This is a genomic window from Micromonospora sp. NPDC049107 (genome assembly GCF_040648595.1).
Taxonomy (GTDB): Bacteria; Actinomycetota; Actinomycetes; order Mycobacteriales; family Micromonosporaceae; genus Micromonospora.
The window spans coordinates 114,528-227,309 of record NZ_JBEZEC010000003.1 but is presented as its reverse complement, the minus strand read 5'-3'; the positions used below and the strand labels follow the sequence as shown (position 1 = coordinate 227,309).

Annotated in this window: 98 protein-coding genes, 38 tRNA genes and 1 pseudogene (1 of these 137 cut by a window edge); 52 read left to right on the top strand and 85 right to left on the bottom strand. The window is 70.9% G+C overall.

Annotated elements, in window-relative coordinates:
- The 7 genes and pseudogenes from AB0B55_RS09420 to AB0B55_RS09390 form a co-directional block, all read left to right on the top strand.
- Positions 1-422: the 3' portion of a VCBS repeat-containing protein gene (locus AB0B55_RS09420; protein WP_357123212.1), read on the top strand. It extends 1,141 nt beyond the left edge of the window; 422 of the gene's 1,563 nt are visible here — the last part of the coding sequence; its start codon lies off the left edge, out of view; it ends in the stop codon at positions 420-422.
- Between the two features lie 162 nt (positions 423-584).
- Positions 585-1,037 (top strand): VOC family protein, encoded by a 453-nt coding sequence (locus AB0B55_RS09415; RefSeq protein WP_357171403.1) that lies wholly within the window; start codon positions 585-587, stop codon positions 1,035-1,037.
- A gap of 193 nt (positions 1,038-1,230) precedes the next feature.
- Positions 1,231-1,428: pseudogene (locus AB0B55_RS09410) on the top strand (hypothetical protein); the annotation flags it as partial.
- Positions 1,413-1,790 carry a hypothetical protein gene (locus AB0B55_RS09405; protein WP_357123206.1) on the top strand — a complete coding sequence of 126 codons (378 nt, stop codon included), beginning with the start codon at positions 1,413-1,415 and terminating at the stop codon, positions 1,788-1,790. The pseudogene AB0B55_RS09410 and the gene AB0B55_RS09405, both read left to right, overlap by 16 nt.
- Before the next feature lie 154 nt (positions 1,791-1,944).
- The gene (locus AB0B55_RS09400; protein ID WP_357171401.1) at positions 1,945-2,151 is read left to right on the top strand and encodes a hypothetical protein; all 207 of its coding nucleotides are present in this window, start codon (positions 1,945-1,947) and stop codon (positions 2,149-2,151) included.
- Between the two features lie 170 nt (positions 2,152-2,321).
- The gene (locus AB0B55_RS09395) at positions 2,322-3,560 is read left to right on the top strand and encodes an NAD(P)/FAD-dependent oxidoreductase (RefSeq protein WP_357171399.1); all 1,239 of its coding nucleotides are present in this window, start codon (positions 2,322-2,324) and stop codon (positions 3,558-3,560) included.
- 126 nt (positions 3,561-3,686) lie between these two features.
- Complete coding sequence (locus AB0B55_RS09390) at positions 3,687-4,124, top strand: GNAT family N-acetyltransferase (RefSeq protein WP_357123197.1); 438 nt, start codon at positions 3,687-3,689, stop codon at positions 4,122-4,124.
- A gap of 153 nt (positions 4,125-4,277) precedes the next feature.
- On the opposite strand, the gene AB0B55_RS09385 is transcribed toward AB0B55_RS09390, so the two are convergent.
- Together AB0B55_RS09385 and AB0B55_RS09380 are read right to left on the bottom strand one after the other, a co-directional pair.
- Positions 4,278-4,847, bottom strand: a complete 570-nt coding sequence (locus AB0B55_RS09385) for an NADAR family protein (RefSeq protein WP_357171397.1) — start codon at positions 4,845-4,847, stop codon at positions 4,278-4,280.
- 478 nt (positions 4,848-5,325) lie between these two features.
- Positions 5,326-8,034 carry an RICIN domain-containing protein gene (locus AB0B55_RS09380; protein ID WP_357171395.1) on the bottom strand — a complete coding sequence of 903 codons (2,709 nt, stop codon included), beginning with the start codon at positions 8,032-8,034 and terminating at the stop codon, positions 5,326-5,328.
- A 556-nt stretch (positions 8,035-8,590) separates the two neighbouring features.
- Between AB0B55_RS09380 and AB0B55_RS09375 the strand changes: the two genes are divergently transcribed.
- The 3 genes from AB0B55_RS09375 (at position 8,591) to AB0B55_RS09365 (ending at position 13,466) form a co-directional block, all read left to right on the top strand.
- Positions 8,591-9,721 carry a LacI family DNA-binding transcriptional regulator gene (locus tag AB0B55_RS09375; RefSeq protein WP_357123188.1) on the top strand — a complete coding sequence of 377 codons (1,131 nt, stop codon included), beginning with the start codon at positions 8,591-8,593 and terminating at the stop codon, positions 9,719-9,721.
- Positions 9,722-10,415: 694 nt separating this feature from the next.
- Positions 10,416-12,551, top strand: coding sequence for a beta-galactosidase (locus AB0B55_RS09370; protein ID WP_357171392.1), 2,136 nt, complete (start codon positions 10,416-10,418; stop codon positions 12,549-12,551).
- Between the two features lie 204 nt (positions 12,552-12,755).
- Positions 12,756-13,466 carry a helix-turn-helix domain-containing protein gene (locus tag AB0B55_RS09365; RefSeq protein WP_357123419.1) on the top strand — a complete coding sequence of 237 codons (711 nt, stop codon included), beginning with the start codon at positions 12,756-12,758 and terminating at the stop codon, positions 13,464-13,466.
- Here AB0B55_RS09365 and AB0B55_RS09360 read toward each other — a convergent pair.
- Complete coding sequence (locus AB0B55_RS09360) at positions 13,448-14,026, bottom strand: dihydrofolate reductase family protein (protein WP_357123179.1); 579 nt, start codon at positions 14,024-14,026, stop codon at positions 13,448-13,450. The two genes, AB0B55_RS09365 and AB0B55_RS09360, sit on opposite strands and share 19 nt — an antisense overlap.
- A gap of 579 nt (positions 14,027-14,605) precedes the next feature.
- On the opposite strand from AB0B55_RS09360, the gene AB0B55_RS09355 reads away from it, so the two are divergent.
- The 5 genes from AB0B55_RS09355 to AB0B55_RS09335 all read left to right on the top strand — a co-directional run bounded on the left by AB0B55_RS09355 (position 14,606) and on the right by AB0B55_RS09335 (position 22,145).
- A complete protein-coding gene (locus AB0B55_RS09355; RefSeq protein WP_357171390.1) occupies positions 14,606-17,482 on the top strand; it encodes a glycoside hydrolase N-terminal domain-containing protein in 2,877 nt (958 codons plus the stop codon).
- Between the two features lie 497 nt (positions 17,483-17,979).
- A complete protein-coding gene (locus AB0B55_RS09350) occupies positions 17,980-18,873 on the top strand; it encodes an alpha/beta hydrolase (RefSeq protein ID WP_357171388.1) in 894 nt (297 codons plus the stop codon).
- Positions 18,870-19,502, top strand: coding sequence for a TetR/AcrR family transcriptional regulator C-terminal domain-containing protein (locus AB0B55_RS09345; RefSeq protein WP_357123170.1), 633 nt, complete (start codon positions 18,870-18,872; stop codon positions 19,500-19,502). Before AB0B55_RS09350 ends, AB0B55_RS09345 begins: the two co-directional genes overlap by 4 nt.
- A 213-nt stretch (positions 19,503-19,715) precedes the next feature.
- A complete protein-coding gene (locus AB0B55_RS09340; protein ID WP_357123167.1) occupies positions 19,716-20,669 on the top strand; it encodes a DUF5954 family protein in 954 nt (317 codons plus the stop codon).
- 210 nt (positions 20,670-20,879) lie between these two features.
- The gene (locus AB0B55_RS09335; protein ID WP_357171386.1) at positions 20,880-22,145 is read left to right on the top strand and encodes a hypothetical protein; all 1,266 of its coding nucleotides are present in this window, start codon (positions 20,880-20,882) and stop codon (positions 22,143-22,145) included.
- Positions 22,146-22,821: 676 nt separating this feature from the next.
- On the opposite strand, the gene AB0B55_RS09330 is transcribed toward AB0B55_RS09335, so the two are convergent.
- The 12 genes from AB0B55_RS09330 to AB0B55_RS09275 form a co-directional block, all read right to left on the bottom strand.
- A tRNA-Cys gene (locus AB0B55_RS09330) sits at positions 22,822-22,892 on the bottom strand.
- A gap of 4 nt (positions 22,893-22,896) precedes the next feature.
- Positions 22,897-22,970: transfer RNA gene (locus tag AB0B55_RS09325), tRNA-Arg, on the bottom strand.
- Between the two features lie 460 nt (positions 22,971-23,430).
- Positions 23,431-23,512 (bottom strand) — tRNA-Tyr (locus AB0B55_RS09320).
- Position 23,513: 1 nt separating this feature from the next.
- A tRNA-His gene (locus AB0B55_RS09315) sits at positions 23,514-23,587 on the bottom strand.
- A 20-nt stretch (positions 23,588-23,607) separates the two neighbouring features.
- Positions 23,608-23,679: transfer RNA gene (locus AB0B55_RS09310), tRNA-Val, on the bottom strand.
- Between the two features lies 1 nt (position 23,680).
- Positions 23,681-23,754: transfer RNA gene (locus AB0B55_RS09305), tRNA-Asn, on the bottom strand.
- A 1-nt stretch (position 23,755) separates the two neighbouring features.
- Positions 23,756-23,833, bottom strand: a tRNA-Glu gene (locus tag AB0B55_RS09300).
- 12 nt (positions 23,834-23,845) lie between these two features.
- Positions 23,846-23,917: transfer RNA gene (locus tag AB0B55_RS09295), tRNA-Val, on the bottom strand.
- A 2-nt stretch (positions 23,918-23,919) separates the two neighbouring features.
- Positions 23,920-23,996, bottom strand: a tRNA-Met gene (locus AB0B55_RS09290).
- A 1-nt stretch (position 23,997) separates the two neighbouring features.
- Positions 23,998-24,069: transfer RNA gene (locus AB0B55_RS09285), tRNA-Lys, on the bottom strand.
- A gap of 9 nt (positions 24,070-24,078) precedes the next feature.
- A tRNA-Arg gene (locus AB0B55_RS09280) sits at positions 24,079-24,152 on the bottom strand.
- 7 nt (positions 24,153-24,159) lie between these two features.
- Positions 24,160-24,231: transfer RNA gene (locus AB0B55_RS09275), tRNA-Lys, on the bottom strand.
- Positions 24,232-24,591: 360 nt separating this feature from the next.
- Here AB0B55_RS09275 and AB0B55_RS09270 point away from each other — a divergent pair.
- The gene (locus tag AB0B55_RS09270) at positions 24,592-25,125 is read left to right on the top strand and encodes a hypothetical protein (protein WP_357171384.1); all 534 of its coding nucleotides are present in this window, start codon (positions 24,592-24,594) and stop codon (positions 25,123-25,125) included.
- Between the two features lie 78 nt (positions 25,126-25,203).
- Here AB0B55_RS09270 and AB0B55_RS09265 read toward each other — a convergent pair.
- A tRNA-Pro gene (locus AB0B55_RS09265) sits at positions 25,204-25,277 on the bottom strand.
- Between the two features lie 228 nt (positions 25,278-25,505).
- Here AB0B55_RS09265 and AB0B55_RS09260 point away from each other — a divergent pair.
- On the top strand, positions 25,506-25,883 hold the full coding sequence (locus AB0B55_RS09260; RefSeq protein WP_357171382.1) for a hypothetical protein: 378 nt from the start codon (positions 25,506-25,508) through the stop codon (positions 25,881-25,883).
- Here AB0B55_RS09260 and AB0B55_RS09255 read toward each other — a convergent pair.
- From AB0B55_RS09255 to AB0B55_RS09225, 7 genes are all read right to left on the bottom strand, one after another.
- Positions 25,875-25,948: transfer RNA gene (locus AB0B55_RS09255), tRNA-Pro, on the bottom strand. The genes AB0B55_RS09260 and AB0B55_RS09255 overlap by 9 nt on opposite strands.
- 4 nt (positions 25,949-25,952) lie before the next feature.
- Positions 25,953-26,025 (bottom strand) — tRNA-Arg (locus tag AB0B55_RS09250).
- Positions 26,026-26,038: 13 nt separating this feature from the next.
- Positions 26,039-26,113: transfer RNA gene (locus AB0B55_RS09245), tRNA-Ile, on the bottom strand.
- A gap of 1 nt (position 26,114) precedes the next feature.
- Positions 26,115-26,204 (bottom strand) — tRNA-Ser (locus tag AB0B55_RS09240).
- A 5-nt stretch (positions 26,205-26,209) separates the two neighbouring features.
- Positions 26,210-26,282, bottom strand: a tRNA-Asp gene (locus AB0B55_RS09235).
- Between the two features lies 1 nt (position 26,283).
- Positions 26,284-26,359, bottom strand: a tRNA-Ala gene (locus AB0B55_RS09230).
- Between the two features lie 5 nt (positions 26,360-26,364).
- Positions 26,365-26,440: transfer RNA gene (locus tag AB0B55_RS09225), tRNA-Leu, on the bottom strand.
- A gap of 60 nt (positions 26,441-26,500) precedes the next feature.
- Between AB0B55_RS09225 and AB0B55_RS09220 the strand changes: the two genes are divergently transcribed.
- Positions 26,501-26,899: a hypothetical protein gene (locus AB0B55_RS09220; protein WP_357123154.1), complete on the top strand. Its 399-nt coding sequence runs from the start codon at positions 26,501-26,503 to the stop codon at positions 26,897-26,899.
- 3 nt (positions 26,900-26,902) lie between these two features.
- On the opposite strand, the gene AB0B55_RS09215 is transcribed toward AB0B55_RS09220, so the two are convergent.
- The 21 genes from AB0B55_RS09215 to AB0B55_RS09115 all read right to left on the bottom strand — a co-directional run bounded on the left by AB0B55_RS09215 (position 26,903) and on the right by AB0B55_RS09115 (position 33,996).
- Positions 26,903-26,976: transfer RNA gene (locus AB0B55_RS09215), tRNA-Ile, on the bottom strand.
- Between the two features lie 5 nt (positions 26,977-26,981).
- Positions 26,982-27,054, bottom strand: a tRNA-Thr gene (locus tag AB0B55_RS09210).
- Between the two features lie 6 nt (positions 27,055-27,060).
- Positions 27,061-27,136 (bottom strand) — tRNA-Thr (locus tag AB0B55_RS09205).
- A gap of 1 nt (position 27,137) precedes the next feature.
- Positions 27,138-27,213 (bottom strand) — tRNA-Leu (locus AB0B55_RS09200).
- Positions 27,214-27,219: 6 nt separating this feature from the next.
- A tRNA-Gln gene (locus AB0B55_RS09195) sits at positions 27,220-27,291 on the bottom strand.
- Positions 27,292-27,325: 34 nt separating this feature from the next.
- The gene (locus AB0B55_RS09190) at positions 27,326-27,769 is read right to left on the bottom strand and encodes an HNH endonuclease (RefSeq protein ID WP_357171380.1); all 444 of its coding nucleotides are present in this window, start codon (positions 27,767-27,769) and stop codon (positions 27,326-27,328) included.
- Between the two features lie 61 nt (positions 27,770-27,830).
- Positions 27,831-27,903: transfer RNA gene (locus AB0B55_RS09185), tRNA-Gly, on the bottom strand.
- A 1-nt stretch (position 27,904) separates the two neighbouring features.
- A tRNA-Thr gene (locus AB0B55_RS09180) sits at positions 27,905-27,981 on the bottom strand.
- Positions 27,982-28,252: 271 nt separating this feature from the next.
- A tRNA-Gly gene (locus tag AB0B55_RS09175) sits at positions 28,253-28,324 on the bottom strand.
- An 11-nt stretch (positions 28,325-28,335) separates the two neighbouring features.
- A tRNA-Glu gene (locus AB0B55_RS09170) sits at positions 28,336-28,410 on the bottom strand.
- Positions 28,411-28,578: 168 nt separating this feature from the next.
- A tRNA-Ala gene (locus AB0B55_RS09165) sits at positions 28,579-28,651 on the bottom strand.
- A 1-nt stretch (position 28,652) separates the two neighbouring features.
- A tRNA-Pro gene (locus AB0B55_RS09160) sits at positions 28,653-28,728 on the bottom strand.
- Between the two features lie 108 nt (positions 28,729-28,836).
- A tRNA-Trp gene (locus AB0B55_RS09155) sits at positions 28,837-28,909 on the bottom strand.
- Positions 28,910-28,981: 72 nt separating this feature from the next.
- Positions 28,982-29,113 (bottom strand): hypothetical protein, encoded by a 132-nt coding sequence (locus AB0B55_RS09150; RefSeq protein ID WP_357123148.1) that lies wholly within the window; start codon positions 29,111-29,113, stop codon positions 28,982-28,984.
- 281 nt (positions 29,114-29,394) lie between these two features.
- Positions 29,395-30,471 carry a cellulose binding domain-containing protein gene (locus AB0B55_RS09145; protein WP_357171378.1) on the bottom strand — a complete coding sequence of 359 codons (1,077 nt, stop codon included), beginning with the start codon at positions 30,469-30,471 and terminating at the stop codon, positions 29,395-29,397.
- Between the two features lie 186 nt (positions 30,472-30,657).
- On the bottom strand, positions 30,658-30,876 hold the full coding sequence (locus AB0B55_RS09140) for a hypothetical protein (protein ID WP_357171376.1): 219 nt from the start codon (positions 30,874-30,876) through the stop codon (positions 30,658-30,660).
- 82 nt (positions 30,877-30,958) lie between these two features.
- Positions 30,959-31,225, bottom strand: a complete 267-nt coding sequence (locus AB0B55_RS09135; RefSeq protein ID WP_357171374.1) for a hypothetical protein — start codon at positions 31,223-31,225, stop codon at positions 30,959-30,961.
- Positions 31,222-31,404, bottom strand: a complete 183-nt coding sequence (locus AB0B55_RS09130) for a hypothetical protein (protein WP_357171372.1) — start codon at positions 31,402-31,404, stop codon at positions 31,222-31,224. The genes AB0B55_RS09135 and AB0B55_RS09130 overlap by 4 nt, the downstream gene beginning before the upstream one ends.
- Positions 31,405-31,538: 134 nt before the next feature.
- Positions 31,539-32,735, bottom strand: a complete 1,197-nt coding sequence (locus tag AB0B55_RS09125; RefSeq protein ID WP_357171370.1) for a helix-turn-helix transcriptional regulator — start codon at positions 32,733-32,735, stop codon at positions 31,539-31,541.
- 560 nt (positions 32,736-33,295) lie between these two features.
- Positions 33,296-33,367: transfer RNA gene (locus AB0B55_RS09120), tRNA-Val, on the bottom strand.
- A gap of 50 nt (positions 33,368-33,417) precedes the next feature.
- The gene (locus AB0B55_RS09115) at positions 33,418-33,996 is read right to left on the bottom strand and encodes a TIGR02611 family protein (protein ID WP_357123129.1); all 579 of its coding nucleotides are present in this window, start codon (positions 33,994-33,996) and stop codon (positions 33,418-33,420) included.
- A gap of 273 nt (positions 33,997-34,269) precedes the next feature.
- Here AB0B55_RS09115 and AB0B55_RS09110 point away from each other — a divergent pair, with 273 nt between their 5' ends.
- Positions 34,270-34,701, top strand: a complete 432-nt coding sequence (locus AB0B55_RS09110; protein ID WP_007457244.1) for an SsgA family sporulation/cell division regulator — start codon at positions 34,270-34,272, stop codon at positions 34,699-34,701.
- 104 nt (positions 34,702-34,805) lie between these two features.
- Here the strand turns inward: AB0B55_RS09110 and AB0B55_RS09105 are convergent, their stop codons facing one another.
- The gene (locus AB0B55_RS09105; protein WP_357171368.1) at positions 34,806-35,582 is read right to left on the bottom strand and encodes a glucose 1-dehydrogenase; all 777 of its coding nucleotides are present in this window, start codon (positions 35,580-35,582) and stop codon (positions 34,806-34,808) included.
- A 190-nt stretch (positions 35,583-35,772) separates the two neighbouring features.
- Here AB0B55_RS09105 and AB0B55_RS09100 point away from each other — a divergent pair, with 190 nt between their 5' ends.
- Positions 35,773-36,747, top strand: a complete 975-nt coding sequence (locus AB0B55_RS09100; protein ID WP_357171366.1) for a helix-turn-helix domain-containing protein — start codon at positions 35,773-35,775, stop codon at positions 36,745-36,747.
- A gap of 7 nt (positions 36,748-36,754) precedes the next feature.
- Entirely contained in the window at positions 36,755-37,210 is a 456-nt protein-coding gene (locus AB0B55_RS09095) for an Rrf2 family transcriptional regulator (RefSeq protein WP_030333674.1), read from the top strand.
- Between the two features lie 4 nt (positions 37,211-37,214).
- Here the strand turns inward: AB0B55_RS09095 and AB0B55_RS09090 are convergent, their stop codons facing one another.
- Entirely contained in the window at positions 37,215-37,826 is a 612-nt protein-coding gene (locus tag AB0B55_RS09090; RefSeq protein ID WP_357171364.1) for a malonic semialdehyde reductase, read from the bottom strand.
- On the bottom strand, positions 37,823-38,383 hold the full coding sequence (locus AB0B55_RS09085) for a flavin reductase family protein (protein ID WP_357171362.1): 561 nt from the start codon (positions 38,381-38,383) through the stop codon (positions 37,823-37,825). The genes AB0B55_RS09090 and AB0B55_RS09085 overlap by 4 nt, the downstream gene beginning before the upstream one ends.
- A 310-nt stretch (positions 38,384-38,693) precedes the next feature.
- Between AB0B55_RS09085 and AB0B55_RS09080 the strand changes: the two genes are divergently transcribed.
- Entirely contained in the window at positions 38,694-38,873 is a 180-nt protein-coding gene (locus AB0B55_RS09080) for a DUF4236 domain-containing protein (protein WP_355051826.1), read from the top strand.
- 161 nt (positions 38,874-39,034) lie between these two features.
- Here the strand turns inward: AB0B55_RS09080 and AB0B55_RS09075 are convergent, their stop codons facing one another.
- Positions 39,035-39,961: a hypothetical protein gene (locus AB0B55_RS09075; protein WP_357171360.1), complete on the bottom strand. Its 927-nt coding sequence runs from the start codon at positions 39,959-39,961 to the stop codon at positions 39,035-39,037.
- A gap of 24 nt (positions 39,962-39,985) precedes the next feature.
- Positions 39,986-40,507 (bottom strand): VOC family protein, encoded by a 522-nt coding sequence (locus AB0B55_RS09070; protein ID WP_357171358.1) that lies wholly within the window; start codon positions 40,505-40,507, stop codon positions 39,986-39,988.
- A gap of 49 nt (positions 40,508-40,556) precedes the next feature.
- Here AB0B55_RS09070 and AB0B55_RS09065 point away from each other — a divergent pair, with 49 nt between their 5' ends.
- Entirely contained in the window at positions 40,557-41,018 is a 462-nt protein-coding gene (locus AB0B55_RS09065) for a MarR family transcriptional regulator (RefSeq protein ID WP_357123413.1), read from the top strand.
- A gap of 57 nt (positions 41,019-41,075) precedes the next feature.
- Positions 41,076-42,761: a tetratricopeptide repeat protein gene (locus AB0B55_RS09060; protein ID WP_357123112.1), complete on the top strand. Its 1,686-nt coding sequence runs from the start codon at positions 41,076-41,078 to the stop codon at positions 42,759-42,761.
- 12 nt (positions 42,762-42,773) lie between these two features.
- Here the strand turns inward: AB0B55_RS09060 and AB0B55_RS09055 are convergent, their stop codons facing one another.
- Both AB0B55_RS09055 and AB0B55_RS09050 read right to left on the bottom strand, forming a co-directional pair.
- Complete coding sequence (locus tag AB0B55_RS09055; RefSeq protein WP_357123410.1) at positions 42,774-44,117, bottom strand: ATP-binding protein; 1,344 nt, start codon at positions 44,115-44,117, stop codon at positions 42,774-42,776.
- A 71-nt stretch (positions 44,118-44,188) separates the two neighbouring features.
- Positions 44,189-44,845: a response regulator transcription factor gene (locus AB0B55_RS09050; RefSeq protein ID WP_355051822.1), complete on the bottom strand. Its 657-nt coding sequence runs from the start codon at positions 44,843-44,845 to the stop codon at positions 44,189-44,191.
- 97 nt (positions 44,846-44,942) lie between these two features.
- Between AB0B55_RS09050 and AB0B55_RS09045 the strand changes: the two genes are divergently transcribed.
- Both AB0B55_RS09045 and AB0B55_RS09040 read left to right on the top strand, forming a co-directional pair.
- Positions 44,943-46,067 (top strand): sigma-E factor regulatory protein RseB domain-containing protein, encoded by a 1,125-nt coding sequence (locus AB0B55_RS09045; RefSeq protein WP_357171356.1) that lies wholly within the window; start codon positions 44,943-44,945, stop codon positions 46,065-46,067.
- Between the two features lie 259 nt (positions 46,068-46,326).
- Positions 46,327-48,546: an ATP-binding domain-containing protein gene (locus tag AB0B55_RS09040; RefSeq protein WP_357171586.1), complete on the top strand. Its 2,220-nt coding sequence runs from the start codon at positions 46,327-46,329 to the stop codon at positions 48,544-48,546.
- A gap of 55 nt (positions 48,547-48,601) precedes the next feature.
- Here AB0B55_RS09040 and AB0B55_RS09035 read toward each other — a convergent pair whose 3' ends face one another.
- Positions 48,602-49,027, bottom strand: a complete 426-nt coding sequence (locus AB0B55_RS09035; RefSeq protein WP_357171354.1) for a hypothetical protein — start codon at positions 49,025-49,027, stop codon at positions 48,602-48,604.
- Positions 49,028-49,313: 286 nt separating this feature from the next.
- Between AB0B55_RS09035 and AB0B55_RS09030 the strand changes: the two genes are divergently transcribed.
- On the top strand, positions 49,314-49,688 hold the full coding sequence (locus tag AB0B55_RS09030; protein ID WP_357171352.1) for a hypothetical protein: 375 nt from the start codon (positions 49,314-49,316) through the stop codon (positions 49,686-49,688).
- Positions 49,689-49,757: 69 nt separating this feature from the next.
- On the opposite strand, the gene AB0B55_RS09025 is transcribed toward AB0B55_RS09030, so the two are convergent.
- The 4 genes from AB0B55_RS09025 to AB0B55_RS09010 form a co-directional block, all read right to left on the bottom strand.
- Positions 49,758-50,720: a sporulation protein gene (locus AB0B55_RS09025; protein ID WP_357171349.1), complete on the bottom strand. Its 963-nt coding sequence runs from the start codon at positions 50,718-50,720 to the stop codon at positions 49,758-49,760.
- A gap of 188 nt (positions 50,721-50,908) precedes the next feature.
- Positions 50,909-52,063, bottom strand: a complete 1,155-nt coding sequence (locus AB0B55_RS09020) for a HEAT repeat domain-containing protein (protein ID WP_357171347.1) — start codon at positions 52,061-52,063, stop codon at positions 50,909-50,911.
- A 125-nt stretch (positions 52,064-52,188) separates the two neighbouring features.
- Positions 52,189-52,410 (bottom strand): DUF397 domain-containing protein, encoded by a 222-nt coding sequence (locus tag AB0B55_RS09015; RefSeq protein WP_357171345.1) that lies wholly within the window; start codon positions 52,408-52,410, stop codon positions 52,189-52,191.
- Positions 52,407-53,276, bottom strand: a complete 870-nt coding sequence (locus tag AB0B55_RS09010) for a helix-turn-helix transcriptional regulator (RefSeq protein ID WP_357171343.1) — start codon at positions 53,274-53,276, stop codon at positions 52,407-52,409. The genes AB0B55_RS09015 and AB0B55_RS09010 overlap by 4 nt, the downstream gene beginning before the upstream one ends.
- Before the next feature lie 335 nt (positions 53,277-53,611).
- Here AB0B55_RS09010 and AB0B55_RS09005 point away from each other — a divergent pair, with 335 nt between their 5' ends.
- Together AB0B55_RS09005 and AB0B55_RS09000 are read left to right on the top strand one after the other, a co-directional pair.
- Positions 53,612-53,860 (top strand): DivIVA domain-containing protein, encoded by a 249-nt coding sequence (locus tag AB0B55_RS09005; protein ID WP_357123089.1) that lies wholly within the window; start codon positions 53,612-53,614, stop codon positions 53,858-53,860.
- Between the two features lie 83 nt (positions 53,861-53,943).
- Positions 53,944-54,180: a hypothetical protein gene (locus tag AB0B55_RS09000; RefSeq protein ID WP_357171585.1), complete on the top strand. Its 237-nt coding sequence runs from the start codon at positions 53,944-53,946 to the stop codon at positions 54,178-54,180.
- On the opposite strand, the gene AB0B55_RS08995 is transcribed toward AB0B55_RS09000, so the two are convergent.
- The 3 genes from AB0B55_RS08995 to AB0B55_RS08985 all read right to left on the bottom strand — a co-directional run bounded on the left by AB0B55_RS08995 (position 54,177) and on the right by AB0B55_RS08985 (position 57,924).
- Complete coding sequence (locus AB0B55_RS08995) at positions 54,177-55,022, bottom strand: hypothetical protein (RefSeq protein ID WP_357171341.1); 846 nt, start codon at positions 55,020-55,022, stop codon at positions 54,177-54,179. The genes AB0B55_RS09000 and AB0B55_RS08995 overlap by 4 nt on opposite strands.
- Positions 55,023-55,121: 99 nt before the next feature.
- Positions 55,122-55,898 (bottom strand): DeoR/GlpR family DNA-binding transcription regulator, encoded by a 777-nt coding sequence (locus AB0B55_RS08990; protein WP_357123401.1) that lies wholly within the window; start codon positions 55,896-55,898, stop codon positions 55,122-55,124.
- A gap of 37 nt (positions 55,899-55,935) precedes the next feature.
- Positions 55,936-57,924, bottom strand: coding sequence for a beta-galactosidase (locus AB0B55_RS08985; protein ID WP_357171339.1), 1,989 nt, complete (start codon positions 57,922-57,924; stop codon positions 55,936-55,938).
- 282 nt (positions 57,925-58,206) lie between these two features.
- Between AB0B55_RS08985 and AB0B55_RS08980 the strand changes: the two genes are divergently transcribed.
- The 7 genes from AB0B55_RS08980 to AB0B55_RS08950 all read left to right on the top strand — a co-directional run bounded on the left by AB0B55_RS08980 (position 58,207) and on the right by AB0B55_RS08950 (position 65,642).
- Entirely contained in the window at positions 58,207-59,535 is a 1,329-nt protein-coding gene (locus AB0B55_RS08980; protein WP_357123080.1) for an ABC transporter substrate-binding protein, read from the top strand.
- 21 nt (positions 59,536-59,556) lie between these two features.
- Entirely contained in the window at positions 59,557-60,513 is a 957-nt protein-coding gene (locus tag AB0B55_RS08975; RefSeq protein ID WP_357171337.1) for a sugar ABC transporter permease, read from the top strand.
- Positions 60,510-61,391 (top strand): carbohydrate ABC transporter permease, encoded by an 882-nt coding sequence (locus AB0B55_RS08970; RefSeq protein ID WP_357123074.1) that lies wholly within the window; start codon positions 60,510-60,512, stop codon positions 61,389-61,391. Before AB0B55_RS08975 ends, AB0B55_RS08970 begins: the two co-directional genes overlap by 4 nt.
- A complete protein-coding gene (locus AB0B55_RS08965) occupies positions 61,388-63,523 on the top strand; it encodes an alpha-galactosidase (RefSeq protein ID WP_357123071.1) in 2,136 nt (711 codons plus the stop codon). The genes AB0B55_RS08970 and AB0B55_RS08965 overlap by 4 nt, the downstream gene beginning before the upstream one ends.
- Positions 63,524-63,618: 95 nt before the next feature.
- The gene (locus tag AB0B55_RS08960; protein ID WP_357171335.1) at positions 63,619-64,020 is read left to right on the top strand and encodes a YciI family protein; all 402 of its coding nucleotides are present in this window, start codon (positions 63,619-63,621) and stop codon (positions 64,018-64,020) included.
- A 3-nt stretch (positions 64,021-64,023) separates the two neighbouring features.
- Positions 64,024-65,310 carry a sigma-70 family RNA polymerase sigma factor gene (locus AB0B55_RS08955; protein ID WP_357171584.1) on the top strand — a complete coding sequence of 429 codons (1,287 nt, stop codon included), beginning with the start codon at positions 64,024-64,026 and terminating at the stop codon, positions 65,308-65,310.
- A gap of 8 nt (positions 65,311-65,318) precedes the next feature.
- A complete protein-coding gene (locus AB0B55_RS08950; protein ID WP_357123065.1) occupies positions 65,319-65,642 on the top strand; it encodes a multidrug efflux SMR transporter in 324 nt (107 codons plus the stop codon).
- A gap of 79 nt (positions 65,643-65,721) precedes the next feature.
- On the opposite strand, the gene AB0B55_RS08945 is transcribed toward AB0B55_RS08950, so the two are convergent.
- The gene (locus tag AB0B55_RS08945) at positions 65,722-67,086 is read right to left on the bottom strand and encodes a cellulase family glycosylhydrolase (RefSeq protein WP_357171333.1); all 1,365 of its coding nucleotides are present in this window, start codon (positions 67,084-67,086) and stop codon (positions 65,722-65,724) included.
- A gap of 375 nt (positions 67,087-67,461) precedes the next feature.
- On the opposite strand from AB0B55_RS08945, the gene AB0B55_RS08940 reads away from it, so the two are divergent.
- Positions 67,462-68,424, top strand: coding sequence for a TIGR03557 family F420-dependent LLM class oxidoreductase (locus AB0B55_RS08940; RefSeq protein WP_357123058.1), 963 nt, complete (start codon positions 67,462-67,464; stop codon positions 68,422-68,424).
- A gap of 114 nt (positions 68,425-68,538) precedes the next feature.
- Here the strand turns inward: AB0B55_RS08940 and AB0B55_RS08935 are convergent, their stop codons facing one another.
- The 7 genes from AB0B55_RS08935 to AB0B55_RS08905 form a co-directional block, all read right to left on the bottom strand.
- Positions 68,539-69,669 carry a hypothetical protein gene (locus AB0B55_RS08935; RefSeq protein ID WP_357171330.1) on the bottom strand — a complete coding sequence of 377 codons (1,131 nt, stop codon included), beginning with the start codon at positions 69,667-69,669 and terminating at the stop codon, positions 68,539-68,541.
- A 48-nt stretch (positions 69,670-69,717) separates the two neighbouring features.
- Positions 69,718-70,518 (bottom strand): endonuclease/exonuclease/phosphatase family protein, encoded by an 801-nt coding sequence (locus AB0B55_RS08930; RefSeq protein ID WP_357171327.1) that lies wholly within the window; start codon positions 70,516-70,518, stop codon positions 69,718-69,720.
- Positions 70,519-70,526: 8 nt separating this feature from the next.
- Positions 70,527-72,017: a phosphatase PAP2 family protein gene (locus AB0B55_RS08925; protein ID WP_357171325.1), complete on the bottom strand. Its 1,491-nt coding sequence runs from the start codon at positions 72,015-72,017 to the stop codon at positions 70,527-70,529.
- Positions 72,018-72,087: 70 nt separating this feature from the next.
- Entirely contained in the window at positions 72,088-73,089 is a 1,002-nt protein-coding gene (locus tag AB0B55_RS08920; RefSeq protein WP_355051797.1) for a YihY/virulence factor BrkB family protein, read from the bottom strand.
- Complete coding sequence (locus tag AB0B55_RS08915; protein ID WP_357123043.1) at positions 73,082-74,086, bottom strand: diacylglycerol kinase family protein; 1,005 nt, start codon at positions 74,084-74,086, stop codon at positions 73,082-73,084. The genes AB0B55_RS08920 and AB0B55_RS08915 overlap by 8 nt, the downstream gene beginning before the upstream one ends.
- Before the next feature lie 93 nt (positions 74,087-74,179).
- A complete protein-coding gene (locus AB0B55_RS08910; protein WP_355051888.1) occupies positions 74,180-74,758 on the bottom strand; it encodes a Clp protease N-terminal domain-containing protein in 579 nt (192 codons plus the stop codon).
- The gene (locus AB0B55_RS08905; protein WP_007457155.1) at positions 74,758-74,994 is read right to left on the bottom strand and encodes an HTH domain-containing protein; all 237 of its coding nucleotides are present in this window, start codon (positions 74,992-74,994) and stop codon (positions 74,758-74,760) included. Before AB0B55_RS08905 ends, AB0B55_RS08910 begins: the two co-directional genes overlap by 1 nt.
- Positions 74,995-75,164: 170 nt before the next feature.
- On the opposite strand from AB0B55_RS08905, the gene AB0B55_RS08900 reads away from it, so the two are divergent.
- The 5 genes from AB0B55_RS08900 (at position 75,165) to AB0B55_RS08880 (ending at position 82,271) form a co-directional block, all read left to right on the top strand.
- Complete coding sequence (locus AB0B55_RS08900) at positions 75,165-76,025, top strand: universal stress protein (RefSeq protein ID WP_357123040.1); 861 nt, start codon at positions 75,165-75,167, stop codon at positions 76,023-76,025.
- Between the two features lie 67 nt (positions 76,026-76,092).
- The gene (locus AB0B55_RS08895; RefSeq protein ID WP_357123037.1) at positions 76,093-78,486 is read left to right on the top strand and encodes a phosphoketolase family protein; all 2,394 of its coding nucleotides are present in this window, start codon (positions 76,093-76,095) and stop codon (positions 78,484-78,486) included.
- 11 nt (positions 78,487-78,497) lie between these two features.
- Complete coding sequence (locus AB0B55_RS08890) at positions 78,498-79,343, top strand: universal stress protein (protein WP_357123034.1); 846 nt, start codon at positions 78,498-78,500, stop codon at positions 79,341-79,343.
- A 158-nt stretch (positions 79,344-79,501) separates the two neighbouring features.
- Positions 79,502-80,497, top strand: coding sequence for a nitroreductase (locus AB0B55_RS08885; protein WP_357123031.1), 996 nt, complete (start codon positions 79,502-79,504; stop codon positions 80,495-80,497).
- Positions 80,498-80,639: 142 nt separating this feature from the next.
- Positions 80,640-82,271 (top strand): GAF domain-containing sensor histidine kinase, encoded by a 1,632-nt coding sequence (locus AB0B55_RS08880; RefSeq protein ID WP_357171583.1) that lies wholly within the window; start codon positions 80,640-80,642, stop codon positions 82,269-82,271.
- 110 nt (positions 82,272-82,381) lie between these two features.
- Here AB0B55_RS08880 and AB0B55_RS08875 read toward each other — a convergent pair whose 3' ends face one another.
- A complete protein-coding gene (locus tag AB0B55_RS08875) occupies positions 82,382-83,020 on the bottom strand; it encodes a response regulator transcription factor (protein WP_357123027.1) in 639 nt (212 codons plus the stop codon).
- 192 nt (positions 83,021-83,212) lie between these two features.
- Between AB0B55_RS08875 and AB0B55_RS08870 the strand changes: the two genes are divergently transcribed.
- A complete protein-coding gene (locus AB0B55_RS08870; RefSeq protein WP_357123024.1) occupies positions 83,213-84,187 on the top strand; it encodes a nitroreductase in 975 nt (324 codons plus the stop codon).
- A 3-nt stretch (positions 84,188-84,190) separates the two neighbouring features.
- Here the strand turns inward: AB0B55_RS08870 and AB0B55_RS08865 are convergent, their stop codons facing one another.
- The 11 genes from AB0B55_RS08865 to AB0B55_RS08815 form a co-directional block, all read right to left on the bottom strand.
- Positions 84,191-84,841: a TOPRIM nucleotidyl transferase/hydrolase domain-containing protein gene (locus tag AB0B55_RS08865; RefSeq protein ID WP_357123021.1), complete on the bottom strand. Its 651-nt coding sequence runs from the start codon at positions 84,839-84,841 to the stop codon at positions 84,191-84,193.
- 165 nt (positions 84,842-85,006) lie between these two features.
- A complete protein-coding gene (locus AB0B55_RS08860) occupies positions 85,007-87,043 on the bottom strand; it encodes a beta-galactosidase (protein ID WP_357123018.1) in 2,037 nt (678 codons plus the stop codon).
- Between the two features lie 74 nt (positions 87,044-87,117).
- On the bottom strand, positions 87,118-88,089 hold the full coding sequence (locus AB0B55_RS08855) for an acetylxylan esterase (protein WP_357171322.1): 972 nt from the start codon (positions 88,087-88,089) through the stop codon (positions 87,118-87,120).
- Between the two features lie 43 nt (positions 88,090-88,132).
- On the bottom strand, positions 88,133-89,278 hold the full coding sequence (gene dgoD / locus AB0B55_RS08850; protein ID WP_357123012.1) for a galactonate dehydratase: 1,146 nt from the start codon (positions 89,276-89,278) through the stop codon (positions 88,133-88,135).
- Positions 89,275-90,540 (bottom strand): enolase C-terminal domain-like protein, encoded by a 1,266-nt coding sequence (locus AB0B55_RS08845; protein ID WP_357123009.1) that lies wholly within the window; start codon positions 90,538-90,540, stop codon positions 89,275-89,277. The genes dgoD and AB0B55_RS08845 overlap by 4 nt, the downstream gene beginning before the upstream one ends.
- A gap of 55 nt (positions 90,541-90,595) precedes the next feature.
- The gene (locus tag AB0B55_RS08840) at positions 90,596-92,818 is read right to left on the bottom strand and encodes an FAD-dependent oxidoreductase (RefSeq protein WP_357171320.1); all 2,223 of its coding nucleotides are present in this window, start codon (positions 92,816-92,818) and stop codon (positions 90,596-90,598) included.
- Between the two features lie 21 nt (positions 92,819-92,839).
- Positions 92,840-93,679, bottom strand: a complete 840-nt coding sequence (locus AB0B55_RS08835; RefSeq protein WP_357123003.1) for a carbohydrate ABC transporter permease — start codon at positions 93,677-93,679, stop codon at positions 92,840-92,842.
- Positions 93,676-94,623 (bottom strand): sugar ABC transporter permease, encoded by a 948-nt coding sequence (locus AB0B55_RS08830; RefSeq protein ID WP_357123000.1) that lies wholly within the window; start codon positions 94,621-94,623, stop codon positions 93,676-93,678. Before AB0B55_RS08830 ends, AB0B55_RS08835 begins: the two co-directional genes overlap by 4 nt.
- A 6-nt stretch (positions 94,624-94,629) precedes the next feature.
- On the bottom strand, positions 94,630-95,940 hold the full coding sequence (locus AB0B55_RS08825; RefSeq protein WP_357171318.1) for an extracellular solute-binding protein: 1,311 nt from the start codon (positions 95,938-95,940) through the stop codon (positions 94,630-94,632).
- Positions 95,937-96,833: an NAD(P)-dependent oxidoreductase gene (locus tag AB0B55_RS08820; RefSeq protein ID WP_357122993.1), complete on the bottom strand. Its 897-nt coding sequence runs from the start codon at positions 96,831-96,833 to the stop codon at positions 95,937-95,939. The genes AB0B55_RS08825 and AB0B55_RS08820 overlap by 4 nt, the downstream gene beginning before the upstream one ends.
- The gene (locus tag AB0B55_RS08815; protein ID WP_357171316.1) at positions 96,830-100,033 is read right to left on the bottom strand and encodes a sugar-binding protein; all 3,204 of its coding nucleotides are present in this window, start codon (positions 100,031-100,033) and stop codon (positions 96,830-96,832) included. The genes AB0B55_RS08820 and AB0B55_RS08815 overlap by 4 nt, the downstream gene beginning before the upstream one ends.
- 341 nt (positions 100,034-100,374) lie before the next feature.
- Between AB0B55_RS08815 and AB0B55_RS08810 the strand changes: the two genes are divergently transcribed.
- Positions 100,375-101,076: a helix-turn-helix domain-containing protein gene (locus tag AB0B55_RS08810; protein WP_357122987.1), complete on the top strand. Its 702-nt coding sequence runs from the start codon at positions 100,375-100,377 to the stop codon at positions 101,074-101,076.
- Between the two features lie 68 nt (positions 101,077-101,144).
- Here AB0B55_RS08810 and AB0B55_RS08805 read toward each other — a convergent pair.
- A tRNA-Val gene (locus tag AB0B55_RS08805) sits at positions 101,145-101,219 on the bottom strand.
- A 47-nt stretch (positions 101,220-101,266) separates the two neighbouring features.
- Positions 101,267-101,339, bottom strand: a tRNA-Gly gene (locus AB0B55_RS08800).
- Between the two features lie 149 nt (positions 101,340-101,488).
- Here AB0B55_RS08800 and AB0B55_RS08795 point away from each other — a divergent pair.
- From AB0B55_RS08795 to AB0B55_RS08770, 6 genes are all read left to right on the top strand, one after another.
- Positions 101,489-101,734, top strand: a complete 246-nt coding sequence (locus tag AB0B55_RS08795; protein WP_357122984.1) for a DUF6458 family protein — start codon at positions 101,489-101,491, stop codon at positions 101,732-101,734.
- A 102-nt stretch (positions 101,735-101,836) separates the two neighbouring features.
- Positions 101,837-102,571 carry a GNAT family N-acetyltransferase gene (locus tag AB0B55_RS08790; RefSeq protein ID WP_357171315.1) on the top strand — a complete coding sequence of 245 codons (735 nt, stop codon included), beginning with the start codon at positions 101,837-101,839 and terminating at the stop codon, positions 102,569-102,571.
- 88 nt (positions 102,572-102,659) lie between these two features.
- The gene (locus AB0B55_RS08785) at positions 102,660-103,592 is read left to right on the top strand and encodes an ABC transporter ATP-binding protein (protein WP_357122978.1); all 933 of its coding nucleotides are present in this window, start codon (positions 102,660-102,662) and stop codon (positions 103,590-103,592) included.
- Complete coding sequence (locus AB0B55_RS08780; RefSeq protein WP_357171313.1) at positions 103,589-104,308, top strand: ABC transporter ATP-binding protein; 720 nt, start codon at positions 103,589-103,591, stop codon at positions 104,306-104,308. The genes AB0B55_RS08785 and AB0B55_RS08780 overlap by 4 nt, the downstream gene beginning before the upstream one ends.
- Positions 104,309-104,315: 7 nt before the next feature.
- Positions 104,316-107,486 carry an FtsX-like permease family protein gene (locus AB0B55_RS08775; RefSeq protein WP_357171311.1) on the top strand — a complete coding sequence of 1,057 codons (3,171 nt, stop codon included), beginning with the start codon at positions 104,316-104,318 and terminating at the stop codon, positions 107,484-107,486.
- Positions 107,483-110,239: an FtsX-like permease family protein gene (locus AB0B55_RS08770; RefSeq protein ID WP_357122969.1), complete on the top strand. Its 2,757-nt coding sequence runs from the start codon at positions 107,483-107,485 to the stop codon at positions 110,237-110,239. Before AB0B55_RS08775 ends, AB0B55_RS08770 begins: the two co-directional genes overlap by 4 nt.
- 96 nt (positions 110,240-110,335) lie before the next feature.
- Here AB0B55_RS08770 and AB0B55_RS08765 read toward each other — a convergent pair.
- The 3 genes from AB0B55_RS08765 to AB0B55_RS08755 form a co-directional block, all read right to left on the bottom strand.
- Positions 110,336-110,410, bottom strand: a tRNA-Val gene (locus AB0B55_RS08765).
- A gap of 13 nt (positions 110,411-110,423) precedes the next feature.
- Positions 110,424-110,494: transfer RNA gene (locus AB0B55_RS08760), tRNA-Cys, on the bottom strand.
- 34 nt (positions 110,495-110,528) lie between these two features.
- Positions 110,529-110,601, bottom strand: a tRNA-Gly gene (locus AB0B55_RS08755).
- Between the two features lie 389 nt (positions 110,602-110,990).
- Between AB0B55_RS08755 and AB0B55_RS08750 the strand changes: the two genes are divergently transcribed.
- On the top strand, positions 110,991-111,593 hold the full coding sequence (locus tag AB0B55_RS08750) for a TetR/AcrR family transcriptional regulator (protein WP_357122966.1): 603 nt from the start codon (positions 110,991-110,993) through the stop codon (positions 111,591-111,593).
- A gap of 73 nt (positions 111,594-111,666) precedes the next feature.
- Positions 111,667-112,248: a TIGR03086 family metal-binding protein gene (locus tag AB0B55_RS08745; RefSeq protein ID WP_357171309.1), complete on the top strand. Its 582-nt coding sequence runs from the start codon at positions 111,667-111,669 to the stop codon at positions 112,246-112,248.
- 48 nt (positions 112,249-112,296) lie between these two features.
- Here AB0B55_RS08745 and AB0B55_RS08740 read toward each other — a convergent pair whose 3' ends face one another.
- On the bottom strand, positions 112,297-112,614 hold the full coding sequence (locus tag AB0B55_RS08740) for a hypothetical protein (protein ID WP_357122960.1): 318 nt from the start codon (positions 112,612-112,614) through the stop codon (positions 112,297-112,299).
- Positions 112,615-112,782 lie beyond the last annotated feature (168 nt).

Below are 112,782 nucleotides of genomic sequence, written 5' to 3'. Positions count from 1 at the left end.
AAGGCCTGACCAGCCTCGGCCGCTTCTACACCTCCAGCCAATACAACCTCGACCCCGTCGCCGGACGCCTCGTCGTCGCCGACTTCACCGGCGACGGCAAAGCCGAACCCGCCCTCATCCACGACGACGGCGACGGCACCACCACCATCCACCGCTGGACCAGCACCGGCACCACCTTCAACCGCACCACCGACTACGTCGGCACCGGCAACTTCGACCTCGCCAACGTCGGCAACCGCGTCGCCGCCGGCGACGTCACCGGCGACGGCAAAGCCGACATCGTCATGGCCTACGACCTCGGCAACAACACCTTCGGCTACTACACCTTCAACCAAGGCCTCACCAGCCTCGGCCGCTGGTACACCTCCGGCCCCTACAACATCACCCCCGTCAACGGACGCCTCGTCCTCGGCAACTGGTGACCTGACCTCGTCTCACACGAACAGGACTCGGGGGTCACCGGCTGCGCCGGTGACCCCCGAGTCGCGTCCGGTCAGGTCGCGGTGGTCACCTCGGCCTCGACCTGGCGATTCATCTTGGGTAGGTGGGGAGACGCCGCTGGCGGTGTCCGGCATGCTGTGGGCATGACCGAGGAACCGAAGAATCGTTCCGCCTCATCCAGCGATACGGTGCTCGCCGCATCGCCAGTGATCTCGGTGATGTTGATCGTCTCTGATGCAGAGGCCGCAGTCGCCTGGTACAGGACTGCGCTTGGCGCGACGGAGCTGTGGAACCTTGGTGGCGTGGCCGGCCTCGCGATCAGCGGCGCCCCCTTCTTCCTCCACCAGGTCAATCCCGAGAACCCGACAGAGACGAGTCCTGGCCAGGTCGGAATCACGAGCACCCGCATCGAGGTGTTCGTCGATGACCCCGACACCTTCATCGAGCGCGCCGTCGCGGCCGGCGCAGTCGCCGGAGCGGCAATCGAGGATCACCGCGTGCCCTGGGGGACGCACCGTCAAGGTGGCTTCACGGACCCGTTCGGTCACAACTGGTCCGTGGGCGACACCTCGCCCCTGCGCACGTTCCCCCGTTGATCGGGCGAGCCTGCTCATGACGCTGCGTCTGGCCCGGCTCGAACGCGAAGAACGCCCCGGCCGAAAGTCGGAACCGAGGACCGTGACCACGCCCGCCGTGCCGTCGCCGCGTTGAAGCTCGTCTACGGCGCCACGTTCGCCAACGCCGTCGCGATAACCACCGGCGATCTCGGCGAGCGGCTCTCCTCCTACGAGTACCCGAGCCCGCTAGCGGGCGGCCAACGCACCCCACCTCGTCGCGCTCGTGCGTGTGGACGCCCGCTTCGAACATGGCAAACTCGTCGGACGCCCCGCGGCCACCCCGGCCACCAAGGCCCCCGCCGCCACCCAACCAAGATCACCCAATCACACGTTGGCATCGCAGAGGAGGCACACGTGGGCGATCCGGTGAAGGATGCCTCGCTCGAAGGTCCCATTCCAGAGGCTTGGCGGCCGACGCTCAAGGCGGTCGTGGACTCGCTGGTGGGACGAGACGCCGCCATCGGCGCAGGCCTGCCGCCGGTAGACCCAGTTCCTACCGAAATCTCGCAGAAATGCCGCCAGGCGATTGACAACTACGGTGACGTCACGCTGATCACCCCACCAGACCAATCCTGGAACACATCAGTCGCATTGTGGTTCGGCGATCACTGGCGCTGCCTGGTCGACCTCTGGACCGAAGAGGAAGGCAGGAGCGACCTGGTGCTCGATGTCGACGTCTTCGAGAACGGACCTGGATACCGCTACCGCGTGAACCTCGTCTACGTCCCCTGAACCACCGATCCACAGGTGGTGACAATCGCTCACGCGGCGTCTTGACTGTCATCGATGGTGGCCGGTTGACGACGTCTTGCGCCCGCCTGCGTCCCCACCCGCCGGTACGGCGTGATTAGCTGCCGCCCTGGCATCGGATAGCGAACGGATCGACGTGGCGTTGGCCAAGAAGGGCCCTCGGCTCATCCCGGTCGACAGCGTGGTCTACCGGTGGCGGGTGCGCGGAAGGCCAACCTACGCCCAAACGCTCGGTGATCGACCACTCACCCTCGCCGTCGAGCAAGCCGACTGCAAGGGCGGCGTACTGCTGGTCGACCTGCCCCAGGACCACCCGAGGACCGTGCGTCACCACCGGCAATGAACGCCAGCCCACCTGGAGCGGCAGATCCGGTTGTTGCGGTGATCGCTACTGTGGGGGTTCGCGGCTGTTTCGCGGGCAGGTTTCGATGCGCCGAGCGTTGTCGGGATGCACTGTCGGCCGCTTGGCTCCGGCGTTTCTCGCGGTTCGGATGGCGTGAGGTGGGAGGCGTCATGCGGGTAGCGGTGGCCGGCGCCGGTCTTGGCGGATTGTGTCTGGCTCAGGGGCTGGTGCGGGACGGCGTCGATGTGCACGTTTACGAGCGGGACAGTGGCCTTGACGTCCGCCGGCAGGGCTACCGGCTGCACTTGGACGCGCGGGCCGGGCTGGCGCTGCAGAGGTGTCTGCCGCCCGAGTTGTTCCGGCTCTTCCTCGCCACGACGGGCCGGCGCAGCACCGTGGTCACGGTACTGACCGCACAGCTGCGCGTCCTGCGCCGCATGGCAGTTGACCCGAACCTGGACCCGGGCGATCCGGCGACGCTGTCTACCTCGGTCGACCGGGGCACGCTGCGGGAAATCCTCGCCGCGGGGCTCGACGCTCGGATCCACTTCGGCCGTGAGCTCGTCGGGTACGCGCAGGAGGCCGACGGTGTGACCCTGCGCTTCGCGGACGGGTCGACCGAGGCCGCGGACGTGCTTGTCGGCGCGGACGGGGTGAATTCCGTCGTGCGCCGCACACTGTTGCCGGACGCACCGGTCGTGGACACCGGCTCGAGGGTCATCTACGGCAAGGTCCCATTGGACGACGCTGCGCGGCGGCTGATCCCGCCGGCCATGTACGAAGGGTTCACCGCCATCATCGGTGGCGATGTCGGTTTGGCCGCTGGGCTGGTCGAGTTTCAGCGGGCACCCGAGGACGCGGCGGCCGAGATCGCGCCTGGAATACGCGTCACGCCGACCGGGGACTATCTGATGTGGGGTCTGTCCGCCGGACGCGATCGGCTTGGCGCGCCGGACACCGAACTGGCCGTGGCCGACCCTGCGGCCTTACATGCCGTCGCGTGCCGGGCGATCCGTTCGTGGCACCCCGACCTGCGTGCACTGCTGGCCCGGACGGCCGTTGATGAGACCTTCTTCATCCGGGTCCGCAGCAGCGAACGCGTCGCCGCCTGGGCGCCAAGCCGGGTGACACTGCTCGGCGACGGGATCCACGCGATGAGCCCGGCCCGCGGCTCAGGCGCGAACACCGCGCTGATGGACGCGGCGAACCTGTGCGCTGCCCTCACCACCGGCAGCGACATCATCGCGGCGATAGCCCAATACGAGGAAGGCATGCGCGACTACGGCTTCGCCGCGGTGGAGGCCTCCCGGGAAGCGGAAGCGGCGTACGCCGGCCGGGGAAACCCTGTGTGGCTCTGGATCGTCAACCACCTGCCCAAACCGCGCGGCGCCCGCCGCTCGGTGCGCTGATCTCGCATATCCGCGAGCTGGCGCAGTGAGCCAGCCTGTGCCGCAGCTGCCCACTGGGCACCCAAAGCGGCAGATCCGGATGCAGTGTAGGAGCTGAACCGGCTTGTACGACGTATCGTGCCTCCCGTGGACGTCGAGGTGGAACTCGTCGAGGCTCTCGACGCGGAGAGCATCGAAGCGTTTTGCCGAGATGTGCCAAAGTTGTCGAGCCGGCCGAGTCGTCTGAGCCCGCAAGCTTTGGCCCGCATGATCGCGTTGCCTGAGTACCAGCTATTCGTCGCCCGGCAGAACGGGAGCATCTGCGGCACACTCACGCTCGCGGTTTACCAGGCGCCCGGCGGAGTGAAGGCCCGTATCGATGATGTCGTCGCCGAACAGACTGAAGGCGGGAAAGCGGTTGCCCTAAGGCTGATCCGAGAGGCCATACGGCGTGCCGTGGCGGCCGGCGCTGCTGGCGTCCAGGTCGTGTCCAAACCGGCATTGTCGGTGGCAAACAGTACCTTCGAACAGATCGGCTTCAGGCAGCAAGGCCCAGGGATCTACGTCCGGGTGTTCCATACCTAACCCCCGACTCCCGCTTCCGCAGGGCACGGCGGCGGTACCTCCAGGACGAGGCGCACTGTCATCGGCCAGTCCCGACGCCGCCTGCCCTTCTTCGCATGACGCCCCGTAGCGCACGGATCGTGGCGAGTCCGTGACCTAGGCGTCTAGCGACGGCTACCGTTCCGGCTGTTCGTGGAGGACGTCGCGAACTTGCATGAGCGCGAACCCGAGCAGGTTGAGGCCCCGCCAGCGAGCCGGTTCGGAGGCGACGGGGTCCTCTCGGGTTAGCCCGATACCCCAGATCCGGTCCACCGGGCTGGCCTCGACGAGAACCCGTCTTCCGGTACCGACCAGGAATTCGCGCAGCGCGGCGTGCTGTCCGAACTTAGCCAGGTTGCCGGCCACCACGATCTCGAAGCGGTGATCGTCCCAGGTCCGTTGATCGAAGCCGACGACCCGGCCGCCGAGCGCCTTGGCCGCGTGTGGGTGCGGCGCGGCGAGAACCCGCTCGGCCATCGCGTCGTCACCGAACACGGTGGCCTTGCGCCACATCATGTAGTGCTCGGCGGTCGCGAAGACGAGCCCGTCGATCATGAACGGCGTTGGCCACCACTGACTCAAGCATCCGGCGCCGACCCGGCCGTCGCGCTCCGGCTGGTGCCCCCAGAAGAACAGAAACTTGATCCGTTCCCCGCGCGCCTGCGCGGCGACCAGATCCGTGACGCTACGACATGAAGCCAGCATGATCGCGAGTGTCCTCGACCCGGACCCCGACGCGCCACAGTATTGTCCGAGGCAGAGCCGAGAGGGCGCTTGCCGGTAAGCGCCTCACCGACACCGCGCTCAGTCGGCGGCAGATCAGTATGCGGAAGCGGGCATGCGGACACGCACTGGGGCCACGCCGGTCGCGGGCGGTTGTCGAGGCCGTAGAACCCGACACGTCGGTTGCTCAGCTGCATCCGCAAGATGGTTCGGGAGTAGCCAGCGGACTCCAACTGCCTGTACGCGCGCTCGACCGTCCGTGCACTCAGCCGCGACGCCCGGGCCTGGCCCACGTATGGGTAGCGAGCGGACCAGGCCCGCGTCTGTCCGGATCGGTAGCTCGTGTCCCACCGTGATTGGGTCGCGGCCGACTCGGGCGCACAAAGCGTGCCCCCGAGTCGGCGCGACAATCGGCAGACCGTTACCGGCGGCCGAACTTGACACTCACCTCTGCTACTGGTCAGGCGGGTACGAACTGCCACTGCTGGTTGGTCCCGCCGTTGGCGGTCCACTGCACGACCTGCGCCCCGTCGCTGGTCGAGGCGGCGGAGACGTCGGCCACGAGCCCGCTGCTGCGGCTGACGATGGTGTAGTAGCCGTCGCCGGTGGGCCGCAGGTACCACGACTGGTTGGTGCCGCCGTTGGCCGACCACTGTTGCAGTTGCAGGCCCTGCGTGGTGCTGCCGGCGTTGACGTCGAGCATCTTTCCGGACGCGGTGTAGCGCAGGGTGTACGCGTCCTGGGTGGTGCTGATCGTCCAGGTGGGGGTGCCGCTCTGCTGGACCGCCTTGGCGCCGTCGGCGGTGGAGTTCCCGGCGATGGCGAGGGGCTTGCCGCTGTTGCGGTTGACGATGCGGTAGGTGCCTGCTGCCGGCCCGGTTCCACCGCTTCCACTGAGGTTGAGGTACTCGACCGCATCGGTGAAGACGGTGCTGCCGGACTTGGCGGTCGACAGCTGGAGGTACACGCGGCTGCCGGTGGCGGGGGCGGTGAAGGACACCGGTTGGGTGACCCGCGAGCCGAGTGGGACGGTCAGGGTGCTGTTGCCGGACGCGACGACCGTACCGGTCGGGCTGTCGAGCCGGGCGGTCCAGGTGAAGCCCACCGAGGTGTTGGTGAGGTCGTCGTTGAACACGGTGATGTTGCGGGTCACCGTGGCGTTGCGGGCGTAGCTGGGTACGGCCTGCGCCAGCGGGAAGTTGCCGTTGGAGTCCGAGTTACCGGAGGCGGACCAGTACGGGAGGTCGATCGCGGCCACCGGGTTGAACGCCGCCTGCACACGCTGGATCTGCGCGTTGCTCCACGGATCGGGCAGGTTGTCCACGCCGTAGATGGGGTGACCGCCCTCCTCCGGGGTGAAGTCGGTGGACCGCACGCCCGGCACGACGCTGGCCCAGGCGGACAGCAGCGTGTACGGGCGCAGGTCGGTGGCGCCCTTGCCGCGCTTGGCAGCAGTCGCGGTGGCGAACCACTCGAAGCCCTGCTTGTTGTTGCATGCCGGCCAGATGAACTCGCCCTCGCCGTCGGGCCGCCCGTTCACGCTGACCAGGCCCTCCCCGTACCTGCCGAAGCCGTCGACGTAGTGCGGGATCACCGCGAAGTTGGCGTACGTCATCCCGGGATACAGGCTGACATTGTTGCCGACGCCCACCTCGACAATGATCGGCCGGGTGCCGTCGGCGCCGTTCATCGCCGCGTACAGGTCCTTCTCGAACTGCTCGGAATCCTGGCCGCTCTGGTTCGGCTCGTTGTTCTGACTCCAGCGGATGATCGCGGGGTGGTTGCGGTCGCGCAGGACCAGCGCACGGGCGTGGTTGATCATGTTGTCGCGCCCGACGGAGTTCTGCCACTCCTGCGAGGACTGAGAGCCGCGAATCGCGACCTCGTCGATGATCATCAGGCCCATCTCGTCGGCGACATCCAGCATGTACGGGCTTCCGGGCTCCTGGTGGATGCGCACCACGTTGTAGTTCAGCCGCTGGTAGTTGTCCACCGCCTGCGGCCAGCCGCCGTTGCCGGACGACGGGGGCAGGAAACCGGGCAGGGTGTGGTACGCGTCGCCCTTGCCGCCGTTGTTGATCCGGTCGTAGTCGCCACCCTGGAGGTTGTCGCCACGGAAGTTCACGCGCACGCCGTTGAGGTAGTAGTAGTCACCGTTCTGGGTGGCCTCCCGGAACCCGAACCGGGACGTGGCGTCGCTCGTCCGGCCGTCGTCGGTGACCGCATGCACCGTCAGCCCGTGCAGCTGCGCCCGGTACCCCGACCGGTACGGCACATTGGGCCACCAGTACGAGGTGCTGTCGAGGTTCCACGCGACCGGCCCCACAGTCACGGTCACGGTTGAGCGGGCCGCCACGGTGACCGTACGGCTGGGCAGTGCCGGGTAGCTGAAAGCCGTTCCGTTGCTGGACGACAGCGACCCGGTCAACGTCACCGACCGGGAACTGTCCGACGTGTTACGCACCGACACGTCGTAGGTCAGCGTCTTGTTCGCCACCGACGTACGCACGAATGTGTCGCTGACGTACACCGCCGGGTACACCCGCAGGAACGCGGACCCGAAGATCCCCTGCGGTATCGCCTCGGACCACGTGGCGGCGTCGGGCACCAGGTACCGGCCGTTGGATGCCTTCAACGCGCCGCGGCCCTTCACGTTCACGGTGATCGTGTGGGTGGTGCCGGGCGCCGCGTATGCGCTGATGTCGAAGTTCGACGGGGTGAACGCCGTCGTCTGGGTCGCCACCACCCGGCCGTCGACCGACAGTGTCGCCTGGTGGTTGACGGCGCCGAACTCGATCCAGGTCGACTGCGGCTGCCCCGAGTCCGGCACGGTGATGCTGCGCGAGTACACCGCCTCGTTCACGGTGGTGAAGCCCTGCTTGTACCAGCCGCCACCGGGCACCGCGATCGTGGTCGCCCCCCGACCCGAGGGCGTGAAGTTCCACGTCCCGCTCAGATCGACCGAGGTGATCGCAGCGCTACCGGCCGCCACACCGTCAACTCCGGCGGCCGCGACACTCTGCGTCGCGACCGGCACGGCCAGGGCCGACCCGGGAGTCGCCAGGGTCAGACCACCCAGCGTCAGGGGCAGGGCGAGCGCCACGGCCGCGGCCAGCCCTCTGGCCAACGCCGACAATCGGCCACCCCAGTGGACGTTCGTACGATGCACGGTAACCCTCCTGTGACTCACCCGACAGCTCCGCAACACCGGTTCAGGGCACAGCCGCAAGGCCGATACTCGAATCGATTCGACAAATCTGCCGGCGTCGCCGACCACCCGGGAAGGGTGGTTACGGCCCAGATACATAGATATGTATTAATGGGTGTCTGGAGCGTGAAGTCAAGGTTTCAAGACGGTTACTTCCTGCTCCTGATGCCTCACAAGCCTCGAGTGGCTGCCGATGAGTACGACCCCTTTGGAGTGCCAGGGCATCGCGCTCAGGCACTCCGTGTCGCCGACCCACCGCCGCAGCGTCGATCGGATAGCGAACCGATTCGCCTCTGCGGCACCCGACCGCGTGACATATGGACAGCACTGTGGTCCTCGGCGAAGTCGGCGGGCGACGCGGCCTGACTTGTTCGGTTCGAAACTGAAGTTAGGCTGCTGGCAAGGAACGTGCTTCGCCAGCGTCACGGGCGGGTTACGGGAACTTAACGGTGAGTGTCTGACTGCGTAGACATGACTACGCAAACATACAGGACTATGGCCGGCGATGGGAGATGCCGTGACGCGATTGGCGGGGCCGGGTGGAAGCCCTCCGACGCCGCGCAGCGTGGACGTCGCGCGGCTGGCCGGCGTCTCCCAGAAGACGGTGTCCAGGGTCCTCAACGACGAGCCGTATGTCTCGGCCGACGTGCGCCGGCGGGTCCTGGACGCCGCCGAGGAGCTCGGCTACCGGCGCAACCAGGCGGCCCGGGCGCTGGCCTCCGGGCGGACCCGGTCGATCGGCGTGGTGACGCTCGGCAGCGCCTTGTACGGGCCGGCGTCGTGGCTCATGGGCATCGAGCGGGCGGTCCGGGAGGTGGGCTACACGCTGCGGGTGGCCACCACGATGGAGGGCGACCCGGGCGGCATCGCGAGCGCCCTGGCGTCGCTGCTGGACCAGGGCGTGGACGGCGTCATCATCTCCGAGCCGATCGACGAGGGCGTCGGCCCCATCAGCGTCGACGTGCCGGTCCTGGTCCTCGGCGCGCCGCCCACCTTCACCGCGCGGCAGGTCGTGACCGCCAGGGTCGGCGCGGGCCGGCTCGCGCGGGCCGCGACCGAGCACCTGCTGGAGCTGGGGCACGCGACCGTCCATCACCTGGCCGGCCCGCAGCGGTGGTATTCGGCACGGGACCGTCTCGCCGGCTGGCGCGAGGCGCTGCGAGCCCACGGCGCGGACGAGCCGCCGGTCGTCGAGGGCGACTGGTCGGCCGCGTCCGGCTACGCGGCGGGCCGGCAACTGGCCGGCGACAGCACCGTGACCGCGGTGTTCGCCGCGAACGACGACATGGCAATCGGTCTCATCCGCGCGCAGCTCGAGGCCGGGCGCCGCGTGCCCGAGGACATCAGCGTCGTCGGGTTCGACGACATCCCGGTCGCCGCCTACGTCACTCCCCCGCTCACCACCCTGCGGCAGCCGTTCGACGAGGTCACGCGGCAGGGCCTCGCGCTGCTGGTTCAGGTCATCGAGAAGCCGGACGTCGAGCTTGCACCGGCGGCCGACCAACCGGTCGAGCTCGTCGTCCGCGCCTCGACGGCACCACCGCCGCCCCGGCCGATCCCGGGACGTGGCCGCCGAGCGATCCCCCAGCCCACGGTGGCCCGCACGGTCAGCCCGCCGGCAGCGAAGTCGCATCCGCCGCGCCCGTGATCAGCGTCGATTTGTCCACCTACGGCGGCACGTCACCCGAGGCCCGCACGGCCGTCGCCGACCAGCGGCGGTAGCACCCGCGCGGACGCACACCTCTCGATACCCCCTGTCCCCAACACGCCGTTGCCCGACGCGCCGGTCCCGCTACCCTTGCGACGGGAGTTGACCATGGCCACATCGTCCCCAACAGTCCCCGGTAAGCCGCCGAACCTTGCTTGCCTCGGCCGCAGCGGTGTCGTCGAGTGCGGCGCTGGCCGCGTGCGGCGGCGGCGGTACCTCCGCCACCGCGGCGGTGAGCCAGGCCGACATCGACAAGGCGATGTCGACCGCGACCGAGCTGACGTTCTGGGCCTGGGTTCCGGACATCACGCAAGAGGTGGCGCTGTTCGAGCAGAAGTACCCGGCTGTCAAGGTGGCCAACGCCGGTCAGGGCGCCCCGGAGTACACCAAGCTGCGCACGGCGTTGCAGGCCGGCACGGGTGCTCGCGACGTGGGGCCTCGCCTCCTGCGCCTCCCGGATCGCAGGGGGCGGACCCACGAACAGCGACACGGTCGTACTCGTGGTGACCGGGTCCATGCTCTCGATCGTCCCGTTCGTCGTGGCCGTCCTGCTCCTGCGGCGGTACTGGCAGAGCGAGCTGGCCACCGGCAGCGTCAAGCAATGACCGACCGCTCCACCTCGGAGGTTCCCCCCATGGCAGTGCTCCCCGCCCGCGTCCTCTTCGGCGCCGCGTACTACGTCGAGTACCAGCCCTATGAACGACTCAAGACCGACCTCGACCTGATGGTCGACGCCCGCTTCACCGTCATCCGGGTCGGCGAGTCGGTCTGGTCGACCTGGGAACCGGAGAACGGGCGGTTCAACCTCGAGTGGCTCCAGCCGGTGCTCGACGGCGCACACGAACGCGGCATCTCCGTCATCCTCGGCACGCCCACCTACGCCGTGCCGCCGTGGCTCGCCCGGCAGTACCCGGAGATCGCCGGCGAGCGGGCCACCGGGCAGCGCATCGGATGGGGCGCGCGGCAGGAGGTCGACTTCACCCACCCGGGCTTCCGATTCCACGCCGAGCGGGTCATCCGGCAGATCGTCGGTCGGTACGCCGGCCACCCCGCAGTCATCGGGTTCCAGGTGGACAACGAACCCGGCAACGAACTGCTGCACAACCACGGCGTCTTCCAGAGATTCGTGGACCACCTGCGCACCACCTACGGCGACGTCGAGACCCTCAACCGCGAATGGGGCCTGGTCTACTGGTCGCACCGCCTCTCCACCTGGGCGGACCTGTGGACCCCGGACGGCAACGCCCAGCCCCAGTACGACGTCGCCTGGCGGGCGTTCCAGGCCCGCCAGACGACCGAGTTCATCGGCTGGCAGGCCGGCATCGTCCGGGAGTACGCGCGCGGCGACCAGTTCGTCACCACGTGCATCGCCTACGGCCGACCCGCGGTGCACGACGACGAGCTGACCGAAGGCCTCGACGTCGCCGCCGGCAACCCGTACTACGTCATGCAGGATGCCCTGGCGCTGCCGGACCGCGACCACGACGACGTCGAACAGCACGGGAAGACCACCGGGGTATGGGCGCTGTACCAGAGCGCAGACCGCATGTTCTCGTCGCGCCAGGCGCCGTTCCTGGTCACCGAGACCAACGCCATGTCCATCGGCATGCCGTGGGACAACCGGCCGGCGTACGACGGCCAGTGGCGGCAGGCGGCCTGGGCGCTCGTCGCGCGCGGGGCGCAGATGATCGAGTACTGGCACTGGCACACGCTGCACTTCGGCGCGGAGACCTACTGGGGCGGGATCCTTCCGCACAGCGGCCGGCCGGGCCGCACGTACGCGGAGCTGTCCCGCCTCGGCGCGGAACTGGACGCCGCCGGCCCCCTCGTCGCCGCCCTCGAACCCGACGCCGACATCACGATGGTCTACTCGATGCCGAGCAACTGGCTCATGCAGAAGTACCCGCCGCTGTCTGCCGCGGACGGTGGACCGGACGCCGCGGCGTACCACGGCATCTTCGACCCCTTCTATCGCGGCGCATTCGACGCCGGCCGGCAGGTGCGCATCGTCCACGCCGGGCAGTTGCACGACCCGAGCGGTGAGCGGACCGGCCCAACGCCGGAGTCGGCCGCGCGACGGCATCCGGTCCTGGTCGTCGCGGCGCTGTATGTCGCCGACGACGCGACGCTCGACTGGCTCGCCGCCTACGCGGCCGCCGGCGGCCACCTCGTACTCGGCCCGCGGACCGGCTACGCCGACCACGAGGCCCGCGCGCGACACGAGCCGGCGCCCGGACGGCTCGTCGAGGCCACCGGAGTCCGCTACGAGGAGTTCAGCAACCTGGTGCGCGATGTCCCGGTCCGTGCCGCCTCGGGCGGGCCGCTCGACCTGCCGGAGCGGGCGGCGGCGACGCGCTGGGCCGACGGCCTCACCGTCGTGGACGCCGATGTGCTCGTCGAGTACCACCATCCGCACTTCGGCCGCTGGCCGGCGGTCACTACCCGCCGCCACGGCGCGGGCCGGGTCACCTGCGTCGGCACGGTACCCGGACGCGACCTCGCCCAGGCCCTCGCCGCATGGCTCGCGCCGGTGCCGACCGGCGGATGGCGCCGCCTCCCGGCCTCCGTCACGGCCACCACCGCCACCTCCCCGGACGGGCGCCGGGTCCACGTCGTGCACAACTGGAGCTGGGAACCCGTCGCGGTCGAGGCGCCGGTGCCGCTGACCGACGCCCTGAGCGGTGCCGCGGTCGCGCCGGGCACGGCGGTGCACCTCGGCGCGTGGGACGTGCGCGTCTTCGCGGCGGCCGGAACTGAAGCTTCTGGCTGACCCGCCGCGGGTGAATCGCGGATCAACGAAGTCGATCGTCGCGTTGCCGAGGGTCCGCGCTAGATCAGGACCTTTGGCGCGACGTCGGCGAAGAGCCCTGGTGGCGTCGAAGTGTTCGCGTCGGCCGTGGTAGCGGGCCTTCGGGATCACGCGCAGCTTTCCGAGGTCTCTGGATTGTCGCGTGCGGGCGACTACCCTGCTCGTGTGACTCTGCTACTCGAGACGCGTCCGTCCGACTCGCCGTGGGTCGAGTCCGTTTGGACCTCGACGAGCGAGCAGGTCTTCGAGATGACCTCCGTCGCGGCGGTGCGCTGGGGTCTGGTGTTCTGGCAGCGCGAGGGCAGGTCCTACGCGAGCGTCACGGGTCCGGAGAGCAGGTCCAGCATCGCGCCCGTGCCCGACGGCGCGACGTTTCTCGGCATCGACTTCGCCTTGGGCACGTCGCTGCGGACCATGCCTACCCGGGCGCTGCTCGACGGCGGCATCGAGCTGCCCGACACCACACACCGGACCTTCCGGCTGGACGGCGCCCGGTGGGAGATCCCATGCCCCGACGATGCCGAGGCGCTCGTCACGCGTCTGGTCCGCGCGGGAGCCGTAGTCCGTGATCCGGTCGTCACCGAGGTCCGGCGGGGGCACGTTCCCAAGGTCTCGGAACGCACCGTCGAACGCCGGTTCCGCGCGGCAACCGGGCTGACCCAGGGCACTGTGCGGCAGATCGAGCGTGCCAGGAAGGCATCGATCCTGCTGACCGCCGGTATGCCGGTCGCCGATGTCGTCGCCAGACTCGAATACTTCGACGAGCCGCACCTGGCCCGTGCCCTGCGCCAATACATCGGGCACACGGCACGGCAGCTGCGGGAAGGCGTCCGTGGCGCGATCTCGCTGGACCTCAATCAGCGAACGACGTCGTAGATCAGCTTGACCACACCGTTCGGATAGGCCTCAGACTCGCGTAGACGAAGCATCTGCTTGTCGTTGTCTGCCCGGCTGAACAGACTCTTTCCGGCACCGAGTAGCACCGGGAAGAGCAGTAAGTTGTACCTGTCGATCAGTCCCGCGTCCGCGAGGCGGCGAGCAAGCGCAGCGCTCCCGTGTATGAAGATCGCGCCGCCGCCGCTCTTCTTGAGTTCCGCGACGTCATGAGTTGAGCGCAGGATCGTCGTCGGGCCCCAGCCGTCGAGGAGCGCGTCGTCGGCCAGGGTGGTCGACAGAACGTACTTCGGCAGTTCCTTGTAGGCGGCATGGTCCGGCGAGTCGCGCCAGACCGGCGCGAACAGCTCGTAGCTGTGCCGGCCGAACAACAGGGCGGTCGTGTCCTGCAACTCCTCATCTTTGAGCGAGAAGACCTCGGGCAGGACCTCAATGTCCTTGATCACCCAGCCGCCGCTGCGGTGCTCCTCACCCGGGCCGCCACCCGGGGAATCCAGCACGCCGTCGAGCGACATGAAGCCGGTGTAGACAAGATCGCGCATGGCGACACCCCCTGGTAGATCAAACACAAGCTGGTCCGCCCAGGGTAAGAAACGCCACCGCCCATCGTCTTGGACGGAAACGACACCCGCGGAGCCGTCAGCACGAAAGAGCGTCACCAACAGGGCCATGGACCGGCAAGATTAGTTGCCACGCACTCACATCGGCACGTCCGGATGCCTCACCCGGGCGTTATCTGGCTGCGCTCCGTGACGCGCAGGACACGGCAGATCCGTACCCGCACGGACCCCGCTGGCCAGGCGTGTCAGAGCGGATCCAAGAGCAGCACGCCATCCGGTGAGTAGACGAGCACCGCCCTGCAGAAGCCACGTAGCGGCGCACCCGTCGCAGCCCCACCCGCGCGAGGTTGACCAGGAGGATCACGTTGCCGTGCGACCTGGCATGACGAAGATGTTTCATTGACGTGAACCAATGCTGACCCTACTGTTGTCGAATCGATTCGAACACGCGGACCCGCGGCCTGTAGGCAGACCCGACCGGGCTGCAGCAGCGCCGGGGCCATGTCGCACACAACGCTTGAGCCTCGGTGTCGAGAGGAACTTCTGATGACGGACCTGCCCGTGAGCCGTAGGCGCCTGCTCGCCACCGCCGCGCTGAGCGCCGGCTCGGCGGCCGTGATCCCGGCCGTGGGTGCCGGACGGGCCGCCGCCGCTGCGCCTCAGGTCACGCTGCCCGAGCGGGGGATCTACGACGCGACGGCGGCGACAACCTGGACGGACGGGTTTCTCACCGGCAACGGCGAGTACGGCGCCGTCCTGTACGGAACGCCGACCCTCGAGAAGGTGATCTTCAATCACCACCGCTTCGTACTGCCCAACAGCAGCCGGGGTGTGACCCCGCCAGTAATCTCAGGGCGGCTGGCCGGCGTGCGCGACAAGGCGCTGGCCGGGAACTACGGCGGAGCCAACACGGACTTCGCGGCTGGCTGGAACCTGCGCTGGACCCAGACCTACCACCCCGGCTTCGAGTTGCAGATCAGCACGCCAGGCATGACAACGGTCAACGGATACGCCCGCACCACCGACTTCCGGACCGGGGAGGTCAACTCCACCTGGATCGACAGCTACGGCACCTGGACTCGCCGCGCCTTCGCCTCCCGAGCCGACCACGTCGTCGTACACGAACTGACCCCGGCATCCGGACGATCCATCGACGCGACGCTGAGCGCCAACACATCCCTCGCGGGCGTCCCCGGCTCGGTCCGTTTCACCACCCTGGCCAGCGTCATTGACGGCTCCGGCTACCTGAACCTGCGAGGCGCCTACCCGTCCGGACAGGGCGCGTTCGGCTTCGAGGGCGTCACCCGGGTCGTCGCCAGCGGTGGCACGGTAGCCGCGAACGGGTCGACCATCGTCGTGACCGCGGCAACCAGGCTCCTCCTGCTGACCAAACTCGACCGTTACGAGTCCCCCACGGCCTGGGACAGCAAACCGTTGCACGCGGCGCTGGCCGCGGTGCGCGCCGACTATGCCGAGCTACGGACCCGGCACGTCACCCTGCACGCGGCGATGTACGACCGCTCCCGCCTGGACTTGAACGTCTCCGCCGCCGACCGGCAGCTGTCGACCACCGAGCTGATCGCCCGGCAGAACGCCAATCGCAACACCATCGATGTGGCCCTGCTGGAGCGCCTCTACGACAGCGGCCGTTACCTGTTCATCAGCTCCAGCGGCGTCCTGCCGCCGCGGTTGACCGGAATCTGGGCCGGCACCTGGAACGGCGCCTGGGCCGACGATTTCACCACCGATGCCAACATCAACCTGCAGGTCGCCGGCGGCAACATTCTCGACCTCACCGATGCCATGCAGGGCTACTTCAACCTGATCCTCGGCCAGCTCGCGCACTGGCGTACCAACGCTCGCAACCTGTACGGCGCCCGCGGCTTCCTGGCCCCATCGCGAACCGATGGCGAGTACGGACACATGCTGCACTTCGACGCCGGCTTCCCCGGCCAGTGCTGGACCGGTGGCGCGGACTGGCTGCTCTACCCGCTGCTGGAGTATTACCAGGTCACCGGGGACCGGACGTTTCTGGCTGAGAAGCTGGGACCGGCACTGATGGAGCTAGCACTGTTCTACGAGGACTTCCTGACCCGCACCGATTCGGCCGGCCGTGTGGTCTTCGTGCCGTCGTTCTCGATGGAGAATTCGCCGGCCAGCACGAACGTCCTGCTGGCGATCAACGCCACCGGCGACATCCAGGCCGGCAGACACGCCCTGCGGGCGGCTGTCGAGGCCGCCAACGCGCTCGGTGTCGAGCAGGGCGCCGGTCAAGGTGTCGCACGCTGGACGGCCCTGCTGGCGAGGATCCCGCCCTACACGGTCAACGGCAGCGGCGCCCTCGCCGAATGGTCCTGGCCGGGACTCACGGACCGCTACAACCATCGGCACGTCCATCACCTGTACGGCGCGTGGCCCCTGCACGAGATCAATCCCGAGGAGGCGCCCGGTCTGGTCACCGCCGCGCTCAGGGCCCTGGCGCTGCGCGGTGACGAGAACACCTCAGCGCACGGCAGCCTGCATCGAGCCCTTGCCTCCGCTCGGCTGAAGGACGCCGCCGGCGTCTACAACAACCTCCGGAAGATCATCGGCAACAACATGATCTTCCGGTCGCTGATGACAGCACACAACCCGAACCTGGAGACCTACAACGCCGATGCGGCAAACACGCTGCCGGCCGTGCTCAGCGAAGCGCTCGTGTACACCAGGACCGGTGTCATCGAGCTGCTGCCCGCCGTGCCCGGCCAGCTCGCCAAGGGCACCATCACCGGGGTCCGCGGACGCAACCAGGTCCGCATTCACAGCCTCTCCTGGGATCTGCCTGGTCGCTCAGTAACCGTGGCACTCACCTCGACGATCACCCAGGCGATTACCCTCATCAGCCGGCGCGGGATGGCGTCCATCACCACTTCCGCGACGGTCACCCCCTCGCCGCTCGGCCCGCATGCCCGGGTGATCTCGATGACGGCCGGACAACAGATACAGGTCGTCGTAGGTCTACCAGCCGCCGCCGGCGGCGGCGTCGTTCGACTGCTCAACCGGCGCAGCGCAAAGGTGCTGGACGTCAACGGCGGCTCCACCACGGACGGGGCAACTGTCATCCAGTGGCCGTGGACTGGCGCGGCCAACCAGCAGTGGCGACTGCTACCCAACAGCGATGGCTCATTCCGTCTGTCCGGTGTCAAGAGCGGGAAAGTCCTCGACAGCCCAGGCGGCTCCGGCCAGGGCGCGGCACTCGTTCAGTGGGCCGACAACGGCGGACGTAACCAGTGGTGGAACCTCGTCCCGGCAGCGACCAGCGGATACTACCGGCTCGCCAACGTGAGCAACGGCTGGTGTGTCGGGATCGAGGGCGGCTCCACCGCAGACGGCGCCAGGGCGGTCCAGCAACCCGTCAGCGGCGAGATCAGCCAGGAATGGCAGATCCTTGATGCCTGAGGCGGATGGTCAGAGGCACTGGTCGCAGCGGCTCCGGGCGATGGGCCGCCAGCACCTCAACAGCCACCGACGATCGTGCAAGCGGTGAGCGCACACCCCCAATGGCTTCGCCGAGCGCCCGTACAACACCTCACCCAACGGTCGATGACCGTCGATCGCCGCGGTGTCGTGCCGGGAGACATGGTTGTCGCGGAGTGAGCGGCTCAGCCCGCCGCAGGCTGCTTGTGTCTGATCTCTTCGAGCTCCCACAAGCCACGGATGTGGGCTCGGTTACGAGCCGTGCTGGTCGGGACGACAGCATCGCCGCGGTCCGGAGGGCAACACCTTGACCTTCGGTTGTTTCGGTTTTCGCGGCAGATGAGCATGCGTCTCGTCGGGGGGAAGCGGGACAGCGAGCAGGCCATCCCGCCTCGTCTTGAGATTTCGTCTACACCGTAGATAGAATCTACGACGTAGACGAGGCGTACGGTGGTCGCGAACTGACAGGGGCGGCGAGCATGACTTCGGAATGTGTGACAGTTCCCGGGGCTCGGCTCTACACAGAGCGGGCAGGCTCCGGCGCTCCGCTGCTGCTCATTTCGGGCGGCGGGGGCGATGCAGGAATGTACGAGGAGGTCGTCCCGCTTCTCGCGCGCCGGTACACGGTGTTCACCTACGACCGGCGGGGCAATTCGCGCAGCCGGTTCACCGACCCGCAGGCACCGATCGGAGTCGCTGCGCAGGCGAGCGACGCCGTCGCGGTCCTGGACCATTACGGGGTGAAGAAGGCGTACGTCTTCGGCGGCAGCGGCGGCGCGATCATCGCACTCGAGGTGCTGGCCAACCACACCGACCGGCTATCCGGTGTGGTGGCGCACGAACCACCGCTAGTCTCGCTCCTCCCGGACGACAGCGCGGAGCGGCGGGCGCTCGCCGAGATCGCCCGGATCGCCCGAGAGAAGAGCCCTTTGCGGGCGTACGCGGCCTTCGGTGCCATGACCATGGACGACCCGCCCTGGCTGTTCCGCTCGACTGTGGGACAGGCCCTGGTCGCAGCCGCCTCCCGGGCCGCTCTACCGGTCGGCGCGGCCGTGCGCCGGGTCACCGGCCGCGAGCCCAGCTCGATGACGCGCCAGTTGGGCAATGCCGACCTGCTGCTGCGGCGGGAACTGCCGCTCATCGGCCTCGACTACCACCCGGACCTGCCCGCGCTGCGCGAGGTCGCCGTGCCCTGGCGGCTGGCCACCGGCCGGGACAGCGTCGGCAAGCCGTACTACCGGCCGGCGCACATGCTCGCCGAGCGGCTCGGCGTGCCGTGCGAGGAGTTTCCGGGTGGACACACCGTCTACCTCGAACAGCCAGACAGGTTCAGCGAAGCCCTCGAGAGGATCCTCGAAGGATTCCCCAGGTGAGCACACCCGCCGTGCCGCCGCCCCCGACGCGTCCGACACTCAACCGCGAGTACCTGGCCACAGCCGCGCTCGCGCTGATCGACGCCGAAGGGCTGCGCAAGTTCTCCATGCGTCGCCTCGGTGCGGTCCTTGGCGTTGACCCGATGGCCGCTTACCGCCACTTCGCGGATCAGGAGGCGTTGTTCGACGGCATCGCCGAGGTGCTGTTCGTCGAGATGGACACCGACTCACTGCCATGGCAGGCGCCGTGGCCGGAACTGGCCGCGCAGTACTGCCGCCGCCTGCGCGACGTGCTACTACAGCACCCGAACGCCGTTCCGGTGTTCGCCACCCGACCCGTGCGGTCGTCTGCGTCCATCGATATGGGTGTCCGCGCGGTGGAAAAGCTGCAGAACGCCGGCCTGCCGCCCGCCACCGCCTTGCGGATCCTCCGATGCCTGCGGGAATTCACCATCGGGCACGCGCTCAGCGTGGCCATCCTTCAAGCGGGCGCACAGTCACGAAGCAGGAAACCTGACAAGGGCAGCTCGCAATACAACCTGTTGGCTCAGGCAGCCGACGAGACCACACCGGACGACCATTTCGAACCAGGCCTGCAAGCTATGCTCTGCGGCTTTCAACACTCCTGACCTCACCACCTGGACCGAAGCTCAACCGTGACCGATCAACGCCCTGGGCTCAGCAGATCGTCCACCCGCTCCCGGCAACGGCGTCGCCTATCTCGGTGACACCCCAGGCACATACTTCGAGAACCCGGACGCGGCGCGCGGCACCGATGACGCCGCTGCGGTGATGGCGCGCCCTCGTGACACGGGCCATCGAGCCGTCGCACAATCCGTGGCATGAGTGCCGACGAAGTGCAGCCGCCGGTGATCCTGCGGGTACAGCAGCCCACCGACCCAGTCGGCGCGGTCACCGAGGAGGACGCGGCACGGCGAGCGGCGGCCTACCCGATGACACGCATCGGCGCCCCCCTGTTCGGCCACGCAGTGCAGGTAGATGACGGGCGGTGGCAGGTGTACGCCGTCGTGTCGGATACGCCACAGGCCGCCCGGGACGAGCTTGCGCACCACCTCATGGAGCAGCTCGACGAAACCACTGACCCCCCGCGGGCTGCGGAGTTGACCACCGCGCTCGACGTCCTGGACCGGGAGAAGGTAGACGAGGTGGTGATCAACGGCCGCGTGCACCGCGTCGTGCGGGTGGACACGTTCGCGCGGTTCGGCCCGGACGGGCCCGAACCGCCCCGACCCACCGACCGCGACCCCCGCAACGCCGAGGACCACGACAGCTTCCTCACCCCAGAGATCGTCATCGACCCAGACGCGGCGACCGGGCCGAGTGAGGCGATGCTGCGGGCAGAGCTGACGACCGCGCACTACCCCCGGGCCCAGGTGCCCGCCACCGTATATGCCGAGAGCGTCGCCGCCATCGCCTCTCACCCAGTCGGCGTCATCCTGCCGACCCGCTACGCCGCAGCCGAATCTGTAGCAGGGTCGTGGCGGCCCTACAGTCGCGCGGTCGCCACACCGCAGCTGGCCCGCGACGAGATCACCTTCGGCCTGCGTCACATCGAACCGCGTCTGCTGAGGCTGACCGACGACCAAACAGCCGCCTACCAGCAGACCGCCGACGACCTCGATACCAATCCCGTCGACGACGTCACCGCGCTGGGACGCCATTTCCGGGTCACCCGCATCGAGACGCTGCTGCGCATGAGCGCCAGCGGCCCGGAGATGCCCCGACCATCGGACCCCGATCCAGACCAGCCTCCGGGCGCGGGCCGCCAGCGCTAAGACCAGCAACGGCAACACTTCAGGCCCTGGACATCGTTCAACCGGCCGCCGAGAGCCGCTTCGCCCCCCTCGACGTCGACCGGTCTGGCACCACCAACTCCCGGACAATGAGCTGCGGCTGCTGACACGACCAGCGGTGCGACTGACGACACGGCGCCGAACTGGTGTAGGCATGATCCGAGAGCGCATGGCTGGGGAGGTGGCATGCCGATGGAACCCGAGATCGTCGGGTTGCCCGGTCAGGTCTGGGGCCTGGCGGCCGCGGACCGAGACGGGCCGATCTATCTGACCAGTTATGCGGGCCGCAGCCCGAGCACCCGCAACCTGTACACCACCGTCCTCACCGCGGTCGATTTGAGCGGAGCCACGCTCTGGCAACGCACATTCGCAGGCCATCCGTTCCCACCCCGCGTCGACGCGGGTGGGACCGTGTGGGTAACCCACCACGACGGTGCCAGCCCACCCGTGTTCACACTCACCAGCGTCGGCGCCGAGGGCTCGGTGCTGCATGAAGTCACCCCGCAGCAGGAGCCGGGCGAGCACCTGGGAGCTGCCGTTCGGATGCCGGACGGCTTCTGCGTCCTGTGGCTACCGACCGCGCCACGCCAGCGGCTTCCCCAAGGCCGCACTGCGCGCCTGGCTCGCCTCAGCGACACCGGCAGCACCATGTGGTCCACGCCCCTGCCCCTCGAGACGGTCTCCTTCTCCGGCGTCGTCGAAGCCGGCGTAGCGACCGGATGGCACGTCCAGCCCAAGAAAGAGTGGAGACCATCAACCCTGGAGGCGGATCACTGGCAACCGCTGCTCGTGGCCGGCGATCGCATTCTCGCTGGGATCAGTGACGGAGGCAGCGGCATCGGGAGGTGCACCATCCTCGACACCGAGACCGGAAACATCATCTCCACCACAGAGCCCGGCCCCTACCATCACAAGGCCATCGCCGGCCACGGCCGTTTCCTCGTCGGCGCCCAGGGCTACGGGGCGTTCTCCAGCACCCTCTACGGCCCTGACGGCCAGCCAATCCACACGTGGCCCAGCCACGGCCAGATGCTCATCGACCAGCACGGCACGATCCGTGGCCCGGAATCGGAGAACAGGCTGCCGTCCCGGTCGCAGTTCCGGGTTCTCAACCCCGACGGATCAATGGACGACGGCCCGCCTCTGTCCGGCTACTACACCAGCTATCCCGCGCTCGACGCCAACGGCGCCGCAGTGTTCTGGCGCGACGGCAAGCTCCTGGCCGTCGACGCGAACCTGGACCAGCACGAACTGTTCCGGCGCACCGATGACGACCGAACCGTCATGAGCAGAACCCTCCTCCTCCAGGACGCAACCGTCGCTTTCGCACTCGGCAACGAGCTGCTCATCTTCGGCGACACCGGCCTGGCACCGCTCGCCGCCGGCCCATGGCCCTGCGCCGACGGCAACATCCACGGAAACCCCGTCATCCCAACGCTGGCACCTCCCACCATCTGAACACCCACTCGACGAACCGCTCCCGACACCTACTCGTTCGGGCCCGCTGGAGATGTCAGCCTGCCTGTTCCCGGTCGTCGATAAGGCCGCCATGTCGACCTGCGGGTGTTCCTGGTAAATGCGGTAATCAAAGATGTTGGCCATGAGCCACGAGCACCACACCTTTCACAACCCTCCATCGGCAACGCCCGACGATGTGCGGAAGGCTCTCGACCGCAACGACATCGCCGGGGCCACGGATGCCATGGTCGGATCGGCGTTGTACGGCGACGGCGATTGGAGAGCCTCGCAGGAGCTCTACCTAACCCTGCTCGATCACCCCGACCACCAGGTGCAGGCGCTCGCGGCCACCTGCCTCGGGCACCTCGCGAGGGTCTACGGTCAACTCGACCAAGATCGTGTAGTGCCCGCACTCCGCCACGTACGCGCCAGACCTCACGTCAGGGGGACCGCCGGTAACGCGTTGGAGGACATAGAGACCTTCTTGCATCCTCGGCGTGCGCGCTGGCGTGGGCGCCTCTGGCGACTTGTACGACCGGGAACCTGGTTCTGACGCAGTCCGGCGCAGCGGTCTTCAGCAGTCGCGAGCCGGGTGCAGGCAGGGCGTGCACGCTCAGTGGTTTGCCGCCGATCGGTCGGCCGCGCGTCGATCTCTATCCGCAGTGAATGGCAGTCGAGGCCGTGCGGGGAATCGAACCCCGGTGCGCGGTTTTGCAGACCGCTCCCTGACCACTCGGGCACACGACCAGGATGCCCACGGAAGGATTCGAACCTCCGCCAACCCGGCTCCGGAAGCCGGTGCTCTATCCGCTGAGCTACGTGGGCATGCGTGGGAGTCGAGAGATTCGAACTGCGCCCGTGTGGGCGCAGGGGACCGGCTGCGCGATGACGGCCGGGCCGGTTTCACGGCTGCGGCGAACGGAGGCCCAGAACAGGCATGTGGCCAAGGATCCGTGTGCATGCGGTGCACCCAAGTCCCATAAGGCCAAGCTGCGTCGATCCGGGACGTACGAGAGCAAGCCGATCGTGAGCGTGCCCGACCTGGCGCGACTGGCCTGGATCGCCGGGCTCATCGAGGGTGAGGGCGCCTTCGTTCGAAGGCGGTCCGGAGGAGGGGTGGTTCGCGTTCAGATGACCGACCTTGACGTGATCGAGACGCTGACCGAGCACCTTCCGTTCGCTCCGCGGGTCTGGTCGTACTCGCCCACGGTGGCTCACCACAAGCCGTCATGGATCCCCAGTGTCCAGCGGCGGCGCAGCAGCGCAATTGGCCGCCTGATCTCTGTGCGCGCCCCTGGACTTGAACCAGGCGTGCCGTAAGGCACCCGTTTTACAGACGGGGGAGCGACCAGCCGCTCACGACGCGCTTGGGGTGACTGAGCGGAATCGAACCGCCATCACCGGGACCACAACCCGGCGCTCTACCGTTGAGCTACAGCCACAACTGCGGCCCGGAGGCCAGTGCCCGTACCTGGACTCGAACCAGGGCGACCCGGTGTGTGGGACCGGTGCTCTGCCGCTGAGCTACACGGGCGTGGCTCCCCCGCCTGGACTCGAACCAAGATCAGCCGGTTAACAGCCGGCCGCTCTACCTTTGAGCTACAGGGGAATGGCAGCGCGGACGGGACTCGAACCCGCAACGTGTCCCGGGTGAAAGCCGGGCGACTCTTCCATTCGTCCACCGCGCCAGGTGGGTTGCGTGCCGCGAGCTGGAATCGAACCAGCGACCTACGCCTTGTCGAGGCGCTGCTCTCCCGCTGAGCTACCGCGGCGGGAGCGGGGGCGGGATTCGAACCCGCGTTACTCCGGCTTATGAGGCCGGCGAGGACAACCGAACTCCTCCACCCCGCAGTGCCGCCCGAGGGAATCGAACCCCCGCAGTCCGGAGTAAAAGTCCGGAGCCCGGCCATCAGGCGCGAGCGGCTTGTGTACGTGCCCCGGGCAGGATTCGAACCTGCGACGACCCGGCTTAGGAAGCCAGCGCTCTATCCGCTGAGCTACTGGGGCAAATACGTGCGCCGGGAGGGAATCGAACCCCCGTCTTCGGATTAAGAGTCCGTAGCTAAACCAACTCAGCTACCGGCGCATGGCGGTGAGGGGGAGGACCCCACGCCTAAGATATTATGTATGGGTGACAAGTCAGCCCAGATGCGTTACCTGCGGCAAGCCTTACTGGTCAGCCGACCGGCGGCGTGAATGCGAGCCGTGCCGCTACCAGCGTCTGAAGCTGAGGTGGCGGTGCGCGTGTGGCGCACCGATGGACCGCAAGTCAGTGCGGTGCGCGACCTGCACACGCGAGCGGCCAGCCCCGCAGGAGCTACGCGCAGATCAGCGAGCATGGCTAGCCGGGCTCTTGGAAGGCGAAGGGACCTTCTTGGTGAAGGAAGGTGCACCCCGCGTACGGGTCCAAATGACGGACCGAGACGTAATCAGCGACGCCCACCAGATGACCGGGGTCGGCACGGTCAATGCGTACACGCCGAGGAACCGCGCGCATAAGCCTTCGTGGTACTGGACCGTCAACGCGCATCACCACACGGCTTGGCTCGTCGCGGAACTTGCACCGCTACTCGGTCACCGCCGCCGTTCGGCTGCCATCGGCCTCTGGTCGGCCGGAGGGCAGCCGGTTGACACCTTCCCCGCCCGGCGGGAGTTGACGCTCGCCGAAGGCATCCCGTGGGTCGCCGGCATCGTGGAAGGGGAGGGCTGCATCAGCGTCTCCGCCCGAGGTGACGTGTCTCTCGGAGTGAACTCGACCGACTATGACACCATCGTTCGGCTTCAGGCAGCGACCGGGATAGGGCGCGTCCACGAGCGGCCGTCACGGAACGAGAAGTGGCGTCCGACCGCGACGTGGAACGTGTGCCGCATCAACGAGCTGCGCGAACTGCTTCTGGAACTGCGGCCGTGGCTGAAATCGCGCCGCCGCGTGGCCGTTGACCGAGCACTGATCTGCCTCGCAGGCAAGCGCGGAAGGTAAAGGAGTCGAACCCTCGCCGTTTCCGGCGGCCCGGCTTTCGAGGCCGGTTGCCCACCACTGGGCGCTACCCTCCATGAGTCGGGTACGGGCGATTCGAACGCCCGGCCTCTCGGTCCCGAACCGAGCGCTCTACCAAGCTGAGCTAGTACCCGTTAGCGGCGCGGGGCTTACGCGCCGTGCTGACACCTACTACTCTCCGGTGCGTGCCGCCGACATCGCCGTCCCTGTGGACCTGGGCCGGGTGGGGCGCGCTCGAAGCCCTCGGAACGCTCGCTGCCGCGCTCGTTGCTCTCTCCGTCTACCTCAGCGAAGTTCGGCGACGCCGCCGGGCCGAGCGGAGCACCGTCCGAGTCTGAGCCTCAAAGGAAGCTGGCGAGACGGTGATCTACATCGCCAACGACTCCGCCGTGCCGATCGTGGACATCACCTTTCACGCCTTCTACCAGGAAGCTTTCTGGTCGAGCAGGATCTCTGGCGGAATGAGATGGTCCGCGATCGGCTGGCTCGCCAGAGGACCGGCCATAGTGCACCCTTCTCAAACGTTGGTGCTGAAGCTGAAGCACCTGAGGATGCACGGGGTGGAGGAGCCAATCAAAGGGCTACCCGAACTTACGCTCCTACACATGCGCTACGAGGCGCGGGCGGAGGCGCGGAGGGTGGCAAGCTTTCGTCGCGTCAAAAAGGCCCCGACGAAACTCCGCATGATCGGTGTTGGTGGGCTAGAGCGATGCGATGGGCAGTACCTGAAGTCGGGATAGCCGGATTCGAACCGACGGCCCCCTGACCCCCAGTCAGGCGCGCTATCAAACTGCGCCATATCCCGTAAGTGCCCCCGAGACGATTCGAACGTCCGGCCTCCTGATCCGTAATCAGGCGCTCTATCCGCTGAGCTACGGGGGCGAGCCTTACTGCGTGCCGACGCCCGGATTTGAACCGGGGGCCCCCGACTTATCAGGTCGGTGCTCTCACCAGGCTGAACTACGACGGCTTGGCGAAGGGTGAGAGATTCGAACTCCCGGCGGTGTGACCCGCTCCGCGCTAGCAACGCGGCGCCATCGACCAGACTCGGCCAACCCTTCATGCGCGCCAACGACGGGGATCGAACCCGCGGCCCCCCGATCGACAGTCGGGTGCTCTCACCACTGAGCTACGTCGGCATGGTGGACCCGACAGGACTCGAACCTGCCACCTCCGCTGTGCGAAAGCGGCGCTCTACCAGATGAGCTACGAGCCCATGCGTACCCGGGGCGGGAGTCGAACCCGCAGAATCTCCGCAGTCTGAGTGCGGCGGCTTTGCCAGTTTGCCCACCCGGGCAGGTGGTGTTGCGTGCCGACGCCCGGTGTCGAACCGGGGCCACAATTGGTAGGATCAGGTGTGGCACATTCCAATCCCGAGGACCGAAAGCGATACGCGCAGGCCCACTACGCTGCCAACAAGTCAGCCTACAAGGCCCGCGCTGTTGCGTTCAATAAGAAGAACCGCGAGAAGTTAGCGGCTCTCGTCAGGCGGGCCAAAAGCAAGCCATGCGCCGACTGCAATGTGCAGTACCCCCCTTATGTGATGCAGTTCGATCACGTGCGCGGCGAAAAGAGCTTCAATATCGGCGAGTTCGCCGGTCGCAACATCTCCATCGCTCGGATGCTGGCTGAGATGGACTTGTGCGAGGTGGTGTGCGCGAACTGCCACGCCGAGCGCACTCACCGGCGCGGACGACCTCCCCAGCAGGAGTTGCCGCAGAGGAGTCCGATCAACGAAGCCCTCACGCTGTTCTGAGAGTGCCGACGGCGGGAGTCGAGCCCGCGGCCTTCCGGTTATGAGCCGGATGCTCTGACCACCTGAGCTACGTCGGCGAGAGAGCCACCGCCCGGACTTGAACCGGGTGCCTACGTCTTACGAGGACGTCGCTCTGCCAGGTGAGCTACGGCGGCAAGGTGTGGAGCCGGCGACCGGGATCGAACCGGCGCGCTTCGCCTTACAAGGGCGCTGCTCTGGCCTCTGAGCTACGCCGGCCTGGTGCCCTCGACAGGATTCGAACCTGCCCTACACGGCCCCTCAGACCGTCGCCTCTACCGCTGGGCTACGAGGGCATCGAGCTGGGAGCAGAGGATTCGAACCTCTACGCGCTGGGTCAGAGCCAGCGATGCTGCCGGTTACATCAACTCCCATCGCGGCCGGCGGGGTGATGGCCCGCCGGCCGGGTCAGCGCTGCGCCAGCGACCCCCACGCGGGCACGAGCGGGCTGATGCGAAGCACCATGCCGGCCTCGGCCGGGGTCCGGTCGCCCTTGGCCTGGTTGCAGGGCGCGCACGCGCTGACGGTGTTCCGCCAGGTGTTCAGCCCACCCCGCGAGCGGGGCAGGATGTGGTCGACCGTGGCGGCCGGACCGGAGCAGTAGCCGCACTGCCGGTTGTCGCGGGCCAGGACACCACCCTTGGACCAGGCAGGGCCCTTCGTATACCGCCACCGGGTGACGACGTACCGCACCAGGCGGACGACCTTCGGCATGGGGAACACGCCGAGGGTCCGGTCGGGTTCGGCTTCGTGGATCTCGGCGACCCGCCGGCACAGCATCCGGATCGCGTGGGCGACCGTGACCCGGTGAAGGGGCCCAAGGTCGGCGTTGATGACGAGTACGGCGTCCACCAGGTCCCTCCTTCGGGTCGTGGGTGGTTGGACGGATTTGACAGATGATCTGTCGATTGAGAGCGGCTGGCCGGATTCGAACCGGCGATCTTCTCCTTGGCAAGGAGACGCGCTACCAACTGCGCTACAACCGCGTGGAGCCACCGGCGCGAATTGAACGCGCGGCCTTCCCCGTACCAGGGGGACGCTCTCCCAATCTGAGCTACGGCGGCATGGGTGCCTCTCCCACAATGGGCGGGAACGTACCTGTCGCCCCGGAGGCGATTGATCCCGCTGTGCCGGGTCAGCCGGCCGTACGGTTTCACCGTGGTCACAACGAGGCGTTGCGTGCCCTGCGGCGGACTCGAACCGCCACCAACACCGGGTTTGAGCCGGCGACCTTCCACGCTGACTCGGGGAGCTGCCCCGCGTCGGCCGTCAGCCAGGCTGCGCACCCCGACCTCCGGATTCGCGGCGTCCGCCGCCCCACTCCCTGCCCCGTCGAGCGGTACCGGGGACTCGAACCCCGCCAACCTGCTTGGAAGGCAGGCGCTCTACCAGATGAGCTAGTACCGCGAGATCGTGCGTAGGCCGTGTCGGGCTCGAACCGACGATCTCCTGGCTGAGAACCAGGTGAGCTTTGCCATCAGCTCCAACGGCCCATCTAGCCGGCGGGGGCCGGGAGCCTCGCCCCGGGAGGTCCCCCGCCAACGTGCCCACCCCCCGACGTGAACGGAGTCCTCGGGAGCTTCACGCCCGTGCGCTGCCAGTCACGCCAGGTGGGCAAGTTCTTGCGGGTGTGCCCACGTAGTCGCAGCACACCCTGTGCGTGGAGTCGGAGGGGTTCGAACCCCCGGCCTTCGGTCTGCCAGACCGATGCTCTACCGGCTGAGCTACAACCCCATGGTCCGGGACCGGGGTGTCGAACCCCGTGTCTCTCGCTCCCAAAGCGAGCGGGTCAGCCGTCTCCCTCGTCCCGGATGTAATGCCCCCGGCCGGCCCGTGCAGGCGCCGGCCGGGGTCTTGCTTATGCCATTCACTGTGGAATTAAGAATCAACAACGCCACCGACCGAAGCCGGGACGGAAGCAGGGGCGACAGGACTCGAACCTGCGACCTTCGGTTTTGGAGACCGGTGCTCTACCAGTTGAGCTACGCCCCTATGAAGTTGTTCCGGTAACGAAAAAGCCGCCCTGTCCCGGTCGGGGTGGGCGGCTTCGCGCTTGCGCTGACGCTATTCGCGCCGCCACCCCGGCTTCCAGTTCTGCTCACTCGCGCACAGATCGTGAGCCCGCCCGATCGGGAGCAGCACGACACCGCCGCGCGGCATGAGCCGCGTGGTTTCGGTGTAGGCGTACTGCGACACGGGGAACTCCTCTGGTGGATCGGTTTGACCTTGCTCATTCAAGGTAGGCGCGCTGCCCGTGGTTGGCAACGGATATTCCGAAGCCACATTCACGTACCCCACAGCCGGCAGTGATCAGTCGCTCGGGTTAGCGTCCGATGAGGACGACGTGTACGCGACCGGCAACGCCGGCTGACACCGATCGCAGCGGCGGTAGGTCAGGACGCAGGCAGGGGTGGGTGCCACTGGCCGCCGATCGGTGCCGTTGAACCTTGGTCAGCCCTTGACGGAGGGCCGAGGCGCTAACGGATGGTGAAGGTCAGCGGGTTTGAGATGCCGAGGCCGCCGTGGGAATCGTGGACCCGCACGGTGAAGGTGGACGACGTGCCGGCCGCCAGGGCCGTCTGGAACTGGTAGCGCTGTCCGCTGTTGGTCGGCGTCACGGCCAGCCGGGTTGCGCCGAGGTAGAGCTCCACCCGGCTGACGAGGTCCCCGGGATCGGTGTCGGCGACGTCGGCGACCAGCGTGACGGTCGTCGGCTCGAGGAAGTAGGTCTGCCCGCCGGGGGTGCTCATCGCCACCGCCGGCGGGTGGTTGGTGCCGGTGGACGGCGGCGTCACGACCGTGACCAGCATCGGCGGCGCAGCGCCAGACAGCGACTGGTCGGTGCCGGCCGAGACGTACAGCACGAAGGTGGTGCTGGTGCCGGGCTCCCCGATCGGTGGTGTCCACAGCGCCTCGTACCGGTCACCGGTCGTCCTCACCCCCTGGGCCACCGTGACGCCGTCCACCCGGAACGACACCGAGGTGATGCCGTGTCCGCCTCCCACGGTCGCGGTCGCCGCCAGCGGGACGGTTCCCGGTGTGGTGTACACCGCGCCGGCGGTCGGGCTGAGCCAGGTGACGATCGCTGGGTAGTCAGCGACCGGCGGTGGGGTCGTCCGGGTCGGCGTCATGCTGGGCAGGACGCCGCCGGTGCACGTGACGCCGTTGAGCGTGAACGACTCCGGTATGGGGTTGCTGCCCGACCAGGCGCCAACGAAACCGATGTTCGCGGAGCCATTGGTGCCCAGGGTCGCGTTCCAGCTCAGATTGGTCGCGCTGACCTGCTGGCCCGCCTGGGCCCAGGTGGCGCTCCAGGTTTGCGTGAGCCGCTGGTCGACTGCAGGGAACGCGAACCGCAGCGTCCACCCATTGACTGGGTCACCCAAGTTGGTGACCGCGATGTCGGCGTGGAAGCCACCGGTCCACTGGCTGGTGACGACGTAGTTCACCCGACACCCGGCCGCCGCGTTCGCCGCACTGGCGTGTGAGATCGCGGCCATCGTCGCGACCATGGCAACGGCGATGGTGGCCACAGCAGTCAGCGACTTCCGCATGGCACACCTCGCCGCAGATAGTTGAACGTCTATGAATATGTCGACTGTCCTGCTGCTCCACCTTCCTGTCAAGGCACGCACGGCAGTCCTGCCGCCGGCAGGACAGGTCGTAGTCCGGGTCCGGTGGGATCCACTTGTGCGAGCCGTCGCTGTGGTGGAACTTCCCGTCGCCGGGCCGCAGGCTGCTCACCGCAGCCAGCCGAGGAAGCGTCTGTGCAGCGCACCCGCCGGCACCCAGCTCAGGTCCTGGGAGGCCCGCACCAGCTGGGCACCGAGGTAGATTGCCAGGGAGATCGGAGCGCCGTCGAACTCGGCGCGCAGCTCGCGCTGCCGTGTGCGGCAGGGCCAGGGCGCAGCGCAGCCGCCGCAACTCCAGATCGGCAGCACCGGGCCGTGCGTGGTCATGCGCGACCTATGAGCAGCGCCGCCGCCAGGGACCGCGACCGCCGACTGGTCCCCGAGGCCATCTGCCAGCATGGGTACGTGGTCACGGTCGCTGCCCTGCAACGGCGGCGGCCAGGACGTCGACGCTGACCAACACCTCGAAGCACCATGGGACGGCGCAGTCGGCCGTGGACCAGCTGCAGTCCGGGCCGTGGCCGTACACCCACGCGAACCGCGGGTCGTGGGACTCGTGGACCTTGACGATGACGATGGTGTGGTGCGTCTGGCCCTCGATGCCGGGGCTGGGTTGCCACTGGCTGGGCCGCACCGACACCCGCGCGCCGGGCTCGGGCATCTGCCGGCCGCTCACCGGACCGTCCCGTCGGGGCGGCTGGCGCGGCGGTGCGCCTGCGTCACGGTCCGGGCGCTGGCCAGGAGTTGCCGCTTGGCCGCTTCCTGCTCGACGGCCTGGATGCGCTGGCCGGTGCCGGGCGGAACGGGCGGCGCGGCGGGCGTGAGCAGCCGCCGCAGCCTCTGGACGATGTGCACGGTGTCGCCTCCCCAGGTCAGGGGCGCGACGATCTTCGCGACGACGCTGCAGTTGATCCGCGCCCGACTTAGTAACCAGGGACGCTATGTACGACCACGCAACGCGATGGGGACAGACCGTCCCCCTGGCACGGTTACCCCTCGACGCCGATGGCGAGTGCCAGCTCGCGCGCGTCCTCTCCGACAGTCCCGGGACGCGAGGACAGCTCGAATGCGGCGCTCCGCGAATACGGGTTGTGCCGGACCGTGTCGACGCTTTCGCGTAGCGCGCGGCCGAGCAGGTGCACAGCGGCTACTTCCTCGCGGCGCAGCAGGTGCGCGCGGGCCGCGTCGATCAGGTGACCAGCGCGGCGGGTACGCGAGGGAAGCGCGCTGTAGTTCGTCGAGTCGGCTCGCCGAACAGCCTCCCCCACGTGGCACAGGTCCGTCTCCAACGTCACCGCGTACGCAGCGCAGGCGGCCGGACCAAACATGAGCCACGGGTGGGCGTAGCCGGCTCCAAGGCGGCCAGCGGCGGCATCAGCGGCGTCCCACGCGCGCCACGCCTGCCCGGCGCGGCCGGCCTTCGCGTGACCGAGCGCGCGCCCCAGTTGAAGCTGGGCCCAGCGCGCGTACGGCTCTGCTCCCGCTTCCCTGTCAACGAACCGCTCGGCATCGACGAGCACCAGCTCGGCCGCGTCGACTTGGTTCGCCGACCGGTAGACGTGCGCGTAGTACCACGCCGCCGCAGCGATCGCGTTCGGGTCGTCGGCGTCCTGCGCGGCGCCCATGGCGCGGTCAGCGGCCAGCCACACCAGTTCTGGGTAAGGCTGGTGAGCGACGTACAACTGCGCCAGGTGGTAGACGCGTGCCAGCTCGGCCAGCGCCGCCCGCCGGTCGGTGCCTTCGAGTCGTCTGACCGAGCGGCGGGCGTCGTCGAGCAGGCCGGGCAACACCACGGCCACGGCGGTCCGTTCGGTGCTGGACTGGTGCCACAGCGTCCACGCCTGGTTGACCAGACCGCGCAGGACGCCTACGGGCGTCGGCTCCCCGGCAGGCACCGTGGTGCGCTGCATGGCGGCGGCGACGTTGTCGACCCCCGGGTGCCCGGCCCGGGTCACCGACGCGACCGGCAGGGACTGGTCGCCGGTCAGCTCGGCCAGGTCCGAGACGTCGAGGACCTCGGCCAGGCGCAGCAGCATGGGCAGGCGCGGCGTGAGCAGCCGCCCGGACTCCAACGCCTTGACCCAGTCGGCGCTTCGACCGACCAGGCCACCGAGGACAACGCGCGTTTTGCCCGCTCGTTCGCGGTGGGCGCGTAGGCGGGCACCGAATGACGTTGGCTCGGTCATGGCCGCTCCCAGGTAGAGGACTGGGCGGCGGCACCGCCGGCCTCTACACCAGCGGGGCCGCCATGTCCGACCGTACCGCAGCAGTGGCAGCCTGAGGTTGCCTGCGGTATTCAGGGCACCGGGGTACCCCCCACTGTGGGTGGCCGCTTAACTGCGGCCTCGGGCGGCTCTCCGCGCTCGGCAGCCGGCCGCTGCCCTCGTCCTGGCCGGTTGCTGTCAGCCTTGCTGTCGGCGCTATCGATGCGCAGGGCTTGGGAGCCCCGACATCGCCGGGGCTCCCCGGACTCGGCCCGGCTCGAACGGGCTGCCACCCTCTCCAACTTGCGGGCGTGGTCATCCGGAGCCACCACGCCTTGAGCGAGGACAGCCGGATTCAACCAGGTGACCAGGCGACGTGCTCGGACAGCAACGCTTAACTGGGCGGACGCTTCGTTTTCCCTCCAACGGCGGCCCGCAATTAGTCGTGACCGACTCATGGGTGACTCATGATCTCTGCTACGGGACAGCGAAAAGCCGGCTGGACTGTGTCCAACCGGCTTCTGACCTGCAGAAACTGAGAGTGGGCGATGCTGGTATCGAACCAGCGACCTCTTCGGTGTGAACGAAGCGCTCTCCCACTGAGCTAATCGCCCTCAGCGCCGTTGACTCTACCCGATCGTGGAACCAGACCAAAAATCCGGGGTCAGCGCGCCGCGAGGTACTGCCTCGCCTCGGCCACCACGTCGATGCCGAGGCTGAGCTTGAGGGAGAGCCAGACCACCGCCGCGACGAAGACCAGGCCGACGGCGCCGAGGACGAAGCGCAGCGGCAGTGACTGCCGTCTCACCCAGCGTGTCCAGCCGTGAACGTGTCGGCGGGTGAAGCCGAGCAGTCGGCGGGCCCAGTGGAATTCGACGGCCCAGATGCCGAGGCCGGCGATGACCAGCAGCCAACCGGGGCCGGGCAGCGGGATGAGGGCAATGCCGATGGTGACCACCAGTGCGCCGGCGATCGCGATGAAGATCTTGAGGGCGATCCGGCCGGTGGGGTTGGCCCGGATCAGGTCGAGCGTGGTGGAGATCCGCTGTCGCCAGTGCGGGCGGCGCGGCGGCTCGCCGACGACGAGGACGCCACCGGGGCGGCCCGGCTCGGGCGTCGACCGTCCGGGTCGCTCGGGCTGCTCCATCGGCACGTCGTACCCCCGCTTTTCGGCTGCTCGGACCGCGACGTTCGGCGGGCCCGGCGCGGTCACCGGATCCACTGAGGATCGGTTCGTGACCATTTCACCCCCCAGTGTCGCTCGGGCCCGTCACTGCAACGGCCGACTGGACGTTACCGGAGTAAGTCGACGACTGAGCCACCCGACGCCGGGCGGCATCACGCACTGGGCAGAACCGGAAATCCTACATGAATGTTCACATTCACGAGGCGCTTCCGTCCCCCTTCCCACCACTGGGTGAAGTCAGCGTATGGCGGAGCGTAGCCAGGAGTAGCACCTGAGTATGGGAAAAGCGGGACACGCGCGTTCCGCAGCGGTGCCGGGGGGAGAACGTCCATGAGTGTCATCCGACCGACGACCGTAGAGGTCGAGACGTCGCTAAGGCTCGTCGCGCCTGACGCCACCGCCTTGCCGGTGCGTGCCAGTCTGCGTTACGACCCTGCTGACCCGTATGCGGTCCATGTCCTGTTCCACGCCGAATCGGCCGGTGGGGAGGCGGTGAGCTGGTCGTTCGCTCGCGAACTGCTGGTCACCGGCCTGGACGAGCCGGCCGGCATCGGGGATGTGCGGGTCTGGCCCTGGGCCACACCGCGCGGCGACTTCGTCGCGCTGGCCCTCTCGTCACCGGATGGCAACGCCCTCTTCGAGGTGCCGCGCAGCGTCCTGGTGCGATTCCTTCGACGCACGTACGTGGTCGTCCCGCGCGGTCGTGAGGCCGAGCACCTGGACGTCGACACTGCGGTGAACCGGCTGCTCGCCGGCCGCTGACGCACGAGCAACACCGGGGCCGCGCGGATCTGCCGAGTCCGCGCGGCCCCGGCACACCCACCCCCAGGGGGTACGACCACAGCCGGACCCGGGTTGGCCCGTGCTCAGCCGTGCGTGGTGATGCCGCCGTCGACGGGGATGACCGCGCCGGTCAGGTACGCGCCGGCCCGCGACGACAGGTAGATGGCGGTGCCGGCCATGTCCTCGGGGCGGCCGATGCGGCCCAGCGGCACCTGCTGCTCGATGGCGGAGCGGCTGGCCGGGTCGTCGAGGGCGAACGCCATCATCTTGCTCTCGAACGGGCCGGGCGCGATCGCGTTGACGGTGATCTGCTCGCCGGCGAGCTGGTGGGCGAGGCTGCGGGTGAGCATGTGCACGGCGGCCTTGGTGGCCGAGTAGGCGTACACCTCCATGAACGGCACCCGGATGCCGTCGATGGACCCGATGTTGATCACGCGGGCCGGGTCGTCGGCGCTGGCGGCGGCGCGCAGCGCCGGCAGCAGCGCGGTGGTGAGCCGGAAGACGGCCTTGACGTTGACCGCCCAGAGCTTGTCGAACGCGGCCTCCGGGTAGCTCTCCAGCGGCGCGCCCCAGGTGGCGCCGGCGTTGTTGACCAGCACGTCGAGGCGGTCGACGCGCTCGCGGACGGCGGCGGCGAGGGCCTGCGCGCCGTCGTCGGCGCTCAGGTCGGCGGGAATGGCCTCGCACCGACCCTCGGCGGAGAGTTCTTTGGCGACCTGCTCGCAGACGTCCGCCTTGCGGGACGAGATGATCACGCGGGCGCCGGCGCGGACGAAGCCCTGGGCGATCATCAGCCCGATTCCCCGGGACCCGCCGGTGACCAGGACCGTCTTGTCTTCGACCGAGAACAGCTCCGTCATAGGAATCCCATCGCGAGTCGGCGTCTTGCGTCGTCCGGCGAGCGGCCGGTGGGGCGCCGGGCGGACCGGGACCGGACGGCGCTACCGCCGGGTAACGTAGCCCGGCCGTGGGGACCACGACAAGCCACGACGTCGCCGCGTACCCCGGTCGGGATGCGGTGACCTGCGGTTCGGGCTACCGTCGCAGGCGATGGTCTCCACCGATCCCTCCCCCGCGCCATCGATCGGAACGGCATCACCCGTACCCGACGAGATCTCCACGTTCGCGCTGGCCGACCTGGCCGGTGACCCCGGCTGGCGGCGGCCGGTGTTCGTCGAACAGGAGCTGCTGATCCTCACCACCCGCGGCCACGGCGACGCCGAGCTGGATTTCCACCTCCTGCCGTGCCGACCCGGCACGCTGCTGCGGGTCCACGCCGGTCAGGTGCTGCGCTGCGCCGGCCCCCAGTTCGACGCGTCGGTGGTCGGCTGGACCGCCGACGCCCTGCACGGCCTGGCCGTCGACGAGGACGCGGCGCCGACCTGGCGGCAGTTGGCCGGCGAGGACGAGGACGCGGTGATCAACGAGGTGAGCCAGTTGGCGGTGGACTGCCAGCGGCACGGCGACGGCCCGGCCGGCCGCGCGCTGCTGCGGCACCAGCTCGCCGTGCTGCTGCTGCGGTTGGCGCTGCCCGACGCGGACCCGGCCGGGCAGCGTAACGAGGCCGAGACGTTCCAGCGGTTCGCCCGGGAGGTGGAGCACGGCTACCAGGTGTCCCGGCGGGTCGAGGACTACGCCGCCGCGCTCGGCTGCTCGGTGCGTACCCTGACCCGGGCCTGCCTGGCCGTCACCGGCCGCAGCGCCAAGCAGGTCATCGACGAGCGGGTGGCGTTGCAGGCCGCCCGGCTGCTCGCGGCGAGCGACGAACCGATCGCGCAGATCGGCCGGGGGCTCGGCTTCTCCGAGCCGACCAACTTCGGCCGGTTCTTCACCCGGGAGATCGGGGTCAGCCCCGGGGCGTTCCGGGCCGCCCGCGACCAGCCGGCCGGCGGCCGGGTCGTCCGACCCCGACCACCGGTCGAGCCGACCGGCGCCAACGGCGGGCGGTTCCGCTCCGGCGCACCCGGCGCGCCCGGTAACTCGGGCCGGCCCGGTGGCCCGGGTATCCCGAGCGGGCGGGCATGATGACGGGGTGCAGATCTCCGCGCGCGGCGACTACGCGGTACGTGCGGCGCTGAGCCTCGCGACCGCGTACCCCTCGCTGCTGTCCACCCAGGCCATCGCGGCGGAGCAGGACATGCCGCGCAAGTTCCTGGAGGCGGTCCTGGCGGATCTGCGCCGGGCCGGGATCGTCCGCGCCCAACGCGGCGCGGAGGGCGGTTACACCCTGGCCCGTCCGCCTCGCGAGGTGACCGTCGGCGCGGTGTTGCGCGCGGTGGAGGGCCCGCTCGCGGGCGTACGCGGCCTGCGCCCGGAGGAGACCCGCTACGAGGGCTCGGCGGAGAACCTGCCCGGCCTGTGGGTGGCGGTGCGCGCCGCGGTGCGGCGGGTGGTCGACGAGGTGAGCCTCGCCGAGATCGTGAGTGGTCGACTGCCCGCGCACGTCCGCAAGCTCACCGCGCTGCCCGACGCGTGGGAGCCACGCTGACGCCTCACAGGGCGCGCACCACCTCGTCGGTGTCGAGTCGGGGCAGCCGGTCGCCCCAGGCGTCCGGACCGGGGTGGCCGACGTTCACCAGCAGCAGCGCCTCGTGCCGGCCGTCGGGAAAGAACTCCCGGGTCACCCCGGCCGCGTCGAACCCGGCCATCGGGCCGGCGGCGAGCCCCGCCGCGCGTATCCCCAGCAGCAGGTAGCCGATCTGGAGGGTGGCGCTGAAGCGAGCCTGCTCCGCGCGGGCCGTCCGATCACCCAGCCACTCCCGGGCCTGCGGTCGGTGCGGGTACAGCTCGGGCAGCCGCTCGTGGAAGTCGACGTCGGCGGCGAGCACCGCCGCCAGCGGCGCGCTGGACGTCTTCGCCCGGTTGCTCGACGACACGTACGGCAGCAGCCGGGCTCGGGCCTGCGGCGAGCGCAGCAGCAGCACCCGCAGCGGCTGGCCGTTGTACGCGGTCGGCCCGTACCGGATCAGATCGTGGATCGCGGCCACCTGGGCGTCGGTGACCGGCTCGTCGGTGAACCTGTTGGCGGTGCGGGCTGCCCGGAACAAGAGGTCCTGGGCAGCCCGATCCAACACGAGCGGGTCGGCCGTGACGGGCCTGCTCACCCGCCGGCCGGCGTGGTGTAGCCGCCCCGGTGGTGCACCAGCGGCGGACCGTCGTCGCCGTCGCCCAGGGCGAGCGGTTCGGCGATGACCAGGGTGTGGTCGCCGACCGGGATGCGGTGCACCACCCGGCAGAACAGTCGGGCCAGCACCCCGGTCAGCAGTGGCACACCGAACGGCCCGGCCGTCCAGTCCGGATAGGCGGCGAACCGGTCGATGCCGCTGGTGGCGAAGACGGCGGCCGCCTCCAGTTGCCCGGCGGCGAGCAGGTGGACCGCGACGTGTTCGGCACGGGCCAGCACCGGCCAGCTCGACGACTCGGTGCCGAGGCAGAACGAGACGAGCGGCGGTTCCAGTGAGACCGAGGTGAACGAGGTGGCGGTGAAACCGGCCCGGATCGGTTGGCCGATCCCGCCCAGGCAGGCCGGGTCGGTGGACCGGGCCACGGCGGTGACCACGGTGACGCTGGTGGCCTGCCGGCGCAGCAGCGCGCGGAACAGGTCCCGGTCCACCGGTCGCAGGTCGGTCGCGTCCGTCGTCGGACGCTCCACGGTGGTCACGTCGGCACCGGGGCCGGCGCGGCGTGGGCGATGAGGGGAAGCTCAGTCCGCGGCAACATGAAACCCATGCTGCCGACGGCGCGAACGCCCGGTCAACGGTCTTCCACAAGATGAGACTTGCATCGCTGACGATGTTACGGAGCGCCTTTAGCAGCGTTTACCGCAGCGCAACACCCATCTGGTGGATAGGAATTACCGTGTCGTGGCGGCGCACGGTCCACCCGGGACGACAAGGGGGTTTCGGAATTCGCCCGTCCGGGAATATTCGATCCCAACACGGCAGGGAACGGTTGACGAGGGGAGTGCTCCGATGGGCCTCATGTTTCGCAAGCGCAAGAAGATCGGTCCGCTGATCCTGAACTTCACCGAGAACGGTTTCTCCTCGTGGAGCATCAAGATCGGACGCTGGTCCTGGAACTCGAAGGCCCGGGCACACCGCGTCGACCTGCCGGGACCGCTGTCCTGGAAGCAGGACAAGGCCCGGTCGTAACGACCGGGAGTCGAGCGGGGCGCCGGTGATTCACCGGCGCCCCGCTCGGCGTCTCCGCCCCGACCCCGCGCCCTCCATCTCGTCGATCTTGCACTTTCGGTCGACGTTCCGCGCGGGAACGTCCCTTGTGCCGCCGCAGCAAGTGCAAGATCGCGGGGGTCTCAGGGGGTTGGAGTGATGAGTTCGTCGCCGGCCAGGCGACCGGACTCGCGGTCTCGGGTTACCTTGCCCTCGACCAGGAGGGTGGTGAGGGCCTGGTTGGCGTCGGTGGCGCGGTAGACCGTCGCGGTGAGGGTGTGCCGGCGCAGCTCGGTGACCGGGCGCGGTCCGTTGCGGCGCAGTTCGGCCAGCAACTCCCGGGCCAGCGGTTCCCGGTCCGGGTCTTCGGCCACGTCGACGGGTGTGCCCGTCGGGTCGGCCGGATCGCGGTAGCGCACCCCGAGGCCGGCGCCGACCGTCCAGAGCGCGTCGCGGACCGCCTCCAGGCTCCGGTCCGACCGGCTCCCGAACGCGATCACGCCGGCCGCCTCGTCGTCCCCGTCGGCGGAAGCGTCGCCCACTCCCCCGTCCGCCTCCACCACCGGTGCCACCTCGGCGACCAGCGGAAAGCCGGCGAGGCCGAGGGCCGGGCGGGCGCTGGTGGTGGCGTGCAGCAGCACTTCGCCGTTGCGGCCGTTGGCGCAGGCGCGCAACACCTCGGCGTGCGCCGGGCCGGACAGGTCGACGAAGCAGAACAGCGGCGCCCCGGCCGCAGCGGCCGCCTTCAGCGCCACCGGAAGCCGGGCGGGGCCGCCGGGCAGCAGGTGCACGGTCACCTCGGGAGGCAACTCCGCCTCGACCGGTCCGAGCCGGGCCGGCAGGTCGCTGGCCTCGTCGGCCAGCGCCAAAATGGTCACCTGCCGGCCGCGTACCTGCGTGGCGTGACCGACGACCGCCCGTAGCGCCGCCTCCGCGCCACCGCCGTCGGCGCCGGCCCAGGCCAGCGCGACGGTCACGCGGCGGGAGCGGTGCAGGGCGACGGGCAACCAGGTCGCCAGGTGGCGGACCAGGAGTTCGCGGAGGACGTCGGCGGTCCGGTTGGTTGGCACCGGTCCGTTCTACCCCATGGCCGTTCAGGCCGGGACGGAGATCCCCACGCCGCCGCGCGTCTGCCCGCCGTAGCGCTGCCGCTCGGCGGCCAGGTCGAGCCGGCCGATCTGCTTGCGGGCGGCCAACGTGGCGTCGTCGAGCAGGTCGGCCGGGACCAGCCAGACCACCTCGAACTCCAGCCCGTCCGGGTCCTGCCCGTAGAGGCTCTTGGTGGTGCCGTGGTCGGACGTGCCGGCCAGCGCCCCGGCGGCGGCGAGCCGCTCGGCGGTGGCGGCCAGTTCGTCGAGGGTGTCGACCTCCCACGCCAGGTGGTAGAGCCCGACGGTGGCCCGGCCGGCGGTCGAGCGCCCGGCGCCCGCGCCGATCTCGAACAGGCCGAGGTCGTGGTCGTTGGTGGAGTCGGGAGCCTGGAGGAACGTCGCGCCCCGGAAACCGTCCGGGGTCATCGCGACCGGGGTGAAGCCCAGCACGTCGCGGTAGAAGGCGACGCTGCGGGCGAGGTCACTGACGTAGAGAACCGCGTGGTTGAGCCGGTGGATACCCATGACCCCACTCTAGCGCCGTTTGGTTGAGCGTTCAACCATCGGGAGTATGATGGCCGTCATGACCCGCTGGCTTAACCCCGACGAGCAGCGCACCTGGCGGGCGTTCCTCGCCTCCTCCCGAGCGTTGATGGACACGCTCGACCGTGAGCTGCAACGCGATGCCGGAATGCCGCACGCCTACTACGAGATCCTGGTCCGGCTCTCCGAGGCGCCCGGTCGGCAACTGCGGATGAGCGAGCTGGCCGAGGCGGCCGGGTCGTCGCGCAGCCGCCTCTCGCACGCGGTGGCCCGCCTGGAGGAGGCCGGCTGGGTGCGCCGCGAGGACTGCCCCACCGACCGGCGCGGGCAGATCGCGGTGCTCACCGACGACGGTTTCGCCACCCTCGCCGCCGCTGCGCCCGGCCACGTCGACGGCGTACGCCGGCACCTCTTCGACGCGCTGAGCCCCGCCCAGGTCGACCAGTTACGCCGAATCAGCGAGACGTTGGCCGAGCACCTGAGCAGATCCTGACCGATCGACACCGGCGCGGGTCTTGTACTTACCGTCGTCGGATGAGCACGATGGGGCGTGTCCTCCGGCTTCGACGAGTTGACTGACCAGGCGCACCACCTCGTGTCCGCTGGCGACATCGCCGGTGCCCAACGGCTGCTCTCCGACGCGCTCACCGACGCCGACCCCCGCCCGGCCAACGCCACGCCGGAGCTGGCCGAGGCGGCCAGCCTGCAGGCGCGGGTGCTCGTCGCCCTCGGCGAGCCCCACTCCGCCCGTGGCTGGGCCGCCTTCGCGTACGCGGCCACGACCCGGTTGCACGGCCGCTCCGACCCCCGCACGGTGGCCGCCGCCGCGACCCTGGCCGCCGTGCTGCACCGGGTGGGCAGTCACTCCCGGGCCGCCCGGCTGTACCAGGACGTGATCATCGAGCTGACCGCGCAGGACGGTCCCGAGTCACTGCGGGTGCTGGCCGCACACGCCGACCTGGCCACCGTCGAGTACGCCCGGGGCCAGTGCACGGTCGCCCGCGACCGTCTCCAGGACGCCTGGGAGCTGCACCGCGAGGTGTACGGCGACGGCCACCCCAGCGGCATCAAGATGTTGGCCCGGCTCGGCTCGATGCAGCGCGACTGTGGGCAGTTCGCCGAGGCGCACGACAACCTCGCGCTGGCCCGCGAGCTGTGCCGGCAGCATCTGAGCACCGACGATCCGCTGGCCCTGCAGGTGGCGGCCCTGGCCCGGGCAGCCGCCAACCCCGACCACGTCTGCGCCGACGACACGTCCGCCGTCCGGGACGCACCGGTGGTGCCGGCCGCGCGCACGCCGCCGCCGCAGCCCGATCCGCCGCTCGATGCCGCCTACTACCCGCCGGCCCCGCAGGCCGCTGCTCCCGCCGGCCGTACCGACGAGGGCCTGGCTGGTTCCGGAGTCTCCAGCGGCGGCCCGGTACCGAACCCGCGGGTACCGGCCGACGAGCCGGACGGCTCCCCCGACTTCCGCTGGCCGCCGGCCGACGAGCCGGAGGGATCGTCGGAGGTCCGCTGGCCGCCAACCGACGAACCGAACTTCCGCTGGCCGCCGGACCCGGCGGACGATCCCGTCCCGCAGCCCACCGCCGCGCCGGTGCCCCCGTCGGTGGCCGGGTTCACGGGCGGCACCGAAGAGTCGTCCGGCGTGTACCGGCTGTACCGACCCGGCGCGTCGGCCGAACCGGACCGACCGTCGGCGTCGCTGACGCCGTACACGCCGTCGCGGCTGCTGCCGGTGCCCGTGCACCGGGCGCCGGCAGCGGCACGCAACAAACTGGTGCCGGTGCTGGTGGCCGGCGTGGTCGTGGTGCTGCTGGGCACGGCGGCGGTGATCGCCGGCGTGGCCCGCGTCGGCGACGACCCGAAGTCCGGGCCGGCACCGAGCGCCGGCCCGAGCGGCACGGCCGCGCCCCCGACCACCGGCGCCCCGACCACCGGCACGACCGCGCCGGCCGCCGTGCCGGGCACCCCGCCCGGCACGGTGTCGCTGCGCGACAACCGGGACAACATCGCCCTGCGCTGGACGTACCCGGCCGGCGGTGAGGGGCCGGTCATCGTCTCCGCCGGCCGGGCCGGGCAGGAGAAGACCGCGATCGCCACGCTGCCCGCCGGCACCGACAGCTACATCGTGTACGCGCTGAACCGCGCCAACGACTACTGCTTCACCGTCGCGGTCGTCTGGTCCACCGACACCGTGGCGAGCGCCAACCAGGTCTGCACCCGCCGCCGCTGACGTCCGCCGTACTCAGGGTCGGGCAACGGTCGGTGCCGGCGTCGCCGGGAGCAGCAGGCGTACCCGTAGGCCGTGCGGGCCGTCGGCGTCGGCCAGGGTGATGGTGCCGCCCGCGCGGCGGACCAGCTCCCACACGATGGCGAGGCCGAGGCCGGCGCCGCCGTGGTCGCGGCCCCGGCCGTCGTCCAACCTCGTGAACCGGTCGAAGACGCGGCCGCGGTCGGCCGCCGCGATCCCCGGGCCGTCGTCGGTCACCGTCACCAGGTGGTACGCGGTCTCGTGCGGCTCGACCGCGAGGACGACGCTGCTCCGCGCGTGCCGGACCGCGTTGTCGACGAGGTTGGCCAGCACCCGCCGTAGCTCGGCCTCGTTCCCGGCCGTCCACAGCGGGCCCGGCGACGGCTCCACCCGCACCGGCGGCGACGGATACCGGGCGGCGACCTCGCCCACCAGCGCCGCCAGATCGACCGGGCCGGTGCCCCGCGACGCCGGCATCTCGTCCAGGCGGGCCAGCAGCAGCAGGTCGTCGACCAGCCGGCTCAACCGCTCGGTGTCGGCGAGCAGGTTGGCGGTCACCGCCGTCCAGTCCGTCCGGTCGGCGAGCCGCTGGGCCACCTCCAACTCGGTCCGGATGTTGGCCAGCGGGCTCCGCAGCTCGTGCGCGGCATCGGAGACGAAGGCCCGCTGCCGGGCTCGGGCCGACTCCAACCGGCCCAGCATCCCGTTCAGGGTCACCGCCAGCCGGTGGATCTCGTCGGCGGAGGCGGGCACCGGAAGTCGACCGGCGCCGGCCCGACCGGTGATCTCCTCGGCGCCGCGTCGCAGGGCCTCCACCGGACGCAACGTCGCGCCGACCACCCGCCACGCCACCCCGGCCAGGACCACCACCAGCAGCGGGAACGCCACCAGCAGGATGGTCCGCACCACGTGCGTGCTCTGCCGCACATCGGCCATCGAGCGGGCGACCAGCACGGTGAGCGGATCGGCCGACGTGCCGGCGGGTACGGCGACCACCCGGACCGGTCCGCGAAGCCCGACCCGCTCGGCGGGAACGTCCAGGCGTTGACGGTGGCCGGCGTCCAACCACTCGGGGCGGGCCATCGGGACCAGCCGGTCCGCGTCGATCGAGGCCGCCCGGACCCGCCCCTGCGCGTCGATCACCTGGACCCGGACCTGCCCGCCAGCCACCGGCAGCGGGTCGGGCAGCGCGTTCTCGGCGGCGAGCAGGGCGACCGCGTCGGCGGTCCGGAACGCCTCGGTGTCCACGTTGCGTTGGAGCACGAAACGGAGCGCGCCGAGCAGCACCACCCCGCCGAGGGCGAGACCGATGGTGAGGCCGAACACGCCGAGCGCCAGGAGGCGGCCCCGCAGCCCCAGGCCGTGCAGGCCCCGACGGGGCGACCAGCCGCGCGGCGGGCCGGCGGAGGTCACGTCGCCAGCCGGTAGCCGGCGCCCCGGATGGTCTCCAGCCGATCCCGGCCGAGCTTGCGACGCAGGTAGCCGACGTACACCTCGACCACGTTGGGCGCCGTCTCCAGGCTGGCGTCCCACACGTGGTCCAGTAGCTCGATCTTGGAAATGACCTGGCCGGGGCGGCGCATCAGATAGTCCAGCAGGGCGTACTCGCGCGCCGTCAACGTCACCTCGGCGTCGGCCCGGGTCACCCGCCGACGGGCCGGATCGAGCCGCAGGTCGCCGACCGCCAGCACGGCGGGGCGCTCCGGCGCTCCCCGGCGCAGCAGCGCCCGCAGGCGGGCCAGCAGCACCACGTACGAGAAGGGCTTGGTCAGGTAGTCGTCGGCGCCGCAGTCCAGGCCGTCGGCCTGGTCGTACTCGCCGTCCTTGGCGGACAGCATCAGCACCGGCAACCAGTGCTGCTCGGCGCGCAGCCGGCGCACCACCTCGTAGCCGGAGAGGCCGGGCAGCATGACGTCGAGGATCATCGCGTCGTACCCACCGTGGCGTGCCGCGTCCAGGCCTTCGGGGCCGGTCGCCGCCACGTCGACCGCGAACCCCTCGGCCTGCAGACCGCGTTGCAGGGCAGCCGCCAGCCGGGCCTCGTCCTCCACCACCAACAACCGCACACCTCAAGGGTGCCACCCGGGTCACAACTCGCGGTTCGGCGTCCTCAGCGCGTTCACAGCGCCGACCGGGCAGGATGTCGGGCAGGAGGTGTGCACCATGTCGATCCTGAGAAGTCGTCCCGTCCTGCGGTGGCTGGTCCCGGTGGCCGCCGGCGTCGCCGTCATCGGTGGCGGCGCCGCCGTCGGCACGTTCGCCGCCGAGGCCGAGCCGAGCCTGCCGCCGCGTACCGCCGCCCAGCTCCTGGTGGACCTCCAGACCTCCTCCCTGGAGGGGTTGTCCGGCACGGTCGTGCAACGCGCCGACCTCGGCCTGCCGCCGCTCGTCGGGCTGGTGCCCGGCAACGACCTGACTGCCCTGCTCAGCGGCACACACACCCTGCGGGTGTGGTACTCCGGCCCGGATCGGCAGCGCGTCGCGCTGGTGGACACGCTCGGCCAGCGGGACATCATCCGCAACGGTCGGGACGTGTGGACCTGGGAGAGCAGCGGCAACACCGCCCGCCACCGCGCCCTGGGCGACTCGAAGGGCGCCGCGAAGCCCGAGGTGACGCCGAGCCTGCCGGCCACTCCCCGGGAGGCCGCCGACCTGGCGTTGAGCGCGATCGATCCGAGCACCGAGGTCAGCGTCGGCCGCTCGGCCACCGTCGCCGGGCGGGACGCCTACGAGCTGGTGCTCGCGCCGCGTGACCGTGACTCGCTGGTGCACCAGCTCCGGATCGCCATCGACGCGAAGCAGCACGTGCCGCTGCGCTTCGAGGTGCTCGCCTCCGGCAGCGACCAGCCGGCCTTCGAGATGGCGTTCACCCAGGTCGACTACCGCCGCCCCGACGCCGACCAGTTCGCCTTCAACCCGCCTCCCGGGGTGAGCGTCACCGAGGAGACCGCCGAGCGGCCGACCGCCGGCCGGCCGGCACACGTCGCGCCGGGTAAGGACCCCCAGGTGCGGACGGTCGGCGACGGCTGGACCACCGTCCTGGTCGCCCGCCTCGACGCCGCCGCGGGCCAGAAGCCGGCCAACGCCGCCCCGGGCCAGAAGCCGGCCGACGCCGCGCCGGACGCCGACCTGTCGAAGCTGCTCGGTGGCCTGCCGGCGGTCAGCGGCGACTGGGGCAGCGGGCGGCTGCTCACCGGCAAGCTGTTCAGCGTGCTGCTCACCGACGACGGGCGGGTGCTCGCCGGAGCGGTCACGCCCCAGCGGCTCTACCAGGTGGCGCGCGGCTGATCTCCGCACACTCCCTACGCCGGGTCGACCACACGGTCGGCCCGGCGTACCTGTGTGACCCGCATCGGCCCCGTCGGCTTGGTGACAGCGGGCCCGCCGCGCTATCTTCGACAATTCGAGGGCACAAAAAAGAACGGCATTAAATGCCGTTCTAGCATTGGATTCTAACGTTTAGGGAGACGGCTTGTCAAGGCACTCCGGCGGTACCGGTGAATTGCCGCTCGACGACGAGATCGGCCGCGAGCAGGAGTACGTCTCGATGCTCTACGACCGTCTGGACGGGTTGCGTGAGCAGGCCGCCCACCGGCTCACCGCCGAGCTGCGCAACACCGGCGGCACCCTGCAGGACCGCTCCCAGCGCGACAGCTCCGTGGCCATGTACGCCGACCAGGTCGAGCAGTTCTCCGCCGTGGAGAATGGCCTCTGCTTCGGGCGGCTCGACGGCGACGACGACTCCCGCCGCTACATCGGCCGGATCGGGATCTTCGACACCAGTGGCGACTACGACCCGCTGTTGATGGACTGGCGGGCCCCGGCCGCGCGGCCGTTCTACCTCGCCACCGCCGCCAACCCCCAGGGCGTACGCCGTCGCCGACACCTGCGTACCCGCCAGCGCAAGGTGACCGGGCTCAACGACGAGGTCCTCGACATCGACAGCGCCTCCCCCGGCGGGCACGAGGAGCTGACCGGCGAGGCGTCCCTGCTGGCCGCGCTCAACGCCGGTCGGACGGGCCGGATGCGCGACATCGTGGAGACCATCCAGGCCGAGCAGGACCGGATCATCCGCGCCGACCTGCCCGGCGTGCTGGTGGTCCAGGGCGGCCCCGGCACCGGCAAGACCGCGGTCGCGCTGCACCGGGCGGCGTACCTGCTCTACACACACCGACGCGAGCTGTCCAGCCGTGGCGTGCTGCTGGTCGGGCCGAACGCGACGTTCCTGCGCTACATCTCCCAGGTGCTTCCCACGCTGGCCGAGACGGGCGTGCTGCTGCGTACCCAGGGCGACCTGTTCCCCGGAGTGAGCGCCCAGCGCGCCGAGCCGGCCCAGGCCGCAGCGCTCAAGGGCCGCGCCGTACTCGCCGAGGTGCTGGCCCTCGCCGTGCGGGACCGGCAGTGGGTGCCGGACGAGCCGCTGGAGATCGAGGTGGAGCGCGAGGTGCTGACCCTCGATCCGGAGACCGTGCGCGTCGCGCGGGATCGGGTACGCCGCACCGACCGTCCGCACAACCTGGCGCGGGCGCTGTTCGACGTGGAGATCGTGCACGCGCTCGCCGACCAGGTGGCCGAGCGGATCGGCGCCGACCCGCTGGGCGGCGACAACCTGCTCGACGAGGCCGACCGCGCCGAGATCCGTCGGGAGCTGCGCGAGGAGACGGAGATCCAGGCCGTACTCGACCGGTTGTGGCCGGTGCTCACCCCGCAGCGACTGCTCGCGGACCTGTACGCGGACCCGGACCGGATCGCCGCCGCCGCGCCGATGCTCACCGACGACGAGCGGGCGCTGCTGCGCCGCGACCCGGGCGGCTGGACGCCCGCCGACGTGCCGCTGCTGGACGAGGCGGCCGAGCTGCTCGGCGAGGACGAGCGGGCCGCCGCCGCCCGGCGCGAGCGCATCCGCCTGATGGAGCGGGAGTACGCCGAGGGTGTGCTGGAGATCGCCCGGGGCTCCCGGTCGATCGACGTGGAGGACGAGGCCGAGGGCGGTGAGATCCTCGGCGTCACCGACCTCATCGACGCGGATCGGCTGCTGGAACGGCAGGAGGAGGCCGACCGGCTGACCACCGCGCAGCGCGCCGCCGCCGACCGCACGTGGGCGTTCGGCCACATCATCGTGGACGAGGCACAGGAGTTGTCGCCGATGGCGTGGCGGCTGCTGATGCGCCGCTGCCCGAGCCGGTCCATGACGATCGTCGGGGACGTGGCGCAGACCGGCGCGCTCGCCGGAACGCCCTCCTGGGCCGACGCCCTCGCCCCGTACGTGGCGCAGCGGTGGCGACTGACCGAACTGACGGTCAGCTACCGCACGCCGGCCGAGATCATGGCGGTCGCCGCCGAGGTGCTCACCGAGATCGACCCGGCGCTGCGGCCACCCCGCTCGGTGCGGGAGAGCGGCGTACCCCCGTGGGACCGGGCAGTGCCCGACGGGCAGCTACCCGCCGAGTTGGTGTCGGCGGTGACCCGCGAGGCCGCCTGGCTGGCCGAGGGCCGGGTCGGCGTCATCGTGCCGGCCAGCCGGGTCGACGCGCTCGGCGCGGCGCTGACCGCCGCGCTGCCTGAGGCCACGGTGGGCGAAAACCCGGAGCTGGAGAGCCGGGTGGTCGTGCTGACCGTCGCCCAGGCGAAGGGGTTGGAGTTCGACTCGGTGCTGGTCGTCGACCCGGACCGGATGGTGGCCGAGTCGCCGCGCGGGCGCAGCGACCTGTATGTGGCGCTCACCCGGGCCACCCAGCGTCTGGGCGTCCTGCGCCCCGGCGGCTGACCCGACACCCGACGTGCCCCCGCTGACCGGCTGGTCGGCGGGGGCACGGGTGGGATCACCGCCGGTCGGTCGAGCGGTCCCGGATGGACTTGCCCGGACCGGTCGCCGAGGTGGACTGGTCGCTGGTGCTGCCGCCGGTCGGCGTGCTCAGGCCGCCGGTGGTGGCGTCGCCGGTGGTCGTCGGCGCCACCTTGCCGGGGTGTCGCTCCGGCTGGCGGGCCACCCGGCGCGCGCTCGCCGGCCCGGCGGTGCCACCGGTGGTCGTCACCGCGCCCTGCCCGCCGACCGGGCCGCCGTCGTGCAGCACCCGCGGGTCGACCCGTTCCTGCGCCGGGTCGAGCGGGTCGTCACGTTGGAGTTGGGACTCCACGTCGGTGGGGGGCACCGTCACCTCGTCGAGGGCGCCCTCGCCGTACACGCCGCCGGCGATCCGGTTCTCGGCCTGGCGGGCGGCCTCCTGCCGCATGTCGTCCTCACGCACGTCCATCACCTCACAGAAGCTGTGGAACCGACTGCGTGCCCGACCTCCCGTGGACGAAACCCGCAGCACTCGTACGCCTTGGAAACGGACACTTCTCGCGACCGGGCGTGATGCGGGCGCGGCAGCGCGTCGTCGATTCTTTTCCGGGCCAGGGAGTGTTACCTGGTCGGCGGCCTCGGGTAGTCGGTGGGCGTCCCCGCCGTGCAAGCGAACCGTGCCGTGGCCGAAACGCGGTAGCGGGGCGAGGGTAGGCAGGTACGACTCATCGCATCCTGAGGAGGACCAGATGAGCACGCAGGCTGCTTCCACCCGGCCGATGAACCGGCCCATGAACGACCCGCAGAACCCCGCCATGATGCGGGACACGCAGCAGATGCCGGCAATGCGTGACGGGCACCGAGAGCCGATGCCGTCGCCGGGTACGGAGACCAAGCAGGCGTTCCTGACGACGGAATTCTGGGTCTACGCCGCCGCCGTCGCGCTCCTCGTGATCGCCGCGTTCTGGAAGGGCAGCACCGCCAACGGGTTGAACATCAACAACCCGAGCCAGACGTGGCTGTTCCTGAGCATCCTGACCGGTGGTTACCTGGTCAGCCGGGGCCTGTCGAAGGCCGGCTCCGAGCGCCGGTCCGGCCGGGAGCGGAGCATGCGCGGGCGCTGACCCGTCGTACGTGAAAACGGTGGCCTCCGGGAGAGTTCTCCCGGAGGCCACCGTCGTCTGCGGATCGCGTTACTCGTCGCCGCCGAAGTCGCCGAAGTCGCCCTCGAAGGCGTCCTCGATCATCTCGCCGGCGACCATGCCGCCAGCGACACCGAGCGCCGCGCCGGCCACCATGCCGCCCACACCCATGCCGCCCCGGCCGTGACCGTGGCCGTGGCCGTAGCCGGAACCGTGGCCGTACTGGGAGCGCAGGCTGCCGTAGCGGGACGTGGTCTCGCGCAGCCAACCGTCGACGACCTGCGCCCAGTCGACCCGGTCGACGTCGGCGTGGGACACCTGGTAGCGCCCGAACGCGTCGTGCCCGGCGCTGAGGAAGCCGCCGCGCTTGTCGCACTCCAGGATCACCTCGACACCACGCTGGCTGGTCACGAAGGTCACCTCGACCTCGTTGATCGTGCCCGCGTACTGCGGCGAGGCGAAGAATTCGATCTCCTGGTAGAACGGCAGCGTCTGCTGCACGCCCCGGATGTGGCCGCGCTCCAGGTCAGCGGTCTTGAACCGGAAACCCAGCCGCTGGAACGCCTCCAGGATCCGCTCGTGCACCGGCAACGGGTGCACCGCAACGTGGTCCAGGTCGGTCTTGTCGACCGCGCGGGCCACCGACAACTCGGTCCGCAGGCCCATCGTCATGCCGTGCAGGCGCTGGCCGTACACGTCGGTGATCGGGGTCTCCCACGGCACCGGGAGCTGGAACGGGATCGACAACTCCTGCTTGGGCGCGAGCTGGAACGCACCGCTGACGGCCATCCGGTGGAACTCCATGGTGCCGGCGTACTCCGTGTCGTGGCCCTCGACCTCGACGCGGGTGACCAGGCCGATCACCACCTGCTCGATGGCCGCCGGGTTGTCACCACCGACGATTCTGACCTCCCCGTCGAGGGTCAGGCCGGGCCGGGTGTTGGGGTTGGCCAGCACAGTGTCCACGCTGGGACCACCCACACCGAACGCGCTCAACATCTTCTTGAAGACCATCGGAACTCCTGTGCGACAGCCGACCGCTCCACCATGGAGTCGGACGTTGACTCACCGCGCACCCTATCCAGACCCCCTGTGAGGTGGCTGTGAGCGCATCGACCGCTTGCGCGTGATCGACCCCGACATCGCCGAAGTCGGGCTATCGACCCGACCCGGACACCCCGTTATCGGCGATGTGGAGTTGATCAGCGCTCCGCCGCGGCTCGGGCCGGGGTCAGGTCCGCGATCGCCAGCTCGGCCGCGCGCTCGGGATCGTCGCCGGCCCGCCGGAGCAACCCGTCGACACACCAGTACGCCGAGCGGTCGGCACCATCGGCGATGTCGAGCTGAAGGTCGAGGTCGCACCGCTCGCCCGCGACGGTGACCGCCCAGTCGGGCCGACGCGAGTGCACGGCGAGCAGTAGCCGCCAGGCCAGGTCGTTGCGCCGGTCGCGTCGCTGCGGATCGCACTCACGCAGGGCCTCGGCGACGTGGTCGGCGTCCGGGTCGAAGCCGGCCAGCAGTGGCAACAGTGACGGGTCGCCGAGGTAGGCGGCAGCCTTGATGGTGAAGTTGTGGACCTCGTCCTGGGCGAGCAGCTCGCGTACCAGTGGAAGTGCCCGTGCGTCCCGCCGCCGGGCCAGTCCGCGGGCGCCTTCCGCGCGTACCTCCGGGTCGACGTCGCGCGTGCGGTCCCACAGTGCCCGCCGGACGGCGTTACCGTCCGCGGTGCTCAGCCAGCCGAGCCCGAAGGTGGCCCACTCCCGCACCCTCGCGTCGGGGTCGGCGCAGAGGTCGATCAACACCGCCTCGCCGGCCTCGGCCGGCGGGTCGTCGAGCACCATCGGCACCGCGGCGGCGACCTGGAACCGTACGTCGCTGTCGGGACTGTGCGCGAGGCTGACCAGGGTCGGCAGCGCGCGCGGGTCGCAGGTCGCACCCAACGCGCGCGCGATCGACCAGTGCACCTCGGGATCGGCCTCGGTGGCGGCCAGCGTGATCAGGGCCGTCGCGGCGACCGCGCGCAGGTCATCCCCGTGCACGGCGCTCGCGAAGCCGAGCAGGTCGCACGCCGCCGCGCGCACCACGCGATCCGGATCGGCGAGCCGGCCAACGGCCAGCCGAACGGCGGCCCCACCCGAGCCGCTCCACCCTGGCCCCGCCCGCCCCGCATCGTCGATCATGGAGTTGTGGTGGGGGACCAAACGCCGGTTCGTCACCGAATCGGGCACCACAAGTCCATGATCGACGACCAACTGCCGGAGCAGGTCCGACCCGTCGTCGGATTCGCCGTCCTCGACGGTGCGCCGCAGCCTCTGCACCGCCTGGTCGAACAGGTCCGCCACCTCGCGCGCTTCCACGGCCACGATGGTGCCCGCCGGCCACCGGATGCCGCCACCGACTTCCGACCGGGACACCCCGACATCGGCGATGTGGGGGTATCAACCCGACCGGGACACCCCGACATCGGCGATGTCGGGGTCGATCACCGACCGGTGCGCGGGAAAGTGCCGTCCTTGACCCCGTTGACGAAGGCGGTCCAGCCGCCGACGCCGTAGACGAGGGTCGCCGCCGCGCGGTCCTTGCTGTCGCGCACCGCCACCCGCCCGGAGCCATCGAGAACAGGCCCCGCCTCGACGCAGCTCCCGCCGTTACTGTTGCTCCGCGTGCTGATGTGCCAGGCCACGGCCGGTAGGGCTTCGTTCATGGCAGTTCCTCCGTGATCTTCGCGATCAGCTCGGCCGCCTCGCGCTGATCGAGCGCGACATCCTGAAGGCGATGGTACGCAAGCGCGTAGCGTCTCGACTTCGGAGATTCCATGAATCGGCGCCCACCCAGAGTCTCGGCGTAGGCCACCTCGGGATAGGGCTTGGGCATTCCGAAGAGGACGAATGAGCCGTCGAGCCCGGCGTGTAGGCCGACCCGTGATGGCAGCACGCGGACGTCGATGTTCTGCCGCCGCATCAGCTCGACGAGGTGTTGTAGTTGGCCGCGCATCACGGCAGGGCTACCGACCGGTCGGCGAAGAACGCTTTCGTCGATGATGGCCGCCGCCTGGAGGGCGGGATCGCGCCTGAGCACACGCTGACGGTCGACTCTCAATTGCAGCCACTTGCGCACTGAGAAATCCGATGCCTGCTCCCCCTCGGCGTTACGGATCACCGCTTCCGCGTAGGCCGCCGTCTGCATGAGCCCCGGCATGAGAAAGGCGTCCCACGAGCAGATGCGCTCCGCTCTGCTCTCCAACCAGGGAAAGTCGATGAATGAGGCGTCGACCAACTCGTCGTAGTCGTCGTCCCAACGGTCGGTCCGCCAGGCGTCCTCGGCTAGTTGGAGGAAGCGGTTGCGCTCGCGCCCGTCGTGCTCGCCGTAGAGATCGAGAAGCGTTTCGACGACTCCCCGTCGAAACGGCCACTCGGCGCGTTCCCAGCGGGCGATGGACGAGAAGTCTCGTTCCAGGAACTCGGCCGCCTGCTTCAGAGTGATGCCGCGTTGCTCCCGCAACTGTCGCATCTGCTGGCCGAGCCACTGGGCACGCAATGTCTGGACGAACGATTCACGCCTGGCGGGCATGGGTCCCCTCTCTTGACGTCCCTCATGACGAATTTCGTTGGTGTCGTTGCACCAAGACCGAGGCCACTGGAAACGTGGCCTGCGGGTGAGGGTGATCGCCGGCCCCCGGGGAAGCCCGGTGCAAACACGGCAACCGCGGCTGTGCCAACAGCCGAGAAGGTGACGAGAGACGGCCTCGCGAGTGGCAGTCGCATACCGGCTCTCGTCGGGTCTCAACTAGAGCGTCGGGATGACGTGATCCCGGCTCCGAACCGACTTGCACGAATACCTACCACGAAGAAGGACGCTCCCGCGACCCCGACGCGTCCATGAACCGACGACAGCAGAGGTGACCGATGACCAGAGGCTCGCTCTACGACGGTGGCCGGCTGCATCCGCGGCACGTGCGCGACCATCAGTTCGCCACCGTGGGCTTCGGCCGGCGAGGGCTCGACCCTCGGGAGGTACGTCGGTTCCTGCACCGCGTCGCGCTCGACCTGACCGCGCTGCACCACGATCTGGCGCTGCTCAGCGAGGAGAACGCGCGGGTCAAGCGGGCGCTGCGGGCCCGGCAGGGCGCCTGGCCCGAGGGGCGGCAGTGGTGATCCCACCGGACCGGATCTTCGTACCGCTCCCTCGGGACGCCGTGCTGGCGTTCACCGAGGCGGCCGAACCGCCGCCCGGCCACGTGATCCACCTGCCGGTGGCGGTCGCCGAACTGGCCGAGGCGCTGGAGTTGGCCCGGAGGCTCGCTCGGTCGCTGGCCTCGATTCCGCAGGTCGACGTCGCCGGGACCACGGTGTCGGCCGAGGACGCTCAAGACGTACGACACTGGGTCTTCTGTGACCGGATCCTGCCGGATCGCCGCCGCTGTGCGCGGCGGGCCGATCACCACGGGTCCTGCCTACCTACCGACGATCCCTAGGGTGTCGGTCGGGCACGGGACCGCTGCACCTCACGGTCCTGGGCGGCGTTGTCCAGGACCGTGACCACCACGTGGTCGGGCAGATCGATCAGGGGACGCAGGTCACCGTCGAGCACCGTACCGACCACGAGCCGCCGCAGACCGGACGCGGCGGCGAGGGGCGACGCCGACGCGATCGCGCCGAGACGCAGGGTGTGCAGGTTCGGAAGACCAGCCACCGGATCGAGCCGCAGCGGCTCGACCGGCGCCGACCTCGCGTTGGGTCGGACCACAACCTCCTGCAGTTCGACCAGGCGGGCCAACGGCTCCAGGGAATCCACGGCGGCATCGACCACTTCGAGCTGCCGTAGCTGGTGCGCTTCTTCGACACCGTGCAGGGACAGGGCAGCCTTGCGCCCTTCGATCCTCAGGTACACCAGCTCGGACTTGGCCCCGAGCAGGGTCAGGTCCGAGCCGGCGTACCGGTCGATCGTCAGGTGTTGCAGGGCCGACAGCGCGCCGATCGTCTCCAGGCCCGGCCGCTCCGACAGCACGAGCGTGTCCAGCTTCGGCGTCAGATCAAGCCGGGCCGCCTTCTTGGACCGCGTCAGCAACGACAGACCGAGAAGATCCTCCAGTTCGAATACCAGCGTGTCATCACGTAACGGACCCTCGATCGCGACCCGGCGCAGATTGGGCAGGTCGCGCAGGAAACTCAGGTCGAGCGTCCGACCGGTATCACTGTCGAAGGCGAGGAAGACGGCATCGCAACCACCCTCGACGTACCGGCGGGTGTCACCCTCTCGCCAGACGCTGTCCGAGAGCAGATATTCGCCGGGATTCACCGTCTGACTGCCGAGCATGGTGCCGGCTCCTCCGCCCGTTGGCCCGACAGTTGACGATCAGGACTGGACGCCCACCCCACCGCACGGCCCCGCGCCAACCTGGTGAACACACTCGCGCTAGCCGGGCTCCACGACGACGAGTTCGCCGACCTGCTCGCCGATGGTGGTGCGCGCCTCCGCGGGCAGGCCAGGATCGGTGATCAGGACGTCGGCGGCCTCCAGCGGGGCGATGGTGGCGATGCCGATCGTCTCCCACTTGGTGTGGTCGGCGAGCACCACCAGCCGGCGGGCGGCCCCGATGAGGCACCGGTTGACGCCGGCCTCCAGCAGGTTCGGGGTGGTGAAGCCGGTGCGCGGGCTGAGGCCGTGCACCCCCAGGAAGAGCAGGTCGACGTTGAGCGCGCTGATCGCCGCCTCGGCGACCGGGCCGGTCAGCGCGTCGGACGGGGTACGGATGCCGCCGGTCAGGACGACGGTCTGGTCGGCGCGCGGATTCTGGTAGAGCGCGTCGGCCACCGGGATCGAGTTGGTCACCACGGTCAGCCCATGCACGTCGGACAGCAGGGTGGCCAGCGCGGCGGTGGTCGTACCGGCGGACAGCGCGATGGCCATCCCCGGCTCCACCATCGTGGCCGCCCGCTCGGCGATGGCCCGCTTCTCCGCCTGCTGGCGGATGGACTTCGCGGCGAAGCCGGGCTCGTCGGCCGAGCCGGGCCCGGCGAGCGTCGCGCCACCGTGGACCTTGTCCACCAGACCGCGCTCGGCCAGCACCTCCAGGTCGCGCCGGATCGTCATGTCGGACACGCCGAAGCGGCTGACCAGGTGGCTCACCCGCACCCCACCGCGCTGGCGGATCAGGTCGAGGATGGCGCTCTGCCGCTGCTGGGCCAGCATCTGGGGAACCTCCTTCGCACCGTGGCCGTCGACCACGCTACGACCGGTCCTCACGGACCACGGCCACCTCGCCGGCCGGCACGGTCAACTCACCCGCACACCGCGTGCCGGTCAACAGCTCGACACCGGTCGCCGAGATCCGTACGTCCGACGACGTGTGGTTGATCGCGAACAGCCAGGTCCGCTCGCCGTCGCGGCGTCGTACCACCTCCACGCCGGTCGGCGCCTGCGCCGCCGGACGGACGCCGGCCTCGTCGAGCAGCCGGGAGACCAGCCGGTCGGTGGCCGGCTCGTCGAGCCGGGCGCCGACGTACCACGCGACGCCCGCGCCGACCGGCCGCCGCGTGAGCGCCGGCACGCCCGGCAGGGGCCCATCGGTGTACGACGCCAGCACCTCGGCGTCGTCGGCGTGCAGCCACTCGGTCCACACGTCGGCAGCGCCGCCGTCGTCGAGTTCGACGCGCTCGTCCTCGCGCAGGGGGAAGAACTCCTCGGTGTGGACGCCGAGCAGGTCGCGGAACGCGCCGGGGTAACCGCCGAGACGGATGTGGTCGTTCTCGTCGACGATGCCGCTGAAGTAGGTGACCGCAACCGTGCCGCCGGCCTCGGCGAATCGGCGCAGCGCCTCGACGTCGGCGTCCCGGACGAGGTAGAGGGTGGGCGCCAGGACCAGTCGGTAACCGCTGAGGTCGCTCGACGGGTGGACGATGTCGGCGGTCACGCCGGCCCGCCACAGCGCGCCGTACAACGCGTTGAGGCGGTCGGCGTACGTGACGTCGACGCTCGGGTGGGAGTCCAACTCGACCGCCCACCACGCTTCGAAGTCGAACAGGATCGCCACCTCGGCGTCGACCCGGCTGCCGCGTACCTCGGCGAGGGCCTTGAGGTCCGCGCCGAGCTGGCAGACCTCGCGGAACACCTTGGTGTCCGGGCCGGCGTGCGGCACCAGCGCGGAGTGGAACTTCTCGGCGCCGGCCCGGGACGCACGCCACTGGAAGAACAGCACCCCGTCGGCGCCCCGGGCGACGTGGGCCAGGCTGTTGCGGCGAAGCTGGCCGGGGAGCTTCGCGACGTTGCGCGGCTGCCAGTTGACCGCGCTGGTGGAGTGCTCCATCAGCAGCCAGGGCTCGCCACCGGCGACGCCCCGGGTGTGGTCGGCGGCGAGCGCCAACCCGAGGTGGGCCCGGGGGTCGGCGGCGTTCAGGTAGTGGTCGTTGGAGACGAGGTCCACGTCGCCGGCCCAGGAGTGGTAGTCCATGTGCTTGGCCATGCCGATCATGAAATTGGTGGTGACCGGTTGGCGGACCAGCGTCCTGAGCGTCTCGCGTTCGGCGCGGAGTTGGGCGCGCTGCTCGTCGGAGGAGAAGCGCAGGAAGTCGAGCTGCTGCGTCGGATTGGCGAACGTCGGCGCGGTGCGCGGCGGATTGATCTCGGCCCAGTCGCCGTAGCGCTGGCTCCAGAACGCGGTGCCCCACGCGTCGTTGAGCCGGTCCAGGTCGCCGTAGCGCTCGCGCAGCCACCCCCGGAACGCCTCGGCGCTGACGTCGCAGTAGCAATGCACGTTGTGGCAGCCCAGCTCGTTGGAGACGTGCCACATGACGACGGCGGGGTGCTCGGCGTACCGGCCGGCGACCGCGCGCACCAGCTCCAGGGAGCGCTCGCGGAACACCGGGGAGCTGGGGCAGTACGCCTGCCGTCCGCCCGGCCAGAGGATCGCGCCGTCGGCCCGTCGGGGCAGCGTCTCCGGGTGCGCGCGGGACAGCCAGGGCGGTGGACTGGCGGTGGCGGTGGCCAGGTCGACCTGGATGCCGCCGTCGTGCAGCAGGTCGAGCACCCGGTCCAGCCAGCCGAACTCGAACCGTCCGGGGTGGGGTTCCAGGCGTGCCCAGGAGAAGATGCCGACGGAGACCAGGTTGACCCCGGCCCGTCGCATCAGCTCGACGTCCTCCGACCAGGTCTGCTCGGGCCACTGCTCGGGGTTGTAGTCGCCGCCGAAGTAGATGCCCTCGCCCTGCCATCGCCGCATGACAGGTGAGGGTGCACCCGCCATCCACCGAAGTCAACAGGTTCCAACATCGACTTCTTTTCCAACGTTTACCTCGTAACAGCCGGATCACGACTGGGTTATCAGAGGCGAAAGTACCTCTTGACAGCGGCCTATGGAGAGGTAGCTTGAGGCCCCAACTGGCCGATCGTGTTCACCAATGTGGATTCTCGGTGGATCACGATGCGTCTTTGCCAGGCTGCACCGCTCCTCACCACACCCGACCCGTTGGACGTAGCACCTCTTCATCCGCAGGAGGCACCGATGTCCCGTCCCCGATCGCAAGCCGAATACCTGGCCCGGCTCGTACCGCCCTCCGTGGCCGGCATCAACCGACGGTCACTGCTGGCCGGTGCGGCCGGCACGGGCGCGCTGCTCAGCACCGGTCTGCTCGCCGGCTGCGGCGACGACTCCGGCTCCGGCGGGTCCAGTAAGGACGTCTCACTCGGCTCCAACCAGTCCGACCCGAAGCCCAAGGACGTCCTCGCCAAGATCACCGACGGGTTCAAGACCTCGTCCGGCGTCCAGGTCGCGACCAACACGGTCGACCACAACACGTTCCAGGAGAACATCAACAACTACCTGCAGGGCAAGCCGGACGACGTCTTCACCTGGTTCGCCGGCTACCGGATGCGCTTCTTCGCCGCCAAGGGCCTGGCCAGCGACATCAGCGACGTGTGGGGCAAGATCTCCGGCTACTCCGACGCGTTCAAGAAGGCGTCCACCGGGGACGACGGCAAGCAGTACTTCGTGCCGGGGACGTACTACCCGTGGGCGGTCTTCTACCGCAAGTCGGTCTGGCAGCAGCACGGCTACCAGGTGCCCACCACGCTGGACCAGTTCACCGCGCTCGGCGCGCAGATGAAGAAGGACGGCCTCACCCCGATCGCCTTCGCCGACAAGGACGGCTGGCCGGCGATGGGCACCTTCGACATCCTCAACCTGCGCATCAACGGCTACCAGTTCCACGTCGACCTGATGGCCGGCAAGGAGGCCTGGACCTCCGACAAGGTCAAGAAGGTCTTCGACACCTGGGCCGGTCTGCTCCCCCTGCACCAGCCGGACAGCCTCGGCCGCACCTGGCAGGAGGCCGCGCAGTCGTTGCAGCAGAAGAAGAGCGGCATGTACCTGCTGGGCCTCTTCGTCGGTCAGCAGTTCAGCAACGACGAGCAGGACGACCTCGACTTCTTCACCTTCCCGGAGATCGACCCGGCCATCGGCGCGAAGGCGCTGGACGCCCCGATCGACGGCTACATGATGGCCCGCAAGCCCAAGAACGAGGACAACGCCCGCAAGCTGCTCGAGTACTTCGGTGGCAAGGCCGCTGCGGACATCAACCTCAAGAACGACCCGGCCGTCCTCGTCGCCAACAGCGGCGCGGACGTCGGCGGCTACACGGCGCTGCAGAAGAAGGCCGCGGAGCTGGTCGGGTCGGCCACCGAGATCGCCCAGTTCCTCGACCGGGACACCCGGCCGGACTTCGCCTCCACGGTGATGATCCCGGCGATCCAGCAGTTCATCAAGAACCCGAAGGACATCGACGGGCTGACGTCGTCCATCGAGAACCAGAAGAAGTCGATCTTCACTGACTGACGGCGGAAGGGGAAGGACATCGTGTCCGACCTACCCCTGATCCAAGCGGATCGCGCCGTGCCGCCGCCGCCGGCGACCACCTCCACGGGTGGTCGTCGCCGGCGGCTACGGCTCCTGTCCCCCACCGACCGCGTGGTCATCACGCTGATGGTGCTCGTCCCACTGCTGCTCGTCACCGCGCTCGTCTGGCTGCCGGCCCTGGCGACCGTGGTGCTGTCCGGCACCGACTGGGACGGCATCGGTCCACTCAACGAGATCGAGTTCGTCGGCGGGCGCAACTACAGCGACGTGGTGAACATCTACCCGCCGTTCGTGCCAGCGGTCCAGCACAACCTGCTGTGGCTGGCCGTGCTGTTCGTGGTCGCCACGCCGTTCGGCATGTTCCTGGCGGTGCTGCTCGACAAGGAGCTGGGCGGCAGCCGCTTCTACCAGACGGCGCTGTACCTGCCGGTGGTGCTCTCGCTGGCGCTGATCGGCTTCGTCTGGCAGCTGCTCTACTCCCGTGACCAGGGTCTGATCAACGCGGTCCTCGGCACCGGCACCGACTGGTACGGCGACTCGAACGTCAACATCTGGGCGGTCATGGTCGCCTCCGGTTGGCGACACGTCGGCTACATCATGCTGCTCTACCTGGCCGGGCTGAAGGGCGTCGACCCGTCGCTGCGCGAGGCCGCCGCGGTCGACGGCGCGTCCGAGGTCCGGACGTTCTTCCGGGTCGTCTTCCCGGTCATGCGACCGATCAACATCATCGTGCTGGTGGTGACCGTGATCGAGTCGCTGCGGGCGTTCGACCTGGTCTGGGTCGTCAACAAGGGCCGCAACGGCCTGGAGTTGATCTCCGCGCTGGTCACCCAGAACGTGGTGGGTGAGGCGAGCCGGATCGGCTTCGGCTCGGCGCTGGCGACGATCATGCTGGTCGTCTCGCTGGTCTTCATCACCATCTACCTGGCGACCGTGATGAGGGAGAACCGGAAATGAGCGTCGACACCCCGATCCGCCGACGCCGGCTGACCCCGCTGCGGATGCTGCTGCACGGCTTCCTCATCGCCGTGGCGCTGATCTGGCTCTTCCCGATCGCCTGGGCGGTCCTCACGTCGTTCCGCTCGTACCAGTACACCGCCGCCCACGGTTACGTCTCGTTCGGCGGCTGGACCATCGACAACTACGTCACGGCCTGGGATCAGGCGGAGTTCGGCAAGCACTTCCTCAACTCGGTCTACATCACGGTGCCGGCGGTGCTGCTGACGCTCCTCCTCGCCTCCTGCGTGGCGTTCGTCATCGCCCGGTTCAGCTGGAAGATCAACCTCCTCCTGCTCGGGGTGTTCACCGCCGCCAACCTGCTACCCCAACAGGCGCTGCTCATCCCGCTGTTCCGACTGTTCACCGAGGTGCCGTTGCCGGAGTTCATGAGCGACTCCGAGCTGCTCTACGACAGCTACTGGGGCCTGATCCTGATCAACGTCGCCTTCCAGTGCGGGTTCTGCGTCTTCGTGCTCAGCAACTACATGAAGGCGCTCCCCCACGACCTGTACGAGGCGGCGATGGTCGACGGCGCGAGTGTCTGGCGGCAGTACTGGCAGATCACCATGCCGCTGTGCCGGCCGGCCCTGGCCGCACTGGCCACCCTGGAGGTGACCTGGATCTACAACGAGTTCTTCTGGGCCACCGTCCTCATGCGTACCGGTGACAAGTTCCCGGTGACCAGCTCACTCAACAACCTGCGCGGCCAGTTCTTCACCGACAACAACCTGGTCTCGGCGGGCAGCGTGCTCGTCGCGATCCCCACCCTCGTGATCTTCTTTATGCTCCAGCGGCACTTCGTCCGGGGCCTGACCTTGGGAGCCTCCAAAGGATGACGATCCTGCACCTGCGCCGCGGGCGGACCAGCCTGGTGCTCGACGCGCGCGGCCCGGGGCTGCCCCGCGTGGCGCACTGGGGTGGCGACGTCGGCGACCTGGACGACGACGGCCTGCGCCACCTCGTGGACGCGACCGTGCCACCGGTGGTGCCGAGCAGCTTCGACGAGCCACCCGTGCTGTCGCTGCTGCCGGAGGCGAGCGCCGGGTGGAGCGGCCGACCGGGGTTGGCCGGGCACCGCGACGGGCGGGACTGGTCCACCGCGTTCCGGCTCGACGGTCTCGCCGTCGACGATCCGGCCGACGCCCCGGCCCGGGTCACCGTACGGGCGTCCGACGCGGCCGCCGGGCTGTCCCTGACCATCGAGATCACGCTCGACCCGTACGGCCTGCTGACCATCCGGCACCGGCTCCGCAACGACGGCGACGGCACGTACGAGGTGCGGGAGCTGACCCCGGTGCTCCCGGTGCCGGCGGTCGCCACCGAACTGCTCGACCTGACCGGCCGCTGGTGCCGCGAACGCTCCCCGCAGCGGCACCCGTGGCAGCACGGCGCGTGGGTCCGCGAGGGGCGGCACGGTCGCACCGGACACGACGCCACCCTGCTGCTGGTGGCCGGCACCGCCGGGTTCGACTTCGGCCACGGCGAGATCTGGGCGGTGCACACCGCGTGGAGCGGCGACCACCTCACCGTCGCCGAACGCCGGCCCACCGGCGACTCCACCCTCGGAGGCGGGGAACTGCTGGCCCCCGGCGAGATCCGACTCGCCCCCGGCGAGGCGTACGAGACTCCACTGCTCTACGCCGTCTGGTCCGACGAGGGGCTGGACGGACTCAGCGACGTACTCCACTCGCACGTGCGGGCGCGGCCCGGACACCCGCGATCCCCGCGCCCGGTCACCCTCAACGTCTGGGAGGCGGTCTACTTCGACCACGACCTGGACCGGCTGCGGGCCCTCGCCGACCGCGCCGCGCAGATCGGCGTGGAACGGTTCGTGCTCGACGACGGCTGGTTCCGCGGCCGGCGCGACGACACGGCCGGGCTGGGCGACTGGTACGTCGACGAGGACATCTGGCCCGACGGCCTGCAACCGCTCATCGACCACGTGACCGGCCACGGCCTTCAGTTCGGCCTGTGGGTGGAGCCGGAGATGGTCAACCCCGACTCGGACCTGTTCCGCGCGCACGCCGACTGGCTGCTGACCCTGCCGGGACGACTGCCGCCCGCCTGGCGCCGGCAGCAGGTGCTCGACCTGGGCCGCCCCGAGGCGTACGACTACGTGCTGGAACGCCTCGACGCGCTGCTCACCGAGCATCCCGGGATCAGCTACCTCAAGTGGGACCACAACCGGGACCTCACCGAGGCGGGGCACCACGGCCGGCCCGGGGTGCACGGGCAGACCCTCGCGGTCTACCGCCTCCTCGACGAGCTGCGCCGACGCCACCCCGGCGTGGAGATCGAGAGCTGCTCCTCCGGGGGCGCCCGGGTGGACCTGGCCATCCTGGCCCGCACCGACCGGGTCTGGGCCAGCGACTGCAACGACGCCCTGGAACGGCTCGGCATCCAGCGCTGGACCGGGCTGCTGCTGCCACCGGAGCTCGTCGGCACGCACATCGGGCCGCAGCGTTCGCACACCACCCACCGCGTACACGACCTGGGTTTCCGGGCGGCCACGGCGCTGTTCGGTCACCACGGCATCGAGTGGGACATCGCCTCGATCAGCGCCGCCGAACAGGCCGAGCTGACCGACTGGGTGGCACTGCACAAGCGGCTGCGCCCGCTGCTGCACTCCGGGCGGGTGGTCCGGGTCGACCACCCGGACCCGGCCGTCTGGGCGCACGGCGTGGTCGAGAAGGACAAGACCCGAGCGGTGTACGCGGTGGCCCGGCTCGCCACCTCGGTGGCGCAGACCCCGGGCGCGGTACGGCTGCCCGGTCTCGACCCGGCGCGGCGTTACCGGGTGCGCCCGGTCCCGGACGTGCCACCTCCGGCGACGATCGACCTGTCCGGGCCGCCCTGGCTGGCGTCCGGCGTCACGCTCAGCGGAGCGGCGCTGGCCCGGGTGGGCGTGCAGCTACCCGCGCTGCACCCCGAACAGAGCCTGCTGTTCGAGGTCGACGAGGTCGGCTAGAAATTTCTTTGTCCGGGGTGTCGAGAACGGTGTCGTCGGCTTCTACCTCAGGGTGAGAGCACCGACCACGGTGCGCGGGCGTGAGGAGCGAGACGATGAAGTACATGCTGTTGATGCAGTTCAGCGCCACCGGGACCGACTTCCCGGGCATCGACACCTGGACGCAGGACGAGGTCCGGGCGCACGTCGCGTTCATGGGTGAGGTCAACGAGAAGCTGGCTGCCGATGGCGAGTGGGTCGACGCGCAGGGCCTCGGCGGCCCGCAGCAGGCGCGGATCGTACGTGCCGGCGAGGGCGGCGCGCCGGTCGTGACCGAGGGGCCGTTCGCCGAGACGAAGGAGTTCCTCGCGGGCTTCTGGATCGTCGACGTCGACAGCCCGCAGCGGGCGGTGGAGCTGGCCGCGCACATCTCCACCGCGCCCGGCCCCGGCGGTCGGCCGCTGAACATGCCGATCGAGGTGCACCCGGTGATGTCCGCTCCGTCGCAGGAGCTGTGAGCGCTGACCACCGACCTTCGCATCGAGGACCTGCTGCGCGAACTGGCGCCGCAGGTCCTCGGCGTGCTCACCCGCCGGTTCGGTGACTTCGCCACCGCCGAGGACGCCGTCCAGGAGGCGCTGCTCGCCGCCGCCAGCCAGTGGCCGGCCGACGGGCTGCCGACGAACCCCCGGGGCTGGCTGATCCAGGTCGGCTACCGCCGGATGATCGAGCTGATCCGCGGCGAGCAGGCCCGGCGTCGCCGTGAGGACCTGGTCACCCGTCAGGACCCGGACGACCGGCGGTACGCGCCGGCCCCGGACGAGGAGCTGACCGCCGAGCGGGACGACACCCTGGTCCTGCTCTTCCTCTGCTGCCACCCGGCCCTCGCCGCGGCGTCGGCCGTCGCGTTGACCCTGCGCGCGGTCGGCGGTCTGAGCACCGCCGAGATAGCCCGCGCGTTCCTGGTGCCCGAGGCGACCATGGCGCAGCGGATCAGCCGGGCAAAGCAGCGGATCCGCGCGTCCGGGCTGCCGTTCCGGATGCCCGAGGAGGCGGAGCGGGCCGATCGGCTGGCCGCCGTCCGACAGGTGCTCTACCTGATCTTCACCGAGGGGCACACCAGTACCGCCGGCCCGGACCTGCGCCGGGTTGACCTCGCGGCGGAGGCGATCCGGCTGACCCGGGCGCTGCACGTACGCCTGCCCGACGACAGTGAGACCGCCGGGCTGCTCGCGTTGCTGCTGCTCACGGAGGCGCGCAGCCCGGCACGAACCGGGCCCTCCGGAGAGCTGATCCCACTGGCCGAGCAGGATCGCAGCCGCTGGGACGCGGCGGCCATCGCCGAAGGCGTCGCACTGGTCACGGCGGCGCTGCCGCGCGGCCCGGTCGGCCCCTACCAGGTGCAGGCCGCCATCGCCGCCCTGCACGACGAGGCTCCCGGCACCGACGCGACCGACTGGCCCCAGATCCTGGCGCTGTACGACGTGCTGGATCGGTTGGCCGGCACCCCGGTGGTGGCGCTCAACCGGGCCGTCGCGACCGCCATGGTGCACGGGCCTGCTGCCGGCCTCCGCGCTCTCGACGCGCTGACCGACGATCCCCGGCTGGCCGGGCACCACCGGCTGCCCGCCGCCCGCGCGCACCTGCACGAGATGGCCGGCGACCGGGAACGGGCCATCGCGGACTACCGGGATGCCGCCGCCCGCACGAGCAGCCTCCCCGAACAGCGCTACCTCACCATGCGCTCCGCCCGCCTGGCCGATGCCGGGGTGGAACACTCGATGGCTCGACCAGGAACCGAGGACTGAGGGGCCGTATGGCGTACGTGCTGCTGGGAATCGCCATCCTCGCCGAGGTGGTGGCGACCAGCCTGATCAAGAGCACCGCCGGGTTCACCCGGGTCTGGCCGACACTGGGCTGCCTCGCCGGGTACGCGCTGGCGTTCCTCCTGCTCGCCCAGGCCGTCAAGGAGATACCGGTCGGTGTCGCGTACGCCCTCTGGTCGGGCCTGGGCACTGCGGCCATCGTGGCGATCGGCGCGGTGTTCCTGGGCGAGTCGGTCGGGCCGGTCAAGCTCGTGGGCATCGCGCTGATCATCGCGGGTGTGGTCATCGTGAACCTCACCGGCGAGCAGCACTGACCGCTCTCGGTCACCCGAACGACGCGATGGCCGGGCCCGGTGCGGGCCCGGCCACCTGGCGTCGGTCGCCGCCGGTCGCTCAGCTGGCGGTGCAGCTCACCTGTGGTGTGGGGTTGGCGCCGCTCCAGCCGCCGAGAAAGCCGAAGGTAGCGCTGGCACCGGCGGCCAGTCGGCCGTTGTAGTCCGCGTTCCGCGCGGTCACCGTGGAACCGCTGCTGGTCACCGTTGCGTTCCAGGACTGCGTGACGCTCTGACCGTTGGCTAGTGTCCACCGTGCTGTCCATCCGGTGATCGCCGACGCGCCGGCGGTCACCCGCACCTCACCCTGAAAGCCGCCCTGCCACTGGTTGGTGATGGTGTACGTCGCCGAGCAGCCACCGGCGGGCGGCGGCGTGGTCGTCGGAGGGGGCGTGGTCGGCGGGGGCGTGGTCGGCGGGGGCGTGGTGGGTGGCGGGGGGCCGCCGAAGACGGTGGCCTCGCGGGAGGTCTGCCGGATGCCGTTGACGCCGTTGAAGACCCGCTGCCCCCAGGTGGTCAGGCTGGCCGGGTTGAAGGCGGTGGCCATGTCGAGATACTCGACGCCACCCCCGTTGCCGCTCCACGACCAGCCGAGCCAGCCGATCCCGTTGGCCTGGCTGTACGCGAGGATGGTGTCCTCGTCCGGGTCGCCGTCGGAGTGGTTGAAGCCGAACTCACCGACCACGATGGGCAGCCCCGCCGTACGGAACCGGCCCAGATAGTCGGTGATCTCGGCAGCGGTGTCGAAGACGCCGTACATGTGGATGGAGAAGAGCGTGTTGCGGGCCGGGTCGGCGGCGAAGACCGACGGGGCGTTGTCGCGCATCGTGAACGACCAGTCCTGACCCCAGTTCGGGGCGTCCACCATGATGGTGTGGGTCAGGCCCCCGGCCCGCAGCCGCTTGATCGCGTTGGCGCTGTCGGCGGCCCACGAGGCGTAGTTCTGGTTGCCGTACGGCTCGTTGCCGATGTTGACGAGAACGTACCGCTCCTGGCCGACCAGCACGTCCTTCAGGCTGAGCCAGTAGTCGACGGCACGGTCCAGGGTGATCGCGCCACTCTGCTCGCCGTACCCGGTCGTGTCGTGGACCTCCAGCACGCAGATCAGCCGGTTGGCCCTGCACAGCGAGATGACGTTGGCGACGTCGGCGTTGGTGTTCCGGGTCCAGCGGTCGCCGCTGGCGAGCACCACCCGCACGGTGTTCGCGCCGAGCGCCTTGACGTCGGCGAACGAGCTGGTCTGCTGCGGGTACCAGGTGTGCGCGTGGTTGACGCCGCGCATGACGAATTCGGCGCCGTTAGCGTCGTACAGCTTGCCGCCCGCGACGGAGAAGCCGGCCGCGGCGTGCGCCGGTTGACCGAACGCCAGCACGGCGAACAGCAGCGCGAGCAGGGCGGCGCCGACGGCGGAGAGTCGAGTCTTCATGGCCTTCCTCAGGGAGGACCCCCGATGCCCGGCGAGGGTGGGGTACGACAGGGGAAGGCGGCTGCAGCCCGACAGCCGCCGCCCGACTCCCGGCGGCGCGCATCAGCCTAGGGCGATGGATCAGCCCTCGCAACCGGTTCAGTAGAACGCTCGAAGGGGCGGACGGCCGTGACGGCCCGCGCGGACGCGGGCCGTCACGGGGCGGTCATCCCCACCACAGGATGTGCGCCACACCGAGGGTCTTAACCGGTTAAGAGGACCGTAGGCGGGTCCACGACATCCGTCAAGCATCGCCCGGCCGAACCGGACGGGAGGGTTGACCGTTGCTGACCTGGGTATCCCGGGACGAACCGTCGGCGAGAAGGAGATAACGGGATGGTGAGCGTCGGCTACACCCTGATGTGCGAGCAGGCCGGACCGAAGCAACTGGTGGACCACGCGGTGCGGGCCGAGGCGGCCGGCTTCGACCAACTGGTGATGTCCGACCACTACTACCCGTGGCTGGACTCGCAGGGCCACTCCCCGTACGCCTGGTCGGTGCTCGGCGCGGTCGCGCACGCCACCTCCCGCGCGGAGCTGATGTCCTTCGTGACCTGCCCGATCCGCCGCTACCACCCGGCCGTGGTCGCCCAGAAGGCCAGCACCATCGGCGCGCTCTCGGACGGGCGGTTCACCCTCGGCCTGGGCGCCGGGGAGAACCTCAACGAGCACGTGGTCGGCGGCTGGCCGCACGTGCAGCAGCGCCACGAGATGTTCGAGGAGGCGTTGCAGATCATCCGTCCGCTGCTCAACGGCGAGACGTTGACCTTCTCCGGTAACCACTTCGACGTACCCGACGCCTACGTCTGGGACCGCCCCGCGCGGCCCGTTCCGATGGCGATCGCCGCCTCCGGCCGGCAGTCCGCCACGCTCGCCGCCGAGTACGGCAACGGCCTCGTCTCCACCGAGCCCGACCGGCACATCATCGAGATGTACGACGACGCGGGCGGCGCGGGCCAGCCCCGCTACGGGCAGGTGGCGATCTGCTACGGCCCGGACGAGGCCGAGTGCCGCAAGATCGTGCACGACCAGTTCCGCTGGTTCGGCATGGGCTGGAAGGTCAACGCCGACCTGCCGGGGCCGGAGTCCTTCGCCGCCGCCACCCAGTTCGTCCGCGAGGAGGACGTCGCCGAGGGCATCTCCTGCGGCCCGGACGTGGAAGCGCACGTCGACGCGTTCCGCAAGTTCGTCGACGCCGGCTTTACGCACGTGGCGATCATCCAGGTCGGCGGGGAGACCCAGCCGATGTTCCTGGACTGGGCGCAGGATCAGCTACTGCCCCGGCTCCGGGAACTGTGAGCCACCCGACGGGCCGCGAGCGGATCCGGCCGGCCGGGCGCACGCCCGCCGGCCGGGTCGGGTTGACCGAGCTGCGGCTGACGGTCCTGCTCAAGCTGGTGCGCTGAGGCGTCGTCAGCGGCGCAGACCCAGTGCGCTCAACACCTCGCGGGACGCCACCCGGGCCGGGTCGAGCACCGCACGCCGGGTCCACCGGGCCGCCGGCGCGACGGTGGCCCGCCAGGCCGCTCGCAGGCCACGCGCCACCGGTACGACCGTCACCGACCAGACCCAGCGGATGGCCGACAGCAGCGGACGTACGGTGTGCCGCCACAGCCAGCGCAGCCCCAGCCCGACCGGGCGCAGCAGCAGTCGGTAGACCCACCGCAGCAGCCAGCCGGCGGTCCGCCACGCCCCCACCAGCGCGGCCACGACCAGCCGGCCGAACCCGACGACGAGCCACCAGACTCCCCGCGCCAGGCCGACCACGACCCACCGGACCGCCCGCGCCAGCGCGACGAGCAAGGCGCCCACCGCCCCGGCGAGCACGGCGACGCCGCGCCACAGCAGCCGTCCGGCGGGGGCGAGGGCCACGCCCAGCCAGCGCAGCGGCCGCACGACCAGGTGCTCGGCCAGCCAGACCAGCGCCCGGCCCAGGGCCACCAGAGGTGGGCGCAGCCCGTGGCGGGCCAACCACACCAGCGGCGTCCAGAGGATCGTGCGGACCGCCCCGGCGAAGGCGTACGCCAGCCACACCAGCGGCAGCCGGACAAGCGTGCGGGCCACCCACGCCACACCCCGTCCCAGCCACACCAACGGCACCCAGACGAGATTGCGGGCCACCCACGCGACACCGCGCCCCAGCCACACCAACGGCACCCAGACGAGATTGCGGGCCACCCAGCGCAGGGGACGCCACAGCAGATGGTCGGCGCACCAGAGCAGCGGACGCCACACCAGCCGGTCCAGGGCCCAGACCAACGGGGCCACCAGCCAGTCGCGCAGGAACCGTCCAACCGGGGTGAGCAGGTACCGGCCCAGCAGCCGGCCGGCAGCCGCGATCAGCTCCCAGAGCAGGCGTACCGGCAGCACGAAGACCAGCGCGACACCGCGCGCGACGGCCGCGACGAGCGGCAGCGCGACGGTGTCCGGCTCGGTCGTGCCCACCGCCGACGGAGCTCGGGCCGCGAGCGTCACCGTCGGCGCGGCCGGCCGGTCGATCGACCGCGCGGCCGGCGGCGGACAAAGGGTGGGGCGGTCGGTCACGGTGGGCACGGTAGCCCGGCAACGCCATCCGCCGGGGCCCCGGCGCGGTCACAGGCCGATGGTGGCCAGCAGCGGATAGTGGTCGGAGGCCGTGTCCGTCGTCGCGTCGCGGATCACCCGGCAGCTCCGCACCCGCTCGGCCACCGCTCGGCTACCCAACAGGTAGTCCAGGCGCATCCCGGCGAACTCCGCGCCGCCGAACCGGGTGGGGACGGTCAGACCCGCGGCCTCCGGCGCGTCGGCGTTGGCGGACGGCCACAGGTCGACCAGGTCGGCGGCGAGCAGCCGGGCGACCGCGCGGGTGTCCACGGCACCGCCGCGCCGACGGAGGTGCCGTCGCTTGTAGAGAGCGGGCAGTCCGTCCAGACGGGCGGTGTGGTCAACCGTCGGATCGAGCGAGTTGAGATCACCCGCGAGCAGGGTCAGCGGCCCGGGGGCGCGGCGCAGGGCAGCGACCAGCCAGTCGACCTCCATCCGTCGGCGGCCTCCGGAGTACGGGTACAGGTGGGTGCCGAGCACGGTGAGCGGCCCGGCCGGGGTGGACACCACGACGCGGGCGGCGGCGTGGTGGAACGGCCGACGCAGGGGCCCCGCGGCGAGCGCCCGGTACGGCGGCCGGACCAGCACCGCCACCGGCTGCCCGAAGCAGGACCGGGCCAGGTGGGGCGTCATCCCGACCCGGTCCGCGATGGTGGCCATCAGTCCCGCCCGGTCGAAGCCGCGCAGCTCCTGCAACACCAGCACGTCCGGCGCCTGCTGGTCGACGACCTGGACCACCCGATCCAGCCGGTCGGAGCCGCCACGGTCCCGGCCGCCGGTACGGATGTTCCAGGTCATCACCCGCAGCATCGCGGTGCTCAGTCGGGTCGGCCGGCCCGCGCCAGCTCGTCGTCGAGGGTGTCCACGTCCTCCGACTCGATGGCCGGTTGGTTGCCCTCGGCCAGGTCGGCGTTGGGGCGGATCACGAGGTACAGCAGGCCGATCCAGAGCGCCGAGAGCAGGATCGCGCCCATGAAGTCGGTCGGGTGGTGCATCCCCCGGTACATCCGGGAGATCGCGACCCCGGCCGGCATGATCACGGCCAGCGCCACGAAAATCCACCGCCACCAGCGGTCGGTACGCGGGAACACGATCAGCGTGATCGCCAGCCAGACGCAGATCGTGGCCGCGATGTGCCCGGACGGGAACGAGGAGGTCGGCATCTGCCCGTCCAGGTTCTCCACCGGCGGACGCGGCCGGCCGACCACGTGCGCCGAGGCGAGGAAGAGGGTCAGCTCACCGACCATCGCCAGCACCACGAACAGCACGGGCCGCCACCGCCGCCACACCGCGAGCACCAGCGGGCAGAACACCAGCGAGATGAGCAGGATGGCGTGGGTGTCCCCGAACTTGCTCCACCACCAGCTCACGTCGGTCAGCACGTCGGTGTGCCGGTCGGCGAACCAGCGGGGGACCTCGGTGTCCAGGGTCGCGAAGAAGGTGCCCTTGGCGTGGTAGCTGACGAACGTGCCAAAGCCGTACAGCGCGCCGAACACCAGCACCCAGCCGACCAGCAGTTCGGCCACCGCCGAGCGGGGATGCGCCAGCACATGCTCCTCGGCCGGGGCGATGGCGATGTCGTGCCCCGCCTCCGGCTCCAGGCCCTCGGTCAGCGGCGGCACCGGCTTGCCGCGCTCGCGCCGCCACAGCCGGAAGGCGTACGCGGTGACGCCCAGCCAGGCGGCACCGAGCAGCCAGGCGCCCAGCACGTCGGAGACGAAGTGCACGCCCAGCGCGATCCGGGTCAACCCGATCAGCGCCACCAGCACGCCGACGCCGACGATCGCGGGCTTGCGCCAGCGGGGCGCCATCGCCGGCAGGAACACCAGCAGCAGCGCCCCGTACGCGACGATGGAGCCGAGCGCGTGCCCGCTCGGGAAGCTGTTGCCGGGCGCGCTGGCCACCGGGACGTCCACCACCGGGCGGAGTCGACCGACGAGCGCCTTGAGCGACGGGTCGAGGATCAGCCCGCCGACCCCGGTGACGATCAGGTAGACGGCCAGCCGGGGCTGCCGCCGGATCAGCAGACCGATCGCGGGGATCGCGACCAGCCAGATGAGGATCGGCCGGCCACCCAGGTCGGTCACCGCCTGGAGCACGGTCACCAGCGCGTGGTGTGGGGCGACGAGCGAGTTGAACCACTCGGCTAGCTCGTGGTCGGCGTCCTGCAACGGGCTCCACCGGAAGCGGACGAGCAACAGCAACAGTCCGAACGCCGCACCGGCGCCGATGACGGCGACCAGACCGGCGATGCTCCGTTCGGCGAAGTGACCGATCGGACGCCGAGTCACATCTTTGACCGCGGTCACCCCGCACCTCCCTTGTCGTACCTGGCGAGGCGAGGTACCCGATCCGCGTCCGGCGTACACCCGGACGCGCTCAGAGCGCGGTCATGTCCCCGGTGTCGAACAACTCGGCGCGGTCGGCCTCCGGCTCCCACAGATCGGGCTGCGCCGGCTCCTGCACGCCGATCCGCAGCGCCTCCAACTGGGCGGCGAAGGCCAGCCCGCCGAAGAGCGCCATGCCGGTCAGGTTGGCCCACAGCAGCAGCGCCATCATGCCGGTCAACGCGCCGTACGTCTGCCCGAAGCCCTCGCTGAACTTGACGTACGCGGCCAGCAGCAGGCTGGCCAGCCACCACAGGGCGGTGGCTATGCCGGCGCCGAAGAACAGCCACGACAGGCCGGGCTGGTTGCGGCGCGGCGCGTGCCGGAACAGCACCGCCACGGCGAGCACGGTCAGGCCGAGGCTCAACGGAAACCGGATCACGTTCCAGATGATGTTGGCGGTCTCGCCCCACTCGTAGTGCTCGCGCACCGAGTCGCCCATCGCCCCGCCGCCGACGAGGATCAGGAAGCCGGCCAGCGCGGGCAGACCGGCGGTGACCGCCAGGACGGCCGCCCGCAGGTACTTCCACAACGCCGGGCGGTCCCGCTCGACACCGTAGATGCGGTTGGCGCCCCGCTCGATCTGGGCCATCGTGGTGGTCAGCGCGACCAGACCGGTGAGCAGACCCAGGGTGAGCGCCAACTCCCCCGCGTCCTCGACGCGTTCACCCTCGCCGAGCAGTTCGCCGACCACCTCGGCGCTCTGGCCGGGGGTGAGCGCCAGCACGGTGTCGGCGACGACCCGGCCGCCCTCCTCGACGCCCAGCTCGCTGATCAGACCGGTGAGCGCGATGAGGAACGGCACCACGGCCAGGCAGAGCTGCAACGCGAACGCGCGGGAGTGGCTGAACCCGTCGCCGTAGCGGAACCGGATGAACGCGTCCCGCAGCAGGTGCCAGCCGCCCTTGCGGCGCAGTGTGCGCCAGGCGTCGTCGGCCGACAGCTCCTCGTCGGCCATCAGCCGGGTCTCCGGCACGATCCGGGTGCTACTCACGGCGCGCTTCCTCGATCAGCTGCTCGCCCCGCTCCCCGGCGCCCTGTGCGTCGACGGACAGGTCGGGAGCGTCCTCGGGCTGCGGAACGCAGAGCCACAACGCCTGCGGCCGGATCTCGGCGCGGAGCCGCCGTCCGGGGGCGATGAGGTCGCCGTCCAGCTCCCGTGGCTGCGGGCGGTTGCTGCTGACCACCACCGTCCGGCCGCGGAAGACCTCCATCTGCGGCACCTGGCCGCTGCGGCGGACCACGGCCCAGCCGAGCGCGAGCCAGTGCCGCAGGTTACGCGGGGTGAGCACGGCGACGTCGAGCCAACCGTCGTCCGGCTCGGCCTCGGTCAGCAGGGTCACGCCGCCCTGGAGCCGGCCGACGTTGGCGATCAGCACCGAGCGGGCCCGGCGGCGCACCGCCGGCCGGTCGTCGATGCGGATCTGCACCCGCATCGGCCGGTCCCGCAGGTGCTTCACGGCACCCATCACGTACGCCGGCCAGCCGATGCGGGCCTTGGTGGTCTCGTTCGTGGCGTCGAGCATCTGGGCGTCGAAACCCATGCCGGCCATCACGGTGAAGTACTGGTCCTCCACCGCGCCGACGTCGAGCAGCCGCCGACCGCGTTCGACGGCGACCTGGAGGCCCGCCGGGAGGTCGGTGGAGAGGCCGAGGTTGGCGGCGAGCAGGTTGCCGGTGCCCTGCGGCAGAACGGCGAGGGCCACGTCGGTGCCGACAAGCGCGCTGACGCAGGACATCACGGTGCCGTCGCCGCCGCAGGCGAAGACCAGGTCGACGCCGTCCTTGACGGCCTGTTCGGTCTGGCCCCGGCCCGGGTCGTCGACGGTCGTCTCGAACCACCGCGGCTCGGGCCACCCGGCGGCGGCGAGCGCGTCGTTCACGGTGCGGCGCAGCTCGTCGAGATCGGTGACCTTCGCCGGGTTGACCACCACGGCGGAGCGCAGCCCGCCGTCGCCACCTGAGGGGCGCCTGTCCTGTCCAGCATCCACGGCGTCAGTGTGCAGCACCGGGCCGCTGTCAGCGACCCGGCGAACCGCAGGCGTCGGAAGTGCCACAGACAGGTTTCAACGCGCGGGTGCCCGTCACGCCGCCGCGCGCAGCGCCGCCTCCACCCGGCGGCGCAGATCGTCGAGGTCGACCCCGGCCTCGGTGAGCACCAGCGCGCCCAGTCCCTGGCCCTCACGCAGCACCCCGAGCAGGATGTGCTCGGTGCCGATGTGCTTGTGTCGCAGCCGCAGCGCCTCCCGCAACGACAGCTCCAGCGCCTTCTTCGAGCGGGGTGAGAACGGGCCGCCCAGGTAGCGGCGACGCCCCCAGCGGCGACGCGGGGCCGGCACCGCCTCGCGCAGCGCGTCGGGGCCGAAGGACTGTTCGATGCGGGCCACGATCGCGGCGAGGTCGATGCCGATCTCGCGCAGCGCCGCCGCGTCCGCGTCGCCGAGGCCGGCGCCCCCGCCCGTGGTGTGCCGCCGGACCCGCTCGCGCAGGTCGTCGGCGCGGACCCCGGCGTCGGCCAGCACCCGGCCGGCCAGGCCGTCCTCGTCGGCGAGCAGGGCGAGCAGCAGGTGTTCGGTGCCAACCGGCCGCCGGCCCTCGGCCCGGGCCTCCTCGAGCGCCCGCCGCACCACGCCTCGCGCCCGATCGGTGAACCGTTCGAACATCACGCCTCCCAGGATGAGTTGACCGCCGGTCGCCCGGCGTGCTTCTTGTGCACCGCCTGCCGGCTGACCTCGAGCGCGTCGGCGATCTCCTGCCAGGACCAGCCCTGTCGCCGGGCGTTGTCCACCTGGACCACCTCGAGTCGCTCGAGCAGCCGGCGCAGCGCGCGGACGGCGCGGAGCCCGACCCGGGGGTCGGTGCTGCCGGCTGCCGCCGCGAGTTCCGTTGCCTGACTCATGGGTGTCAACATACGTTGACAGACGGCGTTCGTCAACATTCGTTGACACCGCGAGCCCTGGTTCGCGTACCCCATGGGTCGATCCCACCCACACGCCGCAGTCATCCGACTACCCTCGGTACGGGGACAGCGTGGTCGTGCCGGGCGCGACGCCCGGGAGGTGGTATCGGATGGCGGCATCGGCCGACGCGGAGGTGCTGGTCGGCCTCGGCTCGGACGGTGACCTACCGGTCGTGGAGCAGGCCGCCCACGAGGCCGCCGGCCACGGGCGGCCCCTGCACCTGGTGCACACCTTCGACTGGCACGCCGCCTTCGCGGCGGACACCGTGGCCGCGCCCCGCGACGCCGCCGAGAGTCTGATCACCCGGGCCGCCCAGCTCGCCCACCAGGTCGAACCAGGCCTGACCGTGCGCGCCGAGATCGTCGAGAGCGCCATGCTGCCCACCCTCATCCGCCGGTCCGAGACGGCCTTCCTGCTGGCCGTCGGGGACAGCGGAATGGCCGGCAGCGGTCAGTGCGTACCGGCCGACACGCCCGCCGTGCAGTTGGCGGCGCGGGCCAACTGCCCACTGCTGGTGGTCCGCCGCGAACCGCCGCCGCAGGGACCGGTCCTGGCCGGAGTGGACGGCTCGCCCAGCTCGCACCTCGCCCTGCGGTGGGCCGTGGAGTGCGCCGCCCGACGCGGCGCACGCCTCGTGGCCCTGCGGGTGGTGGAGAGCGACGAGGACACCGACGCGGTCACCGAGCAGCTCGGCGAGGCGCTGGCCCGGCACGCCGGCCGGCACACCGCAGTGCCCACCGAGTGCCGGGTCGTCCGCGGCGACCCCGCGCAGGTGCTCATCGACACGTCCCGGTCGGCCCAGATGGCGCTGGTCGCCGCCCGGGGTGACGAACCGGGACGCGCCATGCTGGGCGCGGTCGCCCAGTCCCTGCTCTACCACTCCCCCGCCCCGGTCGTCGTCGTACGCGGCCTCGCCGAGGTGCCGCTGACCGGGCCCGACGCCCACCCGACCCGGGACCAACGACCCTGACCAACCACGTCCGCAGCGGCGAGGCTGGACGGCGAACACCCACCCCCTACCCGCGAGAGGCAGCATCATGGACACCGCTCTCGACGCGCAGCGCGCACTCACCGACGACGAGCTGCGCCGGCTGGACGCCTACTGGCGGGCCGCGAACTACCTCACCGTCGGGCAGATCTACCTGCTGGGCAACCCCCTGCTGCGCGAGCCGCTGACCCCCGACGACATCAAGCCCCGGCTGCTCGGGCACTGGGGCACCAGCCCCGGGCTCAACCTGATCTACGCCCACCTCAACCGGGTGATCGTCGCCCGCGACCTGAACGCCATGCTGGTCACCGGCCCCGGGCACGGCGGCCCGGCGATCGTGGCCAACACGTGGCTGGAGGGCACCTGGTCGGAGCGCTACCACGACGTCGCACGCGACGAGACCGGCATGGCCCGGCTGTTCCGCCAGTTCTCCTTCCCCGGCGGCATCCCCAGCCACGTCGCGGCGGACGTGCCAGGTTCGATCCACGAGGGCGGCGAGCTGGGGTACGCCCTGAGCCACGCCTACGGCGCCGCGTTCGACCACCCGGATCTCGTGGTCGCCTGCGTGGTGGGCGACGGTGAGGCGGAGACCGGCCCACTGGCCGGCAGTTGGCTCTCCAACGTCTTCCTCAACCCGGCGCGCGACGGCGCGGTGCTGCCCATCCTGCACCTCAACGGCTACAAGATCGCCAACCCGACCGTGCTGGCCCGGATACCCGAGGCGGACCTGCTCGACCTCATGCGGGGCTCGGGTTACGAGCCGTACGTGGTGGCCGGCGACGACCCGAGCATGGTGCACCGCACTCTCGCCGCCACCATGGACCGGGCGCTGGACGAGATCGCCACGATCCAACGCCGGGCCCGCTCCGGCGGCGTCGTCGAGCGTCCCCGCTGGCCGATGATCATCTTGCGGACGCCGAAGGGCTGGACGGGACCGCGCGAGGTCGACGGTACGGAGGTGGAGGGCACCTACCGCGCGCACCAGGTGCCGCTGTCCGGCGTACGTGACAACCCGGCGCACCTGGCCGAGCTGGAGCGCTGGCTACGCAGCTACCGACCGGAGGAGCTGTTCGACGCCACCGGAGCGCCGGTCGACGAGCTGCGGACCCTGCCGCCGCGCGGTGACCGGCGGATGAGCGCCAACCCGGTCACCAACGGCGGAGTGGTCCTGCGCGACCTGGCCCTGCCCGACTTCGGCGCGTACGGCGTGGACGTACCCGAGCCGGGTCAGCCGATGGCCGGCGCGACCGGGGTGCTCGGTCCGTGGATCCGCGACGTGATCGCCGCCAACCCGCAGACGTTCCGGCTGTTCGGCCCGGACGAGGTCGCGTCCAACCGGTTGGGCGCCGCCTTCGAGGTGACCGACCGCGCCTGGATGGCCGCCACGGTCCCCGGCGACGACCACCTCTCCCCGGACGGCCGGGTCATGGAGGTGCTGTCCGAGCACCTGTGCCAGGGCTGGCTGGAGGGTTACCTGCTGACCGGCCGGCACGGGGTGTTCACGAGCTACGAGGCGTTCATCCACATCGTCGACTCGATGCTCAACCAGCACGCCAAATGGCTGAAGGTGACCCGGGCCATCCCCTGGCGACAGCCGATCGCCTCGCTGAACTACCTGCTGTCCAGCCACGTCTGGCGGCAGGACCACAACGGCTTCTCCCACCAGGACCCGGGCTTCATCGACCACGTGGTCAACAAGAAGGCCGAGGTGGTCCGCGTCTACCTGCCGCCGGACGCCAACACCCTGCTCGCCACCATGGACCACTGCCTGCGCAGCCGGCACTACATCAACGTGGTCGTGGCCGGCAAGCAGCCGGCGCCCAGCTGGCTCACCGTCGACGAGGCGATCCAGCACACCCGCCGCGGCCTCGGCATCTGGGAGTGGGCCAGCACCGACGACGACAGCGAGCCGGACGTCGTCCTCGCCTGCTGCGGCGACGTGCCCACCCTGGAGACGCTGGCCGCCGCCGACCTGCTGCGCCAGCACCTGCCGGAGCTGAAGGTCCGCCTGGTCAACGTCGTCGACCTGATGCGCCTGCAACCGGACACCGAACACCCGCACGGCCTGCCCGACAAGGAGTTCGACACCATCTTCACCCCGGACCGACCGGTCATCTTCGCCTACCACGGCTACCCCTGGCTCATCCACCGCCTGACCTACCGCCGGTCCAACCACGAGAACCTGCACGTACGCGGCTACAAGGAGGAGGGCACCACCACCACCCCGTTCGACATGGTGATGCTCAACGACCTGGACCGGTTCCACCTGGTCATCGACGTCATCGACCGGGTGCCGGGGCTGGGCGCGCGCGCCGCGCACCTACGCCAGCGGATGGTCGACGCCCGACAGGCGGCCCGCGACTACACCCGCCGGTACGGCGAGGACGACCCACAGGTCGCCGAGTGGCGGTGGGTCCGCGAGACCGACCCGACCAACCCCTGAAGGAGGACGACGTGCGGGACGCGGAGATTCTGGTCGGCTACGACGGCTCGACCGACGCGTCGGTGGCCCTTGACTGGGCGTTGGCCGAGGCCGAGCGCAGCGGTCAGCCGGTGCGGCTGGCGTACATCTTCGAATGGCTGACCGTGGCCAGTTGGGTCGGTCCGGGTGTGGCGCCCGGCATCTGGCCGGACGACACCGCCCGGCGGCAGGTGGACGACCTGGTCCGCAAGGCCGCCGCGGACGCCGCCACCGCGCATCCCGGCCTGACGGTCACCGGCGAGGTGTACGACGGACCGCCCGCCCTCGTGTTGCAGGAACGCTCCACCGACGCGGGGATGCTGGTGCTCGGCAGCCGGGGCCACGGCGGGTTCGGCGGGCTGCTGGCCGGCTCGACGGCGGTGGCGGTCGCCGCGCACGCCCACTGTCCCGTCGTCATCGTCCGCGACGGCGCGGCCCACGGCCCGGCCGACCCCGTGACGGTCGGGGTGGACGCCTCCGAGCCGTCGCTGGTGGCACTCGGCTTCGCGGCCGAGCGGGCAACCCAACGACGGGTACCGCTGCGCGTGCTGCACGCCTGGACACCGGGCCCGGGTGGGGCGGCCGGGACGCCCGACGAGCGGGCGGCCGTCGAGGAGGCGGTCGAACCCTGGCGGCGGACGTTCCCCGAGCTGGAGGTCACGGTCGACCTCGTCGGGGGCAGTCCGGCGGCGACGCTGATCGAGGCGAGCCGGTCGGCCCAGTTGGTGGTCGTCGGCAGCCGGGGACGGGGCGGGCTGGCCGGGATGCTGCTCGGCTCGGTCAGCCAGCAGGTCATCCAGCACGCCGGCTGCCCGGTCGCCGTCGTCCGGGAGCGTTGACGCCCGACCCTCCGGCACACCGCCCAGCAAAGCGCACGATGAAACGGCAACACACCGCGCTAAGGAAGGGCCCCTTTCTAACGCCTGGTGTATAGGAAGGGCACCCTCCTTACAAGTCGAAGGTTGGGCACGATGGTCGAGACGGAAAGGTCGTGACGATGAGTCAGGAAAGTTCGCTGACCACCGCGCTGGCGGAGGCCGCTGCCACCGCCGGCCACGCCCCCTCGGTGCACAACACGCAGCCCTGGCGTTGGCGGGTACTCCCCGACTCGCTGGAACTGCACACGGTCGCCGACCGGCAGCTCGCGGCCGGCGACCCGGAAGGGCGACTGCTGGCGGTCAGCTGCGGCGCCGCCCTGCACCACGCCCGGGTGGCGCTGGCCGCCGAGGGCTGGCGCGCGGTGGTGCGCCGCCTGCCCGACCCGGGCGAGGAGAGCCTGGTGGCCCGTCTGACCGACCTGACCCGGACCGAGGCCGATCCGGACGCCATGCGCCTCGTGCAGTGCATGTCGGTGCGGCACACCGACCGACGGCCGGTCAGCGACGAGCCGGTGCCCACCGACGCGATGGGGGAGATCACCCGGGCGGTCACCGCCGAGGGCAGCCGCCTGCAGATCCTCGACCGCGACCAGGTGCTGGAGCTGGCCGCCACGGCCGGGCACGCCGGCGCGGTCGAGGCCGAGGACCCGGAGCTGCGCGCCGAGATGGCGTACTGGACGAGCCGCGCCGAGACCGGCACCGGCCTGCCCGCCGACGTGCTCCCCGCGGAGCCGCCACAGACCACCGTGCCGGGCCGCGACTTCGGCCGCCCCGGCAGCCTGCCGATCGGTCCCGGCCACGACCGGATGGCGGTGTACGCGCTGCTGCACGGCGACGAGGACGACCGGGACAGCTGGCTCCGTGCCGGTGAAGCCCTCTCCGCCGCCTGGCTGACCGCGACCCGGCTCGGCGTGTCGGTGGTACCCCTCAGCGCGGTCGTCGAGGTCCCGGGCACCCGGCAGACACTGCGTCAGGTGCTCGCCGGCATCGGCTTCCCGTACCTCGTGCTGCGCCTGGGGATCGCGGACCCGGCGCACGCGGGGCCGCCGCACACCCCGCGACTGGCCAGCGAGCAGGTGGTCGACACCTCGGCGGTGCGCGGCGACCAGGCCTGACGGGTCGATCGTCGCCGCCGGTCGACGCTACGATCGCGCGGTGACCAGCAGCGTCCCGCAGCCTCGCCCGGAAACCCCGGTGACGCCGTCGCTCGGGCTGAGCCCGCTGTCCCGGGTTCGCCTCGACGAACTGCTCCAGGAGATGCTGGACCGGGTCGGCGAGGTGATGACCAGCCGGGAGCGGCTGCGGGCGCTGCTCGACGCGGTCGTCGGCATCGGCACCAACCTGGATCTGCGCACCACCCTGCGGCGCATCGTGCAGGCGGCCTGCGAGCTGGTCGGCGCCCGGTACGGCGCGCTGGGCGTGGTCGGCCCGGACCGGTTGCTGCACGACTTCATCGTGCACGGCATCACGCCCGAGCAGCACGCGCAGATCGGCGACCTGCCGCACGGGCGGGGCGTGCTCGGCCTGCTCATCGACGATCCGCGCCCGCTGCGCATGCCGGACATCACCCAGCACCCGCGCTCCTACGGCTTCCCGGCCAACCACCCGCCCATGCACAGCTTCCTGGGCGTGCCGGTACTCATCCGGGACCAGGTGTTCGGCAACCTCTACCTGGCCGAGAAGCAGGGCGGCGCGCAGTTCACCGAGGACGACGAGGAGATCGTCGTCGCGCTCGCCGCCGCCGCCGGCGTGGCCATCGAGAACGCCCGCCTGTACGCCCTGGCCCACCGGCGGGAACGCTGGCTCGCCGCGACCGCCGAGATCACCACTGTGCTGCTCGGCGAGGTACGCCGCACCGACGCGTTGGCGCTGGTCGCCCGACGGGCCCGGGAGGTCGCCGAGGCGGAGCTGGCGCTGGTGCTGCTGCACGACAGCGAGTCCGCGCAGTTCACCGTGGAGGTCGTCGACGGCGTCGACGAGCAGGCCCGCGCGCTGGTCGGCGCGGTCCTGCCGGCCGCCGACACCAGCTTCGGGGCGGCCGTCGCCGAGGGCCGGCACGACCAGGTGGACGACCTGGCCCACGCCGCGCCGTGGCCGGCGCTGCTGCACACCGGGCCCGCGATCGTCTCGCCGCTGGCCACCGCCGACACTCTGCACGGCGTGCTGATCGTGGCGCACCGGCCCGAGCGCGGCGGCGGCGCCAGCGAAGAGGACGTGGCGCTGCTGGGCAGCTTCGCCGGTCAGGCGGCGCTGGCCATGGAACGGGCGCGTGGTCAGGAGGAGCGCGAGCTGTTGGTGGTCCTGGAGGACCGCGAGCGGATCGCCCGGGACCTGCACGACGTGGTGATCCAGCGGCTCTTCGCCACCGGCCTGCAGTTGCAGAGCGCCGCGCCGATGATGGCCCGCCCCGAGGTCGCCAAACGGATCAACGCGGCCGTCGACGACCTCGACGACACCATCCGCGACATCCGGCGGACCATCTTCGAGCTGCGGACACCGATGACCGCAGCGCTGCGTACCGAGATCCGCGAGGCGGTCGAGCTGGCCGCCGAATCCCTGGGTTTCAAGCCGCACCTGAAGCTGACCGGCCCGGTGGACAGTGCCGTCCCCGACACCATCCGCCCGGAGCTGGCCGCCGTGCTGCGCGAGGCGCTGTCCAACACGGTCCGCCACGCGCGGGCCACCCGCGTCGACGTGGCCGTACGCGTCGAGGGCGAGCAGGTGAGCGTGACGGTCACCGACGACGGGGTGGGCTGCGACCCGAGTGCGGCCCGAGGCGGCCTGGTCAACCTCCGCGAACGCGCCGACCGCCGCAACGGCGCCTTCACGATCCGCCCCGCCGACCCCCACGGAACCGAGCTGCACTGGTCAGTGCCCCTGCGCGACTGACCGACGCCAGTCCTCCGACCGCGCCGATCTTGCACTTTCGGTGGACGATATGAGGAGCAAGGTCGGGTTTGTCGGCGCAGAAAGTGCAAGATCGCGAGAATGGGGGCGGCTCAGGGAGTCTTGCCGAGCAGGCGGGTGGCCAGGACCGCCGCTTGGGTGCGGCGCTCCAGGCCCAGCTTGGCCAGCACGCTGGACACGTAGTTCTTCACCGTCTTCTCGGCGAGGAACATCCTTCCCGCGATCTCCCGGTTGGTCAGCCCCTCGGCCACGTACTCCAGGATCCGCCGCTCCTGCTCGGTGAGCGACTTCAACTCGCGCGGCTGCTCGACGCCGTTGCGGATGCGGTCCAGCACCCGCGTGGTGATCGCCGGATCGAGCAGGGACTGCCCGGCCGCCACCCGGCGCACCGCGTCGACCAGATCGGTGCCGCGGATCTGCTTGAGCACGTACCCGGCGGCACCCGCCATGATCGCGGCGAACAGCGCCTCGTCGTCCTCGTACGAGGTCAGGATCAGGCCCTTGATGGACGAGTCGACGGCCCGGACGTCGCGGCACACGTCGATGCCGTTGCCGTCGGGCAGCCGGGCGTCGAGGATCGCCACGTCCGGCCGCAGCGCCGGGATGCGACGCGACGCCTCCTGCGCGGAGCCGGACTCACCGACCACCTCGATGTCGCCGCTGCTCTGCAGCAGGTCGGCCAGGCCACGGCGGACGACCTCGTGGTCGTCGAGGAGGAAGACGCGGATCATCCCTCGTTTCTACCCGCGCCGCACGACGGGTGCACGGGCCGAAGGTCCCGAACGGAGGGACCGACCGTCGATGGGCGGTCGGGCCCGGTGGGTCGGGACGTCCGGCCCTGCTCGCCGCCGCCCGATCGGCGGACCGTGAGGGTGTGCCAGCCGTCGCGGCTCGACGACCGGCCCAGGGAAAGGAGCACCGCCATGGACATCGGCTACACCGCGAACCACCTGCGGACCGCCGCCGACAGCGCGGTCCGGGCGCCGTCGCTGCACAACACGCAGCCGTGGCGGTTCCGGCTGCGTGCCGGCGGGATCGAGGTGCTGGCCGACCCGTCACGTCGGCTGCCGGAGACCGACCCCAGCGGCTGGGGCGTACGGGTCGCCTGCGGCGCGGCCCTGTTCAACCTGCGGATCGCGTTGGCCGTGGCCGGCGTCCCCGCCCGGGTGCGACTGCGTCCGGACCCGGCCGAGCCGGATCTGCTGGCCCGACTGGTGCCGGACCTCCCGCGCCGGCCCAGCCCCACCGAGCAGAGCCTGCACACGGCCATCCCCCGCCGGTTCAGCAACCGGCTGCCGTTCTGGCCGGACCCGGTGCCGTCCGACGCCCGCTGGCGGCTCGGCGACGCGGCCCGCGCCGAGGGGTGCTGGCTGGAGCTACTGGTCGGGGTGAGCGCCGTGAACGCGTTCGGCGAGATCGCCCGTGGCGCGCACCGGGTGCTGGAACGCGACCCGGCGTACCGCGCCGAGCGGGAACAGTGGCTGCGTCACGAGTCCGCGCCGGACGGCGTACCCACCTCGGCCGGCGGCCCGCAGCACGAGCCACAGGATGTGCTGCCGACGCGCGGCTTCGGCGGTCGCGACCGCGCGCCGGGGCGGGACTTCGAACCCGAGCCGCTGGTCGGGGTGCTCGGCTCGGTCGGTAACACCGCCATCGACCAGGTGGTCGCCGGTCAGGCCCTGCAACGGGTGCTGCTCACCGCCGTCGACGCCGGGTTGGGCGTGTCGATGTTGTCCCAGCCGATCGAGGTCCCGACGGCGCGGGAGCAGCTACGCGTGTCGCTGGGGCGGTTCGGCACCCCGCAGATGGTGCTGCGCGTCGGGTACGGCCAGCCGGGCCGACCCACCCCGCGCCGGGAGGTCGACGAGGTGTTGGACCTGCCGGTCGTGCCGGCCTGAGACTCAGTCGGCGAGCAGCCGGTCCAGCGGGCGCGGCACCCGATCCGGGTCGAGCGCCCGCACGAGCGCCTCGGCGTAGCGCGCCTTGCGCCCGCTCATGGTGCCCAGAAAACGACGCAGTTGCCGCTCGATCGACCGGCCACGTTGGGCGGGCTGGTTCTGGAAGACCCGGAACCGGGCCAGATCCCGCTGGTCCGCGATGACCCGCCGCACGCCGTCGCTGCCCAGGGCGCGGATCAGCTCGTCCTCCAGGTCGGTAACGCAGACCCCGAACCCGAGCGCCTCCATCGCCGACCGGTCCAGGGCGGCACCGAAGCCCGCCTGCTCCAGGCCACGGCGGAAGAAGCCCTCCTCGGCCTCGTCGCACAGCCCCCGTACCGCGACGGCGAGGCCCTGCGACCCGAACAGCCGCAGGTACCGGCCGACGCTCATCGCGCCGCCGAGCGGCACCACGCAGACACCCTCACCGGCGAGGTCACGGTGCCGTCGCTCCGCCAGGGCCTCCACCGCGCGCTGGTCGCTGACCCCCTCGACGAGGACGACCGTACGCAGGCCGGCCGCCGACTCCCGGGCGGCTGCGGCGGCCGTCGCGGCATCGGGGCCGCCGGCCGCCCACAGGTGTACGGCGGCTCGGAAGCGGTCCGGCTCAGGCACGGCACCGAGTCTCGCAACGGTTGGTCCACCCCGCCACCGGATTCATGCCGGATTGGCCGGCGTCGAGTGACCCGGGCAGCCCGAACGGGCGGCGTCTGCCGGCTGGTGGCCAGGTCCACGGCCGTACGTTCCGCGACGTCCGGGACGCCGAGGGCCAGGTGACCATCACGTGTCGGCCGAGTCCGGGACCGTGGCGCGGCGCAGGACCGCCACGGCGCGCGGCGCCAGGACGTCGTTCCCGGAACCGAGCCGTTCACCGTCGACGGCGGAGATGTCGAGGGGCTGCCCAGTACGGTTGATCAGGAACCAGTACGGTCCGCGTACGGCCAGTTCGACGCGACCGCGCAGGCCCGGCGGGAGTTCGCTGTCGAGACCGGCCCGCTTCGCCAGGTCGGCCAGGACGACGGTGAGCCCGGCGGGCCGCAGGCGGGTGGAGACGTAGGCGGCGGATCCGGAACCGACGGCCCGACGGGTGATGGCCGGCCGGCCGGTCTGGCCGCCCTGGCCGTACCGGGCCAGGACTTCGGTCGCGGGGTCCGTGAGGTCGATGCGGTCGGTCCACAGGGTGCCCACCGTGCCGTTGTCGAGCTCGACGCTCTGCTCGTCGGGCAGGGGGGCGAACTCCTCGATCCTGATGCCGAGCAGATCGCGCAGGGCTCCCGGGTATCCGCCGAGCCAGACGTGGTCGTGCTCGTCGACGATGCCGGAGAAGTAGGTGGTAACGAGGTGGCCGCCGTCGGCGACGTAGCCGCGTAGCCGGTCGGCGAGCGCTCCGGGCACGACATGCAGCATCGGGGCGACGAGCAGACCGTAGCGATGCAGCGGCGCGTCGACGGGGACCACGTCGGCGCGGATACCGAGTTCGAGAAAGGCCGTGTACCAGTCGAGGGCCTCCTGCCGGTAGCGGAGCCGGTCACTGGGGTGCGCGTCGTGCTCGGCCGTCCACCAGGACTCCCAGTCGAAGACGATGGCCGCGTCGGCCGGCCGGCGCGTGGTGCCGGCCACCTCGGCGAGATCGCGCAGCGTGGCACCGAGATCGGTGACGGCGCGGAAGATGGTGCTGTCGACGCCGGCGTGGGGCAGCATCGCCGAGTGGTACTTCTCCGCGCCCGCCGCGGACTGACGCCATTGGAAGAAGCAGACCGCGTCCGCGCCGTGGGCGACGTGCGTGAGCGAGTCGCGGGCCATCTCGCCGGGCCCCTTGGCGACGTTGATCGGCTGCCAGTTGAGCGCGCTGGTGGAGTGCTCCATGAGATACCACGGCCGCCCGCCGGCCAGGTTCGAGGTGAGGTTGGCGGAGAACGACAGTTCGTCGTGCGCCTGCGGGCCCGGCGTCGTGTAGTGGTCGTTGGCGACGAAGTCGACCTCGGCGGCCCAGTCGGCGTAGTTGAGCGCCTTGGACCAGCCCATGACCATGAAGTTGGTGGTGACGGGTACGTCCGGGGTCACTTCGTACAGCACGGACCGTTCGGCGCGCAGGTGGTCCTTGAGCGCGTCGGAGGAGAACCGTTTGAAGTCCAGTTGCTGCGTCGGGTTGAGGTGCGTGGTCGCCCGCCGTGGTGGCAGGATCTGCGCCCAGTCGCCGTACTGCTGCGACCAGAACGTGGTCGCCCAGGCCCGGTTGAGGGCGTCCAGGCTGCCGTACCGGCGGCGCAGCCAGTCCCGGAACGCGGTCGCGGCGTCGTCGGAGTAGTCGTAGGCGTTGTCACCGCCCAGTTCGTTGTTGACATGCCAAGCGGTCAGCGCCGGGTGGTCGCGGTACCGCTCGGCGAGTGCGCGGGTCAGGCGGAGCGCATGCAGTCGGAAGATCGGCGAGGTCGGCCGCCAGTGCTGCCGGGCGCCGGGCCAGATGGTGCGGCCGTCTCCGTCGACGGGCAGGATCTCCGGGTGCGTCGTGGTCAGCCAGGGCGGCGGGGACGCGGTCGCGGTGGCCAGGTCGACGGCGATGCCGTGGGCGTGCAGCAGGTCCATGACGTCGTCGAGCCACCCGAAGTCCCACACGTCCACCTGCGGCTGGATCCGGGCCCAGGAGAAGATCCCCAAGGAGACGATGTTCACGCCGGCCACCTGCATGGCCCGGACGTCCGCGTCCCAGATGTGGCGTGGCCACTGCTCGGGGTTGTAGTCGGCGCCGAACGCGAGGCGGCTCCGGGACGGGTCCGATGGCCAGCGCAACCATCGATGATTGTGCTGCGGCTGCATGCCGGCTCCTCTTCCGCGGTGCTGTTGTTGATGGTGACGTGGGTCCGGTCGCCGCCGGGTCGGCTGTGCCCCGCTCACCCGGTGAGCGGCTTGGCGGCGAACCTCAGCTTTTCGACCTCGTGGAAGGCCTGGCCCCCTTCGTGCCCGTTGAACGGGTAGACGCGGATCTCCTTCGGTCCGGCGTAGTGGTTGTACGAGGCGTACACGGTCGACGGCGGGCAGGCCGCGTCCATCAGCCCGACGGAGTACAGCGCCGAGGCGCTGGCCCGCTTGGCGTGGTTGACCGTGTCGAAGTACGAGAGCGTCCGCATCACCTGGTCGCGTTGGTCCCGGCGGACCTTGAGATAGCCGGTGATCTCGGCGTACGGCGAGGCGTCGGTGATGGTCAGCGCCCGGGGGAAGTCGGCCAGGAACGGGACGTCGGGCATGGCGGCCACCAGACCCGGGACGAGGCCGGCCACGGCGGTGGCGATTCCACCGCCCTGGCTGGTCCCGGCGACGGCCACTCTGCTCGGATCCACCTCGGACAGTTCCCGTACGGCGTCGATGGCCCGGACCCCGTCGGTGAAGACCCGGCGGTAGTAGTAGGTCTCCGGACTGGCGATGCCTCGGGTGGTGAAGCCCGCGATCGCGGGGTCACCAACGGGGTCCGGATCGGGTGTGTCCCCCCTGGGGCCCTTGGCGCCCTGACCTCGGGTGTCCATGATGAAGTGCGCATATCCGGCCATGGCCCACAGCGGTCGTTCGTGTGGCAGGCCGCGGCCACCGCCGTATCCGACGTACTCCACCACGGCGGGCAGTGCACCGGTGCGGGTGACGGGCAGGTGCAGCCATGCCTTGACCGGGTTGCCGTCGTAGCCGGCGAAGGTGACGTCAAGGGTGTCGATCAGCGCGAGGCCGTTGTCGACCGGCGTAGCGGTGAGATCGAGAGAATGGGCGCGCGCGTCCTGGAGCGTCGCGGTCCAGAAGCTGTCGAAGTCTTCCGGCTCCGCGATCGCGGGCCGGTAGCTGCGTAGACGGTCTTCGGGCATGTCGAACTGTGCCATGGCATCTCCACGGTTGCTGGGTGGTCGGAAGTCGAGTGGGTCGTCACCACTCGGTGAACGCGCCGTCCGGGCCGCGCCAGACGGGGGAACGAAAGCGGTGGCCTCGTGCCGCCGCCGCGCGCACCGCCTTCTCGTCGACGTCGATGCCGAGGCCGGGCGCGCCGAGACGCTCCACGTGCCCGTCCCGCAACCGCAGGACGTCGGCGTCGACGAGATAGTTCAGGCCGTCCTGGCCGTTGTTGTAGTGGATGCCCAGGGCCTGTTCCTGAATGAGGAAGTTGGGGATGGCCAGGTCGATCTGCAGGCAGGCGGCCAGGGCGATGGGGCCGAGCGGACAGTGCGGGGCCAGGACGGCGTCGTACATCTCGGCGACCGCGGCGATGCGCCGGACCTCGGAGATGCCCCCGGCGTGCGAGAGGTCGGGTTGGACGACGGCCACGCCGGCGTCCAGGACGTCCCGGAACTCGCGCCGGGTGTAGAGCCGCTCGCCGGTGGCGATCGGCAGTGCGGTCGCCGTGACGATCCGGGCGATATCGCTGGAGTACTCGGGCCGCAGCGGTTCCTCGACGAACAGCGGCACGTACGGCTCCAGCAGTGGCAGGAGGCGACGGCTGGCGGCGATCGAGGCCCGTCCGTGCAGGTCGATCGCCACGTCGTGGTCGGAGCCGATCGCGTCGCGGACCTTGGCCAGGAGATCGACGACGGATCTCAGGCCCGCGGGTGTGTCCAGGAACGCCATCGGGCCCGGCGGTGCGATCTTGACGGCGGTGTATCCGGTCGCGATCGCCGCCGCGGCGTTCTCGGCGACCTGTTCGGCGGTCTCGCCGTACGCCCAGCCGTACATCCGGACGCGGTCGCGTACCGGCCCGCCGAGCAGTTCGTGGACCGGTGCCCCGCGAACCTTGCCGGCGATGTCCCACAGCGCCTGGTCGATGCCGGCGACGGCGCTGGACAGTACGGGGCCGCCGCGGTAGAAGCCACCGCGGGTGAGGACCTGCCAGTGGTCTTCGATGCGCATCGGATCGCTGCCGATGAGCAGGTCGGACAGCTCACCGATGGCGGCCTGGACGGTCTCGGCGCGGCCTTCCACGACCGGTTCGCCCCAGCCGACGACACCGTCATCGGTGGTGATCTTCAGAAAGAGCCAGCGGGGCGCGACGAGGAAGGTCTCCAGACGGTCGATTTTCACGGGGCCACGATCCCGCCGTCGAGGTGCCGTACCTGGGCCGACCACCGTTCGTGGAGGTGCTCCACGGGCGGGTACTTGGCCGCCTCCGCCTCGTCGAGGTCGATTCCCCAGCCGGGTGCGTCCGACGGATAGAGGAAACCGTTGCGGGGTGCGAGCGTGCCCGGGAACACCGCGTGGACGTCGGGTGCGTACTCGTGGCCCTCCTGGACGACGAACGCGGCGCTGGTCACGTCGAGCGCGACGTTCGCCGCCGCGCCGATCGGGGACACGTCGGCCGGCGCGTGCCAGGCGGTGCCGACGCCGTGGAGTTCGCACAGGGCGACGAGTTTGCGCGCCGGGCTCAGGCCGCCGATCGAGGAGAGGTGCAGGCGCAGCAGATCGACGCCGCCACCCGTCACGAGCCGGGCCGCGTCGGCCACCGACGCCACCTGTTCCCCGACCGCGATGGGCATGGGCGCGGCCGCGCGGACCTCGCCCAGCCGGTCGTAGAACTCCGGCGCGATCGGATCCTCCAGGAAGAACAACCGGTACTCCTCGAGCTGGCGGGCAAGTCCGACAGCCTGCTTGACGGTCAGCCGGGAGTGGACGTCGTGCATCAGGTGCGGCTCGGGCCCGAGGGCCGCGCGGGCCTGCGCGAACAGGTCCGGTGTGTCGCGCAGGTAGCGGTGCACGTCCCACCCGCCGGGGTGCGGTGTCCCGGGGTACTCGCCGGGCGTGGCCGGGGCGCCGTAGGTGCCGACACCGGGGCTGCCGACCTGGAGCCGGACGTGCCGGTAGCCCCGGTCGAGCAGGGCGCGGGCCTGCTCCAGGGTGGCGTCGACGGTGGCCCCGCCGGCGTGCAGGTAAGTGTCGGCCGCCGCGCGGACCCGCCCGCCGAGCAACTCGTAGACGGGCATGCCGGCCCGTTTGCCGGCGATGTCCCACAGCGCCTGGTCGACGCCGGACAGGGCGTTGTTGGTGACCGGGCCGCTGCGCCAGTACGACGAGAAGTGGACCATGCGGAAGATGTCCTCGATGTCGGCCGGATGGCGGCCGACGAGCAGCGGCGCGACATGACGGTCGACGGTGGCGGCGACCGCGTGGAACCGCTGGGTGAACGTCGCGCAGCCGAGCCCGTACAGGCCGGGATCGTTGGTGTCGACCCGGACGACGACGAGCGGCACGCCCTCCGGGGCGGTGACGATCGACCGGACGCCGGTGATGCGTAGCCGGTCTCGGCCGGGCCAGGGTGCCTGCGTCTCCGGCATGGGGTTGAGGGGCACGAACGTGGTCTCCTGTTCGAGGATCGTTGCGTGGATGGACGGCGACGGCGGACCGTCAGGCGTAGGCCCGCACGGCGATCAGCTGGGCCGAACCGGTGCCGTTGGTGGCGGTGACGACAACCCTGATCCGGTCGGTCACGATCGGGGCCGCGAGACTGTGCGTGCGGCGCCGCTGCCGGTTGTCGGCCACCGACACGAGCGGCTGCCAACCGGTCCCGGCGGCGCGGGCCTCGATCCGGTAGTCGCGCACGAGCGTCGGCATGAGCGTGAACGGCATCCGGTGGTGGGGCAGGTTGATCAGGTCCTCGTTGACGTCGTCGTTGGCGATGACCTCGACCCGGCTCACCGTCACCGGCTCCGCCCAGGTCAGTTGCAACCACGGCGCACCGTCCGTGGCGAGGGGCCGCGACATCCACAGGTGCGGTCCCGCGAAGGGGCGCAGGTACCCGTCGACCACCTTGTCGGCGGAGTAGGCCGCCGTCGGACCGGTGCGCAGGCAGAAGGTCCGCCGGCGCAGGGCCGCGCTCTTCCACTCGAGCACCGGCTGCCGCTCGTCCCGGTCCGTCTTCGGCGGTACGTGGGACAGGGACAGGACGCCGGGGACGGTCGTGTCCGCGACGTGCAGGGTCACGGCGGGGTTGGCCCGTACCCGCAGGAAGGCGTTGCGCGCGGTGGGCGGCGTCCACTGCAGCGGGAGGCGGACCCATTGTCGGACGCCCGCGGCGACCGGGACCCGCGCGGTGTCGACAAGCGTTCCCGGTACGTAGTTCTGGCCGGGGCCGGGATCGTAGAGGTCCACCACGAGCGTCGTGGCCTCGGCCGCGTCGACGAGGAGTTCCGGCCCTACCAGGGCGGGATCGACCGGCAGCACGATGCCGGCGTCGGCGGTCAGCGGCCACTGGGCACCCGGTCCGGCCACGTCGATCCGGTCCAGCGTCGAGGACGCCGTGACCAGCGCCGTGCGGGCCTGATCGGTGGGGTCGGCCGCGGCCACGCCGATGAGCGACGCGTCGGAGCGCAACAGGATCTGCTGGAGGTGACCCGCGTCGAGTTCGCGTGGGACCACCTTTCCGTCGAGACACAGGGCGGCGGCGGTTCCCGCCGCCTGGCCCAGCGTCGCGCAGGTGGCCATCACCCGGGTCGACCCGAACGCGATGTGGCTGGCCGACACGTTGCGTCCGGCGAACAGCAGGTTCGTGGTGTTCACCGAGTACAGGCACCGGTAGGGGATGGGGTAGACGCCGTCCGGGTGCAGGTGTTTGGAGGCGGCCTCCGTCGCGTACATGCCCTGCGGGGGATGCATGTCGATGGACCAACCGCCGAAGGCGATCTGGTCGGGGAACTCCTTCTGGCCCATGATGTCGTGCTGGGTCAGCACGTAGTCGCCGATGAACCTGCGGTACTCCCGCTTGCCGGGGACGGCCCCGACCCATTCCAGGGTCATCGTGTCCGCGTCGAACCGGCCCGAGTTCTTGATGTGGTCCCAGATGCCGTAGATGACCGACCACAGCTCGTCCCGGATGACGTCGTTGTCGTGGACGGTGTCCAGCTCCCCGCCGTACTCGATCCACCAGTACGCGGTGCCGTTGTCACCGGCCCGGATGATGCGTCGCTGCGGGATGCTGGTCTGCGTGATGTCCTTGGCGAACGACGGCGCCACGTAGGTGACCGGCTCACCGGCGTCCTTGGTGTAGAAGAGCAGGGTGCTGCCGAGGGTGATGTCGTCGGCCTCGGCGGGCGCCCAGGGTTCGCCGTACTCGCCGCTGGCCTCGCGGCCGATGCGGTACTCGGCGCCGGCCAGGTGTCCGACCAGTCCGTCGCCGGTGCAGTCGAGGAAGATCGGCGACGAGAAGTGGATGAGCCGTTCCGAGCCCATCATCCATCCGGTGACGGTGTGGATCTGCCGCGCCTCGGGCGGCCCGTCCGCCTCGACGTCGCGGACGTCGGTGTTGAGATACAGCGAGATGTTCGGTTCCGCCCGTACGGCGTCGAGCACGACCGTGTCCCACACGTACGGGTTGCCCTGCGGGTTGCGGTACTGGTTCTCCACGAACAGCTCACCCATGATCCCGCCTTCGCGGGCGTAGTGGTTGTCGCCGTGGCTCGTGGCCCCGACCACCCAGACCCGCACCTCGCTGCTGGAGTTGCCGCCCAGCACCGGCCGGTTGTTGATCAGCGCGACCGTCCGGCCGAGGCGGGCGGCGGCGATGGCCGCGCACACACCCGCCAGACCACCGCCCACCACGGTGATGTCGTGTCCGGCGTGTTCAACACGCATGGTGATGAGCCTCCGTCGGTGTCACTTGAGCCCCGTGCGGCTCAGTGCGGACAGGAACTGGCGCTGGAACACGAGGAACACGATGATCATCGGTACGACCGAGGAGGTGGCCGCGGCCATCGACAGCCCACCGGCGAGGCCGCCGTCGCCGTCGACGAAACGGGTCAGGCCGACGGGGAGCGTGTAGTTCTCGTCGGTGGAGAGCATGATCAGCGGCGTCTCGTAGCTGTTCCACGACCAGACGAACCCGAGAATCGCCAGTGCGGCGAGGACGGGCTTCGCCATCGGCAGGTAGATGCGCCAGTAGATCGACCACTCGCCGGCGCCGTCGATGCGGGCGGCCTCGGCCAGTTCCCCGGGTACGGCGGAGAAGTGCTGGCGCATCAGGAAGGTGCCGAAGACGGTGAACATGCTCGGCAGGATCAGCGCCCACAGCGTGTCGTACAGGCCGACGGCCTGGAAGAACATGAACCGGGGCACGAGCAGCAACTGGGTCGGCACGATCGAGGTCGCGATGTAGAGCAGGAAGAGGCGGTCGCGACCTTTGAACCGCATGCGCGCGAAGGCGTACCCGGCCAGGGAGGACGTGAACAGCTCGCCGGCGACGGCGACGGTCGCCACGATCAGGGAGTTGGCGAAGTAACGCAGCAGGGGTGGGTCGCCGGCCCACACGTCCGCGTAGTTGACCCACCGAACCGGGTCGGGAATCCACGTCACCGGAAGCGTGAACACGTCGATGTTGCGTTTGAGCGAAGCCGAGATCATCCACAACAGCGGGAGGGCGAAGAGCACGGCGATCGCCCACATGACGACGCTCAACAACCAGGTGCGCAGGGTCCGGTCAGTACGGCTGCGGGTCATGTGTAGAGCCCCCGTCCCTTCTGGAACCGCCACAGCACCAGCGTCAGCAGCAGTACCGCGGCGAACGTGACGACGCCGATCGCTGCGGCGTAGCCGAACTTGTAGGCCTGGAATCCGGACTGGTACATGTAGTAGGCGAGCACGGTGGTGGACTCCCCCGGGCCGCCGCCGGTCAGGAAGGCGATCAACCCGAACCCCTGTGACGTGCCGATGAACGACGTGATCGCCAGGAAGACGGTGGTCGGCATGAGGCTCGGCCACGTGATGGTGCGGAACCGACGCCACGCGCCGGCGCCGTCGATCATCGCCGCCTCGTGCAGGTCCTGGGGCAGCTCCTGGAGAGCGGCCAGGTAGATCACCGCTTGGTAGCCCATGCCGGCCCACACCTGGATGAGCACGAGCGCCGGCAGAGCCCAGTCCTCGGACACCAGCCAGGTCGGCGGCTCGGACAGACCCAGGAACCGCAGGGCCTGGTTGAGCAGCCCGGCGCTGGGGTTGAGCACGAGCAGCCAGACCATACCGATGGCGACCGTGTTGACCATGCTGGGTACGAAGAACACGACCCGCAGCGCGGCCCGGCCGACCAGCGGTCGGTTGAGGGCCAGCGCGAGCAGCAGGCCGAACGCGATCGACAGCGGAACGCCGAGGCCGGCGAAGAACACCGTGCGGCCCAGGGCTTTCCAGAACTTGGGGTCGGCGAACAGCTCCGTGAAGTTGTCCAGGCCCACCCACTCGATCCCGCCCAGGCCGGACAGCACGTTCCAACGCGTGAACGCGATGCCCAGCCCGGCCAGCATCGGACCGAGGGTGAAGGCGATCAGTCCGATGAGATTGGGAGCGATGAACAACCACGGCAACCAGGAACGGACCCCGGCGGGCCGGCGCTTCTTCTCCCGTACGACGGGCGGTACCGGTGACCGGGCCGACCCAACCAGAGTCTGCATGTGTCTCTAGGCCGCCTTTTTGATCGCGGCGTCGCACTGTTCCCTGGCGGTCCGGGCCCACTGGTCGATGCTGATGTTCCCGAGCAGGACCCGCTGGTTGAGCCCGTTCATGATCGTGGAGATCTCCGCGTGCGCCGTCTGGATGGCGTCCACGGGAATCCGCGCGTCCGAGGTCAGCAGGTTGGTGACCAGCGACTGCTCGTCGAACAGCTTCGCGGCGTCGGGTCCGCCCAGATCAGCGGCCAGTTTGGCGGTGTCGCCCCCGGGCAGCGACGGGAGCCGGCCGCCGGGCACCATGTGTGCCGCGCCTTCGCCGAGCCAGAACTGCAGGAGCGTGAAGGCGGCGTCCTGGTGCTTGGACTTCTTGGTGATGGCCACGTTGTCGCCGTAGGCACCGGTGTTCCAGAACTGCGCGCCCTTCTGCGGCGCCGGCATCGGCAGCAGAACGGTCTTGAAGTCGTGCGGATACTCCTTGGTGTCCTTGATGTAGCGCAGGACGAACGGCTGGGAGATCCACATCGCGACCTTCCCCGTGAGGAACGGCGTCTGGGCGAACGCGTCCCACTTCTGCGCGACGATCTCGGTCATCGGGACGGCGGACTTCTCGGCCATCATGTCCAGCCGGAGTTGGAAGTTCTCCCGGAACGCCGGGTGGTCGAAGTTGGACTCGCGGCCGCCGGGCTTGTAGGTGAAGTCCGGGCCGAGCTGCTGGCGGGCAAGGTCCGGCGGGATGAGGCACCCGTACACGCCGTTGCCGGAGAGCTGTTTCGCGATCGCCCGGAAGTCGGCGGTCGTCCAGTCCGCCGGGACGGTGACGCCGGCCCTGTCGAGCAGGCTCTTGTTCGCCAGCACCGTCTCCACGCTGCGGCTGGCCGGAGCGGAGTACGCCTTACCGTCGAAGAAGTAGTTGCTGGCCGGATTCGCGCCGGGGGCGAAGGCCTTCAACACCGGGTCACCGGAGAGCCGGTCGGTGAGGTCGGTGAGCAGACCCGCCTCGACGCGCTTGGCCAGGGCCGAGCGCGCGTACGACACGACCACGTCGATGTCGAGACCGCCCTGCAGCGCGGTGTCGAGCTTGAGGTTGCCCTGATCGTCGTTGACGAAACGGGTGTACTTGACCTTGATGTTCGGGTGCTTCGCGGTGAACGCGGCGAACAGGGCGTCGGGGCCGTTCTCCGCAGGCACCCCGCCCCAGACGTTGAGGGTCACCGTGCCGGCGTCACCGGAGTCGTCCTTGCCGCAGGCCGCGAGGAGGGCGGCGGAACCCAGTCCGGCCGCGCCGGCGAGCAGGCGCCGGCGGCTGATCGTACGTGTCATGGCGTCACTTCCTGAGCTGAGAATGGTGGCTGTCCGGGTGGGGACAGTGGATAGCGGTGCTCGGGGGTGAAGCCGAGCAGCCGCGCGGCTCGGCCGGTGTCGATGGCGACGCTCCGGCCGGTCAGTCGCGTCCGCCGGGGCACCCCCGGTAGGTGTTCGTCCAGCAGCGCCTCCGTATCGGTGGCGCTCAGGGTGTCCGGCGCGGCGACGAACACCGCGTGGAATCCGGTCACGGGGGCGGTGAGGGCCAACAGGCCGGCGCGGGCGGCGTCGCGGGTGTCCAGGTACGCCCACAGTTCGTTGGCCCCCCACGACGGGTGTTCGACGTAGTTGCGGGCGTACTTCTCGAACTGATCGCCGGGACCGCCGAGCAGCGGCAGGCGCAGGGCGACGACGGCCATCCCGTGCCGGCGGGCCATCATGGCGCCGATCGCCTCGTCGGTCTGCTTCGACAGCGCGTACGGGTCGGCCACCTGCAGCGGCAGATCCTCGTCGATGGGCAGGTAGGCCGGTGTCTGCGGGTGCGGCGACCAGGGCAGACCGGTCACCGACAGGCTGCTGGCGATGACGGCCCGGCGGACGCCCCGCTGAGCCGCCTCCTCCAGCACGGTGAACGTCGCCTGGGTGTTGGTGGTGAACACCTCGTGCGGTGTGCCCAGGGTGGGCGCGGGGATGGCCGCGCAGTGGAAGACGGCGTCGACCTCCGCGAGGGCGTCGCGTACCACGATCGGGTCCCCGGCGGATCCGGTCACCATCCGGCCCGCCCGGGTGTCGCCCGGGTCGTGCAGGTCGAGACCGGTGGTGGGGATGAGTCGGTCGGCGAGCAGCGTCAGGGCCGCCCGGCCCAACCGTCCGGCCGCACCGGTGACCAGGACCCGCCGGGGCCCGCTCACGGCGCCATCACCTGCACCGGCCGGAACTCCGCGGTGTTCTTGGCCAGGACGATGCCGCCGCCCCACTGGATCCAGCCGGCCCGGCCGATGCCGTCGTCGTCATCGTTGACCACGAAGGACAGGGCGACCGGTGCGGTGGGCGGACCGCTGAGCCCGAGTGCGGACCAGGGCACCGACACGCGGTAGGAGGTGGTGGTCCCGTTCCGGACGATCGCCGCCGTCGCGCCCGGCGTCGCCCCGGCCACGCCGCCGGCTGGCGGCGTGAAGGTGTACACGGCCGGACCGGTGCCCAGCAGCGCCGCGCCGATCTCGACGCGGGCGGTCGACCGCCCCGGAAGGTCGGGGCTGACCGCCAGTTGGATGGAGTCGCCGTCCCACATGCTGCCGGCCGTCTTCGTCTGGGCGTGGACGTTGTCGGTCACGTCGGCCGTCAACCAGAGGGCGTCCGCGGTGCGGGTGAGCTTGACGGTGCCCGACAGGTCCGACGTGCCGCCGTAGGGAACCCGCCGGTAATCGACCGCGCCGTCGGCCGCCAGATTCACGGGTACGACCGTGTTCTGTCCGTCGGCCTCGATCGGGTTGAAGCCGACGGTCCCACCGGCCCGGAACGCGCCCAACTGTGTCGTGTCGACGCGTACCGACATGTCGTAGGACTTCCACGGGACGATCCCCGCGACCGGTATGTCGACCGAGGTGACCGAGTTCGGCGGTACCGGGGCGACGCCGGTGACCGTGCCGCTCTGCGTCCCCACCGTCCACGCGATCTGTGCGACGTCCAGGGCCGTCGCCGACTTGTTGTTGGTGATCTTCACCCGCAGCGACCCGCCGAGCGGCCCGACCGACGTCACGATCGGATCGACGGTCGCCACGACCGGATCGGTGATCATCGCGTCGTCGCGCAGCACCATCGACGCCGATCCGCCGGACCCGGCCCGCACGTGTACCGTTCGCGGACCCTTCACCGTGCTGCCGGGAACGGTGACGGTCTTCGTCCCCACCTGCCCGGCCGGCGCGTACACCGGGTAGGTGCTGTCCTCGATCTGGAAGTTGGTCCACGTGCCTCCACCACCGTGGGTCCGGTCCACCTTCAGCGTCACCGGGATGTCGTCGCCGACCGCGACCGTGTCCGGAACCGAGACGGAGTAGACCTTCGGGTTGCTCACCGCGAGGGCCGTCGGCTTGCCCCTGGTGAAGACCGGGTGCTCGGTCAGGTCCAGCGTCACCTTGCCCTGTAGGGGTTCCAGGGTGTTCGACCGGCCGTAGGCGTTGGTGACCGTGACGGGGGTGGTGGTGCTCAGCTCCACCTGCGTCGGTGTGGTCGCCCACATCACCCGGACCGGCGTCTTGCCGGCCCCGCCGGCGAACTCGTACGAGTAGACACCCGAGCCCAGGTTGTCGGCGGCACGGAAGTCCAGGCCGGCGAGCTGGCGGATCAGCACCGACTGCGTGACCAGCGCCGGCTTCGGGGCGTAGGCGTTCATCCCGAGGTACCCGGGACGGCGCATCACGCCGAAGTTGTACTCCTGGTTCGACGCGGTCGTGCCGTCGTTGAGGAAGTCGTACCAGTAGTAGCGGCTGGCCCCGTTCGCCACGGCCAGGCTCGCCGTGCGGACCAGGTAGTCGCCCTGCTGCAGTTCGGTGACGCCACCGTTGGTGTGGGTCGGGTATCCGTTCTCGGTGATGTCGATCGGCATGTCGCGACCGTTGTTGTAGCGGCGGATCAGGTCCTTGAACGTCGGGATCAGGGTCACGCCGCGGACCTCCGGCGGGGCCGGGAAGCCGTAGAGGTGCGCGCTGAAGCGGTCCATGTACTGCAGGCCGCCGATCTGGAACAGCTCCTCCCACCACGCGGGTCCGCCGCCGGCCGGCGCGACGACCTCGGCCTGCGGGTGGTCGGCCTTCACCTTGGCGTAGGTCGCCTGCAACAGAGGCAGGTAGCACTGCGGGGTACGACCGCACAGGCCGTTGTTGAAGCCCCCGTCGAACTCGTTGTACACCTCGACCTTGTTGGTACCGGAGAGGGTGAGCATCGCCGAGGCGTAGGCGGCGAAGGCGGCGTGGCCCTCCGGCGTGCTCGGCGTCTTCCCGCCGTCGTAGAGCGGATTGGCGAACGCCGCGACCAGCAGCGGCTCCATGCCGTTGGCGGCCAGCCCGTTGAGGAACGGTGCGCCGTAGGTGGGCATGGTGTAGGTGCCGGCGGTCTTCTCCACGTGCTGCCAGGACAGGGCGTCGCGGACGTGGGTGTAACCGACCTTCGCCATCGTGGGAATGAGACTGGCCGGGTCGCTCTGCGAGAAGTGGGTCCCGACTCCCCATGGCGCCCCGGGCCTGCGGGCGTCGGCGGGAAGCGCGTCCAGCAGCGCCACCGGTGTGTACCGGGTGACCGGGAGTCCGCCCACCTCGGCCGTGACGCCGAGGGTGTAGTAGCCGGGCTTGACCGTGGCGAGGTTGACCGTCGCGGCGCCACCGGACACCGCGGCCGTGCCGCTGGCCGCCGGCACCCCCTGCTCGTCGGCGACCGACCAGCTCACGCTGGCCGCGCTGGAGGTCACCGGGATGGTCCGCGGCTCGGATCCGCTGAAGACCAGGTTCGTCGCGGTGATGCGCACCGCCTCGGCGGTGCTGAAGCTGACCGAGACGTCGGAGACGCACAGGTCGGTGGCCGACCGCCCGAGCCGGCTGTCCCACGAGGCGATGCGGAAGTCGGCGCCGGACGGCAGATCGCCCTTGAACTCGGCGTCGGGCAACTGGAAGACGTAGGAACGCCAGACGTTCCCGCCGGTCAGCGGGACGGCGTCGCCGGCCCGGTTCTGCCCCGTGCCGTCGTACTGGATCGTGAAGTGTCCGGGGCCGGCGTCGAAGTAGCTGACCTTGACGAACGCGTACCCGGTGGTGGCCGGCTGTCGGGCGGCGTCGACCCGGAAGTACAGGAAGTCATTGGTGATCGGCGTCTGCGTGGTGGTCCAGCAGGGGCGACCGCCCCGCTCGGTGGCCGCCGCGGAGATCTGGCCGGAGGCGTCGCCGGGATTGCCGGCCATGCCGTTCCACTGTGGAGGCGCCGAGAGCACCGCGGAGGCCGCGGCGGCGTCGGCGAACGCTGGCGGCGCGACGCCGATCATGGGTAGACCGATGAGAACGGCCAGTCCGGCCGCGACGTGCGTGCGCCACCTGTGGCGGCGCACGTTCGAGGGTCGTGTCAAGTTCGTCACCTCTCGGCTCAGCCACGGTCCGCTCGTTGGCGAATCGTCGTCCCGTGACTTGGGCGCGTGGCGAGCCGACCGGCTCGCCACGGTTCGCAGCATGTGGCGCCTTTCCGTCCATGGCGGCAACCCGCCGGGACCCACCCCGTGATGTGAGAAACCGACCCGGGCAGCACTCATCGCGCCTGCTCTAGCAGGGTCGACTGCGGCGACCAGGCGGGATCGTTGGTCAAGTGCGGCGAGCGTAATGGTGCAGTAATAGCACCGTCAAGACACTCCGTCGAAACTTACGCGACACGATCCCGTAGCGTCGGCGCTCAGAGTGATGCTATAAATGCAACATGCTGCCGTCTCAGCCGAACAAGTCGCTCCAGGATGGGCTCGACTGCCTGCAGTTGCTGGCCAGCTCCGCTGAGGCCCTCGGCTCACGCGAGGTCGCACGACGACTCGGGCTGGAGCCGTCACGGGCGAACCGGCTGCTCAAGACCCTCGCGCACATCCGGCTGATCGAACAGGACGAGCGGCGCCGCTATCGTCCCGGCCCGGGAATCCATGCCCTGGCCGCGCAGAGCCTCTTCGGGTCCGGCCTGATCCGCCGGGCGCTCGGGCCCCTCGGCGAGCTGCACGTCCACGGTCACACCGTGGCCATGGGTGTGCTCTGGCGCGACCAGATGTCGTACCTCTACCACGCCGACCCGGGCATGGACACCAGCACGGCCCTCGGCCGGATCGGCCTGTTCCCGGTCGCCCGGTCCGGGCTCGGGATGGCCCTCCTGGCCGACCAGGACGACGAGAACGTCCGCGCCATGTGGGCGACCAGCGCGAACGAGATACCGGTCGAGCAGGTCCTCGCCGATCTTGCGGAGATCCGCGAAGCCGGTTTCGCCCTGCGCTCCGGCAAGACCGAACGCACCGTCGCCGTCACCGTCGGCTCGGCACCGTACGCCGCGATCGGCATGTCCGGCCGTTTTCCCGACGCGCACCTACCTGAACTCGTCAGCGCGCTGCGCCACGCGGCGGAGAAGATAGACAAGAAGGGCTGAGGCGCAGCAGAAGCAAGACGCCCGTTACCGGAGATCCGATAACGGGCGAGCTGACGTGCTCAAAGAGATGGTGGGCGATACTGGGTTTGAACCAGTGACCTCTTCCGTGTCAGGGAAGCGCGCTCCCACTGCGCCAATCGCCCATGGTGCCCGCTCAACCCGGCGGTCAGGCCCGTCGAGACGGATCGCGAGCGGACGACGGGATTCGAACCCGCGACCCTCACCTTGGCAAGGTGATGCGCTACCAGCTGCGCTACGTCCGCACGTCCCCGGCTACCGCCGGCAACGGAGCGAACTCTACCCGATGCCAAGATCGGCCGGCGCGGGGCCCTCGGGCGACCGCGATTGCGCTGCTCGACGGCGGGGTACTGATGAACCTCGACAGCACACCACACCCCCTAAGGAGGCTGTCGTGGGTATCGGCACCAGCATCTTCCTGATCGCGCTCGGCGCGATTCTCACCTTCGCCCTCGACGCGAGCGTCGGCGGCATCAACCTCGACGTGGTCGGCTGGATCCTGATGGGCGCCGGCGTCCTCGGTCTGATCATGACGGCGTTGATCTTCCAGCGCCGCCGTGGCGCGGTCGTGACCACCACCGAGCAGCCGGTCGAGTACCGCCGGGTCGAGGAGCGGCGGGACATCGCCCCGCCGCTGTGAAGGGCTCGGATGAAACGGGCCGGCGACCTCCTCGCGAGGGTGCCGGCCCGTTTCCGTTTCCGCTGGTCAGGCCCGGCACGCGCCCGCGTTACGATCGCGCTCATGGAGTCCCTCGACACGGTGCTGGCCGCCCACCGGTCGTACCTGCTCGGTTGGAACATCGGCGCGGGCGGTGGCCCGGACCTGCCGACCTACCGCAGTGACGTGCCGCACGCCACCCTCAACGGGGTGCTGCGGGTGGCCGGGCCGACGCCCGGCGAGGCGCTCGTCGAGGCCCGGCGACGCCTGCGGGGCGTACCCCGAATCTGGTGGGTCGGGCCGGACAGCGACGTCGGCACCGCCGACGGCCTGGTCGCCCTCGGCGCGACCGAGGTCGCCCGCATGCCGATCATGACGAGGGCGCTCACCACGGCGGCCGGGGCCCCGACGGCCACCGGCGTGCACATCACCGAGACCGACGACCTCGACACCTTCGTCACGGCCTACGCCCGGGTGTCCGGCATCCCGGCCGAGGGTGTCCCGGCGACGATCGAACGGGAAAAGGCGTTCAGTGGCGACGGCACGGTGATCCGGCTGGCAGGTCGCCTCCCCGACGGCCGAATCGTCGGCACGGCTGTCGCCTGGCTCAGCCACGGTCTGGTCACGCTCTACTTCGTGGGCACACAGCCCGAGCAGCGCCGGCAGGGCATCGGCACCGCCATGACCCGGGCCGCGCTCGACCTGGCCCGGGAGCGGGGCGCCCACACGGCGGCCCTCACCTCGTCCCCCGTCGGCGAGGGAATCTACCGCCGCCTCGGCTTCCGGCCGGTGGGCGAGTTCCGGCTGTTGACCTTCTGACCGGTCGACGGCGGCTCCTCGTGCCAAACCCGAAATAACCGCACGGGGGGCATGGTCAACGAGGCCGCCGGTTGCGAGACTGCTGGGAATGTCCACCACACCGCTGTCCCTGCCGCAGCCGTCCGCGCGGGCACCCGAGTTCGGTCGGGACGCGCTCATCGTCTGCGAGAACCTGGTACGGATCTACCAGACCGGTTCGGTCGAGGTGCAGGCACTCCAGGGCCTGGACCTGGCCGTGGAGAGCGGTGAGCTGGTCGCCGTGGTCGGCGCCTCCGGATCGGGCAAGTCGACGCTGCTGTCGATCCTGGCCGGCATCGACGCCCCCACCGCCGGACGGGTCCGGGTCGACACGTGGAACCTGCTGGCGATGTCCCGCGCGGACCGGGTGGAGTACCGGCGGCACACCGTCGGGTTCGTCCGGCAACAGACGGCGAGCAACCTCATCCCGTACCTGACCGCGCGGGAGATGGTGGACCTGCCGATGACGGCGGCCCGCACCGCGAAGAAGGAGCGGCAGGAGCGCGCGGCCGAACTGCTGGACAGCCTCGGCGTCGCCGACTGCGCCGACCGCCGCCCCGGCCAACTCTCCGGTGGGCAGCAGATGCGGGTGGCGATCGCGGTGGCCCTGGCCAACCAGCCACGGGTCCTGCTCGCCGACGAGCCGACCGGCGAGTTGGACGCCGCCACGTCCGCCGAGGTCTTCGGCGTACTACGCGACGTCAACCGGCGCTACGGCGTCACCGTCGTCGTGGTCACCCATGACCCGGAGGTCAGCGGCCAGGTCGAACGGACCGTCGCGATCCGCGACGGTCGCACCAGCAGCGAGGTGCTGCGCCGCACCACCACCAACGCGGAGGGCGACACCCACATGACCGCCGAGGAGTACGCCGTGATGGACCGGGCCGGGCGGGTCCAGGTGCCCCGCGAATTCCGCCAGGCGCTGGCGCTGACCCGACGGGTCCGGCTGGCCCTGGAACCCGACCACATCACGATCCGCTCCGACTCGCGTAGCGGCGAATGAGCGAGCCGCTGCTGCGGGTTCGGGACGTGCACCGAAGCTTCCGCGCCGGACCGACCGTCGTGCACGCCCTGCGCGGCGTGTCGTTCGAGGTCGCCGCCGGTTCCATGGTGGCGCTCGTCGGCCGGTCCGGCTCGGGCAAGACCACCCTGCTCAACGTCATCGGCGGCCTGGACCGCCCGGACGCCGGCACCGTGCACGTCGACGGCACCGACGTCACCACGCTGGACGAGGACGGCCTGTCCCGGCTGCGGCGCGAGAAGGTGTCGTACGTCTTCCAGAACTTCGGGTTGATCCCCGTGCTGTCGGCCGCGGAGAACGTCGCCGCGCCGCTACGGCTGGCCCGCGTCGCCCCGGCCGAGCGCGAGCGGCGGGTCGAGTTGCTGCTGGAACTGGTCGGCCTGGCCGACCACGCCCAGCAACGGCCGGCCGAGATGTCCGGCGGCCAGCAGCAACGGGTGGCGATCGCCCGCGCGCTGGCCGCCTCGCCCCGGCTCCTGCTCGCCGACGAGCCCACCGGCCAACTGGACGCCGAGACGGGCCTGTCGGTGATGGCCCTGCTGCGCGGGGTGGCGGAGTCCGAGGGCGTCACCGTGCTCGTGTCGACCCACGACGCGGTGATGATGGCCCTGGCCGACCGGGTGATCCGGATCCACGACGGGCACCTCGACGAACAGGCGGCCGAGCAGGCGTACGAGCCCGTGTCGGACGGCCGGTGACACGACGATGCTGAGGCTCGTCCGCCGACGCGCCCGCGCGCAGTGGCCGTTACTCGCGGCCCTCCTCGGGGTCGTCACGATCGGCGCGACCCTGCTGGGCACCTGCGCGCTGCTGGTCACCCGCACCGCCGAGCGGGCCCTGGAGGTCGCCCTGGCCCGCGCCGAACCCGCCGCCGTCGACGCGACCGTCTACACCGGTTCCGTCGATGGCCCCGACGCGTCGTCCGTCCTCGCCGACACCCGCGCCGGGGTGACCTCCGCGCTGGCGCCGTTCCCGCTGACCACCACCGCGCGGGCGTCGACGGTGCTGCGGGCACTACCGCCCGCGCTCGCCCCGGGCACCACCGTCGGCCCACAGGCCTACCTGTCGGGGCTCGACGACCTGCCGACCCGGGCCGAGCTGGTCACCGGACACTGGCCCCAGCGCCCCGGCGACGCGGTGCTCCTGGAGTCCACCGCCCACCTGCTCGGCCTCGCTCCCGGTAGCCGGGTGCACCTCGGCGCCGAGCTGGCCCACCCGCCCGTCCCGGCCATCGACGTGACCGTCGTCGGTGTCGTACGCCCGCTGTCCGGGCGCGGTTGGGACCGCGACCCGCTGGCCGCGGCCGGGTCCGCCACCGGCTACCGGGACGGTCGCTTCCTGCAACCGGTAAACGCCTACGGCCCGTTCCTCGTCGACCTCGCCGACCTGGTCACCACCGGTGCCACCGTCGACCGCCTGGAGGTCACCGCCCATCCGGACCTGAGCCACGCCAACCGTCGGGACCTGGAGACCTTGGCCGGGGCCGTCGACAGTGCCGACCGACGGCTGGCCGGCGCCCTCGGCGACCGCGTCCAGCTGGCCCGCGTCGCCACCGACCTGTCGCTGACCCTGCGGTCGGCCGACGACCAACGGCACGTGACCGCCGCCGTCGTGCTCGCGATCGCCGTCCTCGGCGGTGTCCTGGCCGCGACGGCGCTCGTGCTCGCCGGCCGCCTGACCGCCGGCATCCGCGCCGACGAGACCGCCCTGCGCTCCGCCCTGGGCGCCAGCCGTCGTCAACTCGCCGCCACCGCGACCCTCGAGGGCGGGCTCGTCGCGGCCGTCGCCATCGCGCTCGCGATACCGGCCTCGTCGGCCCTGCACGCCGGCCTGACCCACCTGCCGCCACTGGACGACGCCGGCCTGACCGTCCGGCCGGCCATCACCGGCGTCCAGGTGCTCGCGGTCGCCGGGGGCACGCTGATGCTCACCGCCGTCCTCACGGTCCTGGCGATCCGTCCCGTCCCGGCGGCCGGCGAGCGGCGCACCCGCCGCGAGCTGCTGGCCCGCTCCGGCGCCGACCTGCTGCTCGCGGTGTTCGCCGCCGTCGGATGGTGGCAGCTGTACGCGCAGCCCACCGCCGCCAGCCCGCGCGCCGACGCGGTCCGGGTGCTCGCTCCGGCGCTGCTGCTCACCGCTGGCGCCGCCCTGGCGCTCCGGGTGGTGCTGCCCGCCCTGCGCGGCGCCGACCGCCTGGCCTACCGCGCCCGCGGGCTGGCGCTTCCGCTGGCGGTAGCCGAGAGCGCCCGCCGGCCCCAGGCGGTCGCCGCCGGCCTGCTCGTCGGGCTGGCCTGCGCGGCCGGAACCTTCGGCCTGGCCTTCGACGCCACCTGGCACCAGTCGCAGCGCGACCAGGCCGCGCTCTCGGTCGGCACCGACCTGGCGCTCACCCTCAGCACGTCGCCCTCGGCCGGCGATGGCGCGCTCGTCAGCGCGGCCACCGCGGGGGCGGTGAGTCCGGTCCTCGACCGTGGTATCGCCGTCGGTCAGTGGCTCGGGACCTCCGGCGAAGCGCCACGCCTGGTCGCCGTGGACACCACCCGCGCCGACGCGCTGCTGCGCGGGCCGCTGGACAGCGACCGCGAATGGGCGCACGTGGGTGCCGCGCTGGCACCACCAACCCGGGTCACCGGTCTCGCCGTCCCGGCCGGCGCACCGCTCGTACTCAGCGGAACGGCGGCCGGCGACGCCCCGCTCGTTGTGACACCCCGGCTGCTGCTGCAGGACGTCACCGGTCTGCGCACGTCCTGCACCGGTCCCGCCGTACCGCTCGACGGCCGCGAGGTGCGGCTACCCGCCTGCGCGACGGCCGACGGGCTGCGCCTCGTCGCGGTCGCCCTACCGGTCGCCGTCGACTTCGGCGACGAACCCGTGGCCGGCGGAGGAGTGGCCGTAGCCGTCACGCTGACCGTGCCGGAGGCGGCGTCCACCGACGGATCGGACTGGACCGCCACGTCCGCCCCACCGGTACCGAGCAAGCTGAGCGACCTGAACGTCCGGCTGTCCCCCACCCCGACCGGAACCGCGCTGCGGATGGCCGCGACCGTCGAGCTCGACGGCGCCGACGACGCCGCCCGGACCCTCGTCGCCAGCGCCTTCCCGGACCCCGGCGAGGTGCCGGTCGCCGTCTCCGCCCGCTTCGCCAGCGAGGTCGGCGTCCACCCCGGCAGCAAGCTCAGCGTCACGGTCGGCACCACGCCCGTCCCGGTCGTCGTCTCCGAGGTCGTACCGGCCGTACCGTCCGCCCCCGGGGCCGTCGCCGTCCTGGCCGACCTGGACGCGCTGTCCCGCGCGCGCGTGCTCGCCGGTGACCTCACGTTCCCGGTCGACGCCTGGTGGGTCGGTCACCCGGCCGGCCCCGGCGCCGCCGAGCGGGCCACCGCCCTGCACCTGGGCACCGTCACGACCCGCGAGGTGGAGACCGCCCGACTCCTCGGCGGCCCGCTGCGCGCCGGGCTGCCGGGCGCGCTCCGGCTCGTCGTACCGGCCGCGGCCCTGCTGCTGCTCGCCGGCGTCGTCCTGCACGTGACCTGCGACCTGCAGCTCCGGGCCGTCGAGGTGGCGCGGTTGCGCGGCCTGGGGATGTCCCGGCGCGGCATCCGGGCCGTGCTGCTCGGCCAGCACGCCGGCGTTCTGCTGCCGCTGCTCGCGGCGGGCGCGGCCGTCGGCGCGCTCGCCACCCGCCTCGTCGCTCCCCTGCTCGTACGCTCCGACACCGGCGCCGCGCCCGTCCCGGCCGCCCAGCCACACTGGCCGTGGCCGGCCGAGGCCACGCTGCTCGCGGTACTGCTGGCCGGATGTCTGCTGGCCGTCGCCATCGTGGTCGGCATCCAGGTACGCCGGGCCGACGCCGCGCACCTGCGGGTGGCGCCGTGAAGCGGTTGACCCGCCGGTTCCCGGCGCCGCACTGGCCCAGCGTCCGCGGCCGGAGCCGGGCCGACGCCGGCCCGCTGCTGCTCTCCGCAGCCGTCATCGCGGCTGTCGCGCTGCTCGCCGGGGCCGTGCCGGCGCTGCTCGGCGCGGCCGCCGACGACACCGTCCAGGACAGCGTCCGCCGCGGCAGTGACGACGCGAACGTCCTCGCACACGCCGACTGGGAACGCGACGACGGTCCGACGGGTGGGCGGGTGCGGATGGAAGGCCTCGCCAAGGAGGTCGACGACCTCCGCGTCCGGGCGACGTACGCGCTCGGGCCCGACCTGGACGCCGCGCTGCTCCCGCCCATCGCCGTCGTCGACGGCCCGGTCCTGAGCATCACCGACGGCACCGCGCCACGTACCTTCCAGTTCACCTACCTGGCCGGTGACGCCGGCGGCCCGCAGGTGACCTGGATCGCCGGAAACGCGCCCGCCGGGGCCGTCCCCGACGGGTTCGTCGAAGTCCCCTACCAGGGACCGCCCTGGCCGGTGCAGGTCGGCATCTCCGAGGCGGACGCCGCCGCACTCGATGTCGGCCCCGGCGACCGGATCCCGGCCAAGGACAGCCGGGGGCGCGACAAGGACCTGCGGATCAGCGGGATCTACCGACCCACGGACACCGCCGACCCCGCCTGGCGACTCGCCCCGGCGCTCCTGCGCCCCGTGCCCGGCGCGGACGGCGTGGGGATCACCCGGTTCGCCGGTCTGCTGTCGCGCGACTCGCTGCCGGACGCCCGGCTCGCCGTCGACCAGGACCAACTGCGGCGCGCCGTCCACTTCGCCCCCGACCCCGACGCGCTCACCTGGGCCACCAGCGCGACCCTGGTCAACCAGGTGGTCACGCTCAAGGCGGCTTCCGGCTCGTCAGGCGCCCGCGACGACTCCCTGAAGTGGGAGTCGCAGCTCGACGCCACCCTGCGCGCGACCCGCGCCCGGGTCAGCGCCGTACGGGCGCAGGCGGCCGTGCTGCTCACCGGCGTGCTGACCGCCACGGTCCTGGTCCTGCTGCTCGCCGCCGACCTGCTGGTCCGCCGCCGAACCCTGGCGCTGAGCACCGCCCGGCAGCGTGGGGCGGCGTTACCCGACCTCGGCGCGGAACTGGCCCTCGAGTCCACAGTGGTGTCCCTGTCGGCCGCCGCGGTCGGGCTCGCGCTCGCCCGCGTGGTGGCGCCGGGCGTCTCGTGGAGTTGGGCCATTCCCGTGGTCCTGGCCGGCGCCGTCGCCGGGCCGGCGTTCGGCACCCTCGCCGCCGGCCGCGCCAGCCGGGACCGGCGTCAGCCCGCCAACCCGTCCGCTCGGCGCTGGTTGCGGGCGACCGGGCAGCTGCGCCGCGCCGTCGTGGAGGCCGCTGTCCTGATCGCCGCGGTCGCCGCCCTCGTCACACTGCACCAGCGCGGGCTCCTGCCGGTCACCTCCGACGGCGACACCGGCGAGGTGACCGGGGACGTGATCCTGCCGGTCAGCGCCGTCGCACTGGGCGCGCTCGTCGGCGCGCTCGTCCTGATCCGACTGCTCCCGCTGGGCGCGCGGTTCGCGCTCCGCCAGGCCCTGCGCTCGCGCCGCCCGCTGGCCGTCTTCGGTGCCGCCCGGGCGGTCACGACGGCAGGGCGCACGCTGCCGCTACTGGTGCTGGTGAGCGCCACGGCGCTCGCGTCGTTCGCGCTCATCCTCGGCTCCACCGTCACCCGGGGCCTCGCCGACGGCGCGTGGAGCATTGTCGGCGCCGACGCCCGCCTCGACGTCGCCGCGGACGCCAAGGCCGGCACGCCCGCCATCGCCGAACGGATCGCCGCCGCTCCGGGGGTCGGCCAGGTCGTCGTCGCGCAGGTCACCGACTCGGCGCGCGTCTTCACGGACTCGACACCGTTCGCCCCGCGCCTGGTCATCGTGGACGCCGAAGCGTTCCAGCGCCTGTTGGCCACCACCCCGCTGCCCGACGCGCCCGCGCTGGCCCGGCTCACGACGCCCGGTCCCGGCCCCGGAGAGGTCCCCGCGCTGGTCCGATCGAGCGACGGCGAACTGCCGGCCGGCACGCGGTTGCAGCTACCCCGGGCCGACGCCCCGGCCATCCACCTCACCGTGGTCGGTACCGCGCCCTCGGTCGGCGGCGCCGACGACGTCGTGCTCGTGGACGCCGCGGCTCTCGCCGACGCCGGCCTGCCCGCCGTTCCAAACACGGTCTGGGTGACCGGTCCCGGCGCGGCGCGGGCGGTGTCGAACAGCGGCGTCGCCGGCGATGTCGTGTCGCGCGCCGACGTCCTGCGGACGCAGCGAGCGGCTCCGCTGACCGCGGGGCTCCTACGGCTGGCGTGGGCCGCCGCCGCGGTGCTGCTGGCGCTGGGGCTCCTCGGCCTGGCGCTCGCCGCCGCCGCGGGGGCGTCCGAACGATGGCAGACCCTGACCCGGCTGCGGACCCTCGGGCTGCGGCCACGCGACGCCCGCTGGGTGGCCGCCGGAGAGCTGCTGCCCCCGGTCGCCGTCGTCGCGGTGTGCGGCCCGCTCCTCGGGGCCCTGCTCGCACGCGCGACGCTCGGCCCTCTCGACCTGCGGCTGCTCACCGGCCAGGCCGACGACCCGGCGGCGATCCTGCCGTGGTGGCTGCTCGCCCTGCTGGGCACGGCGCTGCTGGCGGCGGCCGCCACCGTCGTACCCGTCGAGTCGGCGCTGCGACGGCGCGACCGGTTGAGCGAGGTGCTCCGCGCCGGCGAGTAGGTCTGTTTCGTGACGGCGGGCGGCCAGTTCTCTTGGAACAGCGTTGAGGCCCGTCACCGGATCCGGTGACGGGCCTCAACGATCACGTCGTACAACTGGTGGGCGATACTGGGTTTGAACCAGTGACCTCTTCCGTGTCAAGGAAGCGCGCTCCCACTGCGCCAATCGCCCGTGCTCCTTGCCGAGGTGGGGACGGGATTTGAACCCGCGTACACGGCTTTGCAGGCCGTTGCCTCGCCTCTCGGCCACCCCACCGAGGTTGCCCCCGTCATGCGTGGCGGCAGCTCCGAGCGGACGACGGGATTCGAACCCGCGACCCTCACCTTGGCAAGGTGATGCGCTACCAGCTGCGCTACGTCCGCACGCCCCCGGCTTTCCCGGGTGACGGATGAGAACTTTAGCCGAGCCGGCGAACGACTGCCAAATCGGGGTCCGTGTCGGCGCGTCCCATCCCGCCCGGTCCGACGCCGAACGGGGAGATGGCCACCACTGCAGGCGGGCTTCCTAGTCAGCTGACCTGATGTCTCAATTGACCCTCGACCGTCACACTCCGGCATCATCCGACGGCGGGCGCCGGCGCGGCGAACAGCCAGCGGAGCACTCCGACGGCACGCCGCCCACCTCGCCGAACTCGATCAGGAGAACGAGCCACGGCACCCGTCGGCAAGTGTCCAACTTCCGACTCTTACCCCACGAATCGGACGGTAGCGGTAACTGTTCGTGTTCGGGCCGATGGGCTACGGTAACGGTCGTGACGAGACGTGCGGCCGAGATCCGCCTGGATGCCCTGCTGCGCACGGCCTGCGACGTGATCGTGGAGCGGGGTCTGTCCAACACACGAACCGCCGACGTGGCGCAGGCCGCCGGGGTGAGCCAGGCACTGGTGTTCTACCACTTTGCCACCAAGGAGCGGCTGCTCGCACAGGCCTTCGCGTACGCCGTCGAGCAGGATCTGGCCCGGCTGGACGCGGTCACCCGCTCCTCCGCGCCACCGCTGACGAAGCTCCGCCGGATCCTCAAGCTGTACACCCCCGCCGGCCGGGCGACCTCCTGGTCGATGTGGATCGACGGCTGGTCCGAGTCGCTGCGCACCCCCGAGCTGGAGAAGGTGTCCCGCCGGCTCGACCTACGGTGGCGACAGGATCTCGCCGCCGTGATCTCCACCGGAGTCGCCGACGGCACCTTCCAGTGCGCCGACCCGGACGGGGCGGCCTGGCGGATCAGCGCGGTGATGGACGGCCTCGCCGTGCAGCTCGCGGTGCACGACCGGGTCATCTCCCGGCGACAGTTCGGGGAGTGGGTACGCCTGGTCACCGCCCGCGAGCTGGGTCTGGACCCGACCGACCTGGACTGAGCGGCCGACCGCGCCATACGCCAGGCCGGGCAAAACGGCTCGGGCCGGCGTGCCGAACGGAACAATCGACGGCATGGATCTGCTGGAGGCGTACCGCCGGAGCCTGGCCGAGTTTGTCGAGCGGGTGGACCAGATCGGGCCCGATCAGTGGTCGGAGGAGACACCCTGCTCCGACTGGGACGTCCGGACCCTGGTCAACCACGTGGTCGGCGAGGACCGGTGGAGCGTCCCCCTGCTCGCCGGTCGCACCATCGACGAGGTCGGCGACCGCTTCGACGGGGACCATCTCGGCGCCGACCCGCTCCGGACAGCCCGGGAGGCGGCCGCGCAGGCCGAGATCGCCGTCACCCACCCCGGCACGATCGACCGCACCGTGCACCTGTCGGCCGGCCCGACCCCGGCCGCCGAGTACGTCCAACAGCTCCTCGCCGAACACCTGATCCACGGCTGGGACCTGGCGGTGGCGATCGGCGCCGACCCACGGTTCGACCCGGACGCGGTGCACGTGTGCGCCCAGTGGTTCGCCGGCCGGGTCGACGACTACCGACGCGACAAGCTGGTCCGGGACGCGGCGCGGGTGCCCGCCGACGCCGACGAGCAGGATCACCTGCTGGCCGCCTTCGGCCGCGACCCCGACTGGGCGCCCGGCGGCTGAGCCGTCACCGCCGGGCGGCTGAGCCGTCACCGCCGGGCGGCTGAGCCGTCACCGCCGGGGTCCGGCGACTGAGCCGTCACCATCGGGGTCCGGTGTTGGCCAGCGCCCGGTTGCGGCGCGCTGCCGGGCCGGCCCGTAGTGCTCCAGGTAGTTGACAACCTCCAGCAGGGAGCAGCCGACCACCGCCTGCAGCGCCAGGAACGGCAGCACCGCCGGGCCGTAGAGCACGGCGTACTGCGCCGAAAGGTAGAGGTAGGTCAGCCAGCGGTAGTAGCCGTCGGCGGCCAGCCGGGGCTCCGCCTCCTCGGGAGGGTTGCGCCGGTCGTCGCCGATGAGCAGGTCGATCACCGGGATCAGACCGAACACGACGACCGGGGTGAGCCGGCACGCCCCGGCGCCGCCGGCGCTCCCCCACAGCGCCAGAGGGGTTTGCGCCGGTCCCGCCAGGCGATCATTCGGCGCGCCGACCATCCCGGGACCCTTGCCGCTTCCTCGGCCGACTGATATCCACAGATGCGCATGCGTCACCGCGCA

What these genes read in the sequence shown, in the direction of transcription:
- AB0B55_RS08985 (WP_357171339.1), bottom strand. Translation starts at nt 57,924, where the DNA reads ATGCGGCGATGGCAGGGCGAGGGCATCTACTTCGGCGGCGACTACAAC.
- AB0B55_RS09350 (WP_357171388.1), top strand. Translation starts at nt 17,980, where the DNA reads ATGACTTCGGAATGTGTGACAGTTCCCGGGGCTCGGCTCTACACAGAG.
- AB0B55_RS09070 (WP_357171358.1), bottom strand. Translation starts at nt 40,507, where the DNA reads ATGGGTATCCACCGGCTCAACCACGCGGTTCTCTACGTCAGTGACCTC.
- AB0B55_RS08745 (WP_357171309.1), top strand. Translation starts at nt 111,667, where the DNA reads ATGGATCTGCTGGAGGCGTACCGCCGGAGCCTGGCCGAGTTTGTCGAG.
- AB0B55_RS09395 (WP_357171399.1), top strand. Translation starts at nt 2,322, where the DNA reads ATGCGGGTAGCGGTGGCCGGCGCCGGTCTTGGCGGATTGTGTCTGGCT.
- AB0B55_RS09270 (WP_357171384.1), top strand. Translation starts at nt 24,592, where the DNA reads ATGACCGGGGTCGGCACGGTCAATGCGTACACGCCGAGGAACCGCGCG.
- AB0B55_RS09010 (WP_357171343.1), bottom strand. Translation starts at nt 53,276, where the DNA reads ATGCCCGCCAGGCGTGAATCGTTCGTCCAGACATTGCGTGCCCAGTGG.
- AB0B55_RS08965 (WP_357123071.1), top strand. Translation starts at nt 61,388, where the DNA reads ATGACGATCCTGCACCTGCGCCGCGGGCGGACCAGCCTGGTGCTCGAC.
- AB0B55_RS08875 (WP_357123027.1), bottom strand. Translation starts at nt 83,020, where the DNA reads ATGATCCGCGTCTTCCTCCTCGACGACCACGAGGTCGTCCGCCGTGGC.
- AB0B55_RS08930 (WP_357171327.1), bottom strand. Translation starts at nt 70,518, where the DNA reads ATGCTGCGGGTGATGACCTGGAACATCCGTACCGGCGGCCGGGACCGT.
- AB0B55_RS09065 (WP_357123413.1), top strand. Translation starts at nt 40,557, where the DNA reads ATGGCCGTCATGACCCGCTGGCTTAACCCCGACGAGCAGCGCACCTGG.
- AB0B55_RS09145 (WP_357171378.1), bottom strand. Translation starts at nt 30,471, where the DNA reads ATGCGGAAGTCGCTGACTGCTGTGGCCACCATCGCCGTTGCCATGGTC.
- AB0B55_RS08840 (WP_357171320.1), bottom strand. Translation starts at nt 92,818, where the DNA reads ATGCGTGTTGAACACGCCGGACACGACATCACCGTGGTGGGCGGTGGT.
- AB0B55_RS09115 (WP_357123129.1), bottom strand. Translation starts at nt 33,996, where the DNA reads ATGGTCACGAACCGATCCTCAGTGGATCCGGTGACCGCGCCGGGCCCG.
- AB0B55_RS09100 (WP_357171366.1), top strand. Translation starts at nt 35,773, where the DNA reads ATGGTCTCCACCGATCCCTCCCCCGCGCCATCGATCGGAACGGCATCA.
- AB0B55_RS08940 (WP_357123058.1), top strand. Translation starts at nt 67,462, where the DNA reads ATGGTGAGCGTCGGCTACACCCTGATGTGCGAGCAGGCCGGACCGAAG.
- AB0B55_RS08990 (WP_357123401.1), bottom strand. Translation starts at nt 55,898, where the DNA reads ATGCTGGCCCAGCAGCGGCAGAGCGCCATCCTCGACCTGATCCGCCAG.
- AB0B55_RS09015 (WP_357171345.1), bottom strand. Translation starts at nt 52,410, where the DNA reads ATGAACGAAGCCCTACCGGCCGTGGCCTGGCACATCAGCACGCGGAGC.
- AB0B55_RS08790 (WP_357171315.1), top strand. Translation starts at nt 101,837, where the DNA reads ATGGAGTCCCTCGACACGGTGCTGGCCGCCCACCGGTCGTACCTGCTC.
- AB0B55_RS09340 (WP_357123167.1), top strand. Translation starts at nt 19,716, where the DNA reads ATGAGTGCCGACGAAGTGCAGCCGCCGGTGATCCTGCGGGTACAGCAG.
- AB0B55_RS09385 (WP_357171397.1), bottom strand. Translation starts at nt 4,847, where the DNA reads ATGCTGGCTTCATGTCGTAGCGTCACGGATCTGGTCGCCGCGCAGGCG.
- AB0B55_RS09415 (WP_357171403.1), top strand. Translation starts at nt 585, where the DNA reads ATGACCGAGGAACCGAAGAATCGTTCCGCCTCATCCAGCGATACGGTG.
- AB0B55_RS08785 (WP_357122978.1), top strand. Translation starts at nt 102,660, where the DNA reads ATGTCCACCACACCGCTGTCCCTGCCGCAGCCGTCCGCGCGGGCACCC.
- AB0B55_RS08830 (WP_357123000.1), bottom strand. Translation starts at nt 94,623, where the DNA reads ATGCAGACTCTGGTTGGGTCGGCCCGGTCACCGGTACCGCCCGTCGTA.
- AB0B55_RS09045 (WP_357171356.1), top strand. Translation starts at nt 44,943, where the DNA reads ATGTCGATCCTGAGAAGTCGTCCCGTCCTGCGGTGGCTGGTCCCGGTG.
- AB0B55_RS08810 (WP_357122987.1), top strand. Translation starts at nt 100,375, where the DNA reads ATGCTGCCGTCTCAGCCGAACAAGTCGCTCCAGGATGGGCTCGACTGC.
- AB0B55_RS08970 (WP_357123074.1), top strand. Translation starts at nt 60,510, where the DNA reads ATGAGCGTCGACACCCCGATCCGCCGACGCCGGCTGACCCCGCTGCGG.
- AB0B55_RS08960 (WP_357171335.1), top strand. Translation starts at nt 63,619, where the DNA reads ATGAAGTACATGCTGTTGATGCAGTTCAGCGCCACCGGGACCGACTTC.
- AB0B55_RS08980 (WP_357123080.1), top strand. Translation starts at nt 58,207, where the DNA reads ATGTCCCGTCCCCGATCGCAAGCCGAATACCTGGCCCGGCTCGTACCG.
- AB0B55_RS09080 (WP_355051826.1), top strand. Translation starts at nt 38,694, where the DNA reads ATGGGCCTCATGTTTCGCAAGCGCAAGAAGATCGGTCCGCTGATCCTG.
- AB0B55_RS08905 (WP_007457155.1), bottom strand. Translation starts at nt 74,994, where the DNA reads ATGAGTCAGGCAACGGAACTCGCGGCGGCAGCCGGCAGCACCGACCCC.
- AB0B55_RS09025 (WP_357171349.1), bottom strand. Translation starts at nt 50,720, where the DNA reads ATGGTCTTCAAGAAGATGTTGAGCGCGTTCGGTGTGGGTGGTCCCAGC.
- AB0B55_RS08945 (WP_357171333.1), bottom strand. Translation starts at nt 67,086, where the DNA reads ATGAAGACTCGACTCTCCGCCGTCGGCGCCGCCCTGCTCGCGCTGCTG.
- AB0B55_RS08860 (WP_357123018.1), bottom strand. Translation starts at nt 87,043, where the DNA reads ATGCAGCCGCAGCACAATCATCGATGGTTGCGCTGGCCATCGGACCCG.
- AB0B55_RS08775 (WP_357171311.1), top strand. Translation starts at nt 104,316, where the DNA reads ATGCTGAGGCTCGTCCGCCGACGCGCCCGCGCGCAGTGGCCGTTACTC.
- AB0B55_RS09140 (WP_357171376.1), bottom strand. Translation starts at nt 30,876, where the DNA reads ATGACCACGCACGGCCCGGTGCTGCCGATCTGGAGTTGCGGCGGCTGC.
- AB0B55_RS09370 (WP_357171392.1), top strand. Translation starts at nt 10,416, where the DNA reads ATGGCAGTGCTCCCCGCCCGCGTCCTCTTCGGCGCCGCGTACTACGTC.
- AB0B55_RS09125 (WP_357171370.1), bottom strand. Translation starts at nt 32,735, where the DNA reads ATGACCGAGCCAACGTCATTCGGTGCCCGCCTACGCGCCCACCGCGAA.
- AB0B55_RS08885 (WP_357123031.1), top strand. Translation starts at nt 79,502, where the DNA reads ATGAGTCAGGAAAGTTCGCTGACCACCGCGCTGGCGGAGGCCGCTGCC.
- AB0B55_RS08825 (WP_357171318.1), bottom strand. Translation starts at nt 95,940, where the DNA reads ATGACACGTACGATCAGCCGCCGGCGCCTGCTCGCCGGCGCGGCCGGA.
- AB0B55_RS08895 (WP_357123037.1), top strand. Translation starts at nt 76,093, where the DNA reads ATGGACACCGCTCTCGACGCGCAGCGCGCACTCACCGACGACGAGCTG.
- AB0B55_RS08880 (WP_357171583.1), top strand. Translation starts at nt 80,640, where the DNA reads ATGCTGGACCGGGTCGGCGAGGTGATGACCAGCCGGGAGCGGCTGCGG.
- AB0B55_RS08950 (WP_357123065.1), top strand. Translation starts at nt 65,319, where the DNA reads ATGGCGTACGTGCTGCTGGGAATCGCCATCCTCGCCGAGGTGGTGGCG.
- AB0B55_RS08855 (WP_357171322.1), bottom strand. Translation starts at nt 88,089, where the DNA reads ATGGCACAGTTCGACATGCCCGAAGACCGTCTACGCAGCTACCGGCCC.
- AB0B55_RS09105 (WP_357171368.1), bottom strand. Translation starts at nt 35,582, where the DNA reads ATGACGGAGCTGTTCTCGGTCGAAGACAAGACGGTCCTGGTCACCGGC.
- AB0B55_RS09030 (WP_357171352.1), top strand. Translation starts at nt 49,314, where the DNA reads ATGAGCACGCAGGCTGCTTCCACCCGGCCGATGAACCGGCCCATGAAC.
- AB0B55_RS09005 (WP_357123089.1), top strand. Translation starts at nt 53,612, where the DNA reads ATGACCAGAGGCTCGCTCTACGACGGTGGCCGGCTGCATCCGCGGCAC.
- AB0B55_RS09040 (WP_357171586.1), top strand. Translation starts at nt 46,327, where the DNA reads ATGCTCTACGACCGTCTGGACGGGTTGCGTGAGCAGGCCGCCCACCGG.
- AB0B55_RS08900 (WP_357123040.1), top strand. Translation starts at nt 75,165, where the DNA reads ATGGCGGCATCGGCCGACGCGGAGGTGCTGGTCGGCCTCGGCTCGGAC.
- AB0B55_RS08835 (WP_357123003.1), bottom strand. Translation starts at nt 93,679, where the DNA reads ATGACCCGCAGCCGTACTGACCGGACCCTGCGCACCTGGTTGTTGAGC.
- AB0B55_RS08780 (WP_357171313.1), top strand. Translation starts at nt 103,589, where the DNA reads ATGAGCGAGCCGCTGCTGCGGGTTCGGGACGTGCACCGAAGCTTCCGC.
- AB0B55_RS08870 (WP_357123024.1), top strand. Translation starts at nt 83,213, where the DNA reads ATGGACATCGGCTACACCGCGAACCACCTGCGGACCGCCGCCGACAGC.
- AB0B55_RS09335 (WP_357171386.1), top strand. Translation starts at nt 20,880, where the DNA reads ATGGAACCCGAGATCGTCGGGTTGCCCGGTCAGGTCTGGGGCCTGGCG.
- AB0B55_RS09360 (WP_357123179.1), bottom strand. Translation starts at nt 14,026, where the DNA reads ATGCGCGATCTTGTCTACACCGGCTTCATGTCGCTCGACGGCGTGCTG.
- AB0B55_RS08995 (WP_357171341.1), bottom strand. Translation starts at nt 55,022, where the DNA reads ATGCTCGGCAGTCAGACGGTGAATCCCGGCGAATATCTGCTCTCGGAC.
- AB0B55_RS09110 (WP_007457244.1), top strand. Translation starts at nt 34,270, where the DNA reads ATGAGTGTCATCCGACCGACGACCGTAGAGGTCGAGACGTCGCTAAGG.
- AB0B55_RS08910 (WP_355051888.1), bottom strand. Translation starts at nt 74,758, where the DNA reads ATGTTCGAACGGTTCACCGATCGGGCGCGAGGCGTGGTGCGGCGGGCG.